This is a genomic window from Pseudomonas sp. M20, assembly GCF_045037865.1.
GTDB lineage: Bacteria > Pseudomonadota > Gammaproteobacteria > Pseudomonadales > Pseudomonadaceae > Aquipseudomonas.
Genome location: NZ_CP173611.1, coordinates 4,912,501 through 5,027,843, shown reverse-complemented (window position 1 = coordinate 5,027,843; position 115,343 = coordinate 4,912,501). Strand labels below are relative to the sequence as shown.

General features: G+C 60.0%; 94 protein-coding genes (1 of these 94 running past the window's edge). 36 read left to right on the top strand and 58 right to left on the bottom strand.

Annotated features, from left to right (window positions below; genetic code table 11):
- Positions 1 to 52: 52 nt before the first annotated feature.
- The 9 genes from ACI514_RS22315 to cbiE all read right to left on the bottom strand — a co-directional run bounded on the left by ACI514_RS22315 (position 53) and on the right by cbiE (position 7,538).
- Positions 53 to 2,173, bottom strand: a complete 2,121-nt coding sequence (locus tag ACI514_RS22315) for a TonB-dependent copper receptor (RefSeq protein WP_405122400.1) — start codon at positions 2,171 to 2,173, stop codon at positions 53 to 55.
- An 84-nt stretch (positions 2,174 to 2,257) separates the two neighbouring features.
- Complete coding sequence (locus ACI514_RS22310; protein WP_405122399.1) at positions 2,258 to 2,710, bottom strand: DUF2946 domain-containing protein; 453 nt, start codon at positions 2,708 to 2,710, stop codon at positions 2,258 to 2,260.
- Positions 2,711 to 2,731: 21 nt separating this feature from the next.
- Positions 2,732 to 3,211, bottom strand: coding sequence for a copper chaperone PCu(A)C (locus ACI514_RS22305; protein WP_160055438.1), 480 nt, complete (start codon positions 3,209 to 3,211; stop codon positions 2,732 to 2,734).
- A gap of 48 nt (positions 3,212 to 3,259) precedes the next feature.
- Positions 3,260 to 3,658, bottom strand: coding sequence for a DUF2946 domain-containing protein (locus ACI514_RS22300; RefSeq protein WP_160055440.1), 399 nt, complete (start codon positions 3,656 to 3,658; stop codon positions 3,260 to 3,262).
- Between the two features lie 97 nt (positions 3,659 to 3,755).
- Positions 3,756 to 4,046: an addiction module antidote protein gene (locus ACI514_RS22295; RefSeq protein ID WP_095126119.1), complete on the bottom strand. Its 291-nt coding sequence runs from the start codon at positions 4,044 to 4,046 to the stop codon at positions 3,756 to 3,758.
- Between the two features lie 3 nt (positions 4,047 to 4,049).
- The gene (locus ACI514_RS22290; RefSeq protein WP_095126118.1) at positions 4,050 to 4,352 is read right to left on the bottom strand and encodes a type II toxin-antitoxin system RelE/ParE family toxin; all 303 of its coding nucleotides are present in this window, start codon (positions 4,350 to 4,352) and stop codon (positions 4,050 to 4,052) included.
- Between the two features lie 171 nt (positions 4,353 to 4,523).
- A complete protein-coding gene (locus tag ACI514_RS22285; protein WP_405122398.1) occupies positions 4,524 to 5,240 on the bottom strand; it encodes a cobalt-precorrin-6A reductase in 717 nt (238 codons plus the stop codon).
- A complete protein-coding gene (locus tag ACI514_RS22280; protein WP_405122397.1) occupies positions 5,237 to 6,334 on the bottom strand; it encodes a cobalt-precorrin-5B (C(1))-methyltransferase in 1,098 nt (365 codons plus the stop codon). The genes ACI514_RS22285 and ACI514_RS22280 overlap by 4 nt, the downstream gene beginning before the upstream one ends.
- On the bottom strand, positions 6,327 to 7,538 hold the full coding sequence (cbiE, locus tag ACI514_RS22275; RefSeq protein WP_405122396.1) for a precorrin-6y C5,15-methyltransferase (decarboxylating) subunit CbiE: 1,212 nt from the start codon (positions 7,536 to 7,538) through the stop codon (positions 6,327 to 6,329). Before cbiE ends, ACI514_RS22280 begins: the two co-directional genes overlap by 8 nt.
- Positions 7,539 to 7,670: 132 nt before the next feature.
- Here cbiE and cobG point away from each other — a divergent pair, with 132 nt between their 5' ends.
- From cobG to ACI514_RS22245, 6 genes are all read left to right on the top strand, one after another.
- Positions 7,671 to 8,966, top strand: coding sequence for a precorrin-3B synthase (cobG, locus tag ACI514_RS22270; RefSeq protein ID WP_405122395.1), 1,296 nt, complete (start codon positions 7,671 to 7,673; stop codon positions 8,964 to 8,966).
- Positions 8,959 to 9,585, top strand: a complete 627-nt coding sequence (locus ACI514_RS22265) for a precorrin-8X methylmutase (RefSeq protein ID WP_405122394.1) — start codon at positions 8,959 to 8,961, stop codon at positions 9,583 to 9,585. Before cobG ends, ACI514_RS22265 begins: the two co-directional genes overlap by 8 nt.
- A complete protein-coding gene (locus ACI514_RS22260) occupies positions 9,582 to 10,316 on the top strand; it encodes a precorrin-2 C(20)-methyltransferase (protein ID WP_405122393.1) in 735 nt (244 codons plus the stop codon). The genes ACI514_RS22265 and ACI514_RS22260 overlap by 4 nt, the downstream gene beginning before the upstream one ends.
- Entirely contained in the window at positions 10,316 to 12,016 is a 1,701-nt protein-coding gene (cobJ, locus tag ACI514_RS22255) for a precorrin-3B C(17)-methyltransferase (protein ID WP_160055452.1), read from the top strand. Before ACI514_RS22260 ends, cobJ begins: the two co-directional genes overlap by 1 nt.
- 300 nt (positions 12,017 to 12,316) lie before the next feature.
- Positions 12,317 to 19,387 (top strand): TcdA/TcdB catalytic glycosyltransferase domain-containing protein, encoded by a 7,071-nt coding sequence (locus ACI514_RS22250; RefSeq protein WP_405122392.1) that lies wholly within the window; start codon positions 12,317 to 12,319, stop codon positions 19,385 to 19,387.
- Between the two features lie 199 nt (positions 19,388 to 19,586).
- Positions 19,587 to 26,723, top strand: coding sequence for a TcdA/TcdB pore-forming domain-containing protein (locus ACI514_RS22245; RefSeq protein ID WP_405122391.1), 7,137 nt, complete (start codon positions 19,587 to 19,589; stop codon positions 26,721 to 26,723).
- A 77-nt stretch (positions 26,724 to 26,800) separates the two neighbouring features.
- Here ACI514_RS22245 and ACI514_RS22240 read toward each other — a convergent pair whose 3' ends face one another.
- The 14 genes from ACI514_RS22240 to gcbA form a co-directional block, all read right to left on the bottom strand.
- Positions 26,801 to 27,397: a MarC family protein gene (locus tag ACI514_RS22240; protein ID WP_160055458.1), complete on the bottom strand. Its 597-nt coding sequence runs from the start codon at positions 27,395 to 27,397 to the stop codon at positions 26,801 to 26,803.
- A gap of 64 nt (positions 27,398 to 27,461) precedes the next feature.
- Positions 27,462 to 30,239: a response regulator gene (locus ACI514_RS22235; RefSeq protein WP_405122390.1), complete on the bottom strand. Its 2,778-nt coding sequence runs from the start codon at positions 30,237 to 30,239 to the stop codon at positions 27,462 to 27,464.
- Positions 30,240 to 30,338: 99 nt separating this feature from the next.
- Positions 30,339 to 31,634 (bottom strand): phosphoribosylamine--glycine ligase, encoded by a 1,296-nt coding sequence (gene purD, locus ACI514_RS22230; protein WP_405122389.1) that lies wholly within the window; start codon positions 31,632 to 31,634, stop codon positions 30,339 to 30,341.
- Between the two features lie 155 nt (positions 31,635 to 31,789).
- Positions 31,790 to 33,397: a bifunctional phosphoribosylaminoimidazolecarboxamide formyltransferase/IMP cyclohydrolase gene (purH, locus tag ACI514_RS22225; RefSeq protein WP_007914589.1), complete on the bottom strand. Its 1,608-nt coding sequence runs from the start codon at positions 33,395 to 33,397 to the stop codon at positions 31,790 to 31,792.
- An 83-nt stretch (positions 33,398 to 33,480) separates the two neighbouring features.
- Entirely contained in the window at positions 33,481 to 33,801 is a 321-nt protein-coding gene (gene fis, locus ACI514_RS22220) for a DNA-binding transcriptional regulator Fis (RefSeq protein ID WP_002555375.1), read from the bottom strand.
- Entirely contained in the window at positions 33,798 to 34,808 is a 1,011-nt protein-coding gene (gene dusB, locus ACI514_RS22215) for a tRNA dihydrouridine synthase DusB (RefSeq protein WP_116031736.1), read from the bottom strand. Before dusB ends, fis begins: the two co-directional genes overlap by 4 nt.
- 185 nt (positions 34,809 to 34,993) lie before the next feature.
- The gene (locus tag ACI514_RS22210) at positions 34,994 to 36,277 is read right to left on the bottom strand and encodes a DUF3426 domain-containing protein (protein ID WP_405122388.1); all 1,284 of its coding nucleotides are present in this window, start codon (positions 36,275 to 36,277) and stop codon (positions 34,994 to 34,996) included.
- A gap of 30 nt (positions 36,278 to 36,307) precedes the next feature.
- Positions 36,308 to 37,186, bottom strand: coding sequence for a 50S ribosomal protein L11 methyltransferase (gene prmA / locus ACI514_RS22205; protein ID WP_038360553.1), 879 nt, complete (start codon positions 37,184 to 37,186; stop codon positions 36,308 to 36,310).
- A gap of 125 nt (positions 37,187 to 37,311) precedes the next feature.
- Positions 37,312 to 38,877, bottom strand: a complete 1,566-nt coding sequence (locus ACI514_RS22200) for a Fic family protein (protein ID WP_405122387.1) — start codon at positions 38,875 to 38,877, stop codon at positions 37,312 to 37,314.
- 159 nt (positions 38,878 to 39,036) lie between these two features.
- The gene (accC, locus tag ACI514_RS22195) at positions 39,037 to 40,395 is read right to left on the bottom strand and encodes an acetyl-CoA carboxylase biotin carboxylase subunit (RefSeq protein ID WP_007914602.1); all 1,359 of its coding nucleotides are present in this window, start codon (positions 40,393 to 40,395) and stop codon (positions 39,037 to 39,039) included.
- 17 nt (positions 40,396 to 40,412) lie between these two features.
- Positions 40,413 to 40,874: an acetyl-CoA carboxylase biotin carboxyl carrier protein gene (gene accB, locus ACI514_RS22190; RefSeq protein WP_160055470.1), complete on the bottom strand. Its 462-nt coding sequence runs from the start codon at positions 40,872 to 40,874 to the stop codon at positions 40,413 to 40,415.
- Between the two features lie 48 nt (positions 40,875 to 40,922).
- Entirely contained in the window at positions 40,923 to 41,375 is a 453-nt protein-coding gene (aroQ, locus tag ACI514_RS22185; protein ID WP_007914604.1) for a type II 3-dehydroquinate dehydratase, read from the bottom strand.
- Between the two features lie 241 nt (positions 41,376 to 41,616).
- Positions 41,617 to 42,660: a methyl-accepting chemotaxis protein gene (locus tag ACI514_RS22180; RefSeq protein ID WP_405124241.1), complete on the bottom strand. Its 1,044-nt coding sequence runs from the start codon at positions 42,658 to 42,660 to the stop codon at positions 41,617 to 41,619.
- 954 nt (positions 42,661 to 43,614) lie between these two features.
- Positions 43,615 to 45,285 carry a diguanylate cyclase GcbA gene (gene gcbA, locus ACI514_RS22175; protein WP_160055474.1) on the bottom strand — a complete coding sequence of 557 codons (1,671 nt, stop codon included), beginning with the start codon at positions 45,283 to 45,285 and terminating at the stop codon, positions 43,615 to 43,617.
- A 435-nt stretch (positions 45,286 to 45,720) separates the two neighbouring features.
- On the opposite strand from gcbA, the gene ACI514_RS22170 reads away from it, so the two are divergent.
- From ACI514_RS22170 to ACI514_RS22140, 7 genes are all read left to right on the top strand, one after another.
- A complete protein-coding gene (locus tag ACI514_RS22170) occupies positions 45,721 to 46,788 on the top strand; it encodes a DUF2333 family protein (protein WP_160055476.1) in 1,068 nt (355 codons plus the stop codon).
- Positions 46,789 to 46,791: 3 nt separating this feature from the next.
- Positions 46,792 to 47,349 (top strand): NUDIX hydrolase, encoded by a 558-nt coding sequence (locus tag ACI514_RS22165; RefSeq protein ID WP_160055478.1) that lies wholly within the window; start codon positions 46,792 to 46,794, stop codon positions 47,347 to 47,349.
- A gap of 188 nt (positions 47,350 to 47,537) precedes the next feature.
- A complete protein-coding gene (locus ACI514_RS22160; RefSeq protein ID WP_402810798.1) occupies positions 47,538 to 47,909 on the top strand; it encodes a translation initiation factor Sui1 in 372 nt (123 codons plus the stop codon).
- Positions 47,910 to 48,128: 219 nt separating this feature from the next.
- A complete protein-coding gene (gene speA, locus ACI514_RS22155; RefSeq protein WP_034151560.1) occupies positions 48,129 to 50,042 on the top strand; it encodes an arginine decarboxylase in 1,914 nt (637 codons plus the stop codon).
- Between the two features lie 233 nt (positions 50,043 to 50,275).
- Positions 50,276 to 51,607: a type VI secretion system Vgr family protein gene (locus tag ACI514_RS22150; RefSeq protein WP_405122386.1), complete on the top strand. Its 1,332-nt coding sequence runs from the start codon at positions 50,276 to 50,278 to the stop codon at positions 51,605 to 51,607.
- Positions 51,604 to 52,398 (top strand): DUF4123 domain-containing protein, encoded by a 795-nt coding sequence (locus ACI514_RS22145; protein ID WP_160055484.1) that lies wholly within the window; start codon positions 51,604 to 51,606, stop codon positions 52,396 to 52,398. The genes ACI514_RS22150 and ACI514_RS22145 overlap by 4 nt, the downstream gene beginning before the upstream one ends.
- Positions 52,399 to 52,415: 17 nt before the next feature.
- On the top strand, positions 52,416 to 53,291 hold the full coding sequence (locus ACI514_RS22140; protein ID WP_160055486.1) for an alpha/beta hydrolase: 876 nt from the start codon (positions 52,416 to 52,418) through the stop codon (positions 53,289 to 53,291).
- Here ACI514_RS22140 and ACI514_RS22135 read toward each other — a convergent pair.
- Complete coding sequence (locus tag ACI514_RS22135; RefSeq protein ID WP_160055488.1) at positions 53,285 to 54,634, bottom strand: MATE family efflux transporter; 1,350 nt, start codon at positions 54,632 to 54,634, stop codon at positions 53,285 to 53,287. The genes ACI514_RS22140 and ACI514_RS22135 overlap by 7 nt on opposite strands.
- Positions 54,635 to 54,864: 230 nt before the next feature.
- A complete protein-coding gene (locus tag ACI514_RS22130) occupies positions 54,865 to 55,158 on the bottom strand; it encodes a hypothetical protein (RefSeq protein WP_007914623.1) in 294 nt (97 codons plus the stop codon).
- 245 nt (positions 55,159 to 55,403) lie between these two features.
- On the opposite strand from ACI514_RS22130, the gene ACI514_RS22125 reads away from it, so the two are divergent.
- The 6 genes from ACI514_RS22125 (at position 55,404) to ACI514_RS22100 (ending at position 61,104) form a co-directional block, all read left to right on the top strand.
- Complete coding sequence (locus tag ACI514_RS22125; protein ID WP_160055490.1) at positions 55,404 to 55,706, top strand: MazG-like family protein; 303 nt, start codon at positions 55,404 to 55,406, stop codon at positions 55,704 to 55,706.
- Positions 55,706 to 56,455 (top strand): methyltransferase, encoded by a 750-nt coding sequence (locus ACI514_RS22120; protein ID WP_160055492.1) that lies wholly within the window; start codon positions 55,706 to 55,708, stop codon positions 56,453 to 56,455. Before ACI514_RS22125 ends, ACI514_RS22120 begins: the two co-directional genes overlap by 1 nt.
- 12 nt (positions 56,456 to 56,467) lie before the next feature.
- Complete coding sequence (locus ACI514_RS22115; protein ID WP_160055494.1) at positions 56,468 to 57,082, top strand: DUF4136 domain-containing protein; 615 nt, start codon at positions 56,468 to 56,470, stop codon at positions 57,080 to 57,082.
- A gap of 54 nt (positions 57,083 to 57,136) precedes the next feature.
- The gene (locus ACI514_RS22110) at positions 57,137 to 57,694 is read left to right on the top strand and encodes a DUF4136 domain-containing protein (RefSeq protein ID WP_160055496.1); all 558 of its coding nucleotides are present in this window, start codon (positions 57,137 to 57,139) and stop codon (positions 57,692 to 57,694) included.
- Between the two features lie 344 nt (positions 57,695 to 58,038).
- The gene (locus ACI514_RS22105) at positions 58,039 to 58,986 is read left to right on the top strand and encodes an IS110 family transposase (protein WP_405122385.1); all 948 of its coding nucleotides are present in this window, start codon (positions 58,039 to 58,041) and stop codon (positions 58,984 to 58,986) included.
- A 120-nt stretch (positions 58,987 to 59,106) separates the two neighbouring features.
- On the top strand, positions 59,107 to 61,104 hold the full coding sequence (locus ACI514_RS22100) for a pilus assembly protein TadG-related protein (RefSeq protein WP_160055498.1): 1,998 nt from the start codon (positions 59,107 to 59,109) through the stop codon (positions 61,102 to 61,104).
- On the opposite strand, the gene ACI514_RS22095 is transcribed toward ACI514_RS22100, so the two are convergent.
- Positions 61,101 to 63,854, bottom strand: coding sequence for a PAS domain-containing protein (locus ACI514_RS22095; RefSeq protein WP_405122384.1), 2,754 nt, complete (start codon positions 63,852 to 63,854; stop codon positions 61,101 to 61,103). The genes ACI514_RS22100 and ACI514_RS22095 overlap by 4 nt on opposite strands.
- Positions 63,851 to 64,294 (bottom strand): TadE/TadG family type IV pilus assembly protein, encoded by a 444-nt coding sequence (locus ACI514_RS22090; RefSeq protein WP_160055502.1) that lies wholly within the window; start codon positions 64,292 to 64,294, stop codon positions 63,851 to 63,853. The genes ACI514_RS22095 and ACI514_RS22090 overlap by 4 nt, the downstream gene beginning before the upstream one ends.
- 75 nt (positions 64,295 to 64,369) lie before the next feature.
- Between ACI514_RS22090 and ACI514_RS22085 the strand changes: the two genes are divergently transcribed.
- The 3 genes from ACI514_RS22085 (at position 64,370) to ACI514_RS22075 (ending at position 67,157) form a co-directional block, all read left to right on the top strand.
- A complete protein-coding gene (locus ACI514_RS22085; RefSeq protein WP_405122383.1) occupies positions 64,370 to 64,840 on the top strand; it encodes a prepilin peptidase in 471 nt (156 codons plus the stop codon).
- A 126-nt stretch (positions 64,841 to 64,966) separates the two neighbouring features.
- Positions 64,967 to 65,755 carry a response regulator transcription factor gene (locus ACI514_RS22080; RefSeq protein ID WP_160055504.1) on the top strand — a complete coding sequence of 263 codons (789 nt, stop codon included), beginning with the start codon at positions 64,967 to 64,969 and terminating at the stop codon, positions 65,753 to 65,755.
- Between the two features lie 1,039 nt (positions 65,756 to 66,794).
- On the top strand, positions 66,795 to 67,157 hold the full coding sequence (locus tag ACI514_RS22075) for a DUF6124 family protein (protein ID WP_405122382.1): 363 nt from the start codon (positions 66,795 to 66,797) through the stop codon (positions 67,155 to 67,157).
- Between the two features lie 119 nt (positions 67,158 to 67,276).
- Here ACI514_RS22075 and ACI514_RS22070 read toward each other — a convergent pair whose 3' ends face one another.
- Genes ACI514_RS22070 through cpaB form a run of 8 tightly spaced genes read right to left on the bottom strand, consistent with a single transcriptional unit; the run spans position 67,277 to position 74,725 of the window.
- Positions 67,277 to 67,549, bottom strand: coding sequence for a DUF3613 domain-containing protein (locus ACI514_RS22070; protein WP_034154790.1), 273 nt, complete (start codon positions 67,547 to 67,549; stop codon positions 67,277 to 67,279).
- 10 nt (positions 67,550 to 67,559) lie between these two features.
- Positions 67,560 to 68,282 (bottom strand): hypothetical protein, encoded by a 723-nt coding sequence (locus ACI514_RS22065; RefSeq protein WP_405122381.1) that lies wholly within the window; start codon positions 68,280 to 68,282, stop codon positions 67,560 to 67,562.
- Positions 68,283 to 68,304: 22 nt separating this feature from the next.
- A complete protein-coding gene (locus ACI514_RS22060; protein ID WP_160055510.1) occupies positions 68,305 to 69,189 on the bottom strand; it encodes a type II secretion system F family protein in 885 nt (294 codons plus the stop codon).
- A gap of 1 nt (position 69,190) precedes the next feature.
- Entirely contained in the window at positions 69,191 to 70,075 is an 885-nt protein-coding gene (locus ACI514_RS22055; protein ID WP_160055512.1) for a type II secretion system F family protein, read from the bottom strand.
- A gap of 18 nt (positions 70,076 to 70,093) precedes the next feature.
- The gene (locus ACI514_RS22050; protein ID WP_160055514.1) at positions 70,094 to 71,362 is read right to left on the bottom strand and encodes a CpaF family protein; all 1,269 of its coding nucleotides are present in this window, start codon (positions 71,360 to 71,362) and stop codon (positions 70,094 to 70,096) included.
- Complete coding sequence (locus ACI514_RS22045; RefSeq protein WP_160055516.1) at positions 71,359 to 72,549, bottom strand: pilus assembly protein; 1,191 nt, start codon at positions 72,547 to 72,549, stop codon at positions 71,359 to 71,361. The genes ACI514_RS22050 and ACI514_RS22045 overlap by 4 nt, the downstream gene beginning before the upstream one ends.
- The gene (locus ACI514_RS22040; protein ID WP_095121996.1) at positions 72,546 to 73,763 is read right to left on the bottom strand and encodes a type II and III secretion system protein family protein; all 1,218 of its coding nucleotides are present in this window, start codon (positions 73,761 to 73,763) and stop codon (positions 72,546 to 72,548) included. Before ACI514_RS22040 ends, ACI514_RS22045 begins: the two co-directional genes overlap by 4 nt.
- 20 nt (positions 73,764 to 73,783) lie before the next feature.
- Positions 73,784 to 74,725, bottom strand: coding sequence for a Flp pilus assembly protein CpaB (cpaB, locus tag ACI514_RS22035; protein WP_110721137.1), 942 nt, complete (start codon positions 74,723 to 74,725; stop codon positions 73,784 to 73,786).
- 338 nt (positions 74,726 to 75,063) lie between these two features.
- On the opposite strand from cpaB, the gene ACI514_RS22030 reads away from it, so the two are divergent.
- Positions 75,064 to 75,270, top strand: a complete 207-nt coding sequence (locus ACI514_RS22030; RefSeq protein WP_405124240.1) for a Flp family type IVb pilin — start codon at positions 75,064 to 75,066, stop codon at positions 75,268 to 75,270.
- A gap of 71 nt (positions 75,271 to 75,341) precedes the next feature.
- The gene (locus ACI514_RS22025; RefSeq protein ID WP_405122379.1) at positions 75,342 to 75,752 is read left to right on the top strand and encodes a response regulator; all 411 of its coding nucleotides are present in this window, start codon (positions 75,342 to 75,344) and stop codon (positions 75,750 to 75,752) included.
- 495 nt (positions 75,753 to 76,247) lie between these two features.
- Here ACI514_RS22025 and ACI514_RS22020 read toward each other — a convergent pair whose 3' ends face one another.
- The 4 genes from ACI514_RS22020 to ACI514_RS22005 all read right to left on the bottom strand — a co-directional run bounded on the left by ACI514_RS22020 (position 76,248) and on the right by ACI514_RS22005 (position 82,145).
- The gene (locus ACI514_RS22020) at positions 76,248 to 77,918 is read right to left on the bottom strand and encodes a ShlB/FhaC/HecB family hemolysin secretion/activation protein (protein ID WP_405122378.1); all 1,671 of its coding nucleotides are present in this window, start codon (positions 77,916 to 77,918) and stop codon (positions 76,248 to 76,250) included.
- Between the two features lie 134 nt (positions 77,919 to 78,052).
- A complete protein-coding gene (locus ACI514_RS22015; protein WP_405122376.1) occupies positions 78,053 to 79,636 on the bottom strand; it encodes a collagen-like triple helix repeat-containing protein in 1,584 nt (527 codons plus the stop codon).
- Positions 79,637 to 79,935: 299 nt separating this feature from the next.
- Positions 79,936 to 80,790, bottom strand: coding sequence for a MaoC/PaaZ C-terminal domain-containing protein (locus ACI514_RS22010; protein WP_160055530.1), 855 nt, complete (start codon positions 80,788 to 80,790; stop codon positions 79,936 to 79,938).
- A 2-nt stretch (positions 80,791 to 80,792) separates the two neighbouring features.
- Complete coding sequence (locus ACI514_RS22005) at positions 80,793 to 82,145, bottom strand: 3-oxoacyl-ACP reductase (RefSeq protein WP_405122374.1); 1,353 nt, start codon at positions 82,143 to 82,145, stop codon at positions 80,793 to 80,795.
- Positions 82,146 to 82,429: 284 nt separating this feature from the next.
- Here ACI514_RS22005 and ACI514_RS22000 point away from each other — a divergent pair, with 284 nt between their 5' ends.
- From ACI514_RS22000 to ACI514_RS21990, 3 genes are all read left to right on the top strand, one after another.
- Complete coding sequence (locus ACI514_RS22000; protein ID WP_405122373.1) at positions 82,430 to 83,707, top strand: acetyl-CoA C-acetyltransferase; 1,278 nt, start codon at positions 82,430 to 82,432, stop codon at positions 83,705 to 83,707.
- 439 nt (positions 83,708 to 84,146) lie between these two features.
- A complete protein-coding gene (locus tag ACI514_RS21995) occupies positions 84,147 to 85,043 on the top strand; it encodes a PA4780 family RIO1-like protein kinase (RefSeq protein WP_160055536.1) in 897 nt (298 codons plus the stop codon).
- Positions 85,044 to 85,355: 312 nt separating this feature from the next.
- A complete protein-coding gene (locus ACI514_RS21990) occupies positions 85,356 to 86,564 on the top strand; it encodes an MFS transporter (RefSeq protein ID WP_160055538.1) in 1,209 nt (402 codons plus the stop codon).
- On the opposite strand, the gene cueR is transcribed toward ACI514_RS21990, so the two are convergent.
- From cueR to ACI514_RS21975, 3 genes are all read right to left on the bottom strand, one after another.
- Entirely contained in the window at positions 86,518 to 86,931 is a 414-nt protein-coding gene (gene cueR / locus ACI514_RS21985; protein ID WP_160055540.1) for a Cu(I)-responsive transcriptional regulator, read from the bottom strand. The two genes, ACI514_RS21990 and cueR, sit on opposite strands and share 47 nt — an antisense overlap.
- Entirely contained in the window at positions 86,928 to 89,321 is a 2,394-nt protein-coding gene (gene cueA, locus ACI514_RS21980; protein WP_405122372.1) for a copper resistance metal-translocating P1-type ATPase CueA, read from the bottom strand. The genes cueR and cueA overlap by 4 nt, the downstream gene beginning before the upstream one ends.
- A gap of 195 nt (positions 89,322 to 89,516) precedes the next feature.
- Positions 89,517 to 89,900 carry a hypothetical protein gene (locus ACI514_RS21975; RefSeq protein ID WP_160055544.1) on the bottom strand — a complete coding sequence of 128 codons (384 nt, stop codon included), beginning with the start codon at positions 89,898 to 89,900 and terminating at the stop codon, positions 89,517 to 89,519.
- Positions 89,901 to 90,047: 147 nt separating this feature from the next.
- Between ACI514_RS21975 and ACI514_RS21970 the strand changes: the two genes are divergently transcribed.
- The gene (locus ACI514_RS21970; protein WP_160055546.1) at positions 90,048 to 90,245 is read left to right on the top strand and encodes a cation transporter; all 198 of its coding nucleotides are present in this window, start codon (positions 90,048 to 90,050) and stop codon (positions 90,243 to 90,245) included.
- 89 nt (positions 90,246 to 90,334) lie between these two features.
- Complete coding sequence (locus tag ACI514_RS21965; RefSeq protein WP_405122371.1) at positions 90,335 to 91,537, top strand: multidrug effflux MFS transporter; 1,203 nt, start codon at positions 90,335 to 90,337, stop codon at positions 91,535 to 91,537.
- A 6-nt stretch (positions 91,538 to 91,543) separates the two neighbouring features.
- Here the strand turns inward: ACI514_RS21965 and ACI514_RS21960 are convergent, their stop codons facing one another.
- From ACI514_RS21960 to ACI514_RS21950, 3 genes are all read right to left on the bottom strand, one after another.
- The gene (locus ACI514_RS21960) at positions 91,544 to 91,717 is read right to left on the bottom strand and encodes a hypothetical protein (protein ID WP_007914687.1); all 174 of its coding nucleotides are present in this window, start codon (positions 91,715 to 91,717) and stop codon (positions 91,544 to 91,546) included.
- Between the two features lie 153 nt (positions 91,718 to 91,870).
- The gene (locus ACI514_RS21955) at positions 91,871 to 92,884 is read right to left on the bottom strand and encodes a zinc-binding alcohol dehydrogenase family protein (protein WP_160055548.1); all 1,014 of its coding nucleotides are present in this window, start codon (positions 92,882 to 92,884) and stop codon (positions 91,871 to 91,873) included.
- Between the two features lie 32 nt (positions 92,885 to 92,916).
- Complete coding sequence (locus tag ACI514_RS21950; RefSeq protein WP_160055550.1) at positions 92,917 to 93,210, bottom strand: putative quinol monooxygenase; 294 nt, start codon at positions 93,208 to 93,210, stop codon at positions 92,917 to 92,919.
- A 119-nt stretch (positions 93,211 to 93,329) separates the two neighbouring features.
- Between ACI514_RS21950 and ACI514_RS21945 the strand changes: the two genes are divergently transcribed.
- From ACI514_RS21945 to ACI514_RS21935, 3 genes are all read left to right on the top strand, one after another.
- Positions 93,330 to 94,259 (top strand): LysR family transcriptional regulator, encoded by a 930-nt coding sequence (locus tag ACI514_RS21945; RefSeq protein WP_160055552.1) that lies wholly within the window; start codon positions 93,330 to 93,332, stop codon positions 94,257 to 94,259.
- Positions 94,260 to 94,576: 317 nt separating this feature from the next.
- Positions 94,577 to 95,311, top strand: coding sequence for a helix-turn-helix transcriptional regulator (locus ACI514_RS21940; protein WP_160055554.1), 735 nt, complete (start codon positions 94,577 to 94,579; stop codon positions 95,309 to 95,311).
- Between the two features lie 125 nt (positions 95,312 to 95,436).
- Complete coding sequence (locus ACI514_RS21935; protein ID WP_405122370.1) at positions 95,437 to 96,819, top strand: MFS transporter; 1,383 nt, start codon at positions 95,437 to 95,439, stop codon at positions 96,817 to 96,819.
- A gap of 121 nt (positions 96,820 to 96,940) precedes the next feature.
- On the opposite strand, the gene ACI514_RS21930 is transcribed toward ACI514_RS21935, so the two are convergent.
- The 3 genes from ACI514_RS21930 to ACI514_RS21920 all read right to left on the bottom strand — a co-directional run bounded on the left by ACI514_RS21930 (position 96,941) and on the right by ACI514_RS21920 (position 100,156).
- Positions 96,941 to 97,894 carry an adenosine deaminase gene (locus tag ACI514_RS21930; protein ID WP_008082147.1) on the bottom strand — a complete coding sequence of 318 codons (954 nt, stop codon included), beginning with the start codon at positions 97,892 to 97,894 and terminating at the stop codon, positions 96,941 to 96,943.
- Positions 97,895 to 97,974: 80 nt separating this feature from the next.
- The gene (locus tag ACI514_RS21925; protein ID WP_160055558.1) at positions 97,975 to 98,940 is read right to left on the bottom strand and encodes a 2-oxoglutarate and iron-dependent oxygenase domain-containing protein; all 966 of its coding nucleotides are present in this window, start codon (positions 98,938 to 98,940) and stop codon (positions 97,975 to 97,977) included.
- A 142-nt stretch (positions 98,941 to 99,082) separates the two neighbouring features.
- Positions 99,083 to 100,156, bottom strand: coding sequence for a BMP family ABC transporter substrate-binding protein (locus tag ACI514_RS21920; protein ID WP_160055560.1), 1,074 nt, complete (start codon positions 100,154 to 100,156; stop codon positions 99,083 to 99,085).
- Between the two features lie 274 nt (positions 100,157 to 100,430).
- Here ACI514_RS21920 and ACI514_RS21915 point away from each other — a divergent pair, with 274 nt between their 5' ends.
- Positions 100,431 to 101,522 (top strand): calcium:proton antiporter, encoded by a 1,092-nt coding sequence (locus ACI514_RS21915; protein WP_160055562.1) that lies wholly within the window; start codon positions 100,431 to 100,433, stop codon positions 101,520 to 101,522.
- Between the two features lie 124 nt (positions 101,523 to 101,646).
- Here the strand turns inward: ACI514_RS21915 and ACI514_RS21910 are convergent, their stop codons facing one another.
- The 3 genes from ACI514_RS21910 to ACI514_RS21900 form a co-directional block, all read right to left on the bottom strand.
- On the bottom strand, positions 101,647 to 103,005 hold the full coding sequence (locus ACI514_RS21910; RefSeq protein WP_077570872.1) for an 8-oxoguanine deaminase: 1,359 nt from the start codon (positions 103,003 to 103,005) through the stop codon (positions 101,647 to 101,649).
- A 253-nt stretch (positions 103,006 to 103,258) separates the two neighbouring features.
- Positions 103,259 to 103,945 carry an SDR family oxidoreductase gene (locus tag ACI514_RS21905; protein ID WP_405124239.1) on the bottom strand — a complete coding sequence of 229 codons (687 nt, stop codon included), beginning with the start codon at positions 103,943 to 103,945 and terminating at the stop codon, positions 103,259 to 103,261.
- Positions 103,946 to 103,967: 22 nt separating this feature from the next.
- Positions 103,968 to 104,318 carry a MerR family transcriptional regulator gene (locus tag ACI514_RS21900; protein WP_405122369.1) on the bottom strand — a complete coding sequence of 117 codons (351 nt, stop codon included), beginning with the start codon at positions 104,316 to 104,318 and terminating at the stop codon, positions 103,968 to 103,970.
- A gap of 83 nt (positions 104,319 to 104,401) precedes the next feature.
- Between ACI514_RS21900 and ACI514_RS21895 the strand changes: the two genes are divergently transcribed.
- The gene (locus ACI514_RS21895; protein ID WP_160060047.1) at positions 104,402 to 104,836 is read left to right on the top strand and encodes a hypothetical protein; all 435 of its coding nucleotides are present in this window, start codon (positions 104,402 to 104,404) and stop codon (positions 104,834 to 104,836) included.
- A gap of 40 nt (positions 104,837 to 104,876) precedes the next feature.
- Here the strand turns inward: ACI514_RS21895 and ACI514_RS21890 are convergent, their stop codons facing one another.
- The 7 genes from ACI514_RS21890 to ACI514_RS21860 all read right to left on the bottom strand — a co-directional run bounded on the left by ACI514_RS21890 (position 104,877) and on the right by ACI514_RS21860 (position 112,883).
- Complete coding sequence (locus ACI514_RS21890; protein ID WP_077570879.1) at positions 104,877 to 105,803, bottom strand: ABC transporter permease; 927 nt, start codon at positions 105,801 to 105,803, stop codon at positions 104,877 to 104,879.
- Positions 105,803 to 106,909: an ABC transporter permease gene (locus ACI514_RS21885; protein WP_127925727.1), complete on the bottom strand. Its 1,107-nt coding sequence runs from the start codon at positions 106,907 to 106,909 to the stop codon at positions 105,803 to 105,805. The genes ACI514_RS21890 and ACI514_RS21885 overlap by 1 nt, the downstream gene beginning before the upstream one ends.
- A 13-nt stretch (positions 106,910 to 106,922) precedes the next feature.
- Positions 106,923 to 108,470 carry an ABC transporter ATP-binding protein gene (locus ACI514_RS21880; protein ID WP_405122368.1) on the bottom strand — a complete coding sequence of 516 codons (1,548 nt, stop codon included), beginning with the start codon at positions 108,468 to 108,470 and terminating at the stop codon, positions 106,923 to 106,925.
- Between the two features lie 644 nt (positions 108,471 to 109,114).
- Positions 109,115 to 109,696 (bottom strand): YigZ family protein, encoded by a 582-nt coding sequence (locus ACI514_RS21875; RefSeq protein ID WP_160055568.1) that lies wholly within the window; start codon positions 109,694 to 109,696, stop codon positions 109,115 to 109,117.
- Between the two features lie 7 nt (positions 109,697 to 109,703).
- Entirely contained in the window at positions 109,704 to 110,354 is a 651-nt protein-coding gene (locus ACI514_RS21870) for a TetR/AcrR family transcriptional regulator (RefSeq protein WP_405122367.1), read from the bottom strand.
- 88 nt (positions 110,355 to 110,442) lie between these two features.
- Positions 110,443 to 111,831 carry a uracil-xanthine permease family protein gene (locus ACI514_RS21865; RefSeq protein ID WP_405122366.1) on the bottom strand — a complete coding sequence of 463 codons (1,389 nt, stop codon included), beginning with the start codon at positions 111,829 to 111,831 and terminating at the stop codon, positions 110,443 to 110,445.
- 131 nt (positions 111,832 to 111,962) lie between these two features.
- Positions 111,963 to 112,883 (bottom strand): LysR family transcriptional regulator, encoded by a 921-nt coding sequence (locus ACI514_RS21860; protein WP_102901587.1) that lies wholly within the window; start codon positions 112,881 to 112,883, stop codon positions 111,963 to 111,965.
- 138 nt (positions 112,884 to 113,021) lie between these two features.
- On the opposite strand from ACI514_RS21860, the gene ACI514_RS21855 reads away from it, so the two are divergent.
- Together ACI514_RS21855 and ACI514_RS21850 are read left to right on the top strand one after the other, a co-directional pair.
- The gene (locus ACI514_RS21855; RefSeq protein WP_405122365.1) at positions 113,022 to 114,371 is read left to right on the top strand and encodes an aspartate aminotransferase family protein; all 1,350 of its coding nucleotides are present in this window, start codon (positions 113,022 to 113,024) and stop codon (positions 114,369 to 114,371) included.
- 75 nt (positions 114,372 to 114,446) lie between these two features.
- Positions 114,447 to 115,343 carry the 5' portion of a CoA-acylating methylmalonate-semialdehyde dehydrogenase gene (locus ACI514_RS21850; RefSeq protein WP_038360740.1) on the top strand. The gene runs 597 nt beyond the window's last position, so only the first 897 of its 1,494 coding nucleotides appear in the window; it begins with the start codon at positions 114,447 to 114,449; the stop codon falls past the right edge of the window.

Genomic DNA, 115,343 nt, shown 5'->3' with positions numbered 1-115,343 from the left:
TACGCGCTCCCATGTAGGAGCTGGCGCAGCCTGCGATCTTTTGACTTTTTTGTTAGAAACTCATGTCGACCTTGGTCCAGAGCGTGCGCCCCGGTTCATTGATCGCTTGCGGGTCATTGGCCGGGTAGCCGAACCCGGCGTTGCCCGCCAGGTTCAGGTGTTCGGCGTAAGCCTTGCCGAACAGGTTGTCGACGCCGCTGCTGACCTTCCAGTTCTTGTTGATCCGATAGGCACCGTTCAGCGAGAACACGCCGAAGCCGGAACTCTTGTCGTAATCCTTGCCGACCACGTTGCCCTTGTTCTGGTCGATACGGTTTTGCGCGGCAACCACCCTCCACAGTGCGCCAGCGCTCCAGCTGTCTTCGGTATAGGTCAGACCGAAGCGTGCATCCAGTGGCGGCATTTGCGGCAAGGCCGAACCGTCGCTGCTGTTCTTGCCCCAGGCGTAGGCCAGGGTCGCATCGGCTTTCCAGTGGTCGGTGAGTCTGTAGGCGGCACCGAGTTCACCACCCATGATTCGCGCGTCGATGTTTTCGGCGCGCGAGGTGCTCATGCCCATCATCCCGGGCGTGTAATCAAAGAGGATGTAATCGCGCACCGCGCCGATATAACCCGAGGCCCAGGCTTCGAGGTCGGCGCTCTTGTAGTTCACGCCAAAATCGAACTGAGTGGTCTTTTCCGGTTTGATCGAATCGAACGCGTTGACCGATCCTGCTGGGCCGGACTTGGGCGAAAACAGCTCCCAGTAATCCGGGAAGCGTTGCGCGTGGCCCAAACCTGCATAGAGCGTGGTCGGGCTGTCGGCAAGATCATGCTCGTAGCGGATGAAACCACTCGGCAGGGTGTCTGCGCGGGTGGCGTCGGCGGTCGGGTTCGGGCGAGTCATCATTCCCGAGCCAGTGGTCTGTCGGTAATCCTTGGCCGAGGCACGGTCGACGCGGGCGCCGCTGATCAGCCGGTCGCGGTCGGCGGCGTACCAGGTCATCTCGCTGAACACGCCGTAGTTATGGAAATCGGCGTCCTTGCTGTACGGCTGATCCTTGTAGGTGTCGATGCCCATGCCGCTGCGCTGACGGTGTTCGTTGGTCTGCGCATCGAGGCCGGTGATCAGTTGAATATCAGCCCAGCGCCAGGTCGCCTTGATCCGTGCGCCGAGGGTGCGGCGGTCGACGTTGGACGCCATCGGCCCCGACATCATGCCGGTGCCGGACGGCGTGCGCAGGGTGTAGTTGTCCATGACGTGGTCGGCGTAGTTGTAGTAGACCTGCGCTTCGAGTTTCTCCAGCACGTCGGTGATGTTGGATTTTTCGAAACGCAGGCCGAGGCTTTCACGCAAGAACTGCGAACCATCCATGCCGCGTCCCGCGTAGCGTGCTTCGCCATCACCCTTGCCGGCGGTCAGTTCGATCAGGGTGTCGGCGTCCGGTGTCCAGCCGACGGCGATATCGCCGTTCCACTTGTCGTAGCGCGAGGCGACGATGTCGTTGTTGCCGTCACGGTAATCGTCGGAATGCGCGGTGTTGCCGATCACTCGCACGTAACCCAACGGCCCGCCGGCAGCGGCGTCGACGACCTTGTCGAAGCGTCCGTGGGAGCCGACAAGGATGCTTGCGTTTACCCGTGTGCCGAGTTCGCCGAAGCTCTCCGGTTCACGGTCAAACAGCACCGTACCCGCCGACGCGCCCGGGCCCCAAAGCACGGTTTGCGGGCCTTTGATCACCGTAAGTTTGTCGTAGGTTTCCGGCGAGATGTACGAGGTCGGCGCATCCATCCGACCCGGGCAGGCACCGAGCATCATGCTGCCGTTGGTGAGGATGTTCAGGCGTGAGCCGAACATGCCGCGCAGCACCGGATCGCCGTTGGTGCCGCCATTGCGCACCAGTGCGAAGCCGGGAATAGTCTTCAGATAATCGCCGCCATCGCTGGCCGGCACCGGTTGGCGCGGGTCTTTTGGATTGGTGACGATGGTCAGCGGCGAGCTCGGGGCGATTGCGGTAATTACCGTCGGGCTGAGTTCTTCGTTGTGCGCGGCGTGATCATCGGCCAGCGCCAGCGGGGACAGCAGTACGCCGCAAAGGACGGCGGTAGCGTGCCTGAAACGAATCCGCGACTCGTTCAAAGCGAAGGACGCCGGGGCAGTGCCCGAGCGTGAAACAGCAGCAAACCTGGACATGACAATTTCCATCAAACAGTCGTAAACGACACGGCCGGCAGCCTGAGGCTGTCTTCTCAACCGTGTGCAATCAAAGGTGCGTGTTTACGCTGCGATGGGCGGGGCGCGACTGCGGGCGCCGGGGAAGAAGGGTTGCCGGGCGTGGCCCAGGCGCGGGGAGGGCGGGGTGAAGGTGTTCAGCGGCGGGATGTTGAAGGCGACAAAATCGCCGGCTCCGGTCAGTGCCGGGCAATTGAACAGCAGGCTGCAATAGCCGCACTTTTCCCACAGCACGTGGTGCGAGGATTGCGGCGGGCAGTGTTCGGCATTCGATTTCGCCTCATGCCCAGAGTGATCCATGCCCAGCATGTCCATCGACATGTCCATGTCCATGCTCATCGGCATCGAAGTCGAGGCGTGTTGATCCATCGGCATCGACTGAGAAATCAGTGGGCCGATGAAGATCATCAACATGGCGAACAGGGCGATCCAGCTGCCGCGAGTCAGGTGTCGAGTCTGACGGCGTTGCAGTGGCGGCCTGGCGCTCAGCGGGCGCATGGGCGGAGTCTGCCGGAGGGCTTACTGAGCGTGCGCGTGGGCCTGCGTGGTTTCCGGCGGTTTCTTCTGCACCGAGACTTCGACGGTGACGTCACCGGCCTTCTCGAAATGCATCGTCAGCGGGAAGCGTTTGCCGTCGCTGAGCAGGCTGCGATCAGGCGGGTTGAGCAGCATCACGTGATAGGCCATCGGCGCAAACGTCACGTTGCCGCCAGCCGGGATGGCCACGCTCGGCACTTGCTGCATTTTCATCAAGTCGCCCTGCATGACGTGTTCGTGCAGTTGCGCTTCTGGAGCAATCGGCGAGTCGACGCTGACCAGGCGGTCGTCCGTCTTGCCTCCGTTGTGAATGACGAAGTAGGCGGCAACGGTGGGCGCATTCGGCGGCAACTCTTGCGACCACGGATGGGCGATTTCCAGCTCGCCCACCTTGTATTCGTGAGCATGGGCAAAGCACGCCGGCAACAACAGCGCAGCGACGACGATGAATTTGTTCAACATGGCAGTTCTCCAGAACGGTTTGAAACGCAGGTCAATTGCGCGAACAAATCAAACCAGAGGGGAAGCGCGGGGATTGAGACTCGGCCATTGCTGGCGCGGCGTGGGCGTTTGCAGCAAGGCGGGCGCCACGCTGCGATTGCTTTCATAGCGGGCGAAATACAGCTGCGGCGAATGCCCCGGCAGCGCCACCAACGGCGCAGAACCCGAGCAGCACCAGCAATGCTGCATGTTCGAATGAGTGTCGTTGTTCGGGGCCTTCTGATCGGTGGCGCCGATGTTGATCGCCACCATCTTCGTCCCGCTACCGGTGCAGAAACTGCTCCAGAGCAATTGCTCGGCCGGTGAACTGGCCGCCTGCGCCATCGCCCCGGTCATCGGCATGGCGAGCATGTTGAACAGCACTGCAAAGCAGGCGATCCAGGCAATTGCCAGCCGGTGTCGGTTCATGGGACAGATCCATTGGGTGGGCGATCAGGCGCGGCTATTTAGCCTGATCAGGGCCGATAAGTAAAAAAGCGTCGTGCGGTTTGGTGTCGCAGCGCCTTCACAGTGTTACGGCATGCAATCGCAAACCCAGAGCCTTCATGACTTTCATGATAGTTGCGAATTCGGGATTGCCAGTGCTACTGAGCGCTTTATAAAGACTTTCGCGGCCCAAACCTGCATCCCGCGCCACTTGTGTCATGCCTTGAGCTCGGGCGATGTCATTGAGTGCTGCACGAATCAGAACGCCATCGCCTTCATCGTCGTCAAAACAGGCATCCAGATATGCCGCCATATCCTCGGGAGTCTTAAGGTACTCGACGGCGTCAAAACGGGTGAATTCTTCGGTCATGATTTACTCCTCATTTCCGATGTTATGAGCCATTTGCACGGCGCGTTTGATATCTCTCTTTTGTGTCGATTTGTCGCCCCCGATCAACAGCAGATAAATCACTTCGCCTTTACGTGTGAAGTACATTCTGTAACCAGGGCCGTAATGAACACGCATTTCATAAACGGTGTCACCGACGAAGCCGCAATCGCCGAAGTTGCCATGTTCGGCTGTTTTAATCCTGGAGATGATTCGGCCTTTCCCTTTGATGTCTTTTAAGGAGTCGAGCCATTCGGAAAATATGCGGGATCGTTCAAAAGAGATCATGTCGGGATCGTATTCCTTGGGATACAAGCTGGCAAGCCGCTTTTCTCGGCTGGCTGCTTGTAGGGATTAAAGGAACCGAAGTATTGGAGTGAGGGTGTAGTGAAGAACAGTCGGCTGCGTCCTCAAAATTTGCAGGTAAATTCACAGATAAATACGAAATGATGAAAAGTCTTACGACGTCAGGGCTTCAAGGACTTCAGACGCTGATCGAAACTCCCGATCACCCCCCGGCAACCCCGGACGCTTCAACACAATCACCGGCAGCCCACGCTCGCGCGCCACTTCCAGCTTCGGCTCGGTGGCGGTGCTGCCGCTGTTCTTGCTGATCAACACATCAATCTGCCGCCGCTCGAACAGCGCTCGCTCATCCTCCAGCAGAAACGGCCCGCGTGCGCCGATCACTTCGCAGCGTTCGTTGCCGGGGTAGACGTCGAGCGCGCGCAGGGTCCAGAACTGTTCCGCAGGGATCTCATCGAGGTGTTGCAGCGGTTCACGGCCGAGGGTGAACAGTGGACGGCGGAAAGGCTTGAGGGCAGCGATCAGCTCGGCCCAGTCGCTGACTTCGCGCCAGTCATCTCCGGGCTGCGGCTGCCACGCCGGACGGCGCAATGCCCAGCAAGGGATGCCAGTCAGTTGTGCGGCGCTCGCAGCGTTCTGGCTGATCTGTGCGGCATAGGGATGCGTGGCGTCGAGCAGCAGGTCGATGCCTTCGTCGCGAATGAACTGCGCCAGACCTTCGGCGCCACCGTAACCACCAACCCGCACCTGACAGGTCAGATCCGTCGGCACTCGGCCAACACCCGCCAGGCTATAGATATGTTCCGGCCCCAGCGTGCGGGCAATCGCCAGTGCTTCGGTGACGCCGCCGAGCAGTAAAATCCGCTTCATGCTAAACCTCCGGCATGCCCGACAATCCCGCCCTGACGATCAATCGCAAACACCTCGACCTGTACCTGCGCCGGCACCACGCTGCGGGCGAAATTCAATGCATGTCGACAGACTTCATCTCCGAGGGCAATTCCCTCCGCACTGGCCATCGCCAAGGCTTGCTGACTGGTATTGGCCTCGCGAATGCCTTGCTGCAACGCCTCATCGGCGCCAATCGCTGCCGCCCATTCCGCCAGTTGCGGCAAGTCGATGCTCGAATGCCGCGAATGCAGATCCATATGTCCTGCCGCCAACTTGCTGATCTTGCCGAAGCCGCCGCACAGGCTGAGTTTATCCACAGGCACTTTGCGCAAATGCTTGAGCACGGCGCCGACGAAGTCGCCCATTTCGATCAGGGCGATTTCCGGCAGATCGTAGACCCGGCGCATGGTGTCTTCGCTGGCATTACCGGTGCAGGCAGCGATGTGCAGATAACCGTTGGTTTTCGCCACATCGATGCCTTGATGGATCGAGGCGATGTAAGCCGCGCATGAGAACGGCCGGACGATGCCGCTGGTGCCGAGGATCGACAGCCCGCCAAGAATGCCCAGCCGTGGGTTCATGGTTTTCAGTGCCAGCGCTTCGCCGCCCTCGACGTTGACCGTGACGTCGAAACCGCCGGCATAACCGGTCTCGGCGGCGAGCAGCGTCAGGTGATCGCTGATCATTTTGCGTGGCACCGGGTTGATCGCCGGCTCACCAACGCCTAGCACCAGTCCCGGCCGGGTCACGGTACCGACGCCGGCACCGGCATTGAAACGAATCCCCGGTTCACTCAAAAGCCGAACCCGCGAATAAAGCAGCGCACCGTGGGTCACGTCCGGATCGTCGCCGGCATCCTTGATCGTCCCGGCCTCGGCGCCGTCATCGGTCAAGCGACAGAATTCCAGGCGCATCTGCACCTGCTTGCCTTTGGGCAACACGATCTGCACCGCATCGGCTGAAACCCCGCCGAGCAACAGGCGCGCGGCGGCAAGGCTGGTGGCGGTGGCGCAGCTGCCAGTGGTCAGGCCGCTACGCAGCGGCGCGGGTTGTTCGGCGGTTTCGTCACGCATCGAGGGGTTTGACCAGATCGAGAAGGGTGATCGGCAACGCCTGACGCCAAGTGTCAAACTCGCCGAGCGGCTGCGCCTGGGCAACATGGATGCGCGTCAGCTCGCCACCGTAACGTTCACGCCAGCTCATCAGGGTGACTTCACTTTGCAGGGTCACCGCGTTGGCGACCAGACGGCCACCGGGTTTGAGTTGTTCCCAACAGGTTTCGAACACGCCCTTACGGGTCACGCCGCCGCCGATGAAAATCGCGTCCGGGCGCTCCAGCCCAGCCAATGCCTGCGGAGCCTTGCCGCGAATCAGCTGCAGGCCGGGTACGCCCAGTGCATCGCGGTTGTGCTCGATCAATTGCTGACGGCCATCATCGGCCTCGATGGCCAAGGCGCGGCAACTCGGGTGCGCGCGCATCCACTCGATGCCGATCGAACCGCTGCCGGCGCCGACATCCCAGAGCAGTTCGCCGGGTGTCGGGGCGAGACGCGCGAGGGTGATGGCGCGCACGTCGCGCTTGGTCAGTTGGCCGTCATGCTGGAACGCTGAGTCTGGCAATCCAGCAAGGCGTGACAGGCGCGGGGTATTGGCATTGGCCAGACATTCGACGGCGATGACATTGAGGTCGGCTATCGGCGTGTCACTCCAGGCGTTGGCGCTGCTGTCGATGCGCCGCTCGGTGTCACCGCCCAGATGCTCGAGAACGGTAAAACGACTCGAGCCAAAGCCGCGCTCGCGGAGCAATTGCGCAACAGCCGTCGGGCTCTGACCGTCGTTGCTCAGCAACAACAGCCGCACACCGCTGAACAGTTGTGCATTGAGTGCCGCCAGTGGCCGGGCCACTAGCGACAGCGTCACCACATCCTGCAACGGCCAGCCGAGGCGGGCAGCGGCCAGTGAACAGGACGACGGCGCGGGCACAATCAGCATCTCCTCGCTCGGCACCTGGCGGGCGAGGCTGGCACCGACGCCGTAGAACATCGGGTCACCGCTGGCCAGCACGCAGACCGCATCGCCACGCTGCTCAAGCACCGGTGCGAGGGAAAACGGGCTGGGCCACAATTGCCGTTCGCCACGAATACACACCGGCAGCAGGTCCAGTTGACGCTGGCCACCGACGATCCGCGAGGCGCTCAGCAGGGCACGCCGGGCATTTTTGCCCAGGCCCTTGAAGCCGTCTTCACCGATTCCCACTACCGTCAGCCAGGGTGACATCTATATTCCTCTAAACACGCCGTTCCGACGGGCAGACTTTTCATGCCAGCGGACAAAGCAGGCATAATACCGCGCCTTCGCCCGTGAAGCGCCTTTCCCACGCAGCCGGTCAGCCCCTTGAACGAACGCCCGATGTCCACCGCTTTACGCCCCTCGGCCTGCCCGGGGTTGCTGCGTATCGTCCAGGCACTGGACGGCGGCATCTGCCGGATCAAGCTCAATGGCGGTTCGATCAGCGCCGATCAGGCCGACGCGGTGGCCGATGCTGCCGAACAGTTCGGCGGGGCTATCGAGGCGACCAACCGCGCCAATCTGCAAATCCGTGGGATCGGCCAGCAATCTGCAGCGCTGATCGAGCGTTTGCTCGCCGCCGGCCTCGGCCCGCGCACGGCGGCCGGTGACGATGTGCGCAATCTGATGCTCAGCCCCGCTGCCGGGATCGACCGGCAGATGCACTTCGATACTCGGCCTCTCGCCGAACAGATACTCGACACGCTGCAAAGCCATCCACGTTTCCACGAGTTGAGCGCCAAGTTCGCTGTGCTACTGGATGGCGGGGAAACCTTGGCGATGCTCGAACATCCCCACGACCTGTGGTTGTCGGCGTTCGAGCGTGACGGTGAAACCTTGCTGGCGTTCGGTCTGGCCGGATGCCCAACGGATCGTGCACTGGGCGCGGTGTTGCCGGGGCACGGCCATGCACTTGTGGTGGCGGTACTGGAATTGTTTCTTGAGTTGGCGCGCCCCGAGCAAACGCGCATGCGCCATTTGCTCGACGAGTTGCCGCTCTCGGCGTTTATCGGGCAACTGAGCACGCGCTTGCCGATCAAGCTGATCAGCCATTGGCAGCGCGCGGCTGTTGCGGACGATCTGCACATCGGCGCTCATCCGCAAAATACCTCGGGGCGGGTGTACATCGGTGCAGTGCCGGCGCTGGGCCGTCTCGATCCGGCGATGCTGCGCGGGGCTGCGCAACTAGCCCGCCAGTTCGGCAATGGCAGCTTGCGTTTCACACCTTGGCAAAGCCTGCTGTTGCCGGATGTCAAAGCAAGCGATGCGGCTCAAGTGATCGAGGGTCTTGAGCAACTGAACCTGCTGACCCGCGCTGCCGAACCCCTTGCACGCCTGATCGCCTGCACCGGTTCCAATGGCTGCGGCAAAGGCCTGGCCGACACCAAGCAGGACGCCCGCCATCTGGCGACGTTGCTGCCTTCTGCCCTCAACATCCACCTCAGTGGCTGCACGCGCTCGTGCGCCGCCGCCCACTGTGCCCCGGTGACGTTGCTGGCCGTCAATCCCGGTCATTACGACCTCTATTTTCGCGATGCGACGTTGCCGGGTTTCGGCGCGTTGCACGCACGCAACCTTACTATTGAAGCGGTCGCGACCCTGCTCGCCACCCGCTCTCGGAGCCCCCTTGATGCTTGATTACATCCGCGACGGTCAGGAGATTTATCGCAACTCCTTCGCGATCATTCGCCGCGAGGCCAATCTGGCGCGCATCCCGGCCGATCTGGAAAAACTCGCGGTGCGGGTGATCCACGCCTGCGGCATGGTCGAGGCCATTGACGGTCTGCAATTCTCCGAAGGCGCGGGCAAGGCCGGGCGCGATGCGCTGGCCGCCGGTGCGCCGATTCTGTGTGATGCGCGAATGGTCTCCGAAGGCGTGACCCGTGCACGCCTGCCGGCCAATAACGAAGTGATCTGCACCTTGCGCGACGACAGCGTGCCGGAGCTGGCACGAGAGCTGGGTAACACCCGTTCCGCTGCCGCGCTGGAGCTTTGGCGTCCGCATCTGGAAGGCAGCGTGGTGGTAATCGGCAACGCGCCGACAGCGCTGTTCTATCTGCTGGAAATGCTCGATGCCGGCGCACCGAAACCGGCGCTGATTCTTGGTTTCCCGGTCGGCTTCGTCGGCGCTGCCGAATCGAAAGCCGCGCTGGCCGCCGACAGCCGTGGCGTGCCGTTCGTGATCATGCAAGGCCGCCTCGGTGGTAGCGCCATGGCCGCCGCCGCCGTCAATGCCCTCGCCACGGAGATCGAATGATGCAGGCCAAAGGACGTTTGCTTGGCCTGGGCGTCGGCCCGGGTGATCCGGAACTGATTACGGTCAAAGCCCTGCGCCTGCTGCGCGAATCGCCGGTGGTGGCGTACTTCGTCGCTAAGGGCAAAAAGGGCAACGCCTTCGGCATCATCGAGGCGCACCTGCAAGAAGCGCAGAACCTGCTGCCGCTGGTCTACCCGGTGACCACCGAAGCGCTGCCGGCGCCGCTTTCCTATGAGCAAGTCATCAGCGATTTCTACGACGAAGCCGCCGAGACGGTCGCGGCGCATCTGGATGCCGGTCGCGATGTCGCGGTGATCTGTGAAGGTGATCCGTTCTTCTACGGTTCCTACATGTACCTGCACGATCGCCTCGCCACTCGTTATGAAGCCCAAGTGGTGCCGGGCGTGTGCTCGATGCTGGGTGGCGCTTCGGTGCTCGGCGCGCCGCTGGTGTATCGCAATCAGAGCCTGTCGGTGCTCTCGGGCGTGTTGCCCCATGAAGAGTTGAAGCGGCGTCTGGCCGATGCCGACGCGGCGGTGATCATGAAGCTGGGGCGCAATTTCCCCAAAGTGCGTCAGGTCCTCGAAGAACTGGGTCTGGCCGAACGCGCGCTGTATGTCGAGCGTGCGACCATGGCCAATCAGAAGATCGTGCCGATGGATCAGGTCGAGCCGATGTCGTCGCCGTACTTCTCGCTGATCATTGTGCCGGGCGAACGGTGGCAAGGCTGATGACTCAATCTACGCCAGCCATCGTCATTCTCGGTCAGGGTAGCCTGGCCACCGCACGGCGCATTCAGCAGGTCTATCCGGCGGCGCAGATCCACGGCCTCGCCGGGCGCGTCGAAGGCGCCGATTGCACCTATCAGGAATTCGGCGTGACCCTGCGCGCGCTGTATCAGCAGGACACACCGATCATTGCCCTGTGCGCGGCCGGCATCGTCATCCGCACGCTGGCGCCGCTGTTGCTGGAGAAGGGCGCCGAACCGGCAGTGCTCGCCGTGGCCGAAGACGGCAGCGCCGTGGTGCCGCTGTTGGGTGGCCTCGGCGGGGTGAATGTCATGGCGCGAGAGATTGCAGCCTCGTTGCAGGTTGCAGCAGCGATCACCACCAGCGGCGAGTTGCGTTTTGGCACGTGCCTGCTCAACCCTCCGAGCGGTTACGCCCTGGGCGATCTGGAACTTGGCAAGCGTTTTGTCTCCGACCTGTTGGCCGGTCACAGCGTGCGCATCGAAGGCGCGGCGCCGTGGCTGGATCAGGCGCAGTTGCCGGAAGATCCGCAGGCGCAGCGCTCGATTCATGTCGGCAGTGCCGCGCGTGAGGCGAGTGCCAATGAGTTACTGATCTATCCACGCAGTGTGGCGGTGGCGGTGAGTGCCGAAACAGCGGACCTGGCGGGTGCCGTTCGCAGCGCGTTGCAGCAGGCGAAGATCGCCGTGCAGTCGCTGGGCTGTCTGCTGGCCAGCGCGACGCAAATGGCTTCGCCATTTTTGCGTGAAGCGGCGCTCGAGTTGGGTGTGCCGCTGCGCTTTGTCGCGGCACAAAGCAACCTCGAAACCCTGGCGCGTGTCGCAGTGCCTGCGGCAACTGTCCTGACTGGCCACAGCATGGCAATCGCGGTCGCCGAGCAGCCTTTGGATGTTTCGAACATCGGCCGGCCACGCGGACGTCTCGCCGTAATCGGCCTTGGCCCCGGCGCTGCCGAACTGATGGTGCCAGCGGTGAAGGCCGAACTGTCCCGCGCCACCGATGTGCTCGGTTACGAAACCTACGTACGCATGGCCGGGCCGTTTCGCGACGATCAAGTGCAGCACTGCACCGACAACCGCGAAGAAATGCAACGCGCCCGTCACGCCTTCAGACTGGCCGCCGAGGGGCGCTCGGTGATCGTTGTGTCCTCGGGCGATCCGGGTGTATTCGCCATGGCGGCGGCAGTGCTTGAAGCCTTGCACGAGTCGGCCGATCCGGCGTGGCACAGCGTCGATCTGGAAATCCTTCCGGGCGTTTCCGCTTCGCTGGCCACCGCCGCGCAGGCCGGTGCGCCACTGGGCCATGACTTCTGCGTGATGTCGCTGTCGGACAACCTCAAACCCTGGTCGATCATCGAAAAGCGTCTGGATCTGGCCGCCGAAGCAGATCTGGCCTTGGCGTTCTACAACCCGATCTCCCGTGCGCGTCCGTGGCAGCTGGGCCGGGCGCTGGAAATCGTTGCGCAGCATCGCGCACCTGAAACGCCAGTGGTGTTAGGGCGCGACATCGGTCGTCCGGGTCAGACTCTGCGTACCACGACCCTGGGCGCGTTGACCCCGGAGCAAGTGGATATGCGCACCATGGTGTTGGTTGGTTCTTCGACAACTTGCACGTTTCCACGGGCAACCGGTGGCGATTGGGTCTACACACCGCGCTGGTATGGTGAAAAACCTGTGGTTTGAGAAAGTCGTGTTGAGCGTCCTGCGAAGTTGTAAGCAACTGCTTTAGGCGTGATATCAGGTTAAAGATCCGGATTGAGTCATCCCGCTCGAACACAAGGCCGCCAATCTTCTGGATTGGCGGCCTTGTGCGTTTGTACGCGGGTAAGAAAACAGGCAATTCATTGCCACATGGTTCAAGCGTAAACCTTGAGTGTTATTGGATGTTTCACCGGACACCGCTTGAGTTTTTTGCGGTTTGAGTGGGGCGCTTCGGCTCAATAGTTTCGTGGTCAACGAAGCCGCTATTGAAGAAGTGTCACGATGAAAACCAACCAGCCGTACGAAATCATGTCCGCCAAAGACTTCTCGCAGCTGCGGCGGGCGCTGAGCGCGTTTGCCGGCAGCGCTGAATACAAGGCGTTGCTGTCGCACTATGAACTTGCCAGACAAACCACTGATGACCCGCAGCGACTGCTGTTGATCAAGCTGTTTCAGGAGGCGCTGGAATCGTTGCTCCAACGCAGGGCTCTGCCCGTTTCCGAAGCCATCGGCCAGATCCGATCGGATCTCGTCAAGTCTGTCACCAGGCTGGAGGATACGCACGCCATGCTCCATGGCGAGGCCCGGCCCGTGGCGAAAATCATGCATTTTGTCTGGGTGGGCGGCAGTGAAATCGGGGGCAATCAGCGCGACTACATGAACATCTGGCGCCAGGTGCTGGAGCCGCAGGGTTACCGCTTCAACCTCTGGTACGACAGTGATGCATTGCTGGCCTTTGAAATGAACCGGGTGATTCTCGACAGCGCCAGAGCGGCGGCGATGGAAGCGGGCGGTGACAAAGTCGACAAGGCCTTTCAGCTGTCGCAGATGATCGAAGACCGTGCACGGGTGCTCAAGCAGCAGATGTTTGCGCATCTCCAGCAACCGCAGTGGCTCGGTCGAGCCGACGAGGCGCGTATCGACTTGCTGGTCCGCGCTTACGGCAAGGATCGAGCGACGCTCGAAGCCTTTCGCCAACGCTGCCTGCAGACGCATCAGGCGATGGTTGGTGCGGACTTGCAGCTGCGTGATGTCAGCCACGAATTTGCCGGACACTTTCTGCAGGATGTCTACCAACGCGAAGTGGCCATGCGTGGCAACTTCGCAGCGGCGAGCGATGTGGTGCGGTTGCAGGCCGAGTACCTGGAGGGCGGCCGTTACAGCGACATGGATTACTTGCCACCGCTGGCGGACACGTTGGCAGGCGTCGATATATCCAGCGTCGGCGAAGAAGGCCGAATCGGCGTTTTGCAATTGCTGTTGAACCACAATGAAGCGCTGATGCCGGGACGCGACCGGCAACGCTATCTCGATCGCACCGACAAGATCCCCGCAGAACATCTCGAGGCATTGACAGCGTTTGCCCGTGAGCAACACCCGCTAAGCGAGATCTTTGTCGCACCACAAGATCGCGCGGTGCCACGGGACGCGCTTCGTCTGGGAACGGCCTATGGCTTGCCGGACTGGGGCGAAATGAATGCGCACATGCTCGCCCATCCCGGCAGTGCCATGACCCTGGCGTACATGCAGATGATCCGCCTCAATTATGACTGCCTGCTGGAAGCGGAGCGCCGGGCGGCGGTCGCCGGCATGGACCCGGCGGACCAGAAGCGGATGTTTGATGTGGTCGAAAATGTGGTCAATGCGGCTCAGGCGCAGGGCAAGCTGCCTGAAGCACAGAGCGATGTGTTCCGCTCCAGGTTGATCGACGCGATTTTTACCTATTACCGCGATGGCATTCGCCTTGAAGCGCGCGGCACCATCACCTTGACCGGCCCAGGGGCCGCCGCGGCCGCGCTGCTCAAATACATAGAACAACACTTGCAACCCGATCGACAGGTGCAGATTCGTCAACGCTTGAAGTTGTTGGAGGGCTACAACACCCACACCGAGGAAGAGATGATCTCCGGCTGGACCGTCGACGGTAAGGCCGAGCAATGGTTACTCGAAGAGCGGGAGAAGTGGCGAACCGGCAAACTCAAGTCGCGCTACGCCGGCCAGTTGGCAGATCTGTTGAAACCGCACACGCTGACCTTCAAACAGGGCTGGCCGGTCATTGAAAGCAAGCCGGTGTTGCTGACCCCGGTATTGCAGCAATTGATGGACGATCTGGGCGAGCCGTTCATGCGCGCGATGAGGGAGAAGTTGAGCGGCGAGATTACGTTCAATTCAGCCATCTCCATCAGTATCGACAACCGTGAGCAGATACGCGCGCAAACCGTTAGTGAGATTCCGTTTTCCCATGGCGCCGAGGCCACTGGCAACCTCAACGAGTTGTTCACTCTCGTCGACCATGGCTCGTTGGTGGTTGAACAACTCAGCCCCCTGCAGCGCGTGATCCTCGGCGCAATGTTTGGCGCGAAGAGTCTCGATGCTGCCGGGTTTGCCCCTGCCTGGCAGAGCATCATGGACGTTGCTCGGGAAACCTCCGAAGGCGGATTGTTCGCCCGATACCACGCCATCGAAAAGGCACTGATTGAGCACGCGTCGCCGGCCTTCGAGGCCGGTCTCGCCGTTGTGAACATCCACGGCACGCACACGGTGCGCGAACTCAAGGCGCTGGCGATGAGCGCACCGCTGACGCTGAAACACTGGGGCGAGCGCATCGGACAGATCAATCGCACGGCGCAACGTGAATATCACACGCACATTTTCAAGCGTAGTGGACAGGTGCGAGATGCGTTCTTCCAGGCCGGAGCCGTCTCCGTCAGACAGTTGCCGCAGGATCTGTTGCTGCGCACCCCGGGCGATCCGGGACGTCGTTGCTATCCGCTCGCGCTGTTGATGGGCGCCGCCGTGGCGGCTGGCGGGTTGGCCGAGCGTGCACTGATCGGACGTGTGGCCAACGCCAGCCTGAGACCGGAAGACGTTGATTCGCGGGCATTGCTCAGTGCGCTGGATGAACTGCGCGAGGTGCCCGAGCGTGCGATCGGACAGGCTCGCGGCCGGCAAAGCCTCGACAGTGTGATGCAGACACTGGAAGCGAAAACCGCCCCCGGCGTCCTGCTGCTCGATACAGGCAATCACGCTTTGCTGGTGGCCAAAGTGCAAGTGGATGAGCAAACGCTCTATCGCTTTTATGACCCCAATTTTGCGATTTACGGGTTTACCGGATACGCGCAATTGAAGGAGGCCGTGGAGCGTTACTTGCGCGACGACACTTTGGCCAGGTTGTACGGCTTGGCTGACATCGGTTCTGCGCAGTTCGATGTAATCGAACTGGACACCGTTGCGCTCGCCGAGCGGACAATGTCGTCCGGGTTACGAGTCGAGAGTTTTTTGCAAACCGCAGCCATCGCCGACCCTCAGGCGGCTTCGGTCTGGGCGAAGCAAGCTGTGGCGCGCACTCGCTCACTCAGTGAAAACGCGCGGCTGGGGGCCAGCCTCGCGCAGTTGGACGCGCGTTACTGGGCGCAGGAATTTGATCATGCGACCCGGCAATTGCGCGCTGAACACACACTGGGTCGCAACTATTTGCCACTCCTGGATACGGTCAAGGCAAACTCAGACACGGGTTATTCGCTGACGCTGGTGGATGTGCAGAACCCGGGCAGATCACTGACGGTCGGCACCGCCGATGCACGCTTCGACAGGCTTAAAAAACACCTTCAGCGTTTGGTTGGCGCATTGGCGGGCAAGCCAAGTGCCGCCGTCGAAGCCGACGGCGGCAGTCGTCTGAGTTTCGCCTTCGCGATCCAGGCGTTGGTCACTGAAATGCGCCATCGTGACTATCAGGTTGATGGCGAGCGGGCGCCGGTTTTGTCGATAGCCCTGCAAGTGCAGGTCTATTTCAGCTATGCGCAGTTGAGTTTTGGTGTGTTGAGCGACACGGCGCAGACGATCAATCTGGTGCGTCAGGTAGCGGCCAGCGAACGGGCATTGGCGCTTGGTCAGTCGTCGTTGTCCGGGCGTCTGCTGGGGCGTGTCGCCACGGCAGGCGGATTTGTATTTTCGCTCGCCAACATCGGCTTCGATCTCCACAGCCTGTCGGTGGCCGAGAGCCACGAGCAACGCTCGCGGTTCTCCACCTCACTGGCATTCAACGTTGCGGCATTGGGGCTGGATGTTGTTGCTTTGGCGGCTGGCGGGGCGGTAAGTACGGCGGCGGCTGTCCTGTCGGTGCCGCTACTGGGTGTCGGCATCGGGGTGACGGCCATCGCCAGCAATCTGGGGCAGATCAGGGACAAGGCCACGGCCGTGGGTCACCATCTGCGCGCGATCCGCAATGCTTACAGGCGCGGTGCGTACACCCTCAAGGGCAAGGTTGTGCAATTTCCCGCAGAGGCCGTCATTGTCAGCGTGAACCTGCAAAACAATGAAGTGCGCTTCGACAGCCAGAAGTTTTACCCGTGGAAAGGCGGGCCGTTGGAACTGCCGCAATACAACGATGACCCGCAGCAGATTCATCGTTCTCTCGATATCCGCAAGGCCCTGCAATTGCCGGAAGTCGTCCATTTGTACCGAGATGAAACCGATGCGCTTGAGACACTGGTGCTGCCTTGCACGCCGACCTGTTACTACGGTTACGAGTATCAGGTGAAAGGGTTGGGTGGCTATACCTATGAGCCGTTGCCCTTTGAGGTGGGCGACGCTGGCGATAGCAACACTGAAACCCGCTACCCGCAATTGTCCGACCGCACGGCAGACGCTCTGGAATATGACGAACACGGGAACAGGCGTTTCTACCTCACCACGACCCCGTCGCTGCCACACATTCTTTACAAGCTGCATCCGGTCTATAAACCGACAGACATCAACGTGGTTCTGGACCAGCAAGTGCGGCAGTTGCTGGTGCCGACGCTGGACGCACCGGTGCAGAACAAGATCTCCTACGAGATCATCGCCCCCGCAGGACAGTACCAGGTCAGGCTCGTGCCCGGCCTGGTCGCTGTGAGATTTCGTGGTCAGGCCACCTGGATAGTGCATGCGACCTGGGCTCGTCTGGATCAGGTCAGTTTTGTCGGCACAGCCTGGGGACAGCCTGACGAAGGCCAACTGATGGTCGGCGGCATGGCGCTGTCGGTGTTCGATGGCTTCATCGAACTGGCGGAGGGCCTGTTCCGGGTCGACGGATGGGAAAACCTTTTGCGCTTGCAGTCTGTCACCTTCGACGATCAACGCCGCCTGGCGCAAACCCTGGCGTTGTTGCGCAAACTGGCGAGTGAAGGACGATTGGTTGCGCAGTCTGTGCCGCTGTACGGATTCCGGGTGCCATTCAATTCCGCCGGCCCCGCGACGCTGACCACTGCCTGGTATGAAGCGAGCCGGGATCGCCTGTTGTACGCGCGCAATCTGCCAAGCGCGGTCAATGAGGGTGTGGTGTTGGGCGGCGCCAACTCCCGCCATGCCTGGTTCTACCATCCACACTGTGCGACGGTCTGGCGGGTCGACGCGATAACCGGCACGGTCGTGCATCGCTACCGTTTGCTGAATCCTGCCACCGGCGCGCACATCATTGGCTGTGTCCAGGACGCCGATGGCAGTTTGCGAATGGTGCAGCGCTTGCTGATCGATGCCCGTATCAGTGAAACCGAAACCACGCTGGAGTACCGCATAACGGATTCGGCGGTGGTGATGACGGGGATCAAGTCGTCCTTCATCGAGGAACCCACCGCTCGGCCCGGACAAGGAGAGTTGCATCACTTCACAACCTTCGGCGCGTATGACGATGAAACACCGGGCATGGCCGCTGCCATCAGCACCTGGGCATATGCACCGTTCGTTTACGCCCGTACCTGCTTTTTCGAAGGTTTGCGCCAGCGTGCCTGGGTCAACAAGCGCACAGGCAAATATTTCTCGGCGGGGTTGGGCAGTGACGCGGACATGGTGATGCTGATGCCGTCCGACCCCGAGAGTGGTGCACTGCTGTTTTACAGCAAGCGGGCGCAGACGATCAGCCGGGGCGTCGAACCGAGGCCCGGGCGATTCATCAACTTTGTCATCGAGCGCGATATTGTCGAGGTAACGCAAACGGCCGGTCGCAACATTGCCACCAAGTCCGATGGCCGTCTCTTCGAGATCGACCTCCATGACATCACCGTCAAAGACGAGCAATGGATTGGCGAGGCTGCCAGACCGAGCATTCTGAAGTTTGTCGGCCTCGGTCAGCGATGGCTGCAGCAAACCCCAAATTGGCTGGATGCCTTGCCCGCGCTGGCCAACGCACATAAATCCGAGCCGTTCCCGATAATAGGGTTGGGTAACCGCGCCGGTACTGCGTTCCTGGCGGCGTGGTGCATCAATGAACAGTTCGTACTGACAGATGTCAGCGCTGAGGCGCAATTGACGCTGTTGGGACTCACCCCGGACAAACAGGCGGCGTGGTTGCTGGATGGCTCGGCCGGGCAGCTTTATCGCCAACCACTCGTTGCGATCGAGACACTGCGCGTCGCTTTCGCTGCGGGACCGCAACGCGTTATCCCGGAGCAATTGCCCCACGCAGAAAGAGTCTGGGCGCAATGGTCGTTTGTGCAAGTGCTGGCGCGTGGGCAAGGTCTGATCGGGCAGACTCGCGACGGGGTCAATGTCGAGTTGCACGATCAGCAGCCTGCGCGGATCGTCAGCGTGGAAAATCGCTGGTCGTACGTTCTGGGCCAGACGGCTGAGCAGTTGCTGGCGCGCCTGAAGGCATTACTGGTGGGGCAGACCCATGCGTCGGTTCTGCCGGTCGTAAATACCGGTAATCGCTATACGTATTACGTGCCCGCGGCGGATCGGCTTTTTGAAATCGCCGGTCGGCACGATGGCTCGTGGCCAATATTTCTTGGCCCGCGCCAAAGCTCTGCTCCGCTGCTGTTCGACCCGGTTGACGGACTCATATTCAGCCCGGGTCCTGCCGATCATGATTCGGTGTGGATTCCAGACTGCCACGCGCAGTGTGAAGGCGAGGTGTTATCCATTGCTTTGAGCGATGGAGTGACTGATATCACAGCATTGTTGCCCGATGGCGTCGACACACTGATTCTGGCCTTTGGATCCCGGACCGCCGGGTATCGCATTACGGACCAGGCCTGGCAGCGTCTGGACTGCATTGTGGTCGATACGCGGCTGGCAGATAACGCTGAAGATGCGGGCTCAAACCTGCTGCTTCTCGAAATGGCTGACTGCGCACGTTTGTTAATGTCGCTGGTCGACGGGCATCTGATGTTTACTGACCCGGACAGTGCTCACACGCTGATAGTCAGAGATGTCGATCCGCCATACTCCGAGGCGAGAAAACACATGGTGTTGGCAGTCAGCGTCGACACTCAAGTATTCAGGTTTACGCTCGAACAATGGATTGCGACTTTTTTACAGATGCGCGGTGATGAGGCAATAGTTGAACTGGTAACAGTGATTAAGATCTTGTCCTGAAATATATAAAATTTTCAATCAAGGATCGTCAAAAGTTGTCGGTGATTATTTTTTTTTTGTTTTGTTTGTGTAACCGTGGCGGCTGTTTTGTTGTGGCTTTCAGCGGGGGCAGTGGTTGTGATTATTATAATGTTTGCGTTTTTGTCAGGGTGATTGCAATTTGTTTTGCCTGACAATGTTTGATTTTATTTGAGTTTGAATGGGTCGTGTTTGCTCGTTAGTTTGGCCTCTCTTTTTTTTGCTGAGGCAAAACTCTGTGCAGAACATCAATAAGCTTGAAACTGTTGAAGTCAATTTCGAAAACGTTATAAATCTCGTAGACCTCCAGCAGGCTTTGTTGCCTTATGAGGGTTTCCCGGTTTACGAAGAGGTCATGCGTTATTACGATGCATGCCTGGAAAGAACGGGCTCATCAAGGTTGCTGGAGCCGGTAAGACTGTTGCGCCAGACACTGGAACCCCTGCGCCAAGGCAAGCGGAGCAAGCGTGGTGTGGGCTCGTCAACGGCCCGCGCGGATGAAACAGAACCGAATGTTTCAGATATTTATGACAAGGTCGAGAGTTTCGAATCTCTCGTTCAGTACAGTGCTGGGCTGGTCAATACCCCAGCGACGGAAGTCCCCAGGGTTGTGCACTTTGTATGGGTCGGTGGTGGTATCGGTGCCATTCAGCGAGATTATCTGAATGTGTGGAAACAGGTGCTTGCCGAGCACGGCTATACGTTCAATCTCTGGTACGACAGCGATGCACTGCTCGCATATCAAACCAACAAACTGATTGTTGAAGCTGCCAAGGCAGATGCTCTAAACCAGGTGGCTGGGAAAACCGTTTCCGAAAATGAACTGGCTTCTCTTTTTGAAGCTCGGGCAATTGTTTTGAAACAACAAATGGCGGCGCATATCAATGCAGCGGTCGCCAGAGGTGAGTTGGCTGATGATGCCCGGATTGATTTACTGACTCGCGCTTATGGTCAGGATGCCAACGTCCTGGAAGCGCTTAAGTCACGAAACCGCGAGAGCATAGAAGTGCAACTCGGTGATGGTTTTCAGTTACGTGATCTTGATGGCAGTGACAGGCTTATACAGTTGCAAGGTATTTACGAGCAGGAAACTCGCCTGCGCGGCAATCTCGCGGCAGCGTCTGATGTCGTTCGTGCCGAGGTCCTGTATGGCGAAGGCGGGAGCTATGCCGACGTCGATAATTTGCCGCCATTGCGTAAGAGTATCGGTGATACGGACATCAGCGCCTTTACCGATCCCCAGCGTTTGGGCGTATTGCAGCTCTTGCTCGACAAAAATCCGCACTGGATGCCAGGACGCGCGGCGATGCGTAGCAGTTATGGCAATCATGTCGACAACATCCCTCAGGCATCTCGCTCGGCGCTTGAGGCGTTTGCTCAAAGCCAGCCCGCCATGAGGCAAGTCTTCGAGCTTCCGGCAGATCGTCTGGTACGGCCGTTCGCTGTGCGGGCCGTGGCTCAGAACAGTTCGATCAATAACGCGTTTCTGATGGCTCATCCTCGCGCGGCAATGCTGCAAACCATTATTGGGCGCATTCGATTCAACTATGAGGTGGTCAATGACGCTATTCGCCGGGCAGCACAACAAAGAATAGCGTTGATCGATTCGACGAGTATGCAGCCATTGGCTGAAGAGTTTATTGCGAGCCGTTGGGGGCCTTTGATTGACCTGTCTTCAGAGCGTTCCATTTCTGCAGATTATCTGGCCTATTCGGCTGCGCGCTACTTCAGTGATGGTATTCGTCCGCAAAGCGAGAGCACCGTCTACCTCAGTGGCCCCCGTGCTGTCCGTGACGGCATGGACGATTTCGGGCGAATTCACCTGACCGAGCATGACGGGCAAATCCTTCGCGATGACGCATCCATTGCTCCGCGAGTCAGCGTTAATCGCGTCACGGAGGAGGAACTGGATCACTCCTGGAAAGAAAATGAGAATGATGCCGTGAAGTGGGTCAGCGGCGAGCAAGAGCGCTGGCAAAAGGGCCAGTACCGCACGCGCTACAGCGGTGATATGGCCGAGCTGCTCAAGGGCTCGGCCATCGAGTTCGAACAGGGCTGGCCATTGATCGAGGGAAGAGCGGTTCTGCTCTCCAGTGTATTGCAAGGTCTGATCGATGGACTCGGCGAGCCATTCATCAAGGCGATGCAGGAGCAGCACAGCGGTGTAATCAACTTTGAAGCCGCGCTGCCGCTGAGCTTTGGCGATCGTCAGTTGATCAAACAACAAGCCCACAATGCACTGCCTCCGGTGTTTCTTGGCGATGCACGGATTCAGGAACTGGGGCTGGACGAAGTATTGGTGGCAATGGGCAATGGCGAACTGGATGTTCTCCATCTCACGCCATTGCAGCGATTGTCACTCGGTGTTCTGTTGGGAATGGACTCACTGCACAGCATTAATTTCGAGAAATACAGCGTCGAACTCGACAACCTGGTCAACAGCTTTCACAAACTGGGGGTGTCGAGTCGTTATGCGGCGATTGAGCGACAGCTTTATCAACTCAAGGCTCCGGCATTTCTGAGTGGTCTGAATTTCGCTGCTGTCGAGTCTGAAGCCTCGCCAGCCAGTGCGCTGAGTCTGAAAAAGGCTGCACTGATGAAGGCGTATACCCAGCAGCAGTGGGGGCGATGTGCGGCGCAGATTCAGCAGGTCGCCACCAAGGAGCATCGTCTCCTGGTCGGCGAGAAACTGGACCAGGTACTCAGTGAATTCGATAGCGAATCCCGCAGCGTCAAACTGGTGCCTCAGGATTTGATGCTCAACGGTATCGGCGAGACGATTGGAGGACGTTGTTATCCATTGGCGTTGGTGATGAGCGCAGCCTTGACCGAAGGCGGGCTGGCCTCTCATCGATTGCGTGAGCGCTTTTATCTGGCGGCTCTTGAGCCGCAGCAAAGTGATTCGATCGCTTTTGGGCTCGCACTGGAAGAGCTTCGTGGTACTGCGTTGAGTGAAGTCGGCACACCGTTTGGCCACGCCGATCTGAAGCAGGTCGGCGCCGCTCTGGAGAGTCACACCGGTACTCGCACGATGATGCTCAACTCCGAAAACCATTCGATGCTGGTGGCGAAAACTGTAGTGGGTAACGTGGCGACTTACCATTTTTATGACCCCAATTTCGGTCTGTTCGAGTTCGAAAGCGCCGCCCAGTTACAACGTGCGCTCGAGCACTTTTTCGTACGTCAGAAAATGGCCGACTATTACGCAGCGTACGCTGGCGAAAACGGTCCTCGGTTCGATCTGGTGGAATTGCATGGCGATCAGATTTCGGCTTTGCACCTTTCAAGCGGTTTTGAGGTAGCAAAACTGCTCGGTCCGGATTCGCTGCCGAAGCAACCGCCTGGCAAGATTCGTCAGCGCCTTGACAGTGCGCATGGACGCTCGCTGATGGAAAACTCACACCTGGGGGCCAGTCTGTTGGGCCTGGACAGCCACTGGTGGGGACAGCAGATCGCCAGCGCCACGGCGGCGTTGCAAGAACTGCATACTGGGGTGACACCTTTGGTGCCATTGTTTGAAACCCTGCAGGTTACATCGCAGGGCCACTACCAACTGAGCCTGGTTGATCCCGCGAACCCCGAACACGTGGTCGAAGTGGTCAGCGATGACTACCGGCTGTTGCGCATCAAACACTGGTTGTCCGAGCAGTTTTCCACGCTGGCGCGCAAACCGCAGCAATCCGCCGGTGTGCCGGATCCGACCGAGGCTGGCAGCGTACACACGCTCAATGCCGGGTTTACGATTCAGGCTTTGATGAACGCGTTGCGCAATCGCGAAGGAGACGGACGCACATTGACCATGGCGGTACGTCTGCATGCTTACCTCAACTATGCGCAACTTTTGCATGGAAACGTGGTGGATGTGGTCGGCCTGATTCGACTGGTTCGCACCGCATTGAACGAGGTGAAGATCATTGCGCGCACCACTTCATCCGTCGTCGGTGAAGCCTTGGGGCATACGGCCAATGAAGGTGTCGGCGCCGTGTTGGGGCTGGCTAACGTCGGTTTTGATATTTATCAGCTTGGCAATGCACAGGATGGCGTTGAACAAGCGCAGTTCGGCACGCAACTGGCCTTCGACTCTGCCAGCCTCGCATTGACCGCAGGTGGCATCGGGGCCGCGTTGACTGGCGCGTCGACGGCCGCAGCGGTATTGGGTGGTGCCGGGGTGATCCTTGGCGGGCTGGCGGTAGGTGTCGCGGCGCTGGCCCAAGGCTTTGCTGTCATTGCTCGAGATGCGCAGGGCGTCGGCAACTTTTTCGCCGACATGGAGGAGGCTTATCGGGATGTCGGGTATCACTTCGATTCTGAGTTCGATGCCTGGATTGCCAACCCCGCATTGATCATCAAGCGAATTGATCTGGGGGCGGGCACGGTGTCGCTCGACAGTCCGAAGCTATACCCGTTGCGCAATCACTTCGGCGTAGCGGACTTCGATGCCGACTATTCCCGGGCGATTGATATCCGCAGTCAGTTGAAGCTGCCTGACCGGATCGGATTCACCCCGCCTGTCGCGCAACCGATCGTACTGCCTTGCACCCCGCAGACCTGCTACGGCTATGAGTATCAGGCGCTACCGTTCGCCAATTTACGCCACGACCGCGGCTTTGACACGGCAAGGCGTCTGGAGCAAAAGAAGCCTGACGGTGACTGGTTGTTTCTGTTCTCGTTTTACTCTTTTCCCTCCCATTACATCGTGCGGCGCCTGTTGCCCGATTATCGCGATACGCTCATCGAGGTTCAGTTGGATGGTATTGAGCGCACGCTGGTGATGCCGTCATTGCCGGATGTCTGGAAGGGCAAACTGACGTACAGGATCACCGGGTCCGGCAATGCCTGCGCACTGACGCTCAGTCGCGGTGGCAACGTCGAGCTGCATACACAGAGTTTGCAAGCGAGCCGTTGGCAGTTACACGCCACATGGGCCAATGAAGCCGACATTCGAATTGAGGCAACGAGCGAGCTTTACATCGGTGATGTGCAAGTGAAGCTTGGCGAGGGGGCCCACGAGGTGATGATCGGTACAGCCGACGGACAGATGTTCGGCATTGACTGGGCCAGACGCCAGTTGACCATCCTCGAGCAACGCGCGCCGTTTGGGCTCAATGAACAAGCATTGCTCGAACATTACAAATCTTTGGCTCAGGAGCATCGTCTGACACTGGCCTATACGCCAATCAGGGATTGGTTGATTCCATTCGAGTCGCCACATCAGCCGCGTTATGTCAGGGCCTGGTATGACGCGCAGGAAGACCGCTTTCTGTACATCCGCAACGAGCGTGCGGGTGAAACCGACAGTGCACAGCTGGCGTTGGTGAGCGGTGGCTTCGCCTGGTTTTGTGTGCCGGACAGCTACGATATCTGGCAGGTGGATGCGATCACAGGATTGCTCAAGAATCGCTATCGCTTATTGCTGGCGGAGGGCAAAAGCACCATCGGTGACTTGCAAGCGGATGAGCAGGGCACGATTCACTTCGTGCAGACCGTGGTGGGTGCGACGGGGACTCAGCTGTTCGGTTATCTGATTCACGATGGCCAACTGCTGTTGAGCTCCGTCACCTACGAGCAGAATCGCGAGTTGCAGGCGAAGGTTTTCGCCGACAAGACGCTGAAGGACTGGTCAGTGGTGCTGGGCACGTACCTGACGCCCCGCGCCGTGTCGGCGGTGGATGGCTTTTCGACGCTTGACTGGCAGCCGGCACCGTATGTTTCGGTCTGTTGGGCATTCGATCCTGACAAGCGCGACCTGGTGTGGGTGCGCAGCCGTGACCGGCTTTTGATCCACCCGCTGCCTTTGCCCCGTCATGCCCGTGGCTGGCACGACTCGATCAAGAACCTGAGCGACATGGTGCTGTTGCCGATGGCGGACGAAAGCGATCTGTATTTCATCTACAACCGTCTCGATCAGACGCTCTGTCGTCTGCAAATGACCGCGCAACAGGGGCTGGTGCAATGGTCGCACCGATGGGTTGAACCTGAGGGGCTGAAGCAGGTGATGGCTGTCGAAAATGGCTACCTGGTCCTGGACGATCAAGGCCGGTTCTTCAATCTGACAATGTCAGGAGAATTGCAGTTGGGTGGGGTCGGTGAGCAGTGGCTGAAGGATCACAGCCATTGGTGGCAGGCGCTGGAGCCGCTAGCCAGGCGCTATTCGATGGACAGTTTTGCCATCATCGGCTTAAAAAACGCCACGGGAGACGGTTACCTCAACGCTTGGTACATCAACGATCATTTGCTGCTGTGTGATCTTGGCCGCGACAAGTCTGTACGCCTGCTGGGCGTGACGCCGGACAACCGATCGGGCTGGTTGTTTGATCTGGCCAGCGGTGCAATCTGGAGCCAGGAACTGGTCGAGCCACAGTCGCTGGTCGATGCGTTTGATGAAGGCGCGCAGTTGCTGCATACGGACGGGTTGCCGACGCCCGGACAGGATTGGGCCGATTGGCGGTTTGCCGAAGTGTCCATCGAAGGCGCCGGGTTAACAGGAACGACGGTGGACGGTGTCTCGCTGAGGTTGAGTTACCTCGAGCCTGAAGTGATTACCGGTGTCAGTCAGGACTGGGTTAATGCGCAGCACGAGCCGTTGGTTGAGCGACTGCAAACGTTGCTGAGCGATGTGGATCATGAAACATTCGTACTCGTCGAGTCTGCGCCCGGCAGTTTGCAATGGTATGACTCGCAAAGCGCGAGACTGATAAAACTTGCCGACAAAATGCTGCCCACCGAACCCGTACTGCTGGGTACGCAGCAACGCTCGAATGTGCTGCTGCACGACCGGCGCGAGGGAGGCCTGAACGTCTATCCGGGACGAAGAAGCATTGGTACGTTTGACTACCTGGAGCGAAACGCTCAGGTACTGACCGTTGAGGGAAGCAACAGGCTGGATGATCTACTGCCGTTGATCCCCGATGACGTGACGACCCTGATTCTGCGAATGGGTCAGGGTCATGTGACTTGCCGGTTGTCGAAAGCCGCCTGGCTGAAGCTGGATTCGTTGATCATCGACTGTCGGCATGCGCTGGGCGAAGTACCGGCAGTACCGGGAAAGCTGATCTGGGATTTCGATTCGCCGCACAAGCTGTTGTTCGAGATCGTCGGGGAGCATTTGTTGATCGTCGATCCTGATACGGAACACAGCCTGATCTTTCGTGATGTGTGCTCCGCTGACTCCGCCTTGCGCGGAGAAGTGTATCTGGCCTTCAAGGACCAGCAATCACATGCGATATCGACGTGGGTGCGGCGATTGCAGGCGCGAACCGAGCGCAGCGCTCGGGTGACGATGCAGACGCTATTGGCAAAACCGTATTTCGCGGACTGACCAGGCAATTGGGTAAAGCGCCGCAAACGGTTTCGTTTGCGGCGTTTTTCCATACACCCTTGTTGCTAAACCAACGCTCAGGGCACCAGATAACCTTTGACCCCGGTAAAAATGATCTGCGCCGCCAGGGCGCAGACGAACAAACCCATCAAACGGCTGACGATCTGCAACCCCTGATCACCCAGAATCCGCTCGATGCGATTCGACAGATACAGCACCACACCTACGGTGAAACTGGCCAGCGCAATACTCATGATCGCGGTGAGTTTGTCATCCCAATGCGGCTGGCTGATACCCATCACCAGCAAGGCACCGATGGTGCCCGGGCCGACGGTCAGCGGGATGGTCAGCGGGACGATTGTGACGTCCTGCTGCACATTGTCGGCCTGTACCGCCGGTTTGCCCTGTGCCATGCCCAGCGCCGAAATGAACAGCACACTGCCCGCGCCGATGCGAAATGCATCCACGGTGATGCCGAACACATCGAAAATCACCCGCCCGAACAAATACAGCAAGACGCTGGAGACCAGCGTCGCCAGTGCAACTTTCCAGGCCAGGCGGCGTTGCTCCTTGCGCGAATAACCGCGGGTCAGGCTGATAAAGCAGGACAGCACGAAGAACGGGCTGTAGAGCACCAGCATCTTCAGGTAAACGCTGAACAACACATGGAGCATGGTGCAAGCTCACTGGCGAGGGAAGTCGTGGGGGAGTCTATCAGGCGCTACGAGGCCTGTGGGCTCAGGAGGTTGGCGTCGTGGCCCGGTTCTGCTGATCACGCTGGGCCACCCAGTGCTCGATCAGCTCGCGCAATTGCGACAACTCCACTGGCTTGGACATGTGCCCATCCATCCCGGCCTGACGCGCGCGCTCCTTGTGCTCGGCGAGGATATGCGCCGTCAATGCCACGATCGGTGTGCGAATGCGTTGGTTGCTGACTTCCCAGGCGCGCAGTTGCTGGGTCGCCGAGAAACCATCGAGGATCGGCATTTCGCAGTCCATCAGCACCAGGTCGTAACGCTGGGCTTTCATCGCCTGCAGCGCTTCTTCGCCGTTGGCGGCGGTGTCCGGTTGCAGGTTGAGCTTGCCGAGCATGCCGCGAATCACCTTGGTCGAAATCGTGTTGTCTTCGGCGACGAGGATGCGGAAATCGCTAGGCACTTTGGCGGCCGTGGCCGGGGTGACCACTTGCGGCTGAAACACCACTTGGCCTTTGTTGCGCTGATTGAGTTCGTCGGCCAGCGTAGTCTTGAGGGTGTAGCCGGCCACCGGTTTGGCGAGGATGCGTTTGATTCCCGAGTTGCGCGCGATGATCTTGCTCGGCGCATTGCTGATGCCGGTGAGCATGATCAGCAGGATGTCGTGGTTGAGGCTTGGGTCTTCCTTGATCTTGGCCGCAAGCTGCATGCCGGTCATGCCCGGCATGTTCTGATCGAGCAGCACCACATCAAAGTAATCACGCAGGTGCGCTTTGGTTCGCAGCAAGGCCAACGCTTCCTTGCCGGAAGGCACGGCGCTGACATTCAGCCCCCACGCACTGCATTGCTGGACCAGCACTTTGCGGCAGGTGTCGTTGTCGTCGACCACCAGCACCCGCGCGCCTTGCAGCGGACTGTCGAGATCGGAGGTCGGGTGTTCGAGGCGATCGGGATCCAGTGGCAGGGTCAGCCACAAGGTGCTGCCCTGACTGGCGCCACTCTTGATGCCGAATTCGCCCTGCATCAAACGGATCAGTTGTCGTGCGATCACCAGCCCCAGATTGCCGCCCAGGCGGTTGGCCGAGAGGAAGTGTTTGCTGTGCAGTTCGGCGTGCATCAGTGCGTCGCGCTCTTCCTGCTCCATTGGCGCGCCACTGTCCTGCACGGCGATGCGCAGGCGTGGCTTGCTGCTGCGTTCGTCGAGCGCGACGACGATCAGCACTTCGCCTTCATCGGTTTTTTTCAGGGCGTTTTCCAGCAGGCTCAGCAAGGTCTGACGCAGACGCGTCGGGTCACCGCTGATCACCCGTGGCACTTGCGGCTGGATGAAGCTGATCAGCTCGACGTTCTGTTGTTCGGCCTTGGCCCGGTAGATGCTCAGGCAGTCATCGATCAGGGCATTAAGGTCGAACTGAACGTCGTCCAGTTCGATCTGGCCCGATTCGAGCTTGGAGATGTCGAGGATCTCGTTGATCAGCGTCAGCAGTTCGTTGCCGGCGCTGTGGATGGTCTGCACGTAGTCGCGTTGCTTGACCGACAGCGGCGTACCCAGCAGCAGTTCGGTCATGCCCAGCACGCCGTTCATCGGCGTGCGGATTTCGTGGCTGATCTTGGCAAGGAACTCGGCTTTTGCGTTGATCTCGGCATTGCTTGCGGCGAGGTCGCGGCTGACGCTGAAACGGCTTTCGGTGATGCTGCGCTGACGCTCACCCAGGGCGATGCTCATCAACAGGCCGCTGATGCAGATGAACGCCATCAGGGTCATGATCAAGCCTTGCGGCGACACCAGCGTCAGCCCCAGCAAGGCCGGAAGAATGATCAGCGTGCCGATGTTGAACACCACCATCGCCGCGACGAACAACCGCGCCGGGCGGTAGCCCTTCTGCCAGTGAAAGAACGCGACGAACAACATGCTCAGGCCGGCGAGTGCTACCAGTGCATAGGTGATGATGTTCAGCGGCAGAGTGTTGACGAACAACAGCAACAGGCTGCAGGTCACGATAAACAGGATGTCGCCAATCAACAGTTTGTTCAGCGGGTGCGGGCCGAGCGGGGCGAAGAAGCGATAGGCGAACATCAATCCGGCCGGGGCGGTCAGCAACAGTGCCAGATAGGCGCCCGGCGTCTGCACCGCATGCCAGTTCGGCAACCAAGGCCCGGCGAGGTTGAGCAACAGCAACAGACTGAGGCCCAACAGGCCTTCGCAGACTGCCAGCCACAGGCTGCTGCGCGAGCGGGAGTAGGCGTAGCGCACCAGGTTGTGCAACAGCAGCATGCCGAGACAGCCGAACAGTAAACCGAAGACCAGCGTCTGATTGTGGTTGGCCGCGCTCATCACCGCCGATTGCAGAGTGACATGCGGGCGCAACTGATGGTCGGAGACCAGACGCAGATAGACGTCGAGAGGTTTGTCGCTCAGCGGCAGTGGCAGCATTAAGTCGCTGCTCGGCAACGGCCGTTCGGCCTGTGGCTGATCTGTGCCGGTGTTGCGTTGTTCGATCAGCTTGTCACCGTCGAGCACATAGAGGCTGAGCTTTGACAGATCAGGGGCGAAGATGCGCAGCACTTGTTCGTGCTTGCCCGGCGCCAGGCGGAAACGCAGCCACAAGGCGCCATCGGGCTCGGACGCGGTGAGGCGATCAAGGTCGATGGGGCTGAATTGATTGGTGTAGCGAGCGGAGCGGATATCGCTCAGTTGCAGATTGCCCTGATCGTCAAGCAATACCGACCAGCCACTGCCTTGTGCGGCCTGGGCCGGGAGCATGCAGAGCAAGGTCAGCAACGTGACGGTGAAGCTTATGGCAATCCTGAGCCAGCGCACGGCGAAATCCCTTCGTAGGTTGATGCCAGAATATAACGATGCGCGGCGGCGGAACAGCCCGGCGAGGAACGGTATCCCTCGCCGGACTTGATCGACAGCTTATTCCTGGGTTTCGCCACGTTCACGGGCAATGGCGCGGTAGCCAATGTCCTTGCGGTAGAAGCAGCCTTCCCAGTCGATGGCGGCCGCCAGCTTGTAGGCTTGCTGCTGCGCTTCACCGACGCTGGCGCCCATTGCGGTGGCGCACAGTACGCGACCACCAGCGGTGACGACGTTGCCATCGTTCAGCGCGGTGCCGGCGTGGAAGACTTTGCCTTCCAGGCTGGCGGCTGCATCCAGACCGTTGATCGTCGCGCCCTTGGCGTAATCGCCCGGGTAGCCGCCAGCGGCCAGCACGATGCCGACACTCGGACGTGGATCCCACTGTGCTTCAACCTTGTCCAGCGCTTGCGCCAGGGCGGCTTCGACCAGCAGCACCAGGCTCGATTGCAGGCGCAGCATCACCGGTTGGGTTTCCGGATCGCCGAAGCGGCAGTTGAACTCGATAACCTTCGGGTTACCGGCCTTGTCGATCATCAGACCGGCATACAGGAAACCGGTGTAGATGTTGCCTTCTTCGGCCATGCCGCGCACGGTCGGCCAGATCACCAGATCCATCACGCGCTTGTGCACATCGGCGGTGACCACCGGGGCAGGGGAGTAAGCACCCATGCCGCCCGTGTTCGGGCCGCTGTCGCCGTCGCCAACACGCTTGTGATCCTGGCTGGTGGCCATCGGCAGCACGTTTTTGCCGTCGACCATGACGATGAACGAAGCTTCTTCGCCGTCGAGGAATTCTTCGATCACCACGCGCGAACCGGCGTCACCGAAAGCGTTGCCGGCGAGCATGTCGCGCACGGCGTCTTCGGCTTCGGCGAGGGTCATGGCGACGATCACGCCTTTACCGGCGGCCAGGCCATCGGCCTTGATCACAATCGGCGCGCCTTTTTCACGCAGATAAGCCAGGGCTGGCTCGATCTCGGTGAAGTTCTGGTAGTCGGCGGTCGGGATCTTGTGGCGCGCGAGGAAATCCTTGGTGAAGGCTTTCGATCCTTCCAGTTGCGCGGCACCGGCGGTTGGGCCGAAGCAGTCCAGACCACGCGAGCGGAACAGATCAACGACGCCAGCCACCAGCGGCACTTCCGGACCAACGATGGTCAGCGAAACGTTTTTCTCGGCGAAGTCGGCCAGTTGCTCAAGGGCCAGCACGTCGATGGCGACGTTCTCGCACTTGGCTTCGATGGCGGTGCCAGCGTTGCCCGGTGCGACGAAAACTTTCTGCACGCGCGGATCCTGAGCCACTTTCCAGGCCAGTGCGTGTTCACGGCCACCGCTGCCAATGATCAAAACATTCATTTCAAAAACCTCGGATGACGCTAATTCTGTTGAGCGCCGCAGGGACGCTTTTCTGTAGGAGTGAGCCTGCTCGCGATTGCAGTGTGTCAGTCACTGCAGCTTTGACTGATCAATGGCTATCGCGAGCAGGCTCACTCCTACATTGGAACGTGTTCTTAGTGACGGAAGTGGCGCATGCCGGTGAACACCATCGCGATACCGGCTTCGTCAGCGGCGGCAATCACTTCAGCATCACGCATCGAACCACCCGGCTGGATCACCGCAGTGATACCGACTTTGGCCGCGTTATCCAGACCGTCGCGGAACGGGAAGAACGCGTCCGAGGCCATCACCGAACCGGCAACTTGCAGGCCAGCGTGCTCAGCCTTGATCGCGGCAATACGTGCCGAGTTTACGCGGCTCATCTGGCCAGCGCCGACACCGATGGTCTGACGGTTCTTGGCGTAGACGATGGCGTTGGACTTCACGTACTTGGCGACTTTCCAGGCGAAGATCAGGTCGTGGATTTCCTGTTCGGTCGGCGCGCGTTTGGTCACCACTTTCAGGTCATCGGCGCTGATCATGCCGATGTCACGGCTCTGTACCAGCAGGCCGCCGTTGACGCGCTTGTAGTCCCACGCTGCGGCGCGGTCAGCCGACCACTCGCCGCAGGCCAGCAGGCGCACGTTGGCTTTGGCCGCGACGATGGCGCGGGCTTCTTCGCTGACGCTCGGGGCAATGATCACTTCAACGAACTGACGCTCGACGATCGCTTTGGCGGTCTCGGCATCCAGTTCACGGTTGAAGGCGATGATGCCGCCGAATGCCGATTCAGTATCAGTCGCGTACGCCAGTTCGTAGGCCTGACGAATACCGCCTTCAGCGTCCGGGCTGACCGCCACGCCGCACGGGTTGGCGTGCTTTACGATCACGCAGGCTGGCTTGACGAAGCTCTTCACGCATTCCAGCGCAGCGTCGGTGTCGGCCACGTTGTTGTACGAAAGCTCTTTGCCTTGCAGTTGGGTCGCGGTGGCGATGCCGACTTCGGCAGGCTTGGCTTCAACGTAGAACGCCGCGCTCTGGTGCGGGTTCTCGCCGTAGCGCATTTCCTGAGCCTTGATGAACTGGCTGTTGAAGGTGCGCGGGAATTCGCTGCGGCCTTCGGTGCTCAGGGTTTCAGCCGCCTGATTCACGGTGCCCATGTAGTTGGCGATCATGCCGTCGTAGGCAGCGGTGTGTTCAAAAGCCTTGAGCATCAGGTCGAAACGCTGAGCGTAGGTCAGGCCGCCGGCCTTGAGGCCTTCCAGGACGCTGGCGTAATCGCTGGCATTTACCACGATCGCTACGTCTTTATGGTTTTTTGCTGCCGAACGGACCATGGTCGGGCCGCCGATGTCGATGTTCTCGATCGCGGTCGGCAGGTCGCAGCCTGGCTTGTTGATGGTGGCTTCGAACGGATAGAGGTTGACTGCAACCAGATCGATCGGCTTGATGCCGTGCTCGCTCATGATCGCGTCGTCGATACCACGACGACCGAGGATGCCGCCGTGGATTTTCGGGTGCAGGGTTTTCACCCGACCGTCCATCATCTCGGCGAAACCGGTGTAATCCGCGACTTCCACTGCGGCAACACCGTTGTCGCGCAGCAGCTTGAACGTCCCGCCGGTGGAGAGGATCTCGACGCCCAGAGCTTCGAGCTCCTTGGCGAATTCGAGGATCCCGGTCTTGTCGGAAACGCTGATCAAGGCGCGGCGGATCGGCAGGCGGGTAGTCTGGTCGGTCATCTCAATTTCCATCAAAAGCAAAGGAAGTCAGCAAAAAAGGCGACCGTTTTTTACGCGGGCGCCTTTCTGGTTTGATTGAATGCTTACAGCAGATCGTACTGCTTGAGTTTCTTGCGCAGCGTGCCGCGGTTAAGCCCCAGCAGCTCACTGGCCTTGGTCTGGTTGCCCTTGACGTAGTTCATCACGCTTTCGAGCAGGGGAGCCTCGACTTCGGAGAGCACCAGGTTGTACACATCCGTGACGGACGCGCCCTCAAGGTGGGCGAAATAATTGTGCAGCGCCTTCTCGACACTCCCGCGAAGGGTCTGACCTTCTTCGCTCGGGGTATTGAGGTGCTGTTTCAAATTCACGTTGTCGCTCACGGGTGTTGTTCCACTCACTAAAGTCTCGGTCATCATCGTCATGCGGCCACCCCTTCTTCGTCCCCTGTCAGGCTCTTGTAACGCTCGGCGAAGAACTCCCGAACGTTGGCGCATTGTGTTTCCGTACCATCCAAACGATTGAAGTGGGCGCGAAACTCCCTGGCGCCCGGCAAGGTTGCGAGATACCAGCCCACATGCTTGCGCGCAATGCGCACGCCCATCACATCCCCATAGAAAGCGTGAAGTGCGGCCAGATGCTCTAGCAGTATGTGTTCCACCTCGATCAGCTCCGGCGCCGGCAATTTCTCGCCGGTACGCAGGAAGTGTTCGATCTCGCGAAAAATCCATGGCCGCCCTTGGGCGGCGCGGCCTACCAACAGGCCATCGGCACCGGTCGCGTCAAGGACGTAACGGGCCTTTTCCGGCGAGTCGATATCGCCATTGGCAAACACCGGGATCGACACGGCCTGCTTGATCGCGGCAATCGTGTCGTACTCGGCTTCACCCTTGTAAAGATCGGCGCGAGTGCGGCCATGCACTGCCAGCGCGGTGATCCCGGCCTGCTCGGCGATCTTCGCCACGGTCAGACCGTTCTTGTTGTCGCGATCCCAACCGGTGCGGATCTTCAGGGTGACCGGCACATCAACCGCAGCCACAACGGCCTGCAGGATCTCGGTGACCAATGCTTCATCTTTCAACAGCGCGGAACCGGCGGCCTTGTTGCAGACCTTCTTCGCCGGGCAACCCATGTTGATATCAATAATCTGTGCGCCCAGTTCGACGTTGGCCCGGGCCGCGTCTGCCAGCATCTGTGCATCACCACCGGCAATCTGTACCGAGCGTGGCTCGGGATCGCCTTCGTGGATCATGCGCATGCGCGACTTGCGGGTGTTCCACAGGCTCATGTCACTGGTGACCATTTCCGAGACTACAAGCCCTGCGCCCAAACGCTTGCACAGCTGACGAAAGGGCTGATCGGTGACCCCCGCCATCGGGGCGAGAATCAAGCCGTTCTGCAATGTGTATGGGCCGATGCGTACCGCCGACATAGGACTTCCCTGAGGTGGGGCCGGATCATGAGAGTTCGAAAAAGGGTTGGCATGATACCCGCTCTCGATGACTGGATAAAGGCTGAATTGAACAAAATCTGAACAGTTATTCTGTTATCGCCACCGGTTTGGTTGTGGGTAGCAAAGTCAGAAAACCGCCGTCAATTCGAAAGCGACGCAGGCATTCACTCGGGCGAGTGGAAACTCAGGCTGTAATTCACCGCTTTGGGGCCTGGATCGAGAATATCCAGCGCGATGTGGATCGGCGTCTGCGGCGGCATTTCCGCCAGACCTTCGAGGTCTCCTCTCAGGTATTCGCCGGGTTTGAAGCGACGACTGGCAATCAGGTGGCCGTTGAGGTCGGCGAAGCGCAGTTCCAGTAATGGAAACGGCTGAGAGAACGTCGCACGGTTGTAAATGATCGCATCGACCACCAGCGCGCCGTTGAACTCCGGGTGGCTGCGCACCACCAGATTGCTGCTCTTGATTCGGGCGATATCGACTTTGGACGGCACCGTGCAGCCGATCTGCGGGCAGATTTGCTGAAACCACGGGCGGTATTGATCCTGGCGCGCCAGTTCATCGAAGTGATAAGAGATGTACTGCGCAGCCAGCCCACCTGCCGCCAGCAAGACCAACACCAGCCAAAGCAAGCGACGACCCCACGGCGAGCGGCGTTTCTGCCAGTCCAGTTGCAGCGGGTCGTCGGTCAGGTCCTGCAGGACTTCGGCGCGTACGCCGGGTTCTGCGCGCTCGCGTTTTTTGCGCAGCGGCTCAATCGATGGCAAATCATCGTCATCGGGTTTGTCATTGGCCGACAAGCGTTCGCGGCGGGCATTTGGGTCGATCGGGTCGTGCAGGCGCAGATGCGGGATCGCTGGCTCGTCATCCAGATCCACCGGTTCCAGCGACAGCGAAGGCTCGGTGCGCTCGGATTTGACCGGTTCAATGTCGTCGATCTGCGGCTCGTCTTCCGGCTCAGGCAGCCGCTCGTCGGCAGGCTCGCTGAACAGACTGCCCGGCCATGCCGCGTCATCCGGCTCCGGGCTGTCGCGACGGGCACTCAGGGAGTCTTCGCGCGCGCGTCCGAGTTCGGTGGCGGGCTGGATTTCCCGTTGTTCGAGACGGGCCAGTTCTTCATCCAGATCGAGGCTGTCGAGATCAAGCGCCGAGGCGCTCCACTGCTTTTGGCTGATGGCGCGCGGTGCCGCAGGCTCCATGGCTGGTGGCTCGACAACTGGCGGCGCTGCAATGCTCGACGCCGCCTCGACAGGCAGTTCGGCGAGCGGCGGCGCAACCGGCGTCACCGCGTCCTTGCCTGCATGTTGTTCCAGCAGCTGTTTGGCGGCGTTGAACACTTGCAGGCAGGAGCCGCAGCGAACCACCCCGCGGGCCACGCTCAATTGAGCATGGCTGACACGAAAACTGGTTTGGCAGTGCGGGCACTGGGTGACGAAACTGTCGGTCATGCGGCGATCCGGTTTATGCAGGCGGACATATTAGCGCCGACGGCCGGTGATGCGCACCCAGCCATCGCGATTGGCGATCGGGTCGAGATCAAAGTCCTGGGCATAAGCGGCAGCGACTTCATCACCTTGTTCGGCAAGGATGCCCGACAGCGCCAGACGCCCACCGGACCTGACTAGCCCGGACAGTTGCGGCGCCAGCGAAACCAGCGGGCCGGCAAGAATGTTGGCGACCAGCACGTCGGCTTGAACCTGCGGCAGATCTTCCGGCAGGTACAGCGGGAACAGTTCGTCGGCAATGTTGTTGCGCCCGGCGTTGTCGCGCGAGGCTTCCAGCGCCTGCACATCGATGTCGGTGCCGACCGCTTCCTTGGCGCCGAGCAGCAGGGCGGCAATCGCCAGGATCCCCGAGCCGCAACCGAAATCCAGCACGTTGCAATCTTTCAGGTCCTGACCGTCGAGCCATTCCAGGCACAGTGCGGTAGTCGGGTGGGTGCCGGTGCCGAACGCCAGACCCGGATCCAGCAGCAGATTGACTGCGTCGGGCTCCGGCGCGGCGTGCCAGCTCGGCACGATCCACAGGCGCTGGCCGAAACGCATCGGCTCGAAACCGTCCATCCAGCTGCGTTCCCAGTCCTGATCTTCGATGACTTCGCTGTGATGCTCGGGCAGCGGGCTGCCGGTCAGCAGTTCCAGATGGGCCAGAACCGGTGCTGGTTCCGTGCCGCCTTCGAACAGCGCCAACAGATGCGTGTGCGCCCACAGCGGGGTGGTGTTGAGTTCCGGCTCGAAGATCGGCTGGTCTTCGGCGTCCATGAAGGTCACCGATACGGCGCCCACTTCAAGGAAAGCGTCTTCGTAGGTTTCGGCTTGTTCCGGGCTGATGGCGAGACGTACTTGCAGCCAAGGCATGGCGGGCACCTTTGAAAAATATTGATTGCAGCCTAGCGGCCGGCGAGAAGCGCGCAAGTTTACGCGAGCGCGGCGCAGAACACGAACATGGTTGAAGATCAAAAGATCGCAGCCTTCGGCAGCTCCTACAGGGGATTTATGTCGTTTCTGAATTGTTCATTGACGTTGAGCCATTGCTGGCCTTTGGTCGTCAGGCGATAGCGTTGTAGTCGGCTGTTTGGCTGTTCGGGAACCGTCATCTCCAAGGCATCAGCAGCGAGGGCCGGCAGAATGTATGCCTTGCGGAAGTGGTCGGCATTTTTCAAATGCATGGCGTCTTGCAGTTCTCGTCTGCTCATTTCACCGGAAACCACTTTCAGTAATGCAGCGACTTCCATGGTGACTTCCATGGCGACTTCCATGGTGGAGTGTCCAGCCGCGCTTTTTGCTTTGATTGTCTGCGGGTGGGCAGGCAGTCGAACAACATAGGAAATGCGCTCGTCATCGGTTTCAAAGAGTGGAGGAGGTGAGCCGTTATTGGTCATGACCTTAAGTATTTTGGGTATTCCCGTCGACCGGCCCTCGGTCAAATCCAGCTCTTTGAGAAACTCGCCGATTCGCCGGTTACGATAACGACGACTTACCGCTCGCCCCAGCCGCAGGTCTTCCATTCGTATCGAACGGTCTGGCCCCGGAAAGCTCAGAATCACTAGCTCTGTCTGACTGATGCGCACCTCAATAGGCTCCCGTTCCTCATATGAACGGTGGTAAACCGCATTGACCAGTGCTTCCTCAATCGCCGTGAACGGGAAATTCCATACGCGAGTGGCCTCTGCTCGGTCTGCATGCTTGATGACCGTTTCATGCAGAAAGTTGCGCTGAATATAGGCCAAGGCTTCGCGAGTGATTGAGGCGAGTGGGCCTTTGAAGACCTTTTCATCAAAGCGATCACCGTCGCTTCCTTCCGGGAACCATAGGACATCGATTTGTGTGCCGGGAAAAAAGTGATGGGGCGAGTCATTGAAAAACATCAGTCCTACATTTTTTGGCCACGGTGATTCCGTTGGGCCGCCCACAATGTTCATTTGCCGGCCGAGTGCTTCAGTGGATACATCATCTGCGTCCTCGGCGAGGGCGCTGCCAATCTCCTGCAGAAAGCCTTGCATCAACGGTTTGGAAAGATCAGTGACGCGAGCGCCAAGGTTGAAGCGATCATCAAACGGGACTTTGGCGGCAAGGCTCAAGAGCTCGTGTTCGATTTCACCTTTTGCTTCGACGGTGCTGCTGTAGCGACGGATGTAATAGTGCAGGCTTCGATGTTTGGCGGTTACTGCGGCGGGGGCTTTGTAGGGGCGGTTTTGTCCGCCTGGGGCCCACAGTACGATGAGCTTGCGGGACTCGACTTCTTCCACACTCAATACCGGGAAGTAGGCAGGTCGAATAGATTGGCATGCAGCTAACAGTTCGAGTTGAATCTTGTCGATGTCTTGATCGGCAATGCCTTGCGGAGGAAAGAACGGTACGCCGTGCTCATCACACTCCTGACCAATGACGATATAACCACCACCTAGGTTTTCGAAATCATTGGCGAATGCGCAGAGCGTGCGAATGATCGGGTCAGGATTCCAGCCTCTTTTGTACTCGATGCGCTCACTTTCGACCGTGCGCTGACGCAATAAATCGTTGAGATTGATGGGGAGTTTTTGAGGCATGGGCTGACTCTCCTTTCGTCAGCACGGTGCTGGCAAGGCCGCGATTATAGGCAGCCTGCACAGGCTACTGCCTGCCAGTAATGTTAAAAAATGACAGTATGAAACCCGCAGAAACAACAAAGCCGCCCGAAGGCGGCTTTGTCTGGTGCGGGCTGAAGCTTAGTGCTTCTCGCCAGCCAGCTTGTGCTCGAGGTAGTGAATGTTCACGCCACCCTTGCAGAAGCCTTCGTCACGAACCAGATCACGATGCAGCGGGATGTTGGTCTTGATCCCGTCCACCACGATTTCGTCCAGGGCATTGCGCATGCGAGCCATGGCTTCGTCGCGGGTCGCGCCGTAAGTGATCAGCTTGCCGATCAGCGAGTCGTAGTTCGGTGGAACCGCATAACCGCTGTACAGGTGCGAATCGACGCGAACGCCGTTGCCGCCTGGCGCGTGGAAATGCTTGACCGTACCCGGGCTCGGCATGAAGGTTTTCGGGTCTTCAGCGTTGATCCGGCATTCCAGCGAATGACCGCGGATTACCACGTCATCCTGCGTGAACGACAGCTTGTTGCCAGCGGCGATGCTGAGCATCTCCTTGACGATGTCGATACCGGTGACCATTTCCGAAACCGGGTGCTCCACCTGAACACGGGTGTTCATTTCGATGAAGTAGAAACGACCGTTCTCGTACAGGAACTCGAAAGTACCGGCGCCACGGTAACCGATGTCGATGCACGCCTTGACGCAACGAGCCAGTACTTCTTCGCGCGCTTTCTCGTCGATGCCCGGTGCTGGCGCTTCTTCGAGAACCTTCTGGTGACGACGTTGCAGCGAGCAATCGCGGTCGCCCAGATGGATCGCGTGACCCTGACCGTCGGACAGAACCTGAACTTCCACGTGGCGCGGGTTGGTGAGGAATTTTTCCAGATACACCATCGGGTTGCCGAACGCCGCGCCTGCTTCGGTGCGGGTCAGTTTGGCGAAGGCGATCAGGTCTTCTTCCTTGTGCACCACACGCATGCCGCGACCACCACCGCCGCCAGCGGCTTTGATGATCACCGGGTAGCCGACTTCACGACCGATGCGCAGCGCCGTTTCTTCGTCTTCCGGCAACGGGCCGTCAGAACCTGGAACGGTAGGTACGCCCGCTTCGATCATCGCGTGCTTGGCCGATACCTTGTCGCCCATCAGGCGAATGGTTTCGGCTTTCGGGCCGATGAAGGCGAAGCCGGAGTTCTCGACCTGCTCGGCAAAATCGGCGTTTTCCGCGAGGAAACCGTAGCCTGGGTGAATGGCGGTAGCGCCAGTCACTTCAGCTGCCGCGATGATGGCCGGGATGTGCAGGTAAGAGTGCGCGGCAGAAGCCGGGCCGATGCAGACGGATTCGTCTGCCAGACCCAGGTGCATCAGCTCTTTGTCGGCCTTGGAGTAAACGGCGACGGTCTTGATGCCCATCTCTTTGCAGGCACGCAGAATCCGCAGGGCGATCTCACCGCGGTTAGCGATCAGAACTTTTTCCAACTTCGCAGTCATCAAAGGCTCTCCGCAGTTCAAACGATGGTGAACAGCGGTTGGTCGTACTCAACCGGCTGGCCGTCTTCGACGAGGATGGACTCGATCACACCGCTGGTTTCAGCTTCGATGTGGTTCATCATCTTCATGGCTTCGACGATGCACAGAGTGTCGCCTTTCTTCACGGTCTGGCCGACTTCAACGAAGGACGGCGAGGTTGGCGAAGATTTACGGTAGAAGGTGCCGACCATCGGTGAACGGGCAACAGTGCCGTTCAGCGCTGGGGCAGCAGCGGCAGCCGGGGCTGCGGCAGCAACCGGAGCAGCAGCGGCAGGTGCAGCGGCCGGTGCTTGCATCGGAGCTGGCGCGTAGTACTGCTGAGCCGGGGTCTTGCTGTGACGGCTGATGCGTACGGACTCTTCGCCTTCCTTGATCTCGAGCTCGTCGATGCCGGACTCTTCCAGCAATTCGATCAATTTCTTAACTTTACGGATATCCATGAATCATCAACTCCCAAGGGTCGGTCAGGGGCGCTTAACGCTTGTAGTTCAAGTCGTTGCCTGTGTTTCAAGCTGTTCTAGTGCAGCCTCCAGGGCCAGTCGGTAACCGCTGGCGCCAAGGCCGCAGATCACTCCCACCGCTACATCGGAGAAGTAAGAGTGATGGCGGAAAGGTTCGCGTTTGTGCACGTTGGACAAATGCACTTCGATGAATGGGATGCTCACTCCCAGCAACGCGTCACGTAATGCGACGCTTGTGTGCGTAAAAGCTGCTGGATTGATCAGAATGAAATCGACACCTTCGCCGCGCGCGGCGTGGATGCGGTCGATCAATTCGTACTCGGCATTGCTTTGCAGATACAGCAGATGATGGCCGGCTTCACGGGCGCGGCGCTCCAGATCCTGATTGATCTGCGCCAGGGTCGTTGAACCGTAGGTGCCGGGTTCGCGGGTGCCGAGCAGGTTCAGGTTGGGGCCGTGCAGCACCAGTAGGGTTGCCATCTGCGTAGTCCTTGTTATCAATGAGCATTCGTCAGAACCCGGCGACTATGCCGCAAAGACTTTGTGACTGTCCAGTTCTATGCAATAGCCAGCACGATGGCCGATGTTTGCGCGAAATATGTGACCAAGTGATTTGATCCGGTCACTTGTGGTGTCTGGACTGACGCCTTCGCGAGCAGGCTCGCTCCCACAGGGGTATGCATTCCAATGTGGGAGCGAGCCTGCTCGCGAAGGCGGTCTATCAGACGCGGAAGGCTTGAACGGCCGTATGCAATTGCCCGCCCAACACCAGCAGATTCTCACCCTGTTCGCGTCCGCGGCCGATACGCACCAGATTATCCCCGCCCAATTGATGAATCCGCTCACTGTGATCGCGAATCTCGCTGACCGCGCCACTCTGCTGCGCAGTGACATCGGCAATGCGAATCGCCGTGTCGGAAATGGTCTGGATCGCGCCGACGATTTTATCCAGCGCGCCATCCGCCGCTTGTGCCTGATTGGCCGTGGCTTCGGCGTGTTCGACTTGCGCGCGCATGCCTTCGACCGATTGCCGCGCCGCCGTTTGCAGGCCAGCGATCAGCGTCTGAATCTCGGCTGTCGCGCCTGCGGTGCGTTGTGCCAGTGAGCGCACTTCCTCGGCCACCACGGCAAACCCGCGACCCATTTCCCCGGCACGTGCCGCTTCAATCGCCGCGTTCAGCGCCAGCAGGTTGGTCTGGTCGGCAATCGAGCGAATCACCGTCAACACGCCGCCGATGGTTGCCGACTCTTCAGCCAGATGCTCGATCATTTGCGCGTTGCCCTGAACCTCACCAACCAGCGCGTGCAGCCCGGTCAGGCTCTGGCCAATCACGGTCTGGCCATGCTCGACGGCCAATCCAGCGTGACGGCTGGCATCTGCCGCCTGCTGCGCGTCGCCGGCAACTTGCTGAATGGTTGCCTCCAGTTCGCTGAGTGAGTCACGAATCAATGCGGTGTCACCGGCCTGATGCTCGGCGCCGCTGTGCAGGTCATTACTCAGTTCGGCGAGGGTGCGGCTGCTGCCCGCGACTTGTTCAGCATTGCCACGAATGGTGCCGACGAGGTCCACCAGATAGGCGCGCAAGCGGTTGAGCGAGGCTTCAATGTCGTGCAGTTCGCGGTTTGTCTTGCCCAAGTGGATATCGCGGCTGAAATCGCCTTCGGCCCAGCTCGACAGCGCCGGCGCGAGATTGGTCAGCGTACGGGCCAGTCGCCGCTGCAAGGTGTCGATCAACAGCGCGATCAGCAGAATCAAACCGATCATCACGCCTTGCATCAAGCGTACTTCGCCTTGGATTTGTCCGTGCTGCGCGCGAACCACCGGCTCCAGTCCTGCGATAGCTAGCTGCACCGCGGCGATTTTCTGGTGGGTGGCGGCACTGAGGTCAGTGCGTTTCTGAATCTGATCGCGGGTGCGCTCAAGCTCCGCCGGATAACGTCCGAGCAAGCCGTTAAGTTCGCGCTTGAGGCCGACGCCAGCATCTTCTTCGACAGTTTTTTCCGTGTTTTCGATGCCCATCATCGCCGCGAAATCGTCGCTGCCCGATTCACCCTTGGCCACAACGCCGAGCAAGGGCAGGGCATCAATCGCTTGGGCCTGCGAGCGGATGTTGCTGACCTCGCGTTCTACATCGGCGGCCAGTTCACTGCGCCCGCTACTGACCAGTTTGTCCCGCGCCAGCGACAGTTTGCCCAAATGCTGAGAGGCGACGAGCAACGGCGTCAGATAGGCCGCATTGCCGTTGGCGTAAGTGCTGAGCTGATCGAGGCTGGCACTCAATTCTCGCTCGGCCTGCAATAGCAACGCCTGCGGATCACCCGCCAGTTTTCCGGCCGCGAGCAAGTCGGTTTTGCTGAACTCATCCAGGCCCGAGAGGCTCGGACGCAGCGTTTCAGCCAGCGCCGGCGGCAACTCATCGAGTTCTTTGCGCAGGCTATCGATGGCCTGACTGGCGCTGCTCAGGCGCAAGGCGTCACCGCTGGCGAGGTAATCCTCGACGTTGCGCGCCACGTCATTCTGAAATTGCTGCGACAACCGCAAATACCGCTCCATCAACAGATACGGGCGTTCGAGGGCTTTTTGCGACCACCACAGGGTGGCGCCGAGTGCGAGGCACACGGCGACCAGCAGCAGCGTATTGAGATTGGTGAGCAACTTCAGGCGCATGACGGCTACCAACGGCAGAAATGGTAAGCGCCTGAATTTATTGCGGTTCTGTTACAGGGTTATGACCGAATCAGTGGAATCCGATGAAAAAGTGGCACTTTGCTTTGAGTCGCGTGCGGTCTGCACGCGATTGCGTCCGGCGCCCTTGGCGCGGTACAGCGCCTCATCGGCCTGGCTGGCCATCATCAGGCTGTCGCAGTCGTCGTGCATTTCCACTACACCGGCGCTGAAGGTGCACCACAAATCCTGCGGCTGCGCCGGGTAATGGATTTCGGCGAAGCGCTGGCGGATTTCGTCGAGCACTTTGTGCGCTGCTTCTATATCGGTGTCGGGCATGACGATGGCGAATTCTTCGCCGCCGTAACGGCCGATGAAGTCGGTCTTGCGTAAACGCTGCTTGAGAAACAGCGCGAGGCTCTTGATTACCCGGTCGCCCATCGGGTGGCCGTGACTGTCGTTGACCCGTTTGAAGTGGTCGATGTCGAGCATCGCAAAGCTCAATGGCTTGTTCTCGCGACGGGCGCGGAACGAGCAGTCTTCGAGCAGTTGCAGAATATGCGTGTGGTTATACAGGCCGGTGAGGCTGTCGCGGACCATCCGTGCTTTCAGATTGCGCGCGCGGGCGGCGCGGTTGCGCACCGTGGTGATCAGGTGACGCGGCTTGATCGGTTTGGTCAGGAAGTCATCGCCGCCCTCGCTCATGGCGTCGAGTTGCTTGTCCAGATCGTCTTCGGCCGACAGGTAAATGATTGGCACGCTGACATAGCGGTCGTTGTGGCGAATCACTTTGGCCAGTTCGGTACCGGTGCAGGCCGGCATGTACATGTCGAGGATGATCAGGTCCGGCTGGAAATCCGCCAGCTCGGCCATCGCCTGAATCGGTTCGATCAAGGTGCGCGTGACGATGCCGGCGCTATTGAGCAGGCGTTCGGTATGCAATGCCTGCGCACGCGAGTCGTCGATGATCAACACTTTATAAGGTTCGTACTGGGCAACGCAGGTGAGCACTTCGATCTTTTCCAGCAGACTCGACGCTTCGAGGGTGCCGGTGAGGAACTCCTGGCCACCGGCGCGCACGGCGGCGAGACGGGTCGGAGTGTCGGTTTCGTGCAGGCTGAAGAATAGCAGCGGCAGCGGCTCTTCCAGTCCGATCTGGGCTTCGGCGGCGAGCTTCAGGCCGATGCCGGCGCCGCTGAAGTCCACGTCCATGACGATCGCTGCTGGCAGACGCTCGACCATTGATGAGCGAAAGGCTGAAACACTGTCCAGCGCCTGCGCGCTCAGGCCGAAAAACTCCAGTTGCTTGGCCAGCCGCTCGGCGCGGTCGTAGTCCTGCAGCATCACGTAGATTGGTTTGCGCAACGGCGGCAGGAAGGTCTGGTCGAGTTGGTCACCATGGCGCAGGCCGGTACGCGACAAGCGCTGCATCAAGCGATTGAGGTCGGTGATCAAACCACTGCTCAGGCGTCCGCGATTGGCGTCCACCGCTTCCAGCGACTGACCGATGTGGCGCGCAAGCTGGGTGTGTTCCGGCTGTTCGAAACGCTCGGCAAAACGCAGCAGACGCAAATTGGCCTCGCTCAGTTCGGCGAGATCGACAGTGGACCACTCACTGCGTTGCAGGCGCTGCCATATCTCAAGAATCTGACGTGCCTGATGAATTACCCGCTGGGCAAAGTGGTGCTTGAGACGCTCACGGCTGGGGTCTTCTGGCTCGGTCATATCCTGACTACTAGTTAGGCTGCATGCTGAGATCGACTGGTGGCTCTATGCTAGCACCTCTTTTCCCTTAGACGAGTGTCGTACGTCAATAATCTGCAGTGCGTCACCATTCAGTTTCTGACCGGGCGGTTTTGTTTTTGACCTTGTCGTCGATCAAGCCCCCGTGGTATGGGCACTCCCTGATTGATCAAGGCGCTATGGATGAGTTGTCAATCGTACTTTCATCCGCGCGATGAATAAGCTTTGCAAGGGTTTTCAATACCCTGCAATTCAATTGGCTGAGGCACGAGCATCGGGGATTCCCTTAGTCGTCGTCGAAGCGTCATTCGCCCACATGATTTGCGGCTTATCGTTACGCGCGGGTGCCCGGCCTTGGCACGTTGTTGTATGGTTGTGGTCGAACCGTTGAACCCAAGTGATTGAAAGGATATCGCCATGCTGGACTGGAAAAACCGCGCGGGCAGCGCGCCTGAACGTGCCGCCGAGCCCAAGTCGGCCACCCGCAGCTATGTAGGCGGGGTGCTGTTCAGCCGCGCATTGGCGACGCTGATCGGCCTCTATCTGCTGGTGACCATTGGCCTGGGCTGGTACTGGAGCCAGGAGCCGGCGCTGTTTCCGGTCGCACAAAACGCGCAAGTGGCTGCCGAGAAAGAAGGCAAGCAGATGGTGATCGGCTACACCACGGTCGAAACCTTGAAGACTGTTGCCGGCACGCTGCTCAACAAACCGGGCGGTTACATTTCCAATGACCGCTTCCCGCCAGGCCTGTGGATGGACAACACGCCGAGCTGGGAATACGGCGTTCTGGTGCAGGTGCGTGACCTGACCCGGGCTCTGCGTAAAGACTTTGCCCGTTCGCAATCGCAGTCGGCCGAAGATGCCGATCTGGCCAAGGCCGAGCCGCGTTTCAACTTCGACAACAAGAGCTGGATTCTCCCTTCCAGCGAGTCCGAGTATCAGGAAGGCATAAACTCGCTGAGCCGTTATCAGGCGCGCCTGTCGGATCCGAGCCAGAAAAACGCACTGTTCTATGCGCGTGCTGACAACCTGAATAACTGGTTGGGCGATGTTGGTACCCGTCTGGGTTCGCTGTCGCAACGCCTATCGGCCAGTGTCGGTCGGGTCAAGCTGAACACCGCACTGAAAACTGAAACCCCGGCTGTGGGCGAAGTGCCGCAGGTCGATGAGGAAATCGTCGAGACTCCGTGGATGCAGATCGACAACGTATTCTACGAAGCACGTGGCCAGGCTTGGGCACTCTCGCACCTGTTGCGCGCCATCGAAGTCGACTTCGCCGATGTGCTGGCGAAGAAGAACGCCACGGTCAGCGTGCGTCAGATCATCCGTGAACTGGAAGCCTCGCAGGAACCGGTCTGGAGTCCTATGATTCTTAACGGCAGCGGCTTCGGCGTGCTGGCCAACCACTCGCTGGTCATGGCCAACTATATTTCCCGTGCCAACGCCGCTGTGATCGATTTGCGTCAACTGCTCAATCAGGGCTGATTCATGAGTCAGAACGCCAAAGAGGCGGCCCATCGCGCCGCCTCGGATGCCGAACAGATCGCCTGGGTCGACGAGCAGGACAACCTGCTCGGCGCTCTGGTGCGCGCCGATTTGCGCGAGCGCGGGCTGATCGGCCGTGGCACGTACATCATGCTGTTCAATTCCGCCGGTGATCTTTGCGTGCACCGGCGCACGTTGAGCAAGGCGATTTATCCCGGTTTCTGGGACGTCGCGGCAGGCGGCATGGTGCAGGCAGACGAGAGCTACGCCGAGTCGGCAGCCCGTGAGCTGGAAGAGGAATTGGGTGTCAGCGGCGTAGAGCTGACTGCCCATGACCATTTCTACTTCGAAGATACCGGCAACCGTCTTTGGTGTTCGGCGTTTTCCGCCGTGTGGGACGGCCCGCTTACATTGCAGCCTGAAGAAGTCCTCGAAGCACGCTTTATTCCGGTCGAGCAGGTCATGCGGGAAATCGAGCAGAAGCCTTATTGCCCGGACTCTCTGGCCGCGTTGAAGCGCTATCTGAAGGCGCAGCAAAGCGACGTCGCAAAGAACACATGAATTGGCGCCGATTGGCACTTAGCAAGTCGCTTTTTTGCCGTTACACTGCGCGACCTTTTCAAGCTGCACCGTCCTGCTTTTATTGAAGCATCCGGTGCAGTAGCGCTGCCCCTGCCTGAGTGGGGCTTCGCGGTCGCTGACCTTGCCCAAGGTTGCGATCAGTCTTTGTCCTCCCAAGAGGATTGCCGGTGGCCAAAAAAGCCGCATCCTTCGCCGCCTTAGGTGGCTTGGTATTTTCCACCGACGCAGGTCGTCATTGCCCGGAGTGCAGCAAGCCGGTGGACGCCTGTATCTGCAAACAAACCCTGATTCCGGCCGGAGATGGCATTGCCCGTGTGCGACGCGAGAGCAAAGGCCGTGGCGGCAAAACGGTGACCACCATCACCGGTGTGCCACTGGCCGAAGACGCGCTCAAGGAATTGGCGACAACGTTGAAGAAACGTTGCGGCACTGGCGGGGCGTTGAAAGACGGCATCATCGAAATCCAGGGCGATCATGTCGAGCTACTCTTGGCTGAGCTGATCAAGCACGGTTTCAAAGCGAAGAAGTCCGGCGGCTAGCAGCCTCTGTGAAATCCATCTGCGGCTTGATCCGGGTCTGAAACATCGCAGATCCGGTGTCGTCTCCATGGTTTTCACAGAGCCTGTTCATGACCGGTTTCTAAACTCCACGCAGTCAGCGCGGTCTACCGCCGCGCTGACGAATCGTCATTTTCATACTTTAGACTGCGCCGGCCTGCGATCAGGCGACGCACTATGACTTCTTTATAGGGGACTTCGATGTCCGTACGACGCACACGCAAAGACGATGGCAGCCAATGGACAGTTGCGGACAGCCGCAGTGTTTACGGGATTCGCCATTGGGGGGCCGGGTATTTCGCGATCAATGACGCCGGTCGCGTCGAAGTTCGTCCGAACGGCCCGAGCAGCTCGCCTATCGACCTGTTCGAGCAAGTCGACCAACTGCGCAAAAGCGGTTTGTCCTTGCCGTTGCTGGTTCGTTTTCCCGACATCCTGCAAGACCGTGTACGCCAGCTGACCGGTGCTTTCGATGCGAACATCGAGCGCCTGGAATACCAGAGCAAGTACACCGCGCTATACCCGATCAAGGTCAACCAGCAAGAAGCGGTGATCGAGAACATCATCGCCACTCAGGACGTTTCCATTGGTCTGGAAGCCGGCTCCAAGCCTGAGCTGCTGGCCGTGCTGGCACTGGCGCCGAAGGGCGGCACCATCGTCTGCAACGGTTACAAGGACCGTGAGTTCATCCGTCTGGCGCTGATGGGCCAAAAGCTCGGCCACAATGTGTTCATCGTGATCGAGAAAGAATCCGAAGTTGGCCTGGTGATCGAAGAAGCCGCCTCGCTGAAGGTCAAGCCACAGGTCGGCCTGCGCGTGCGTCTGTCGTCGCTGGCGTCGTCGAAGTGGGCCGATACCGGTGGTGAAAAATCCAAGTTTGGTCTGTCGGCGGCGCAACTGCTGTCGGTGGTCGAGCGTTTCCGCGCGGCTGGCCTGGATCAAGGCATTCGTCTGCTGCACTTCCACATGGGGTCGCAGATTGCCAACCTCGCTGACTACCAGCACGGCTTCAAGGAAGCGATCCGTTACTACGGCGAGCTGCGCAACCTCGGTCTGCCGGTTGATCACATCGACGTCGGTGGCGGTCTCGGTGTCGACTACGACGGCACCCACTCGCGCAACGCCAGCTCGATCAACTACGACATGGACGATTACGCCGGTGTCGTGGTCGGCATGCTCAAGGAATTCTGCGACGCGCAGGCCCTGCCGCATCCGCACATCTTCTCCGAGAGTGGCCGTTCGCTGACTGCGCACCACGCGATGCTGGTGGTGCAGGTGACCGACGTCGAGAAACACAACGACGAAATCCCGCAGATCGAAAACAAGGAATCGCTGCCGGAAACCGTGCAGTGGCTGGTTGACCTGCTCGGCCCGACCGACATCGAAATGGTCACCGAAACCTACTGGCGCGCCACGCACTACATGAGCGACGTGGCTGCGCAGTACGCCGACGGCAAACTGACCCTGGCGGAAAAAGCCTTGGCCGAGCAGTGCTACTTCGCTGTCTGCCGTCGCCTGCACAACTCGCTGAAAGCCCGTCAGCGTTCGCACCGCCAAGTGCTCGACGAACTCAACGACAAGCTGGCCGACAAGTACATCTGCAACTTCTCGGTGTTCCAGAGCCTGCCGGACACTTGGGCGATCGACCAGGTCCTGCCGATCATCCCGCTGCACCGTCTCGACGAAGAGCCGCTGCGTCGCGCGGTGCTGCAGGATCTGACCTGCGACTCCGACGGCAAGATCAACCAGTACGTCGACGAGCAGAGCATCGAAACCAGCCTGCCGGTGCACGGTTTGAATGAAGGCGAAGACTACCTGTTGGGCGTATTCCTGGTCGGCGCCTATCAGGAAATCCTCGGCGACATGCACAACCTGTTCGGTGACACCGACTCGGTGAACATCTACCAGAACGCCGATGGCAGCGTGTACCACGCGGGCATCGAGACCCACGACACTATCGAAGACATGCTGCGTTACGTGCACTTGTCGCCGGAAGAACTGATGACCCACTACCGCGACAAGTGCGCCAGTGCCCGTATCAGTGCCAGCGAGCGCACACAATTCCTCGACGCCTTGCGTCTGGGCCTGACCCGTTCCTCCTACCTGTCTTCCTGAGACCAGGTGGCGATTTCGCCGGGTTGTCCGAATTTTTTCTGAACGTGGTGGAAAATTCGTATAACCCGGTGGGATATCTCCCAAGATCTTCGCGAAATGCTTGGCATTCCCGGCTAGCAAAGTCATACGGTCTGCTTTTCGCGTAGGTCATTTCCTAAGTTGTACTTCAGCTCTCTACTCGGCCATGGCTCTCGGCGAGAATCCCCGACCGCCCCTCCTGTAGAGATCCGCCCATGTTCGAACCAGTCAACGAGTCGTCGTTTCGTCTCGATGTTGCGGGCCTGTCCGACCCCTTCGAAGTCCTGGCCTTTACCGGTAGCGAAGCCCTCAGCGAATCCTTTGCGTTCGAGATCGATGTGTTGATCGACGATCCGCACCTGGATCTCGCCGGTCTGCTTTACCGTTCGGCGTTCCTCTGTTTCGGGCCGTCGGGGGAGGGTGTGCACGGGCAATTGCAGAGCCTTGTCCAGCATGAGCATGGACAAGGTCTGCGGTTGAGCCGGATCCGTCTGGGGCCGAAACTGGGTTGCCTGGCGCTGCGCTTCAGCCAACGAATCTTCAGTGGCCGTTCGGTGCCGCAGATCATCGAACAGGTGCTCAGAGAGCATGGGATCGTCGGTGCCCAGCGCCGCTTCGAGTTACACGGGGAGTACGCGCCCCGAACGTTCTGCACCCAATACCGCGAATCCGATCTGCAACTGCTCCAGCGCCTGTGCGCGCAGGCGCGGATTCACTATTACTTTGAGCACGACCGTGACCGGCATTGTCTGATTTTCGCCGATGATCCGGCGCGGTTGCCCTTGGCCGGTGCCGCGCGGTATCAGCGCGAGGACGATGGGCATAACGCTGCGCGCACCTTGCACCACTGGCAGTTGCAAGAGACCGTGCAGGCCGGCTCATCGGGCCTGCAACAGGCCGAAGGTCAAAGTGAGCTGGCGGAGTTGCGCAGCGGTCATTGGCTGCGATTGGCCGGTCATCCTTTCGCCGAATGCAATCGCCCATGGTTGCTCACTCGTATTGAACATCGCGCCGATCCCTCCCTCGAACGTCCCTATGCCAACCACTTGTTTGGGGCGCTGCAGGTGCCGTGTACATCAGCCACAGCGCCATCGCGCATGCACAGCCTGCAACGAGCCTGGGTGGTGGAGGTCGATGAGCCACAACCCGATCGTTTGCGCCCGGTGGCGGTGCAATTCGATTGGCTCTATCAAGGCGAAGGCGCTGCGCCGAGTCACTGTTGGCTACCGCTCGCACCGTCCTTGGCGCAAACGCCAATGGCGGCGCTGAGAGATGGCGTCGAGGTGGTGGTGAGCTTTTTCGAGGGTGATCCGGATCAACCGATGATCAGCGGTGTATTGCAACCGCCACTTGCCCTCACCGACACCGACAATGCCCCGACACTGCCCGACAACCTGGTGAGTGAAGGCCTGCAGCAACTACTGGCGTGTGGTGAGCCGTTGGTGCTGTTATGCCTGATCCCCGGCGGCGGCAGTTTCAGTCACTGCGCAGAACCAGTGTGCAGTTGTCGACTGGTCACCGCCCTTGAACAGAGTGGCGCAACATGAGTGGTGTGGCGTTTGAGCCCATGGCGCAGTGGCTATTGCTCGATGGCACGGATGCACCGCAGGCCTTGCGGGTATTGCGCCAGGCCTTTGCCGACGTGCGGTGCTTCAAGCTGTTTGATGGCACCGAGTTTGAACCGGTCAGCGAGCATGGCCCGCGGCTGATCGAGTTACGCGATTGCCCGGCGCTGGCCGCGTTGTGTCACAGCGATCCGAACACCTGGCGCGGGCTGTTGCTGGGCAGTGAGGTCTCGGCGCAACAGTTGCTGAGACACTTGCAGCGCATGCTCACAGTGTCGTTCGGATTGAGTCATCGGGCCTTGCTCAGCTATTACAACCGACAGACCGCGAGCTATTTTTTCGACGCCTGTAACGCCACCGAACTGAGCCGCTGGCTCGGCCCGATCCGCCAGTTGCGCTGGTTCGGCGGAACCTGGGCCGATTGCGCAATTGGCAGCCAGGGCTGGCAGCAGTTGCGCAATCCGGGGCTTGCCGTCGAACCGTTGAGCATCGAAGAAAGTCTGACCCGGCGCCAGCGCGAACGCTTGCAGACTTGCCTGCTGGAACAACACATCTGGCGCTGGTGCCAATCGTTGGGAACCGATTACGCGACGATGTCCTCCCATGTTCAACAAGGTCTGGCGCTGGGATTCAGCGATCGCACCGTGCTCGATGGCTGGTTATGGCTACGCTTGCTGCATCCGCGTGCCGTGCTGGTGCCACCGCCGGTGGGGCTGACCCAGCAGCAGCGGCTTGACCATGTACGACGCCAGTGGCACGGCGATCAGTCCTGAGGCGAGGTTCGGCGCGTATGACACGGTTTTTCCGGCAATGGATTGGCACAGTGATCGGCATCGTGTTGCTGCTGGTGCTGAGCGGTTGTTCGCCGGTGCAGGTGCTCAATGCGCTGACCCCGGACAGCACTTACGAAAAAACCGTGGGCATCGCGTATGGCGACGACCCGCGGCAGAAGCTCGATGTATATGTGCCGCATCAGCCGATGTCCGGCGCGCCGGTGGTGGTGTTTTTCTATGGCGGCAGCTGGAACAGCGGTTCGCGCGTCGACTACCACTTTGTCGGAGAAGCGCTGGCGTCGCGGGGGATTGTCACGGTGGTGGCGGATTACCGCTTGTATCCGCAAGTGCGTTATCCACTGTTTCTGCAGGACGGGGCGCGGGCGGTGGCGTGGACCAAAGCGCATATTCGCGAGTTTTCCGGCAACCCGCAGCGCTTGTATTTGATGGGCCACAGCTCCGGCGGGTACAACGCGGCGATGCTTGCGCTGGATGGTGAATGGCTTGCGGCCGTGGGCATTTCGCCCAAGGATTTGCGGGGCTGGATCGGTCTGGCCGGGCCTTATGACTTCCTGCCGATCAAGAATCCCGAGGTGCGCCCGGTGTTCTTCTGGCCGGACTCACCGCCGCAATCGCAACCGATCAATCATGTCAGTCGCGGCGCACCACCCGCGCTGCTGATTGCCGCGAGCAAGGATGATCTGGTCAACCCGACGCGCAACACCGGCGGTCTCGCCAGCAAGCTGCGCGAGGCCGGCGTGCCGGTGCAGGATCTGTATTACTCGCGGCCCAGCCACATAACCTTGGTGGCCAGTCTGTCGCGACCGTTGCGGCGCCTGGCGCCAGTGCTCGATCAGGTCGTCGGGTTTATCGCGCGCACGCCGAGTCAGTGAGCAGCGCCGCTGAACCAGCCGTCGTTGCGCTTGAGCCACCAGGCTTGGGCACCCAGGGTCAGGCTGCGCAAGACCATGAACAGCAGAAAAGATATCCACAGGCCGTGATTGCCCAAGTCTTGCAGCGCCCAGGCGAACGGCAGGAGCAAAACCACGGTGATCAGCATGCCGTTGCGCATTTCCCGAGCGCGGGTGGCACCAATGAACAGTCCGTCAAGCAAGTAACTCCAGACCGCAATCAATGGCAGCACGGCGAGGTAGGGCAGGTAGACGAACGCTGTGTCGCGTACGCTCTGGATATCGGTCTGCATCTCGATGAACAGGTGCCCGGCGAGCAAAAACAGCGCGGCAAATCCGAGGCTGGCGATCAGCGACCAGCCGCCGGCCACCACCAGTGAACGACGCAAGGCCAGACGATCGCGGGCACCGATGGCGTGTCCGCACAAGGCCTCGACGGCATGGGCCAGGCCGTCCAGCGCATGCGCCGTGAGTAGCAAGCCATTAAGCAGCAACGCGTTGGCGGCCACCGTCGAATCGCCCAGCCGCGCGCCTTGTACGGTGATCAGGAAAAACACCGATTGCAGCGCCAGGCTGCGAATGAAGATATCGCGGTTGACCGCCAGCAACGGGCGCCAGCTCTGCCAGATTTTCAACGCCGCCCAGACGATGTGCCCCGGATACGCCCGCAGTGCCTTGCGGGTCAGCAGTAGTCCAAGCAGGGCGCCACTCCATTCGGCGATCACCGAGGCCCGCGCCGAACCGACCACGCCCCAGTCCAGGCCGATGACGAACCACAGATTGAGGACGATGTTGATCAGGTTGGTGCTCAGCAGAATCGCCAGCGGCGCCCGGGCGTTTTGCGTGCCGAGAAACCAGCCGACCAGCGCATAACTGGCCAGCGCCGCAGGCAGTCCGAACAAGCGCGTGTGGAAAAAATCACGAGTGAGCTGATCCAGCTCCGCCGACGGTTGCATGAAGTGCAACGCAACACCACTCAGCGGCACACCCAAAGTGCCAAGCACCAGTGCCAGCCCCATCGCCAGCAGCAAGCCTTGCAACAGAATCTGCCGCAATGCTGCACCGTCGCTGCGCCCCGCAGCCTGCGCGGCAAACCCGGTGGTGCCCATGCGCAGGAAACCCATGGCCCAGGCGAGAAAGGTGTACAGGCTGGCGCCGACCGCCACCGCGCCCAACTGATGGGCGTGGGGCAGGTGGCCGATGACAGTGCTGTCGACCAGCGCCACCAGCGGTACGGAAATATTGGAAAGAATCATCGGCGCAGCGAGCGCCCAGACCTTGCGGTGAGTTGGGCGGTCGCGCCAGTCGGCGATCAGAGTGGACATGCGGGCTCCTTGGGGGAGCGGCATTGTAGCGGTAGAAGCCACCCTCACCCCAGCCCTCTCCCAGAGGGAGAGGGAGCCGACCGAGGTGTCTGGCGTCATCCATCGACCTGAGAGAATGTGCCGATTATGGATTCGCTGACACTCGCTCAAGTCGGTGTAGCTCTTGAATATCCCCCGGTCAGTCCCCTCTCCCTCCGGGAGAGGGTTAGGGTGAGGGGCTCTTCAACGGCCTAATGAATAATCCAGCTCAATAACCACAACCCGAGCAACAACCAGATAATCCCGGCAATGATCGACGCATTCATGAACGCGCGAATCGCCGACCACAACAGCATCAGCCCGACGATCAGCGCGATGATGCTGATGATCGAGGTGTCCATGCCCAGCGTCTTCGCCAGCCCGTCGACAAAGTTGCCGCCGGCATTGCTCAGAATGTTGAACAAACCACTGAGGCCATCAACGATAAAGCGGATGACCGAACCGAGCGCCTGGCCGAGCCATTCGAAAAAGCTTTCTACCTGCATGTGTGCATCCTGATGAAAGAGCTGAGCCTTGGGCCACAACGCGGGTGGCCGAGTTCCCTGCATGATAGAAGGTTTGCACCCATTCTGTGTGGGAGCGAGCCTGCTCGCGAATACGGTGGATCAGATAACTGATGGGTTGAATGACACACCGCTTTCGCGAGCAGGCTCGCTCCCACAATAGATCATCTGTGCTGCTTGCCTTTGGTGGGTATCCCCCCGAAGCTATACGCCTTCAGGAGAGCCCGATGAACCTTGTTGAACTGACCGAACGCCTGCACGCCATTCGCGACCGCAATGACTGGCGGCAATTTCACAGCCCGAAAAACCTTTCCATGGCGGCGAGTGTCGAGATGTCCGAGCTGGTGGAAATCTTCCAGTGGCTGACGGAAGACCAGTCGCGCCAGTTACCTGCTGACAAACTCGCCCATGCCGGACAGGAAGTTGGCGACATCGTGCTGTATCTGTTGCTGCTGTGCAGCGAGCTGGGGTTGGACATGAATGAAGTGGTGCGCAGCAAGCTCGCCGACAGCGAACGGCGGTTCAACTGATGAGCGACCGGCATTTCGATCAGTTGGCGACGCGTTTCGCCGAAAAAATCTACGGTGGCGCCAAAGGTGCGATCCGTCTCGCGGTGTTGCAGGCTGACCTGGCCGAAGCGTTACCGGATCGCCCGTTGCGGGTGCTCGACATTGGCGGTGGTCTTGGCCACATGTCGCTGTGGCTGGCCGAACGCGGCCACGACGTGACTTTCACCGAGCCGGCCGCACCGATGCTCGACGGCGCGCGTCAGCGCTTCGCCGAAGCCGGGCAGACCGCGACATTCATTCAGGCACCATGGCAGGAACTGCTCGGCCAACTCACTGAACCGTACGATCTGGTGATCTGCCACGCCGTGCTGGAATGGCTCGCCGAACCCCACGCGATCCTGCCGGTGCTGCATCAACTGACCAAACCCGGTGGCTGGTTGTCGCTGGCGTTCTACAACCGCGACGCGCTGATCTACCGCAACCTGCTCAAAGGCCATTTCAAGAAAATGCGCAAGAACGCCATGGCCGGCGAAAAGCAGAGTCTGACTCCGCAGCAGCCGCTCGATCCACGAGAATTGGCAACGCAACTCGACGGCCTGTGGCAGGTCGAAACCCAGAGTGGGATCCGGGTTTTCCATGACTACATGCCAGTGGAATTCCAGGCCCGCGCCGAACTCGTCGATTTGCTCGAGATGGAGCTCGCTCACCGTCGTCACCCAAGCTTCGCCGGGCTTGGGCGCTATTTGCACTGGATCTGCCGGCCGATCTGATCGGAGCGCGACATGAAAGCTCAATCCGGGTTACTGCTGATGTGTCTGGGCTTGGCTGCTTGCCAGAGCAGCAACCCGTACGTGGCGCAATCGCGGCCCTTGCCTCCGGCGCCGCCGCAAGCGGTCACCACCTTCGACCGCAGCGCGTACCCGGCACCGCCGCGTGACTATGGGCGTTATCGCAGTTGGGCCTGGCTCAACGGGCAACTGCCGCCGGGCACGGCCTGGGCCGATTCGGCGCAAGTGGCCGAAGCGGTGAGCAATGCGCTGGATCAGCGCGGCTTGCGCCCGTTGCACGACAATCGCCCGGCCGACTTGCTGGTCAGCGCCGATCTGCGTCTGGAAACCCGCTTGCGTCAGGTCCAGGACGACTACGGTTATTACGGCGGTGGATACGGTGGCTATGATCGCTATGGTCGCGGTTACGGCATGTACAACACGGTGCCGATCGTGCGCACCTATTCCGAGCAAGTCGTGGTGGTGCAGGTCAATCTGTTCGACGCCGGCAGCGGTCAGCCGGTGTGGAGCGCGAGCGCCGAAACCGCGAACAAGGGCAGCGAAATCGATCGCACCGACTCGATCCGCGAGGCTGTGGAAAAGGCCATGTCGGCGTATCCTCCCAGTTAGCTTCCTGCCAATCAGAAGCTGCCGCAGGTTCATGTCTTCAACCGGAGAAAACCCATGTTCCGCCGTCTCGCTTTACTGGCCATGGCCGTGCTGCTCAGCGCCTGCGCCGCCAACCAGGTCAACCATGACTTCGATGCCAGCCGCGACTTTGCCGCCTATCGCAGCTGGAGCTGGAAAGACCCCGCCCTGCAATACCGCCCCGATGATCCGCGGATCAAAAGCGACCTGACCGAGCAACGCATTCGCCAGGCTGTGGCCGATCAGCTCGACCAGCGCGGTTTGCGTCCAGCGGCGGCGGGTGCCAAGGGTGACTTGTATGTGCAGACTTACCTGATCGTCGAGGATCGTCAGCAGCAAGTGACGACCAACTACGGCGGCGGCTGGGGCGGCCCGTGGAACGGCTACTGGGGCGCGCCGATGTACAACGAAACGCGCAACATCACCTACAAGGTGGCGACCATCCAGATCGACCTGCTCGACGGCAAGGATGGCAAACTGGTATGGCGCGGCAGTGATGAGCAGATGCTGTCCGGCAAGCCGAATCCCGATGATCGCAGCAATGCCATCCGCGAGACGGTCGGGCGGATTCTGGCCAACTATCCACCGCGCTGAATCCGTTAAAAAGTCGGAGCTGTTGAGCTCCGATTTTTTTGTTCCACCCTAAATTCTAATGTGGGAGCGAGCCTGCTCGCGAAAGCAGGGTGTCATTCAACTGTTATTTATCTGACACGACGCCTTCGCGAGCAGGCTCGCTTGTATGGTAGGACTTGAAGGGAGGAGGAGGGACAAGGCTCGATTCTGACTGTTAGCGCAGTACAGACCGTGGGAGATTTCACCCTCCTCCTTTCACCCAAGCGCCGATAAAGAATGCATCTGGCCTAGACCGACGATAGGAACAAGCCTGCGCCTCTGGGTGAACCCTTCAAGTGTTCAAACCTTAGCCCGGAGGATTTCTCATGGCAATGCCCGTCGCTACTACTCAGTCGATCATCGGGGTTGATGTCGCCAAGGATGAACTGGTGATTTATTGCGCCGAATCAGATCAGCTCGAGACAATCTCTAACACCAAAGCAGCAATCAAAAAATGGCTCAAAACTGTAGCCAAGCCAGTGGCAATCGCCATCGAAGCCACCAATATCTATCACCAGGAATTTGCTGATCTGGCGCATGCCGATGGGTGCGTGATCTATATGGTTGGCGGTTATGAGCTCAGCCATTACCGCAAAGGCGTGAACGTTCGCGCGAAGACTGATGCGCTGGATGCCCGATTACTGGCCCGTTATCTCACAAACGAAGGGGACCACTTACGCCCTTGGACACCGCCGTCGCCCTTGTATTGCCGGCTCATCAGTCTTTTCCGGCGCCGTGCGGCTCTGGTCCAGGCTCGTGTCAGCCTCAAGCAGAGCTGGGAGAATGAGCCGTTGCTCAAAACCGCTTTCAAAAATCAGATAAACGCCATGCAAAGACTGGAAATCCTGCTGGAGAAAACGATCCTGACGCAGATAGACGAAGCCGATTTAGGTGCTCAGCTCAAGCGTTGCATGAAGGTAGAAGGCATCGGTACGTTGACCGGTGCCCGCTTGCTCGCATCCTTTCAGCGTGGGGACTTCAAGAATGCCGACGCTTTCATCGCCTTTCTAGGCCTGGATCTGCGCATATCTGATTCAGGCAAAAAGAAAGGCCGTCGCTGCCTGACCAAACGAGGCGACTCAGAGGCGCGTCGGTTGCTGCACAACGCTGCAATGGCGGCGAGCCGAACCTCGGCGTGGAAAGGATTTTATGAGGCTTTGAGAGAGCGCGGACTGAGCACTACCCAAGCACTGGTTGCACTAGCCCGCAAGCTTGCGCGGGTGGTATTTGCTCTGTTGAAAAACCAGAGCGAATACTCACCTAAAGCCGTTTAGGGGCTAGGCATGAACCATAGAATCTCCCACAGGGATGTTTGTCTGTTCAAAATGGCGCGTTGCCATTAGGCGTGTCTACACTCAATTGCACCAATGGAGCTAGCGGCAAAGGAGTGCGCCATGTCGCCTCGTTCGCGATTCAACGGCCCGGCCCGCCAGCGCGGGGCGATTGGCTTGATGGCTGCGGCCACCCTCAGTCTGGCGGTGGTGATGCTGCTGTTGGTGGTCGACACCGGCCGCTTGTACATGGAACAACGCAAATTGCAGCGGGTGGTGGACAACGCCGCCCTCGAAGCCGTCAGCCGTGGCGGTAATTGCCTGCCGGGCCTGAGCGCCGCCAGTTATGCCGGGCAAAGCGCCGTGCGCAATGGCTACATCGTCGATGCCAGCAATACCCTAGCCACCACGTGCGGCACCTTGGTGACGGCCGCCACCGGCCTGCGCACGTTCGCGGTAGATGCCACGCAAGCAGCAGCGGTCAAAGTCGTCGCCAGTCGCACGCTGACCACCAGTTTTGCCGGTGGTATACAGGCCTTGTTCAGCGGTACACCGGTCAGTCTCAATACCACGCTCAATGCCTCGGCGGTGGCCGCCAAACCGCAGCCGACGGTGGCCCAACTGAATATTCGCAGCACCCTGGCCAGCATCGATACGGCCCAGTCGAACATCCTCAATCCGCTGTTTTCCGGGCTGCTCGGCGGCAACGTCAACCTCACGGCACTGGGCTGGGATGGCCTGCTGAACACCGACATCAACCTGCTCAAATACCTTGATCAACTGGCGATCAATCTCAACGTCGCGGCGGGCAATTACACGCAGTTGCTCAACACTCAGGCCACGGTGACGCAACTGATCCAGGCGGCGGCGACCGTGGTGCAACTCAATGGCGCGACCGCGCAGGTGACCACTGCGCTGGGCCAATTGCAGGTGGCGGCGATCAACGCGGCGCCGGTCAAACTGGGCGACATCCTGCAATTGCAGACCGGCACTACATCGGCAGGATTGGACGCCAATCTGCAACTGCTGCAGCTGATTCAGGGCGTGGTGCAACTGGCCAACAGCAAGAGTGCGGTGGCGGCGACGTTGCCGATCAGTGTGCTCGGGCTGGCGAATGTCACGGTGCGGGTGAAAGTGATCGAACCGCCGCAGTTTTCCGCGATTGGCGATCCGGCGCGGGCCAAGGTCAATCCGACCGGGGCGGACCGGATTTATGTGCGTACGGCGCAGGTTCGCACGCTGGTCTCCGTGAATCTGCCGGTACTGTCCGGGGTGACGGGGCTGACCAATGCCGTGCTGGGGCTGGTCGGTGGATTGACCCCGACCCTCAATGCACTACTGAGTCTGAATCTGGTCAGTACGCTCAATTCGGTCCTGTGCCTGTTGGGCGCGGGTTGCGAGCAACTTGATCCACAATTGCTGCCATCACCGCAAATCGACATCAGTCTGGATGCCGGCGGCGCCAAGAGTTATGTCACCGATTACAGCTGTCCGACGGGCACCACCGGCACCAAGAGCCTGACTGCGCATACCATTACGTCCATCGCTGACTTGAAACTCGGCAAGATCGATCCGGCCAATGCCTTTTCTTCAGCGGCCGAACCCACGGTGGCGCCTTTGGCGCTGATCGATCTGGGGATCGTCACCTGTCACAAAATCCTGCTGCTCGGCACCTGTGATCCTGCCACCCATGTTCCTTTCGGCGCGGGAGGCATCGGCATCATGCTCGACACCAGTGTCGGGCAAACTTCGCAAGACCTGGTGTTCACCAGCAGCACGCCGTTCGCCACCCCGGCCAACCTCAAACTGCCGCCGAGCATCTTGCCGGCCGCGCCAACCAGCAACATCGTCGGCAGCCTGTCGAGCACCCTCGCGGGCATCAACCTGATCGTCTACAAACCGCAGGGCAGCAACCCGTTGGGTGCCATCGTTACCGGCGTTGCCTCGTTGATCAGCGATGTCACCAACCGATTGTTGCCCGTGGTGACCGGTGCACTTAGTCCGTTGCTCGACCCGCTGCTGAACAACCTGCTCAAAGGTCTGGGCATCAATCTGATGGACGTCGACGTCGGTGCCAATATGACCTGCGGCCAGACCGGCAAGGCCTATCTGGTGATCTAGGCGTCCACGGCAACCGGCAACTCGATGCAGAACCGCGCGCCCTCCGCCGAATTGCGCACGCTCAACTGGCCGCCCATGTTGTCGATGATACCGTAGCTCACCGACAACCCTAGCCCGGTGCCGACGCCGATCGGTTTGGTGGTGAAGAACGGCTCGAAGATCCGCTCCAGCAGACGCGGATCAATGCCGCCGCCGTTGTCCTCGACCCACAACCGCACGTTCTGTTCATCGCGCTCGGCGTAGATCGCAATCCACGGTTTGAAGCTCGAGTCCTTCTCGCGTTTGCTCAACAACGCGTCGCGCGCATTGACCATCAGGTTGATCAGAACCTGCTCAAGCTGATCGACGTAGCCACGCACTTGCACCTCGAACCCTGTCTCGCTGATGTGCAAATCCACGCCTTTACCGCGCATGCCTTCGGCCAGCAGCGACAGCGTGCCTTCGATGGCCGAGGCGGGGTTGAACAGTTGCTGCTCAATTTCCGAACGCCGGCCGAATACCCGCATGTGATCGACCACTTTCGCCGCACGCTGCACCTGCGCATCAATGCGGTTGAGTTTGTCGGTCAGGTAGTCGACCTGCACATCGCCGTTGCCCAGACGCTTGAGCACGTTGACGATGGCCATGCGCATCACGTTCAGCGGCTGATTGATTTCATGGGCAAGGCCGGTGGCCATTTCGCCGAGGGTGGCCATTTTCGCGCTTTGCGTGAGTTGTTGCTGCGAGCGGCGCACTTCGGTGTTGTCGCGGCCCACTGCTTGCACTTCGATCAATTGGCCGTGTTCATCGAACACGCCGCGATCGGACCAGACCCACCAGGCGTGTTCGCGGCCGGGCAGTTGCAGGCTGATTTCTGCGGTGCTTACCGGTTCATCTGTGGTCAGTGAAGCGAGGCGCAGGACGAATGCGGCGCGTTGTTCTTCGGACATCCAACTGCCCAGATCGACCCCCGGCAGTTGCTCCGGTGTGCATTCCAGGTACGTCGCCAACGGCCGGTTGCCGAAAGTCAGAATCAGGTCCGGGCGGTAGCGACAGATCATTGCCGGCGAGTCCTCCACCAGAATCCGGTAGCGCTCTTCACTCTTTTTCACCTGCTCGGCCGCCAGGGTCGCTTCGGTGACGTCCAGCCACAAACCGACCGCTTCCACCGGCAGGCCGAGGTCATTGCGCAGCAACCTGGCTTCATCGAGCAGCCAGTGATATTCACCGTGACGGTCGCGCAGGCGATAACGCGCGCGTACCGAACCTTCGCGTAACAGCTGACGGCAGCGGGCGAAATAAAGGTCGCGATCTTCGGGATGGATCATCTCGACCAGTGCGCCGTCGCCGCAGTCCTCAAGGCTCCAGCCCAGCAAGGGTTGCAGACTGGCACTGAAGAACGCCGGGATCAGCGCGCCTTCTTGGTAGTGCTGGACGTAAATCACCGCCGGCGAACTGGCGATCAGGTTGTCCAGCCGTGCATGTGCGGCGGCGGCCCGTTGTTGCTGGTTCTGGATGTCGCTGATATCGAGCATGAAACCGACCAACCGGCGGTACTCGCCATTGCCAATCACTTGGCCCTGCACGCGATACCACGTGGGCGCCTGTTCGTTATTAACGCCGCGCAGGCGCACCGATAACGTCAGGGCTTCACCGTGTTGTTGCAAGGCTTGCAGACGGCTGCGCAACTCGTCGCGGTCGGCGGGATGGATTTGCGCCAGCCAGTCTTCCAGCGCTAATCCGCCAGAGTTCACGTTCAGGGCCGCCGCCAGCGCGGGGGCCAGTTGAATGTGGGCGTCGCCTGCCAAAATCTCCCACCAACCGGTGCCCAGCAGGGTTTGCAGCGACTCGATACGTTCCAGTTGCAGGTGATGTTGTTGTTCGCGCAGGCGTCCGAGCAACGGTCCGGCCAGTGCGCCGACCAGCGTTATCCAGTCGCGCTCGGTGAGGTATGGCGCGGCGCTGTCCACGGGATAAAAACCGCAGAGCAGCCAAGCCACCACACCGCGCTCATCGCTGTACGGCACTGCGAAACCTTCGGCACTGCCGAACAAAGCCTGCACCCGCGAATGTTCATCGAGGCCATGCTGTGCGCCGACGCGTTGCGGCGCGGCGCCGTTCAGGCTGTCCAGCGGCGTGCCCAGGCGCTGGCCGTCATGCCACAGGGTCGGTGCATCGTGGGCGCGATACTGGCGATGGATTTGCCACCCCTGTTGTTCATCATCAAGCAAGGCCAGCGCCAGACAGGGGATATGCCAGCGCTGGGCGATCATTTGCAATTGTTCGCTTACGATCACCGGCAAACGCACTTGGCTGCAAGCGCGTAACTGTTCGCTGACCTGCCCGGCAATCAATTGGCAGGCATCACGCTGACGCGATTGTTGGCATTCGAGCAGCAAGTCAGCGATGTCGATCAGATGCATCAGCCAGCCTTCGCCCAGCGGCTGTACCCAGCCCCGCAGGTGCACGGTTTGCTCACCCAGACCGAAGAAGTCGAGATCCAGCAAGAGCCCCTGCCACTCCCTCGGCCGACCTTCGATGGTCAACGTGCTGTGGGGCAGCAGATAAGTGCTGAGTGGCAGGGGTTGATCTTGAGGTTTGAACTGCGCCAGCAGATGCCGCAGCGGGCCGGCGATTTGCAGCACGTCACCGTCATCGTTCAAGTACAGGTGCAAGCCTGTCGCGGGTGAGCCGAGTGGGTCGGGCAACTCGTGGGTGGCGGGCGGTGTGCGTTTGAGCAAGCGCCCGAAGAGCTTGTCCCCCGACGTCAAAATTGCAGACTCGATTTGGCGGTCAGGTAGGTGGGCAGGTTGGGCACTGGGCCAACGACCGGAAGCACCAGAAACGGCATGACCTGATTCAACTTGCTGACCGGATAATCCACTCGCACCGTCAGCAGGCCTGAAGCGCTGTATTGGCTGCTGGTATCAACGCCGACCACCAGGTTGAAGACCGGCGGAATCCAGGACAATTGCTGGGTCAGCGTAGCGTTCGCGGTGTTGAGCACCACCGTTGAATAGTTGGGCGTGTTGGGATCGACCGCGACACTGCGGCGTACCGCTTCGGAGGTGGCCTGGTTGAACGATTGCATCATCACCAAGGGCAGGCTGTAACTGACCAGACCGTAAAACACGGCGAAAAAAATGATGAACACCAAGGCGAACTCAATCGCCACCGCACCTTTTTGCGACTTCCGAAAGCCGGTTTTCATGAGTGCGTCTACCCTGACTGTCACTGCGTAGTATCAGCATAGAATCATTCCGCAAAAATGGACGGTTTTTACCCGATGTACAGTTTTATCCTCCTGATCTGGTTGGGGCTGTGCGCTGCGCAAGATGCTCGCCAGCGGCGCATTGCCAATGGGCTGACCCTTGGCGCGGCGGCGCTGGCGCTGATCTGGCTGCTGTGGACGGGCAGCACTTGGCTGGGCGCTGACGCAGGGCAGGGCGGCTGGGCCTGCCTGATCGCACTGGGGCTGACCCTGCCGGGGTTTTTCATGGGCCGGATGGGCGCCGGCGATGTGAAATTAATGACAGCTCTTGGCCTTGCGACGGACGGTCTGTTCATTCTCGGCGTGTTTATTGGCGCGGGGCTCGGCAGCGTGATCTGGCTGCTGCTGGCGCCAAGAGTCTGGCTCCATATGAGTCAAGGGCTTAGAGAACGTCTGCGATATCTGGCTCCCGACATGTCAAAAAAGCTGCCATTTGCTCCGTTCGTGCTGGTCGGTGCTGTGCTCGTTGTACTTTGGATCCATTAGTCGCCAAGCGCCATTAGTTCTATGTACATAGTCGGAAAGTACGTCTACTTTCAAAGGAACTGGTTATACAGCCAAAGGCTGGCAGTACAGGAATGGTCAGCTTTGGCCTGGGACATGGAGTAGCACGTGAACAAGCTTACGTCTGCGGTAAAAGTCCTCGTGGTCGACGATCAGCCGTTGATTGTGGAGGAGTTGTGCGAGTTTCTTGAAAGTAGCGGTTATCGCTGTGTGCCGTGTGAGTCCAGTGCGCAGGCGATCGAGCGTTTCAGTGAGGACGCGGAGATCGGTCTGGTGCTGAGTGATCTGCACATGCCGGACATGGATGGCATTCAGTTGATTCAGGAATTGCAGCGGCTGGCGGGCAAGCATCGGGCGTTCGAGGCGATCATGCTGACTGGGCGTGCCGACAAGCAGGACGTGATCAAGGCGTTGCGTGCCGGGATTGCCGATTATTATCAGAAACCGATTGATCTGGATGAATTGCTCGAAGGTGTGCGGCGACAGGAGGTGGCTCTGCAGGAGCGGCAGAAGAATCTGCAACTGGGGCATTTGAATCAGAAGTTGCAGTATTTGTCTGAGTCGATTGATGACCTTTATCAGGATCTGGACAAGGTGCGGCGCAGTCCTTCGTCGGTGGTTCGCGATGGGTTGGGTGGTGAGCCCGCCGAGGTTGAGGCGCAGGAGATGCCGGCGATTTTCAATCAGTTGTCGCCGCGGCAGTTGGATGTGGCGCGGTTGGTCGGTAAGGGGCAGACCAATTATCAGATTGCCTGTGAGTTGGGGATTACCGAGAACACGGTGAAGCTTTATGTTTCGCAGGTGTTGCGGTTGACGCATATGCATAATCGGACGCAGTTGGCTTTGGCTCTTTCGCCGAGTGCTTCGGCTGCGCGGCAGCGGGTTACGGCGCATTGACTTGGCGGCCTTTGGGCCGACCAGGTTCTTGGGGTTTGGTGTGTATATCCGTTTTTTTGGGTGTTGCGGCTGGCGGTTCCGCCCTTACGGCGGGTCACTTTTTCAGACGCCAAAAAGTAACCAAAAGGCTGGGCCCCGGCGTTCGGCCCCTCGCTGGGGCTCGGGGTTCCTTCGTTCCGGGATCTATCCGGGGGCATCGCCTACGGCTTGCTTCGCTGCACCTCCTCTCGATGTGTTTGGCTTCGCCAAACGGTCGCTGCGCTCCCACCCCCGGATAAATCCCTCCACTCAGCCTGCCGAAGGGGCCAACAGATCAAAAGCTGCAGCCGAGCTAACGCTCATCCTGTTGAGTGGTTAGGAGCGGGTGAGGGGCTTTTGATCTGGTTCAAAATCTGAATTCGACTCGATATTTCACGTCGGCGTAGCTCTCCCAAACACCACGGTCAGTCCCCTCTCCCTCTGGGAGAGGGTTAGGGTGAGGGGCTTTTGATCTATTTCATAATCTGAGTTCGACGCGGTATTTCACGTCGGCGTACCTTTTCCAAACACCTCGTTCAGTCCCCTCTCCCTCTGGGAGAGGGTTAGGGTGAGGGGCTTTTGATCTATTTCATAATCTGAGTTCGACGCGGTATTTCACGTCGGCGTACCTCTACCAAACACCCCGGTCAGTCCCCTCTCCCTCCGGGAGAGGGCTAGGGTGAGGGTTGGCTTTTGGCTGTTTAAATGTGTGCCAGATAACCGGAACCTTCCCACACTGTTTTCAGGTTGTCCGTCGGACGTGAGCTCTCTAGTCTCTGGCTGTCGCTGAACACTCAGCGATCGGGTGTGAGAACCCGGCAATTTATGGTCATCCAGTCCTTGTGCACGCATAATCGCCGCCAGCTTGTCTGCTGTCTGCAATATGTCATGGCGGCTGTGTGCGGGCAGACTTCGGTCTGGCCGGGTGTCCATAACCGGTATTCTCACCCCGCATACAGCTGCCACCTTTTGCCCCGTGAGAATGGCAGTAGGTGGCGGCAAAGACTTTGGAGTTGTTTCAATGGACAAACTGATCCCCGACCCACCCACCGAACCCACCACCCCACTCGAAGAAGCCATCCGCGTCGACAACCTCGCCAAAAACCGCGAAGCCATCAAGCGCGCTCTGGACTTCTACCTCTGCCCAGAACCTGCAAAACCCCGCCAGCCCAGCACGATGTTCCTCATCCACCCGAAAATCGATACCGAAAGCCTGCTCGCCCACGCCTGCGAATCCCTGGCCTCGGCCAACACGCTGGCCGGTAACTTTGCCGATCAGCTTGGTCGGCCTGAGCGCAATACCGCGCTGGCGATTCAGCAGATCATCATGCTCGCCGAACTGGCGGTAAACCGGGCATTGGATCGGGTGGATGCGCAGACCTGAACTGGCTGAAACACCGCGTCATCGTTCATCGCCAGCAGGCTGGCTCCCACAGGTGAAATGCATTTCAAAATGTGGGAGCGAGCTTGCTCGCGAAAGCGGTGGAGCAGTCAGCCTCAAACTCAATTCTTGCTCTCGATCTTGCCACCCGCATCGGGATCATAAAAATCCGGAATCTCATATTTGTACTTCTTCAACCAGCGCTGCATCGCTAGATCCCGTTCGGTTGCGGTCGCCGTTTGTGGTTTGGGCGAGGCGGCTTTGTTGCGGCTTTGCAGGACCAGCCAGCCTTCGGTTTCCTGTTGTTGCGCCGAGGCGGGGCCGGCGTCGATGGCGGCGGCGCTGAGGGGCAGGCTGAGCAGGGTCAGGTAGCACAGGCCTTTAAAGGGATGCATGGCTGTCTCCTTATTTGATCGGTGACGGCAACGGGTCGACGACGGCGGCCACTTGGTTGCTGGTGGCCGGTTTGGTCTTGATCGGGGCTTTGAGTTTTTCTGCGCGTTGCTGGGCTTCGGTGAATTGTTGCGGGGTCAGTTTCGCGCGGCTGACGATTTCGGCGGCTTGTGGCCAGTCGTTCTGGTACAGCAGCAGGGTGACCATGTTCAGTGTTGCCAGTTGGTTGTTCTGCTTGAGTTCGATGGCGGTGAGAAACTCGAAACGTGCGTCGTTCAGGCGCAGCTGGTTGAGGTAGACCACGCCGAGGTCGTTGCGGATTTTTTCGTCGGTGGGGGCCAGTCGGGCGGCGCGTTGCAGGTGGGCCTGGGCCTGGCCGTTGTCGCCGCGAGCGGCGTAGAGCTGGCCGAGGCCGTGTTCGGCTTCGGCGGTCAGGCAGCCGCCGAGCAGGCTGCGGTACAGCGGCTCGGCTTCGCTGCGGCCGAGCAGGCGATAGACCTTGGCTTTGCGCAGGCGCACTTCGCTGATGTTGTCCGGCAGGCTTTGCAGGTTGGCGAGGCTGGCATGCAGTTTGCCGTCGTTGGCCAGGTCGTCTGCGAGGTTCAGGGCCAGCTCCTGCTCCTGGGTCATTTTGCTGCAACTGCTCGGTGACAGCAGTGCCGTCCAAGGTGCCTGGCCGTCGGTGGCGCAACCGCCGAGCAGCAACAGACTTGCCATGACTATCAGTACTTTCATCAAACGCTCTCCATGAGCAAGGTCAGTTTGCAAACGCCCGGGCAATGGCGGTGAAGCCCGGGCCGGCGAGGACGATCAGCAGTGCGGGAAACAGAAACAGCATCATCACCACCGACATCTTCGCCGACATTTTCGAGATGTATTCCTGCAAGCGCGTCAGGCGGCGGTCATCCAGCAATTGCTTGAGCGCCAGCAGCGATTTCATCGCGCCACCGCCCTGTTGAATCAGTTGCTGGAGGATCACGCAGGTGTCAGTGAATTCGTCGACGGCGAGCATTACTGCGGTTTTGTTTAACTCTTGGCCGAGTTCCAGGCCAGAGTCGACACGGGTCAGGATCAGGCGCAGTTCGCTGGTCAGTTCCGGCAGCAGTTTTTGCGCTTCGATGCTGAGCACGCGCAGCGCTTGTTCGACGGCCATGCCGGATTCGAAGAGGATGCGCAGCAGCGGAATGAACGTCGACACCTCCACGGCGATGGTTCTTTGCCGACGTGCCGCCGCGTAGGCCAGCAAGCGTTTGGGCAGCAGATAGCCGGCGCCGGTGGCGAGCATCGGCACGATCCAGCGGTTGTCAGCCTGCGGGAAAAACACCTCTTGCAGAAAAATCGCCAAACCCAACGTCAGCAACGGCGTGCCGATCTGGCAGGCGGCGTACAGCGCCCGTTCGCTAGAGCGGCGCCAGCCGATGCGGTTGAGCAGAGTCTGGGTTTCGCTGTCGATGCTCACCGAGCGTTGTCCGAACTTACTGCCGCCCAGTGCGCGCAGCCAACTGCCGAAGCGGTTTTCACGCACCAGATGCCCTTGCAAGCGCTGATTGACCTGACGCACCCGGCGCCGTTCGGTGAGCAAGTGATTGACCACGAGTAGCAGGGCGCCGAGCAGCAACATGAGAGCGGCGAGGTAGACCATGTCAGACGCTCCGTAACATGCGCCACAGCGCCAGGCTTCCGAACACTTGCAACACGGCAGCGCTGATCAGCATGTGCTGCCCGCTCGCGTCGTTCCACATCCCGAGCATGTAACCGGGGTTGGTCAGCATGAAGTAACTCACCAGCAGCAACGGTAACGAGCCGAGCACCCACGCGGTCATGCGCGTTTCGCCGGTGAGCGCACGCAGTTGCCGCGCGCCCTGGTCGCGTTCGCGGATCAGTTTGATCAGGTTTTCCAGTAGCTCGCTGGCGTTGCCGCCGTAGCGATGATTGACTTTGAGGCCGAGGGCGAACATGCGCAGTTCGTCCTGTTCATACAGTTCGGCGAAATCGCTGACGGCGTCCGGCAAGTTCACGCCTAGTTGCACGTTGCGCTGGACCCGGCCCATGGCTTTTTTCAGCGGATCTTCACTGGCTTCAATGCCGCCCATGACTGCGTCGCTCAAGGTGCGCCCGGACTTCAGGCTGCGCACGGTGTGGTCAAGCAACTGCGGCAGTTGCTCGATCATCCGTTTGACCCGGCGCTGGTAAAGAATGCCGATGTACAGCCGCAACAGCAGTGGCGGTATGACGATCATCAGCAGCAGCCCGACCCAGTCGGCGAGAAAAAAACCCAGCGCCATCGCCAGCGCCCACAGACTTAGCCACAGACCGAAACGCTCGGTCGGGCGGCCCAGTCCTGCACGCAGAAACATCCGCTCCAGCCCGACCCACACAGGTTTTTCCGGCGCCAGTTGCGGCTGCCCCGCGGCGAGTCGGTTGAGGACTTTTTCCGTGGCGGTCTTGCGCAGGCCTTGCAGGAACAGACGGATCGACAGCCCCAGCAGCGTCAGGCAGATAACAATGAGAATGATCGGTCCCAACATGCTCGGTGCTCCTTGCCGTCAGCCCAGATGAGCCTCGTGGCGCAGCTTGTCGCCGGCCGGATTGACGGCTTCGCGCAGGAAGCCGAAACCGCTGCGGCGGTCGAGGCGGAACAAGGTATTGGTGACGTAAACGTCCTCGCGAATGCCGACCACCTCCACGACTTCACTGACGCAGCGGCGCCCGTCAGGCATGCGCGTCAACTGGATGATCACGTCGAGGGCGGCGCAGATCATCTGGCGCAGGGTGCGTTCGGCGATGGAGCGTCCGGTCAGGCCGACCAGTGTTTCCAAGCGCAACAGCGCATCCTGGGCGTTGTTGGCGTGCACGGTGCTCATCGAACCGTCGTGACCGGTGTTCATCGCGGTGAGGACGTCGACCACTTCGACGCCACGAATCTCGCCGAGGATGATCCGGTCAGGGCGCATCCGCAGGGCGTTGCGAATCAGGTCGCTGGCCTTCACTTCACCGTGGCCTTCGGCATTCGGCGGCCGCGTTTCCAGGCGCACCACGTGCGGGTGACCGAGCTGCAATTCGGCGACGTCTTCGATGGTCACCAGACGCTCGTGCGGGTTGATCAACTGGCTGAGAATGTTCAACAGCGTGGTCTTGCCGGTGCCCGTGCCGCCGCTGATCAGGATGTTGCAGCGCTTGCCTACGGCGTCCTGGAAAAACTCGAAGATCGACAGGTCGATGGTTTGCATCGCCATCAGGTCGCTGCTCTTGAGCATGTCCTTGCGAAATTTACGGATCGACAGGCATGGACCGTCGAGGGCGATCGGCGGAATGATTGCGTTGACCCGGCTGCCATCCGGCAGGCGTGCATCGACCATCGGCGAAGACTCGTCGAGGCGCCGACCGAGCGGCGCGAGGATGCGCTGCATCACGCGTTCGACGTGATGCGCGTCGATAAACCGCAGGTCACTCTGGTGCAGTACACCGTCGCGTTCGATGAACACCCGGTGCGGGCCGTTGACCAGAATCTCGGTCACCGACTGATCGCGCAGCAACACTTCCAGCGGGCCGAAACCGGTGAGTTCGTCGACGATCTCTTCGGCCAGCCGTTCCATTTCGTAGCGGGAAATCGCCAGGTGCAAACGGGCGATGTATTCGGCGACTTTGTCGGTGACGAATTGCGCGAGCTGCTGGCGAGAACCTTCCAGCAGGTTTTTCCCGGACTCTTCGAGGGCGTCAATGATGTAGCGATGCAGGACCAGTTTCAGGCCTTCGTGATCGCTGTTGCCGACGCCACTGCGGGGCGCCGCACCGAAGAGTTTTTCTGCGCTCATGAGGTGCCTCGCAAGCGGTCGAACCAGGTCACTTTGGGCTTGGCCAGGCCTTCGGAACGTTTCGCCAGGCGTTCGCCGAGAGCGCGCAGGCTCTGGGTGAGTTTTTCGCGCGGGGCCAGTTCGAACAGGCTCACGCCCTGGTTTTTCGCGTTCAGGCGCACTTCCGGGGTGAGGGCCAGTGTGGCGATCACTTCCAGATTGAAGGTCTTGCCGAGGGTTTCCGAGTTGGGCGCGACATTGCTCAGGTAGCGGTCGATCAGCAGACGCCCGTGGTCGAGCTTCATGCCTTTTTCCCGCCACAGATTGAGCACGGCGAGGTTGCGTCGGCAGTTGAGCACGTTCTGATCGGTGTACCAGAGCAACTTATCGCAGTGGCTGACAAAGGTGCGCAAGGCTTCGCTGTCGGTCTGCCCGGTGAGGTTCACGACGATGTGCTGGAAGTGCTGGCGCAAGGCGCTGAGCAACATGTACAGCTCGGCGGCGCTGGTGTTTTCCAGCGGCTCGTCGTTGCTGGCGTAGGCGAGAATTCGCAGGCCGGCCTCGGCGCTGGTGAAGGCGCTGTCGATCAGCGTGGCGTCGAGCCTTCGCAAGTGGCGCAAGGCATCGCCGAAGTGAAACGAACTCTCAAGCCCGAGCAGGGCGAGGCTGTCACCGCGCGGCAAACCGAGATCAAGCAACAAGGTTTGCTGACCGCTTTTTTGCACCACCAACGCCATGTGATTGGCCAGCAGTGCGCCGTCGGAACTGCTCTGCACGCCATACATCACCGTGAGGCCACCCAGTTGCGTGTTCGGTGCCACGGGCGGCAGGCGTTTGCTCAAGCGCCGCACCAGCCCGGCGACTTCACTGGAGCGTGAACCGTAGGCGACAAAATCCCGGGCGCCGGCGCGCATCGCGTTGAGCACCAACTGATTGTCCATGCCGTCACCAAGGGCCACGATTGCCAGCATCGGTTTGGCCTCCAGCGCGCCTTCGATCAACGCGCTCTGGGCGACCACGTGCTCGCGATCAAGGCCGACGAACACCAGATTGGCAAAGGTCACGTCCACCAGCGCCAGCAGTTCATCAAGGCTGCCGCCACCGGCGCTGACCACTTGGCCCAACGGTGCGAGCGCGCCTTGCAGCCACTCCAGATCGGTGCTGTTGCGGGTGATGGCGAGAAAGGTCTGGCTCAGGCTCTGGCTCATTGCGATAACCCGCTGCGCTTGTCGAAGTTGCCGTTTTCAAGGAAGAACATGCGGTAGAAATTCGGATCGTAGTTACGCAGTTTTTCACCCGGTAGCGACGGCAGTTGCGCATCGGCGGCCAGTGGCTGGACCAGATGCGGGGTGACGATCATCAGCAGTTCGCGTTCTTCGCGCTTGATCTGCGAGCCTTTGAAAAACGCACCGAGCACCGGGATGTCGCCGAGGCCGGGAAACTTGTTCACTTGTGAGCTGTTGGTGGTGCTGATCAAGCCGCTGATGACGAAGCTTTCGCCATCGCCGAGTGACACGCTGGTGTCGGTGCGGCGGATGGTCAGGGCCGGCACAGTGGTGCCGGCAATCTGTACGGCGTTGCTGAAGTCCAGTTCGCTGACTTCCGGGGCGACCTTCAACGCGATGCGATCGCGGCCGATGATGGTTGGCGTCAGGGTCAGGCGGATACCGAACTCCTTGTATTCGATCGACACGCTGTCGCTACCGGAACTGGGCACCGGAATCGGAATTTCACCGCCGGCCAGAAAGCTTGCGCTCTGCCCGTTCAGCGCCACCAGACTTGGCCGCGCGAGGGTATAGGCGAAGCCGCTGGTTTCCAGCGCATTGATGATCGCCATGGTCTTGCCGCCGACCCACGAGAAGTTGAACAGCGAATTGTCCACCGGCAGGCGGGGCTGCGGCACACCATCAATCGGTGGCAGGGTGCCGGGCGAACCAAACAGAAAGTTGCCGCGCGTGCCGATCAGTGAGGCGGTGGCTTCTTTGAGTTTGGTCCGGCTGACTTCGACGAAGCGAATATCGGTCTGCACTTGCGACGGTAGGCTCGGGTCATCCGAGGGTAGGGTGGCGGTCATGGCGGCAGTGGCGGCGCCCTGAACAAAGACCATGCTTTGGCGCGGCTCGCTTGAGCACGACGTCCAGACCATCAGGCTGGTGGCCCCGGGCGCAACGCCGGTGAGCAGAAAGGACGAACTGCCGTTGGCGTGCACGTCGGCGATTTTCGGATCGCCAATCGCCAGACGGGTGATCGCTACCGGCGACTGTACGTCCTGTTGAAAGCCTTCGCCGATTTCGATCACCGGCGGCATGCGCCCCAGTGCCGAACAGTTGCCGACCGCCGCCAACGCGGCGTCCATCGACAGGCCCATCAGTAGCAGGGCGCGCAGCATGGGTTTGAATGTCGGCCTGGAACGACTCTGCATGCCCTTGGATCCTTGCGCAGTCATGGGTTTTGTTGGGTGATCTGATTGCCGCGAATGATTTCCACGGCAGGCCTCGGGGCCGCGCCGGAACCGCCGCCGGTAGGCGCTTTCGGTCCAGCGCCCAAGGCCAGTTGGGTGAACTGGAAGAGTTGGCTGTTGGCGCTGCTCAGATGCTCCGGCGCCTGAGTTTCGCCGGCCCAGTATTTGGCCAGGCGTTGTTCTTCACTGCTGCGTACGGCCAGACGCAAGGTGCCGACTTGCGTTGCCAGCATCAGTCGGCTGAGCAGTTGTTCCGGCACCGCCAGCACCACGGTGCGCGCGGCGATGCGGCGTTGATCCTGTTTGAGTTTTTCCTCGGCGCTCAGGGCCGGCGAGGCGGGTTGGCCGTCGTTGGTCAGGCCGTATTGATCGCCGACACCCAGCACGCGCATGGCCGGTAAAACGATCTGTGCCGACTGTTCGAGGTTGCTGGAATCCTGGCGCAGGTAGAGCAAGACATCGACGTAATCCCCGGGGATCAGTTGCCCGGCCGCGCCGATCACTTCGTCGACCGCTACGGTGAGCGCGCGTTCATCGCTGTGAATCATGCGTGCCAGTGAGCCGCCGGCGGTGAAGCTTTCATCGTTCAGCCAGGTGCCGGCGCTGAGGTGCCGCCAGGGTGTGCGGCCGATGGCCTGATCGACATTGCTCAAGCTGCCAGCCGGTGCACTGCGCAGTTTTTCCACCGCTACATCGGCAGCGGTCAGCGCGGTAAAGGGTGGCACGTCGTGCAGCAGTACCACCACCGGTTGGCGGGCCTGGTCTTCGGCGATCGCGACAGTTTTTTCAACGGTGACCGCTGGGGCAACGGGGGCTTCGGCGACGGGTGCCGGTTGACGACTGAGCACCAGTCCCCAGTAACCGACAAAGATCGCTCCAAGCATAAGGATGGCTGCAAGGCCCATGGTGACGCGACTGTTCATGACGGCTCTCCCTTTCCTGCTGCACTACCCACCGCACTTGCTTACGAGAGAAGTTCCCAATCCGGCAGCTATGAACATGCAACTATTTCGCTATTTCCACGCTAGCTGATCCAAGCCAAAACGCCATTAGTGACAGGAAAATAACCCACTAAAGTATGAGTCTTGGCCAATTAACAGCAGCAATCGGCAACTTCGCGATGTGATTAATCCTTTGTGATTAATCCGTTCTTACAGTTGTTGGGTGGGGGTTTGTTGACAATGCTCAAATGGCACGGTGGTTCTTTGCCGTTGTAGTGACATCAGCGCCAGAGGCGCAAAGGAGCAGTCCTATGTTTCGCATGACTTTCGACTATCTAATGTCCAGAACCCGGGTGTTCATCAAGAACGAAGAAGGGGCTTCGGCGATCGAGTACGCCATTGTGGTGGCGATGGTCGCCGTCGTGGTTGTGGCATTCGTAACCCCTCTTGGCGATAGGGTGCTGGCGATCTTCAATAATATTTTGACGTCTCTTGATGGTACGGCTGTGACACGGCCGACGCCTTGAGTCATGGGAACGCTGCACCTGGCTGATATCGCACTACAATGGATTTTCCATTCAGCTTTCAGGTATTGCCTATGAACGCGTCTTCGCCGCAGCGCCAACAGTTGCTTCTGGTTGACGACGAGGAGGACGCGTTGCTGGAGCTGGCGGAGTTGCTGGAGGGTGAGGGGTTTACTTGTCATACCGCAACGTCGGTGAAGCTGGCGTTGCATCATCTGACGCGCCATCCCGATATTGCGTTGGTGATTACTGATTTGCGTATGCCGGAGGAGTCCGGGATGTCGTTGATCAAGCGCTTGCGTGAGCATACTTCGCGCCAGCATTTGCCGGTGATTGTGATGTCGGGGCATGCGGATATGGAAGACGTCAGTGATCTGTTGCGGTTGCAGGTGGTAGATCTGTTTCGCAAGCCGATTTATTACGTCAGGTTGTTGGAGACTCTGGATAATTTGTTTCCCAAGCCTCGGAGTAATGTGGCTGGGTGATTGGGGGGCATATCCGTTGCTGCGGGTGTGGCTGATTAGGGTTCCGCCCTTACGGCGGGTCACTTTTTCCAGACGCCGAAAAAGTAACCAAAAAGGCTTGCTCCTACGTGCGGCCCGCTCGCTGGGGCTCGGGGTTCCTTCGCTGCGGGATCGATCCGGGGGCAGCGCCTACGGTTTGCTTCGCTGCACCTCCTCTCGCTGTGTTTGGCTTCGCCAAACGGTCGCTACGCTCCCACCCCCGGATCAATCCCTCCACTCAGCCTTCCGACGTCGCCCGTGGATCAAGATCAAGAGCTGCAGCCGAGCTAACGCTCATCCTGTTGAGTGGTGAGGAGCGACGCGGTGCGAGGTGGGCTCACCGACCAAATTTCTCTCTGTATGCACCCAGTTCAACTGTGGGAGCGAGCTTGCTCGCGAAGGCGGCCTGCAAGCCGACCCATTTCTGCCGGTTGTACATTCCACCCGCCGCTGCTGAAGCCTCCTTGGTGTTTCAGCTTAAAACTGGTAGCTGAAACTGATGCTGTACCGGGGCTTGCGATTGAACGTGTCCAGGGCTTCATCCGACATCGCCTTCGCCGCCTCCAGCGCAATGTTGTAGTACTTGGCATCGCCAAACCGTAGCCCGATCGCGGCCGATGACAGATTGTTGGCCTTTACCGGCAGTTCATTGAACCAGCTGCGCGAGCGATCAAGCACGACATACGGTTGCAGGACGCGCACCCAGTTGCCGTCGCGGTTGAAGCTGTAGTTGACCTCGTACGCTACGCCCCAGCCCTTGTCGCCGGACGCTTGATCGTCGGGATAACCGCGACCGAAGTTCTGCCCGCCGAACACCGCGCGTTCGCTGTCTGGCAGGGTGTCGTCGCTCCAGTACAGCGCGGCGGACAGCACGCCTTGCCAGTTGTCGAGGAACTTGTTGCTCTGCACCCCGGACAGGCGAACGCGGAAGAAATCGAGGTCGATGTCGTCGTAGTTGGTATGCGCGCCCAGGCTGTCGAAACCCTGGTACACGCCGCCACTGAGAATCCGCAGTTGCCGGGCATCGGCCTTGCGCCAGTCGCCTTCGAAGGCCAGAGCGCGTACGTCGGTGCGGAACTCGGTGCTGAACGGGAAGTTGATGCCGTTGTAGCGGGTCTTGTCATCGACTGCGTACAGACGCGAGCCGGCGGTCAGCAGTTCGTTGGAGGCGGCAATCAACGGCAGGGTGAAACCGATGGAGTAGCGGTCGTTTTCGCGATGGGTGCTGAGTCGACCACCGCCGTTGATGAGGACTTCGGTACTGGGATCGGCGCGGTAGCGTGAAGCGGATAAGGCAAGTTGCGCGCCCTCGTCATTGAGGAACTGGTTGTAGTCGAGGCGGTAGTAATGTTCGTGATCATCACCCGGTGGAAACAGACCGCTGAGGGTCAGTTGTTCGCCCATCGAGGTTTGCGAATTGCTACTGACGCCGAGCAAAGCCTGGGTGCCGTTGCGGTTGTCTTCGGTGGTGCTCAGCGTACTGGTGAAGGGTTTGCGACTGGCCTGGGCGACCAGCGTTGTCGCGCCGTCTGTGGTACCGGGCGGTGGTACCTGGGCCTGGATCGTTACGCCGGGGATGCGCGTCATCAGCGTGGTGTAGCGCTCGAACGTCTTGCGGGTCAGCGGCCGTTCGGCCTGGATCTTCGCCGCCAGTTTGTCGAGCAGGGCTTTGACCCGACCGACATCGCCCTCGATCTGGATATCGCGCACGTAGCCTTCCACCAGCACCACGCGCGCTACGCCGTCATTGAAATTTTGCTGCGGCAAGAACGCGTAGGACAGCAGGTAGCCGTCCTGCTGATAGCGTCGAGTGATGCTGCGCGTGGCCTCGATCAGTTCGGCGAGCGTGGCTTGGCGGCCGATCAGGGGTTTGTAGATTTCGGCGAGTTCGTTGAGCGGGTAAAGGGTTCCGCCTTCGATCTGCACGGTTTGCAAATTGATCTTGGTCTCCATCAACAGTGGTTGCGCAGCGGCGGCACCGGCGTCCGGCACTTGCACGGGCGTGGCGCTCGGGCGATAGGCGTCGGCGGGCAGGTTCGGCACCGGCAGGTTGCGGATGGTTTCGTTGCTGTTGAGAAAACTGGGCAGGGTGTCGGCGAGGGCGGCGGAACTGAGACTGAGGAACAGCAGGGATGCCATTACGCGCATAGGACACTCCATGGTCAGATCACAGCACTGGGCTGAATTCTCCTAAGAAAAAAGGCGGAAGACTCGTGGGAATCTTCCGCCCTCAACCAAGCGTAGGCGCTGTAGGTGAGGCCGTCGAATCGGCCAGGTGCAATTTAGCGTTTGTTGCCCCCCAGGGTATTAGTCAGACCACCGAGTACACCGCCCAGACCGCCACCGGTGGCAGCTCCGCTGGTACCCCCGTTGACCAGTCCACCGACGGCGGCAACGGTGCCGCCCACGTTGCTGACCAGACCACCGACCGCTGTGGTGACCGGATTGTTGGTCGCGGCAATGGTGTTGCCGATACTGCTGACCGCACCGCCAACCTGGCCGGTGAGACCGGCGACGGGTGATCCGATACCGGTCGCTGCGCCGACTTGTTGGGTCACGTTGGTCACAGCGCTGGTGACCGGATTCAGACCCGTGCCCAAGGTGGCGCCAACCGTGGCCAGAGGTGAGGTGGTTGCGGTGATCGGGGTGCCCGAACCGCCAAGTACGGTGTTGAGCGAAGCCACGGTATTACCCAGGCCGACAGCGGTAACGCCGCCTGCGCTGACCACGCCATTGGTATTGCCGGCATTCAGGCCTGCGCCGACGTTGACCACGGCACCGCCGACGGTTTGCAGCAGGCCAGTACCACCGAGGCCGCCGCCCAGACCACCACCCACACCGCCAGTACCCGAGCCGGTGCCGTTGGACACCAGACCACCAGCCTTGCCGACCGCGGTGCCGGTATCGCTCAACGCGCCGCCGAGGGTGTTAGTCAAGGCATTGCCGTTACCCGCATCGGTGACCTTGCCGCCCAGGGTGTTCACCGCGCCGCCGACTTGCGAGATCGCGCCTTTGAGTGGATCGCCGAGCCCGGTGGCAGTGCCGAGTTTGTCGGTGGTGCTTTCGACCATTGCGATCACGGGAACCAGACTACCGCCGACTTTGTTCGTCAGTTGGCTGGTCGGGCCGTTGGTCAGCGTGGTGTCGAGGGTATTGCCGAGCATGGTGACTTTCTCGCCGACACCGTCAAGCAGCGGCGCGACTTTGGTCACAACACCGCCCACCACCGGAACGCTGCCGGTCGCGGTTGCCAGTTTGCCGCTGAGATCAGAGACACCGTTGCCCACATCGGTCACCACACCGCCGACCGAAGCGACGGTGGTGGTCAGGCCTTTAGGGTCGGTCGCCAGCTTGCCTACGCCATTGGCGACACCGTCACCCAAGGTGCTGACGACATTGCCGGCGGTGTTGGCCGCACTTTGTACAACGCCACCGACAACAGGAACGCTGCTCAGCGAGTCACCGATCTGGCCAACGCCATCGCCGACGCCAGCGACGGTATTACCGACATCCTGCACCAGTGTGGTGGTCACCAACGGTGTGGTGGTTGGATTGGTCGGGTTGGTGGGATCGGTCGGATCTGTCGGGTTGGTTGGATTGGTCGGATCGGTGCCACCTGTACCACCGGTTCCGCCAGTACCACCTGTGTTACCGGTTCCGCCAGTGCCGCCAGTGCCCGCAGTATCACCGGTGCCCCCCGTACCGCCAGTACCCGAGGTGCCGCCAGTGCCGGCGGTGCCGTCCGCCGCGGAACTGCCGGAACTGCTTTTATGACCGCCACCACCGCTGCTGCACCCGGTGAGGCCAAGGGAGAGAATCAATGCCAGAGCGATTGCCGATTTGCACCATACGCCTTGAGTTTTCATGATCGTAATTCCTTGCACCTGTCACAACGTTCGTTGACTTCGATGGCTCGCCGATCTGTCGTCGGTGATGCCTTCGACCGTTGTGCTCAATCTCAGTCCAGGGGCGGGTTTCAGGCCATTCTCAAGTTGGTATTAACGCCTTTATATAGAGGGCGAAATTCAGCGCCTAAGGACTAATACCCACGATATAGCCGCACAAAAAAAGGCCTTGATAATCAAGGCCCGGGTTTTTTCAGTGGAAGGGGCAAGGACGGCGGAAACTTAAGTTATATACACACAATTAACGGTGTCCCGCGAGCTCAGGCAATGGGTTGCCACTGCCCGACCATGTGTTCGAGGTCTTGTGCACCGATCAGCCGCAACTCACCACTGGACCCCGCCGCACTCGCCAGCAAGGTCACTTCACTGGGCAGGCGCACCGGTTTACGAAAGTGCACGGCGATCTCGAGGTTGGCCTTGGGCAAATGATCGCCCAGCGCCGCGAGCGTTCGCGCCTTGTTCCACAAACCATGGGCGATGGCTGTTGGAAAACCGAACAGCTTGGCGCTGGCTGCACTCAGGTGAATCGGGTTGTAGTCTCCGGAGACTTTGGCGTATTGCCGACCGATATCGGCCGGGGCTTTCCAGCGCGCCACCTCCACCAATGATTGCGAGGGCTCCCAGGTCTGCTCGACAGCCTCGCCCTCAAGCTTCACCCCCCGACAGAGCATCTGGCTTTCGGCTTCCCACAACGGCCCGAGCTGGTCATCCAGCGTGGTCAGCAGATCGAACGTTGCACCTTTGGGATGCGCTTGCAGATTTGTCACGCGCACGCTCACTTGCGCCCGACCGATTCCGCCCATCGGTCGCAACACGCGAATGCGGTTGCTCAGATGAATCAACCCCAACAGAGGAAACGGAAACTCCCTGGCGGTGAGCAATTGCATCTGCAAGGCAAAGGCGAGGACATGCGGATACGTCGGCGGCAACAGACCGTCATCGGTGAATCCGCAGACCTTGCGATAGGCCGCCAAGCGTTTGCCATCGACATCGACCCAACAGCGCAAACCACTGTCGGGCAACCGGGTACCGGTGATTTTCCGTCGCGTCGCCGCCCGTGCATACAGCCCGGGCAGACTCGGCTCGCGATCCAGCGTATGCCATTCGATGCTCATGCCTAAGCCCCCAGAACACTTTGTCCACAGACCCGCAGCGCTTGCCCGGTAAACGCGCCGGTGCCCGGCTGCGCCAGCCACGCGACCGCTTCGGCGACGTCTTGCGGCAGGCCGCCCTGACCGAGCGAACTCATGCGCCGCCCGGCCTCACGCAGGCCGAACGGAATGTGTGCGGTCATCTGCGTTTCGATAAAACCAGGGGCGACGGCGTTGATGCTGATACCACGTTCCAGCAGCGTCGGCGCCCAGGCTTGCGCCAGACCGATCAGCCCGGCCTTGCTCGCGGCGTAGTTGGTTTGCCCACGGTTACCGGCAATGCCGCTGATCGAGGCCAGCAAAATCACCCGCGCGTTGTCGTGCAGCGTGCCGCTGTCGAGCAGCGCTTTGGTCAGCACTTGCGGCGCGTTGAGGTTGACGGCCAGCACCGCGTCCCAGAATTCCGGGGTCATGTTGGCCAGGGTTTTGTCACGGGTGATGCCGGCGTTGTGCACCAGAATATCGAGGCCATCAGGCAGTTGTTCAATCAACTGTGTGGCGGCGTCGGTAGCGCAGATATCCAGGGTGATCGCTCGGCCACCGAGGCGGGCGGCGAGGGCTTCCAGATCGGTCTTGGCCGGCGGGACATCGAGCAGGATCACGTCGGCGCCATCGCGCGCCAGGGTTTCAGCGATGGACGCACCGATGCCGCGCGCCGCGCCGGTGACCAATGCCTTGCGCCCGGCCAGCGGGCGCGTCCAGTCACTCACTGGCGTCGCACAAGCGGTCAGGCGAATCACTTGCCCAGAGACGAAGGCACTTTTCGGCGAAAGGAAAAACCGCAGCGGACCTTCCAGTTGATCTTCCGCGCCGTCGCCGACGTAGATCAATTGCAGCGTGCCGCCGCTGCGCAGTTCTTTGGCCAGCGAACGTGAAAACCCTTCCAGCGCGCGCTGTGCGCTGGCGGCAAACGGATCACTTAGGGTTTCCGGCGCGCGACCGAGAATCACCAGATGGGCGCTGTGGTCGAGGTTTTTCATCAGCGGCTGGAAGAATTCGCGCAGCTGTTTGAGCTGGTCGGTGTGCAGCAATTCGCTGGCGTCGAACACCACGGCTTTGAGTTTCGGGCCGTGGCCGGGAATCCATTCAGTCGCGGTCGTCGGTTGCTCGCCGTAGCGGTAAATACTCTCGGTCAAACGGTTGGCGAAAGCGCCGACGCGTTCGGCCAGCGGCCCGCCGCCGATCAGCAGCGCACCTTCCACCGGCCGCAGGCGCCCGGCCTGCCAGCGTTCCAGTCGCACCGGCGACGGCAGGCCCAGCGCCCCGACCAGACGATGGCCGATGGACGAGTTGGCGAAGTCGATATAGCGGTCAGACATGGAACGCTCTCCAGAAGTTGGGGTTCAAAGTGTGGACTGTCGATGGCAATCAATCGTTCGATTAACGCAATAAGGCCTACGCTTGAACAGCAGAGTAGTTTGCCCCCGGCGTTTGTGTTGCCGAACGCACATTCATAAACACAGCTGACCCCCTGTAGGAGTGAGCCTGCTCGCGATAGCGGTGTATCAGTCAAGAAATGTTTATCTGACCCACCGCTATCGCGAGCAGGCTCACTCCTACAAGGGATTGGCGTGAATTCAGACCTTTGGACAAGGAGTTATTCATGAGTCAGCTGCGCCGCGTCGCGATCATTGGTGGTAACCGTATCCCCTTCGCCCGCTCCAACGGGCCGTACGCCACGGCCAGCAATCAGGCAATGCTCACCGCCGCCCTCGAAGGCCTGATCGAACGCTACAACCTGCACGGCCAGCGCATCGGCGAAGTGGTGGCGGGCGCGGTGCTGAAATTGTCACGAGATATGAGCCTGACCCGTGAATGCGTGCTCGGCTCGCGTCTGTCACCGGCGACTCCCGCCTACGACATTCAGCAAGCCTGCGGCACCGGCCTGGAAGCGGCGATCCTGGTGGCGAACAAAATCGCCCTCGGTCAGATCGAGAGCGGCATTGCTGGCGGCGTCGACACCACCTCGGACGCGCCGATCAGTGTCAGCGAAGGCCTGCGCAAAATTCTCCTGCAAGCCAACCGCGCCAAGACCACCGGCGACAAGCTGAAAACCTTTCTGCAACTGCGGCCCAAACATCTGATTCCGGATTTTCCACGCATCGGCGAACCACGCACTGGGCTTTCGATGGGCCAGCACTGTGAATTGATGGCGCAGACTTGGCAGATCCCGCGTGAAGAGCAGGATCAACTGACCCTCGAAAGTCATCACAAACTCGCCGCGTCCTACAGTGAAGGCTGGCACAACGACTTGATGACGCCGTTCCTTGGTCTGACCCGCGACAACAATTTGCGTCCGGACCTGACTCTGGAAAAACTCGCGACGCTGAAACCGGCGTTTGAAAAAAGCGCCAAAGGTACGCTGACGGCGGGCAACTCCACGCCGCTGACCGACGGCGCGTCCGTGCTGCTGCTCGGCAGTGAAGAGTGGGCCAAGGAGCGCGGCTTGCCGATCCTCGCGTATTTGCGCGATGGCGAAGCGGCGGCGGTGGATTTCGTCAACGGTGCGGAAGGGCTGCTGATGGCGCCGGTGTACGCCGTGCCGCGATTGCTCGCACGCAACGGCCTGACCTTGCAGGACTTCGACTACTACGAAATTCACGAAGCGTTTGCGGCGCAGGTGCTGTGCACACTGAAGGCCTGGGAAGATCCCGAATACTGTAAAACCCGCCTGGGACTCGACGCGCCGCTGGGCTCGATCGATCGCAGCCGACTCAATGTGAAGGGCAGTTCGCTGGCGGCCGGGCATCCGTTTGCTGCGACTGGCGGGCGTATCGTGGCGAACCTGGCGAAGTTGCTGGACGCGGCGGGCAAGGGCCGGGGTCTGATCTCGATTTGCGCGGCGGGCGGGCAAGGCGTCACCGCTATCATCGAACGCTAACGCTAGAAGAGCCCCTCACCCTAACCCTCTCCCAGAGGGAGAGGGGACTGATTGGGGGATGTTTGAGGTGATCGAGCTTTACCGAATCCATAATCGACGGTGTTTAACTCAGATGGTTAGCCCAATCCATAATCGACGCGGTATTTCAGGTCGATGTATAACGTCAGACACCTCGGTCGGCTCCCTCTCCCTCCGGGAGAGGGCTGGGGTGAGGGTAAAAGGGCTAAAACCGCAGATGTCAGATTCTGTCGCAAATGCCCTCAACGGCCGATACCAACAAACAGGCAAGGCTCGGCTATGATTCGCAGCGGTCGATTTTTCGGCACAGTGTGTGCATTCACAGGTTCACAGGTCGGCAACCCCTCCCCGTGATGCGAGGATTGCCGTATAACGAGTGACATTCGCGTGTTTGGTAATAAAGGACCCACAATAAAAGCTGATGAAGACTCCAAAACGCATTGAACCCCTGATCGAGGACGGTCTGGTCGACGAAGTGCTGCGCCCACTGATGAGTGGTAAAGAAGCAGCTGTTTATGTGGTGCGCTGCGGCAATCAGTTACGTTGCGCAAAGGTCTACAAGGAGGCGAACAAACGCAGTTTCCGCCAGGCGGCCGAGTATCAGGAAGGCCGCAAGGTGCGCAACAGCCGACAGGCTCGCGCAATGGCAAAAGGCTCCAAGTTCGGTCGCAAAGAGACCGAAGATGCTTGGCAGAACGCCGAAGTGGCGGCGCTGTTCCGTCTGGCCGGCGCCGGCGTGCGGGTACCCAAGCCGTATGACTTCCTCGACGGCGTGCTGTTGATGGAGCTGGTGGCCGACGAATTCGGCGACGCCGCGCCGCGTCTGAACGACGTGGTGCTGGAGCCGGATCAGGCGCGCGAGTATCACGCGTTCCTGATTTCGCAGATCGTGCTGATGTTGTGTACCGGTCTGGTGCACGGTGACCTCTCGGAGTTCAACGTGCTGCTGACGCCGACCGGCCCGGTCATCATTGACCTGCCGCAGGCCGTCGACGCTGCCGGTAACAACCACGCGTTCAGCATGCTGGAGCGGGATGTCGGCAACATGGCTTCGTACTTCGGTCGCTTTGCGCCGGAATTGAAGCTGACCAAGTACGCCAAGGAAATGTGGGCGTTGTACGAAGCCGGCACTTTGCACCCGAACAGTGTGCTGACCGGTGAGTTCGATGATCCGGAAGACCTGGCCGACGTTGGCGGGGTGTTGCGCGAGATCGAAGCGGCGCGCCTCGACGAGGAACGCAAGCAGGCCATCCGTGCGGCGGACGACGAGCCGAAAGGCAAGTCCGAAGAACCACCGCCACCACCGTGGATGCAGTGATTGCTTGATGAGAAACCCGGCTTCGGCCGGGTTTTTTGTTTGGTTTCGAAATGCACCCTCACCCCAGCCCTCCCGAAACGTCGGACCGCCCAGAGGGAGAGGGGGCCGACCGAGGTCTCTTGCGTCATACATCGACCTGAAACACCGGGTCGATTATGGATTCGACGAAAAACGTTCAGATCGGTGTACCCCCAAATATCCCCCAATCAGTTCCCTCTCCCCCTGGGAGAGGGTTAGGGTGAGGGGCCTCTTTCGGATCCCCGCAAATTCACGTCTACTGTCCACCGCCCCAACCACACTCAAGGACTGAATGTGACCACCCCCCGCAACACCCGCCTGATCGTCACTGCCCGACTGATCTCCGATTTCGGCGCCTTCCTCAACATGGTCGCGCTGGCCACCTACGTCTACCTGCTGAGCAACAGCGCCATGAGCGTCGGGATTTTCCTCGCCAGCCGCGTGGGCGGGGGGATATTTGCCAGCCTGATCGGCACCGCGTTTTACCGCCGTTGCAGTGGACGTGCACCGCTGATCGCGTTCGATCTGCTGCGCGCCAGTGTGCTGGGTCTGTTATTGATTGTGCCCGTCAGCCAGCAAGCCATGCTGTTGCCGGTGATTGCCTTCGGCCTGGGCCTGGGCAACTCGATGTTCGCCATCGGCCTCAACAGCCAGTTGCCGCGTCTGATCCCTGCTGATCAATTGCTCAAGGCCAACGCCTGGATCACTTCGGCCTCATCCGGCGCGATGGTCGCTGGCAGTCTGGTGTCGGGTTTGCTGGTGGCGGGTTTTGGCTTTGAAACGGTGTTCGCACTGAATGCACTGACCTATTTGCTGGCAGCGTTATTGATCGTGCCGCTGCGTTTCGAACCCACGACCGTCAACGATGAACCCGAACGGGGCGAATGGACAGCACTCAAGCAAGGCCTGCGTTCGGCACCGGTGATTGCCGCGATGCTTGCGGTGACGATGGCCGACACGTTGGGCAGCGCTGCGCACAACGTCGGCTTTCCGATTATTTCCAAACTGCTCACACCGGATTCTGCGAGCACCACACTGGGGCTGATGCTCGCGGTGTGGGCCAGCGGCAAACTGCTGGGCGCGCGAATCGCCAGTCGTCTCAAGGGCTCGGACAACAGCCATCTGGAACGGCGGTTTTTCTTCGGCGTGGCGCTGATGTCCTGCGGCTTCATCCTGATGTTCCAGCAACACAGCCTCTACGGTCTGCTGCTGTTTTCATTGCCGGCGGGCCTCGGTGACGGCTTTTCCGAAGTCGGGTTGATGTCGCGGCTGCAGCGCGAACCCGAGCAGTTGCGCCTGCCAGTTTTCAGCGTGCTGACCTTGCTGCAAATGACCGGGTTCGGCATCGGTATGCTCATCGCCGCGCCGTTCTACGGGTGGTGGACGCCGGGCGCCGTGGTCATGCTGTTTCACGGCATTCCCCTCGGCACATTGCTCGCGGTGAAAGTCCTGGCACTCAGGCGCGGGCGGGTTGTGCGCAGCAGCCCGACGCCAGTTCCTTGAGGATCGGGCAGTCGGGGCGGTGGTCGCCGTTACAGTGCTCGACGAGGTCTTGCAGAGTGTCGCGCAACTCGCCGAGTTCGCGGATCTTCTGATTCAACTCGTCTATGTGCTGGCGCGCCAACGCCTTCACATCGGCGCTGGCGCGTTGGCGATCCTGCCAGAGGGTCAACAGTTTGCCGACCTCTTCCAGGGAAAAGCCGAGATCCCGCGAGCGCTTGATGAATGCCAGCGTGTGCAGGTCATCGTCACGGTAGACCCGATAACCGCTGTCGGTGCGATGGGCGGCTTTGAGCAGGCCGATCGACTCGTAGTAACGGATCATTTTCGCGCTGAGGCCACTGTGTTTGGCCGCTTGACCGATGTTCATCGGTGCTCCTCCAGATCCTTGGGTTTCCAGGTTTTCAACAGTAGCGCATTGCTCACCACGCTGACGCTCGACAGCGCCATCGCCGCACCGGCCAGCACCGGATTAAGGAAGCCGAACGCCGCCAGCGGAATGCCGATCAGGTTGTAGACGAAGGCCCAGAACAGGTTCTGGCGGATCTTCGCATAAGTCTTGCGGCTGATTTCCAGTGCCGCCGGCACCAGCCGTGGATCGCCGCGCATCAGGGTAATGCCCGCCGCGTGCATGGCGACGTCGGTGCCGCCGCCCATGGCGATACCGATGTCGGCAGCGGCGAGGGCCGGGGCGTCGTTGATGCCGTCACCGACCATGGCGACCACGCCGGTTTTCTTCAGCTCGCTGACGGTGGCGGCTTTGTCCGCCGGCAGCACTTCGGCGTGGACGTTGCTGATGCCCAGCGCTTCGGCGACCACACGTGCGCTGCCACGGTTGTCGCCAGTCAGCAGATGGCTGTGAATATTGCGGGCAGCAAGTTGTTGCACGGCTTCAAGTGCGCCGGGTTTCAAGGTGTCACCGAAGGCGAACAAGCCGAGTACTTTTTGCTCAGGACTTTGCTCGATCAACCACGACAACGTGCGGCCTTCGGTTTCCCAGGCGCTGGCGGATTCGGCAAGGTCTCCAGCGCTCAAGCCGCTTTCGTCCAGCAAGCGCCGATTGCCCAGCGCCAGACGCCGGCCGTCGAGATTGCCGGCAATGCCGCGACCGGTCAGCGACTGGCTGTCGCTGACATCTGGCACGTTCAGACCTCGTTCAGCAGCCGCATCCAACACTGCTTTGGCCAGTGGGTGTTCACTGCCGCGTTGCAGGGCGCCGGCCAGTTTCAGCAGCGCGTCTTCATCACCATCCACTGCACTGAAATGGGCGATACGCGGTGTGCCAGAGGTCAGCGTGCCGGTCTTGTCGAAGACCACGCTGCTAACTTCATGGGCGCGTTCCAGCGCTTCGGCGTCCTTGATCAGAATGCCGTGACGCGCCGCTACGCCGGTGCCGGCCATGATCGCCGTCGGCGTGGCAAGGCCCAATGCACACGGGCAGGCGATGACCAGCACCGCGACGGCGTTGATCAACGCGGTCTCCATCGGTGCGCCGTAGAGCCACCAGCCGATCAGTGTCGCCAACGCTAAAACCAGCACGGTGGGCACGAATACCTGACTGACTTTATCCACGAGTTTCTGGATCGGCGCTTTGGCGGCTTGGGCGTCTTCTACCAGACGAATAATCCGTGCCAGAACGGTTTCCGCACCGAGCGCCTGGGTGCGCACCAGCAAGCGACCCTCGCCATTGATCGCGCCGCCGGTGACCTTGTCCCCCGGTTGTTTCGGCACCGGCAGACTCTCGCCGCTGATCAGTGCTTCGTCGGCATGACTCTGGCCCTCGATGACTTCGCCATCGACCGGGAAACGTTCGCCGGGTTTGACCAGCACCAGATCGTTGAGGCGCAACGCGCTGATGGCGACATCTTGCTCGCGGCCGTCGATCACTTGAATCGCCCGCTCCGGACGCAACGCTTCCAGCGCGCGGATGGCGCTGGCGGTCTGGCGTTTGGCGCGGCTCTCCAGGTATTTGCCGAGCAGTACCAGGGCAATGACCACCGCCGACGCTTCGAAATACAGATGCGGCATGCGCCCGGCAGCGGTGGCCCATTCGTAAAGGCTCAGGCCGTAACCGGCGCTGGTGCCGAGGGCGACCAGCAAGTCCATATTGCCGGCGCCAGCGCGAACGGCTTTCCATGCGGCGACGTAGAAGCGTGCACCGAAAATGAACTGCACGGGCGTGGCGAGGGCGAATTGCGCCCATGCCGGGAGCATCCAGTGGATGCCGAACGGTTGCAGCAACATCGGCGCCACCAGCGGCAGAGCGAGGGCGATCGCGCAGATCAGTGCCCAGCGTTCATGTTTCAGGCGCTGTTGTTGTTTATCGGTTTGTGGGTGTTCGGCTTGCCAGACGCTGGCCGAGTAGCCGGCCTTGCTCACGGCGTCGAGCAGGGTTTGCGAATCGACCTGACCGAGCAATTCGAGGTGCGCACGTTCGTTGGCCAGGTTAACGCTGACACTTTTCACCCCGAGGACTTTGCTCAGGGCGCGTTCGACGCGACCGACGCAGGACGCGCAGGTCATGCCTTCGATATTCAATTCGATAGTCTGCTGCGGGACGCTGTAACCGGCACGTTCGACCGCGTCCATCAACGCCGGCAGACTGTCGCCCGGCGCTTGCACACGGGCCTGCTCGGTGGCGAGATTGACGCTGACGGCACTGGCGCCGCTGACTTTGCTCAAGGCCCGCTCGACACGCCCGGCACAACTGGCGCAGGTCATGCCGGCAATCGGCAGGTCGAAAGTGATGGAATCGGACATCGGTCGTACTCCCTGTAGTAGATACCTACAAGGATCAACCTTGCCATGCGGGCAAGGTCAAGCGCCATTCTTTGACGCGCCGCAAAACCAACTGTGGGAGCGAGCCTGCTCGCGAAAGCGGTGGGTCAGTCAACATCATCGCTGAATGACACACCGTATTCGCGAGCAGGCTCGCTCCCACAGGTTTGTATTTGCTTAATAGCCGAGATCGGCGCGCTTCAGGTACACGCCTTCCTGTGTCATCGCGATCCGGTACTTCTGCACATCGCCCGCCTGCAGTTTTATTTCCTGCGAACCCGGTGCGAGCAAGCCCGGATTGCAACCCGGTACCTGCCCCGGCAGTAGTTTCAGACGCAGCGATACAGTGCCCGGTGGCAGGTTGAAAGACGTGCTCTGTTCCTGAAACAGGCGCGCCGAAAGCTGATCCTGGATATACACACCGATTTCGCAGGAGGTTGCCACTTCCAGGCGCTCGCGGGAGATGATCAGAACGCCGTAATCCTCACCAGCGGCTTGCACTGTAGGAACGGCGGCAAAGAGACTGAGAAAGCCAAACAGGCTGAAAGCTGACCAGCGCATGGCTGAATCTCCTGAATCGAGTCATTGATGTACGCAGCTTGGCCGAGCGCGGCGCCGATTGCCAGCCCGGCAGTTTATTGAAGAACTTGACCTTGCCATCGTGGCAAGCTCGAAACTGCCGGCAACCTCACTCAAAGGAGTCATTCCATGCAAGTGTTCAACGTTCAAGGCATGTCCTGCGGTCACTGCGTCAAAGCCATCACCAGCGCAGTTCAGGCCAAAGATCCGGCGGCCAGTGTGCGGGTCGATCTGGCGGCGAAAGAGGTAGGCGTTGAGAGTGCGTTGACCAGCGATCAGGTCATCGAGGCGATCAGCGAAGAAGGCTACGCAGTGAAACTCGTCTGAAGTTTTATAGTTAGCGAGCTATCGGAATGTTCAAGGCGTCCGGGCGCGGCTAGACTGTCGGGCTGCCGACTTGCCAACCTGGATGCCTGATGAACTTCCGTACCATTCTGATTCTCGGTGCCTTGACCGCCTTCGGGCCCTTGGCGATCGACTTCTATTTACCTGCCTTTCCCTCGATGGCGCTGGCGTTCGGCACCGATGAGAAACACGTGCAGATGACGCTGGCGGCGTATTTCGCCGGGTTGTCGATTGGCCAACTGGCTTATGGCCCGGTGGCGGATCGCTTTGGCCGACGCATTCCATTACTGGTCGGGCTCACGCTGTTCACCCTGGCATCCCTGGCCTGTGCTTATGCGCCAAATCTGGAATGGTTGATCGGCGCGCGTTTCGTCCAGGCACTTGGAGGCTGTGCAGGGATGGTGATTTCCCGGGCGGTGGTCAGCGACAAATGCGACGCGGTGGGCTCGGCGAAAGTCTTCTCGCAATTGATGCTGGTGATGGGCCTGGCGCCGATTCTGGCGCCGATGCTCGGCGGTCTGCTGGTCAACACTACAGGCTGGCAGTCGATCTTCCTGGTGCTGACCGGGTTCAGCGCGCTGGCCGGTTTGGCCGTGGCGCTGGGTCTGCCGGAAAGTATGCCGGCGCACATGCCACGCCAGCCGTTGTCCGGCGCACTGCGTCAGTATGGGCGCTTGCTCAAGGACCGGGTTTACCTCGGCCATGCTCTGACTGGCGGCATCGCCATCGCCGGGATGTTTGCCTACATCGCCGGTTCGCCGTTTATCTTCATCAAACTGTATGGCGTGCCGGCCGAGCATTTCGGCTGGCTGTTCGGCACCAACGCGGCGGGGTTCATTCTGGTGGCGCAGGTCAACGCGCGGATGTTGGCCAAGCGCGGCCCGGCGTTCCTGTTGTCGCGGGCAGTGTGGGTGTATTTCGCTGCCGGGCTGGCGTTGCTCGCGGTCAGCGCAATGCACACCAAATCCTTGTGGCCGCTGCTGATTCCCCTGTTCATCTGCGTATCGAGCCTGGGTTGCATCAGCCCGAATGCCGCTGCCTGCGCGATGAACGGTCAGGGCGCACGGGCCGGCAGTGCTTCGGCACTGCTCGGCTGCATGCAATTCAGTGTCGCCGCTGGTGCTTCGGCGCTAGTGGGGGTGTTGCACGACGGCACCGCCGTGCCGATGGCAATAGTCATCAGCCTGTGCGGTTTGCTGGTGGTGTGCGTGGCGCTGCTCACCCGCCGTCTGCAGAATGCCCGGGCACTGGCGCAAGCTCAGGCCGAGGCATAAATAACCTCAGCCGGCGGCGCGCTGCTGGCTGCGGTCGGGAATCTGATGGGGCGCGCAAAGTCGCGCTTCGAGGGTGCGGGTGAAGGCCAGTGCTTCGGCTTCACTGCGGAATGTCACGGCGTGTTGGTCCAGACGAACCTGCCATTGAGACTTTGCCACTTCTTTTATCAGGATCTTCATTGCTGACCTCCCTTGCGTAAAAGATGTATCGCAGAGGCTTCGATTGTAGACCTGAATACGATCGCAATTGTGACAACGGTCAAGCATCGGACTGACGGCAAAAAACCTCCGGCAGCCCCTGTAGGAGCTGCCGAAGGCTGCGATCTTTTGATCTTAGAAACCTTCTAAAACAATTTTCCCCTTGGCTTTGCCACTTTCCAGCAACTCATGGGCGCGGCGCAGGTTCGCCGCATTGATCGTGCCGAAATGCTCGCCCACCGTAGTCTTCAAGGTTCCGGCATCAATCAGCTCCGCCACGCGATTGAGCAGTTTGTGCTGCTCGATCATGTCCGGCGTTTCGAACAGCGAGCGGGTGTACATGAACTCCCAGTGCAGCGACAGGCTTTTGCGCTTGAGTTTGCTTACGTCCAGCGACTTCGGATCATCGATCAATGCCAGTTTGCCCTGCGGCGCCAAGGCTTCGACCAATTGATCGAGGTGCTGATCGGTCTGGGTCAGGCTGGCGACGTGAGTCACGCTGTCGATCCCGGCGCGCTTGAGCTCTTCGCTCAGCGGCTGGCTGTGATCGATGACCAGATCGGCGCCCAGCTCTTTGACCCAATCGCGGGTCTGCTCGCGGGAAGCGGTGCCGATCACCTTCAGGCCTGTCAGTTGTTTGGCCAATTGCGTGAGGATCGAGCCAACCCCGCCGGCGGCACCGACGATCAGCAGGCTCTGATCTTCGTTGGTTTTGCTTTCGCGGATCTGCAGGCGTTCGAACAACAATTCCCACGCGGTGATCGCGGTCAGTGGCAGTGCGGCAGCGTCGGCAAAACCGAGGGATTTCGGCATATGGCCGACGATGCGTTCATCCACCACGTGCAGTTCGCTGTTACCGCCGGCACGGGCGATGGAGCCGGCGTAAAAGACCTTGTCGCCGGTCTTGAACAATGTCACTTCGCTACCAACAGCCTTGACCACACCGGCGACGTCCCAGCCCAGCACTTTCGCCGCGCCGTTTTCCGGCGCCACGTTCTGCCGAACTTTGGTGTCGACCGGGTTGACCGAGATGGCTTTGACTTCCACCAGCACGTCGCGCGGGCCGGCGACCGGTTCTGGCAGTTCGATGTCTTGCAGGGATTGGGCGTCGCTGATCGGCAAGGAAGCGTAATAGGCGATGGCTTTCATGAATGGCTCCGTACAGGTAATAGCAGAAGGAATCAGGCAATCGCGCCGAGGCGCTTGAGCTGGAAGTGTTCGATGGTGTGGCCGGCGCTGGCCTGGAAATGCTGAAAGTGCGCGCTGTTGTTGTGCGCCTCGAGAATCGCTTCGCTGGCCCAGTGTTCGATCACATAAAACACCTGCGGGTCGGCGAGGTCGCGGTGCAAGTCGTACTGGCTGCAACCGTCCTCGGCGCGGCTCGGTTCAACCAAGGCGCGTAGACCCTGTTCGAGGAGATCCTGTTGGCCCGGTTTGGCAACCAGGGTGGCGATAGCGGTGAATGGCTGGGACATGCTCGGCTCCAGGGAAGCGGGATGAATGTGATGGAGAGATGATTGGCTATTTCTCTGCGAGATAAAACCGGCTAAAAGAGCAGTCTCTTTCAATATTTTTTTGATAATCGAGGCTGAGCATGCTGCGTTTCGATGACTTGCAGTTGTTTGTCCGGGCGGCGGATCTGGGCAGTCTGTCGGCGGCTGCGCGAGTAATGGACATGTCTGCGGCCGTGGCCAGTGCGGCGTTAAAGCGAATCGAACAACAACTCGGCGCGCGGTTGCTCGCGCGTTCGACCCGCAGTTTGCGTCTGACGGCCGAGGGTGAGGGCTTTCTCGAATACGCCCGCGCGGCGTTGAGCAACCTCGATGAAGGCCGGCGCTTGCTGGCCAGCGGGCAGGATCAGGTCAGCGGGGTGTTGCAGTTGTCGGCGCCTTCGGACTTCGGCCGCAACCTGTTGCTGCCGTGGCTCGATGAGTTCCAGCGCGAGCACCCGAAGCTGACCGTGCGTTTGCTGCTTGGCGACCGCATCGCCGATCTGTTTCGGCAACCGGTGGACGTCGCCTTGCGTTATGGCGAGCCGGAAGACTCAAGCCTGGTCGCATTGCCCATCGCCCCGAACAATCGTCGTGTGCTGTGCGCCTCGCCGGCGTATCTGGCCCGGCACGGCGAACCGCGTCAGCTCGAGCAATTGGCTCAGCACAACTGCCTGTTGTACATGCTCGGCAGCCGGGTTCATGACCATTGGAGTTTTCACGACGGTAAACGTGAAGTCGGCCTGACCGTCAGTGGCGACCGTTTCAGCGATGACGCCGACGTTGTGCGCCTGTGGGCGGTGGCTGGCGCCGGAATTGCCTACAAGTCGTGGCTGGACGTGGGCGCCGATGTGCTGGCCGGGCGTCTCAAAGTGCTGCTGCCGGAGTTGCTGTGTGAGCGCGCACCGCTGAATTTGTTGTGCGCCCATCGCGCTCAATTGAGTAAGCCGGTGAACCTACTGAGGGAAATGCTCGCCAGCCGATGCGCTGATTTGAGTAGTCAATTTCCCGCTTTTCCGAAAGTTGATCATTAGTCGCAGGTAAATAGAGAAATTTCTGTCAGGAACAATCACCACCTGCGCAGGCCCCGGCGCGGGACGCGGGAGCTAACCCGCTTATACTAGCGCCCGCCTCATGCCAGCACCGACACCCCGGCCCGGAGACCCTCGCACCGCGTCGCCAGTATTCGAGTGATGGTCGCGCAACTGCTGCGGGTTCTGTGCCGGAGCAGGCTGCGTCAGTGGCCTGCCTTGCCCCGGTTCATGGCGATTTTCGCGTCTTGGCCGATGACTCATTACCGGCCAAGATGTCTCCGAGCAGTAGACGATACGATTCAACAGGGAGTGAACACATGGAACATGCACCTTGCATCAGCCAGATCGCCACGTTGCTGGCCGACCCCAAGCGCAGCGCGATGATGTGGGCGTTGATGGATGGCTCGGCCCGGCAAACCGAGGAGCTTGCGCTACTGGCAGGGCTGTCGACGTCGTCGGCCAGCGCGCACTTGGCGCGGCTTTCCACGGGTGGTCTGTTGAAGGTCGAAGTCCGTGGTCGCAAACGGTTTTTCCGTCTCTCGGCACCGGAGGTCGGCGCTGCGATAGAAGCGCTGGCCAGCGCTACCATCGCCAGTGCTCCAAGGGAGATTCCCGAGGTATTCAAGCGCACCACCCCCATGGCCAAACCGCAGACCGCGCCGTCCTCATTGTTGCGCGCGCGTTTTTGCGATGACCATCTGGGCGGTACGCTGGCGGCGGATCTGTATCAGCGGATGCTCGATGCCGGTTGGATCGAACAGCTTGAACAACGCGTCGTGGTGACCCACAAAGGGGCGAAATTGTTGGCTGGGCGCGGTGTGTTCATTCAAGCGCTGGCTCATCGCAACGTACAAGTGGCGTGCGCTTGTCCGGACTGGAGCGAGCGCCGTCCGCACATGGGTGGCTCACTCGGCGCAGCGTTGTTGCAGCTGTTCATGCAGTCCGGTTGGCTGACATTGCCCAACGACTCAAGAGCCTTGCAATTGACGGCCACCGGCCAGCGCGAATTGCACCGCTTCGCCAAGGAAACCGAGCTGGAAATGGCGTTCTAGAGCAATCGCATTCGACGTCAGCACTTCTGGCGTCGTTCACGGCTGCGAACAGGTCGCATCCAGCACCAACGCCTGGGCGCTATCGCGCACACTCGATCCGGGGATATTTCGGAGGGGGAGGCGCCATGGATACACACGGCTACAGCGCGGCAGAGCGCTTGGAGCGACTGCCAATCAGCGGTTATCACCGGATCATTTTCATCATCATTGCCCTGGCGTTTTTCTTCGACTCCATGGATCTGGCGATGATGACGTTCTTGCTCGGCTCGATCAAAGCCGAGTTCGGCCTGAGCAGTGCGCAAGCGGGATTGCTCGCCAGTTCGAGTTTTTTCGGCATGGTGCTGGGGGCGTCGCTGTCTGGCATGCTCGCCGATCGCTTCGGGCGTAAACCGGTGTTTCAGTGGAGCATCGTGCTGTGGGGCGTGGCCAGTTATCTGTGCTCGACGGCGCAAACGGTCGAGACGCTGACGCTGTTCCGCATCTTGCTGGGAATTGGCATGGGCATGGAGTTCCCCATCGCCCAATCGATGCTGTCCGAGCTGATTCCGGCGCAACGACGCGGGCGTTACATCGCGTTGATGGATGGTTTCTGGCCGCTCGGTTTCGTGGCGGCCGGCGTACTGTCTTACTTTCTGCTGCCTTTGATTGGCTGGCGCGACATCTTTCTGGTGTTGGCAGTGCCGGCGGTGTTTGTGCTGGTGATCCGCTTTTTCATTCCCGAGTCACCGCGCTGGCTGGAGCAGGCAGGGCGCGATGCCGCTGCGGACAAGGTTTTGAACGGCATCGAGGCGCGGGTGCGCAAATCGCTGGGCGGCGCGGCACTGCCGGAACCGATTCGTTTGCCGCGCACGGTGACGCCGCCGGGCAACTTCTTTGCGGCACTCAAGCAGATCTGGTCGCCGCAGTATCGCCAGCGCACGACGATGATCTGGAGTCTGTGGTTTTTTGCGCTGCTTGGCTTTTACGGGCTGACGTCGTGGCTGAGTGCCTTGCTGCAACAGTCGGGTTTTGCCGTGACGCAGTCGGTGTATTACACGGTGCTGATTTCCCTTGGCGGGATTCCCGGCTTTCTCATGGCGGCGTGGTTGGTCGAGCGTTGGGGGCGCAAACCGGTGTGCATCGTCACCTTGCTCGGTGGTGGGGTGATGGCGTTTCTGTACGGGCAGAGTGCGGTGTTTGGCGGCAACGTGGCGCTGCTGATCAGCACCGGGCTGTTGATGCAGTTTTTCCTGTTCGGCATGTGGGCGGTGCTTTACACCTACACGCCGGAGCTGTATCCGACGTCGGCACGGGCGACAGGCTCGGGCTTTGCCTCGGCAATTGGCCGGGTCGGCTCGCTGCTCGGGCCGTTGGTGACCGGGCTGGTGTTCCCGATTACCGGGCAGGGCGGGGTGTTCGCGCTGGGGGCGGCGTGTTTCGCGATAGCGGCGGGGGTGGTGTGGCTGTTCGGGATGGAGACGCGGGGGAAAACCCTGGAAGAGCTGACTGAAAGCCAAATCCCGGGCTAAACAAAGAACCAATTGTGGGAGCGAGCCTGCTCGCGAAAGTGGAGTGTCATTAAACGAAAATGTTAACTGACACTCCCTCTTCGCGAGCAGGCTCGCTCCCACATGGGTACTTCGGTGTTGCTTATGGTTTTACCAGACGCGCATCGAGGCTGTTCTGCGCCAAACGCTTGGCCTGATCCTGGGTCATGCCCAAATGCTCATGCAGCGCGTAGAAGTTCTCGGTCACATAACCACCGAAGTACGCCGGGTCATCGGAGTTCACCGTGACCTTTACGCCACGCTCGAGCATGTCGAGAATGTTGTGCTGCGACATGTGATCGAACACGCAAAGCTTGGTGTTCGACAGCGGGCACACGGTCAACGGGATCTGCTCGTCGATGATCCGCTGCATCAGGCGCTCGTCTTCGATGGCGCGTACGCCATGGTCGATACGCTGGATTTTCAGCAGGTCGATGGCTTCCCAGATGTACTCCGGCGGGCCTTCTTCGCCGGCGTGGGCAACGGTCAGGAAGCCTTCGTGGCGGGCTCGGTCAAATACCCGCTGGAACTTGCTCGGCGGGTGACCCATCTCGGAACTGTCCAGACCGACCGCGACAAACGCGTCACGGAACGGCAGCGCCTGATCAAGGGTTTTCTCCGCTTCTTCTTCGCTCAGGTGGCGCAGGAAGCTGAGGATCAAACCGCTGGTGATGCCCAGTTGTTGCTCGCCATCCTTCAATGCCGCCGCGATGCCGTTGAGCACCACTTCAAACGGGATACCCCGGTCGGTGTGGGTCTGCGGGTCGAAGAACGGTTCGGTGTGAATCACGTTCTGTGCCTTGCAGCGCAGCAGGTAGGCCCAGGTCAGGTCGTAGAAATCCTGCGAGGTGCGCAACACGTCGGCGCCCTGGTAATACAGGTCGAGGAATTCCTGCAGATTGTTGAAGGCGTAAGCCTTGCGCAGGGTTTCCACGTCGTTCCACGGCAGGGCGATCTTGTTGCGCTCGGCCAGGGCGAACAGCAACTCAGGCTCCAGCGAGCCTTCCAGATGCAGGTGCAGTTCAGCCTTGGGCAAGGCGTTGAGCCAGTCGTACATATTCTTTTCTCATCAGGTGCAATGACGGCATTCTACAGATGCGCGTCGAAACAATTGGCAAAACCTGACCAAGCGATCCATCACACGGTTTCTTGCTCGCGGCGATAGGCGTAGGTATCGGCGAAGCGCGACAACAGGAATTCGGCGCAGGTGGTGGTCGGATATTTCGCTGGATGCAGTGCGTCCTGACAACCCGGCAGGCATTCGATGCGCGTGTCCGGGTGCGGCTCGGCGAAGAACGGCATCGAATAGCGATCGACCCCGAGCGGGCTGATCACCCGGTGCGGCGTTGAGCGATAACGATCATTGCTCCAGCGCGCCATCATGTCGCCGAGGTTGACCACGAACGTGCCCTCGATCGGCGGCGCGTCGATCCATTGACCCCTCACATTTTTGACCTGCAAGCCACCGGCGCTGTCCTGATAGAGCAGGGTGATGCAGCCGTAATCGGTGTGCGCGCCGGCGCCTTGCTGCTCGGTGGAGCTGGCGGTGTGGCGCGGTGGGTAATGGATCATGCGCAGAACGCTGACGGGTTCGTTGAAGCGGCTGTCGAAGAAGTCGCGTTCGATGTTCAGCGCGACGGTCATCGCCCGCAACAAGGTTTGCGCGAGGGCCTGCATGTCGAGGTAGTGCTGCTCCATCAACTCCGCCCATCCGGTTTGCGCCGGATGACGGTTCGGCCCGCGCAACGGTTTTTCCGCGAGTACATCAGGATGGTTGGCCGGCAGGTGCAGACCCATGTCGAAGGTTTCTTTCAGATCGCTGGGTTTGCTTGGGTCGAGTTGCTCGGTGGCGATGGCGCCGTAGCCGCGATGGTGGCGCGTCTGGGTGATGTCGATCTTGAGTTTTTCCGCTGCGGGCAGGGCGAAAAAACGTTGGGTGTGATCGAGCATCGCGTCGATGCGCTGCGCGGAAATCGGATGACCCTTGATGTAGAAGAAACCCCATTCGCGGCAGGCGTGGTCGATTTGCTCGGCCACGGCGGGCCAGGCGTTTTCGTCGGCGGAATAGAGCGGGCTGATATCGATGATCGGAAGCTGATCCATACACAATCCTTGAATACGCTGAAGATCAAATGTAGGAGTGAGCCTGCTCGCGATAGCGGTGTATCAGGCGACACTTTTGCTGAATGACCCACCGCTATCGCGAGCAGGCTCACTCCTACAAGGGATGGTGGTATGACTGAAATTACTTCGGCATCTCAGCCTTCATGCCTTCAACGTAATAGTTCATCGACGCCAGTTCCGCATTCGTCGCGCTCACGCCCGCCGGGATTTTCTCCACGCCGACCTGATCCTTGATCGGCCCGGTAAACGGCTGAAATGCGCCGCTCTTGATGTCGGCAATGATCTGCTCGGCCTCGGCTTTCACCGGCGCTGGCACTAGATCGCTGATTGGCAGTTCAACCGTGCCCTCCTTCAACCCGCCCCAGTAATCCTGGGATTTCCAGGTGTGGTCGATCACGCTTTGCGTCGCCTGAATATAGTGCGGCGCCCAGTCGTTGACGATCGAGGTCAGTACTGCTTTCGGCCCGAAGTGCGCCATGTCCGAGGCGTAACCCACTGCGTACACGCCACGCCGTTCGGCGGCTTGAATCGGCGCCGGACTGTCGGTGTGCTGGAACACCACGTCGACGCCCTGATCGATCAGCGCGTTGGCGGCATCGGCTTCCTTGCCCGGATCGAACCACGAGTTGACCCACACCACTTTGATCTCGGTGCCCGGGTTGTACTTGTTCAAGGCCAGTTGAATCGAGTTGATATCGCGGATCACCTCGGGGATCGGGAACGAAGCGACGTAACCGATTTTCTTGGTCTTGGTCATCTTCGCCGCGAGGAAACCGCCGACATAACGCCCCTCGTAAGTGCGCGCCAGATAGGTGCCGAGGTTCTTGTCCTGTTTGTAGCCGGTGGCGTGTTCGAAGGTCACCTTGGGAAATTGCTTGGCGACTTTCAACGTCGGGTTCATGTAGCCAAACGAGGTGGTGAAGATCAGGTCGTACTTGTCCTTGGCCATGTTGCGAATCACCCGCTCGGCGTCGGCGCCCTCAGCGACGTTCTCGACGTAGTTGGTGGTGATCTGCGTACCGAGTTTTTCTGCGAGAGCCTTGCGTCCCTGCTCATGCTGATACGTCCAGCCGTGGTCACCGATCGGGCCGATGTAGACGAAACCGACCTTCAGCGGATCGGCAGCGCTGGCGCTCAGACTGATCCCCAGACCGAGGGCGGCGCACAGCAGTTTGTGCAGCGGACGTATTTGCATGAATTGGAGCTCCATTTTGTTGTGTGTGGTCAGGGCCAATGCAAATTGCTGACCAACAGGACAACAAACAAAAAAGATCGCAGCCTTCGGCAGCTCCTATATGGGAATGCGCAACCTGTAGGAGCTGCCGAAGGCTGCGATCTTTTCAGCGTCAGAACCAACGCAGTGCAAGTCCGCGAGTTCACGCCAACGCTTGGTGCGCTAAGGTGTAACGAAACGTTAGCGCCGCCCCGCAGTCAGTAGCTCATTCGCACTCTTCGGCAAAAGGCCCGTTATGTTCACAATCCTCAAGCAAGAAAGCTTTCTGCTACTGGCCGTCATCGCCGCGTGCGTCGCCTATCCGTTGGAACACTGGATGCTGCACAGCGGCCAGATCGTCGCGCTGACTGCCGGCCTGGCGCTGATCGCGTTCATCGTCGCCGCCTCGATGCGCGTCGCCCATCACGCAGAACTGCTCGCCGAAAAGGTCGGCGACCCTTACGGCACGATGATCCTCACCCTCGCGGCTGTTCTGGTCGAAGTGGTGATCCTCGCGATCATGATGAGCAACGAAGCATCGCCCACGCTGGTGCGTGACACGATCTATTCGGCCGTGATGCTCGACATCAACGGCATCCTCGGCCTCGCCGCGCTGATGGGCGGGATCAAACATGGCGAGCAGTCGTACAACGACGATTCGGCGCGCAGCTACAGTGTGATGATCCTCACCGCCATGGGCGTGTCGATGGTGGTGCCGGAGTTCATTCCCGAGGCCAACTGGAAGATTTATTCGGCGTTCACCATCGGTGCAATGGTGGTGCTTTACGCGCTGTTTCTGCGCATGCAGGTCGGCCCGCACAGTTATTTTTTCAGCTACAGCTACCCAGACAAACGCCGCAAGAAAGAACCGCTGGGCGCGCAGGCGAAAGCGCCGAGCATCGGCCTGTCGATCGGCATTCTGGTGTTTGGCATTGTGGTGATCGGTGCACTGGCCGAAGTGATGTCGAAGACCCTCGATCTGGGTCTGGAAGGCACCGGGGCACCACCGGTGATCACGGCGATTCTGGTGGCGGCGATTTCTGCGGCGCCGGAGATTTTGACGGCGTTGCGCGCAGCGTTGGCCAACCGCATGCAGTCGGTGGTCAACATTGCGATGGGCGCGTCACTGTCGACGGTGATTCTGACGGTGCCGGTGATGGAAGCGATGGCGCTGTACACCGGCCAGCCGTTTCAAATGGCGATGACGCCGGTGCAGACGGTGATGATCTTCATCACGCTGATCGTCAGCGCGATCAACCTCAATGACGGTGAGACCAATGCCATCGAAGGCATGACTCACTTCGTGCTGTTCGCGACGTTCATCATGTTGTCCCTGCTGGGCCTTTGAGGCTGACAGAAACCAATGTGGGAGCGAGCCTGCTCGCGAAAGCGGTGTGTCATTCAACAAACATGTTGTCTGACACTCTCTCTTCGCGAGCAGGCTCGCTCCCACAGTTTTGAACGGCGGTGTATCAGGTACCGGCGATCAGTTGGCGAGCCGCCTGGCTGTGGTCGGCGATCAGGCCCTTCAGATCCAGCCCTTCAACCTGGCCATCCACCACACGCCACTTACCACCAATCATCACCCGATCCGCACGATCGGCGCCGCACAACAACAGCGCCGAAATCGGATCATGGCTGCCGGAGAAACGCAGCTCATCGAGCTTGAACAACGCCAGATCCGCCTGCTTGCCCACAGCAATCTCACCAATGTCGGTACGGCCCAGCAAACTCGCCGAACCCTTGGTCGCCCAGCCCAGCACGCGTTCCGGAGTGATCTTCTCGGCGCCATAACGCAGACGCTGTATGTACAACGCCTGACGCGCTTCGAGAATCATGTTCGACGCATCGTTGGACGCCGAACCGTCGACGCCCAGACCAAACAACGCGCCCGCGTCAGTCAGATCGATACTTGGGCAGATGCCGGAAGCCAGACGCATGTTCGAGCTCGGGCAATGGCAGATACCGGTGCCCGCCTCGCCAAGACGAGCGATTTCGTCCGGGTTGAAATGGATGCCGTGGGCCAGCCATGTGCGCGGACCGAGCCAGCCGACGCTGTCCAGGTAATCAACGGTGCGCAGGCCGAAACGCTGCAGGCAGAAATCTTCTTCGTCGAGGGTTTCGGCCAAATGCGTGTGCAGGCGTACGTCGAGCTTGTTCGCCAGTTCGGCGCTGGCCGACATGATTTCCGGGGTCACCGAGAACGGCGAGCACGGCGCCAGTGCGATCTGGATCTGCGCGCCGTCGCCACGCTCGTGGTACTCGTGAATCAGGCGCTGACTGTCGTCGAGAATCACCTGACCTTCCTGCACGGTCTGCTGCGGCGGCAGGCCGCCGTCCTTCTCGCCGAGGCTCATCGAACCGCGAGTGAGCATGGCGCGCATGCCCAGTTCACGCACGGTTTCGACTTGCACGTCGATGGCGTTTTCCAGGCCGTCCGGGAACAGATAGTGGTGGTCGGCAGCGGTGGTGCAGCCCGACAGCAACAGCTCGGCCAAAGCGACTTTGGTGGCGAGTGCGAGTTTTTCCGGTGTCAGGCGCGCCCACACCGGGTACAGGGTTTTCAACCACGGGAACAACGGCTGATTGACCACCGGTGCCCAGGCGCGAGTCAGCGTTTGATAGAAGTGATGGTGGGTGTTGATCAGGCCCGGCAGGATCACATGCTCGCGGGCATCGAACACTGCATTGCACGGCGCCGACGGCTGCTGGCCAGCGGCGAGGACTTCGACGATGACACCGTCTTGCACGACAAGACCGCCACGGGCATCGAGCTCGTTGGAAGTGAAAATGGCGAGGGGATTTTTTAACCAGGTACGGGTCGCGGGCATGTTGCCGGCTCCTCTGAAAATGGGGTTCAGGGTTGCCAGCTCAGTGATGCCCTGTCTGCTGATCCAGGGTCGCCGCGAGGACGAGGTGCGCAGTTTCAAACAAAAGCGCTTGCCGGGCAAGCCCAACCCGACCATTCACCACGGTCCCTTGTAGGAGTGAGCCTGCTCGCGATAGCGGTGTATCAGGCAACACTTTTGCTGAATGACACACCGCTATCGCGAGCAGGCTCACTCCTACAGGGGATTTGTATGCTTACCAGGGGATGGTTTCACCCTTGTAGTTGATGAAGTGGTGCCCGCCCTTGCCGGTGTACGCATTCACCTGATCAACCAGCCCGCGAGTGCTGGTTTCCACGTCAAGGTCGGCACCTTCACCACCCATATCGGTCTTCACCCAGCCCGGATGCAGCGACAACACCGTCATCTTCCGCTCGCCCAATTGCGTGATAAAACTGTTGGTCATCGAATTCAGCGCAGCCTTGCTCGCCTTGTACAACGCCAGCTCAGGTGCGTCTGGCACCGTCACGCTGCCCAGCCCGGAACTCATGAACGCCAGCACACCGCTGCCATCACGAATCTGCCCGACAAAACGCTGAGCCAGATTGATCGGCGCCACCGCGTTGGTGAAAAACAATTGACCGACTTCAGCCAGTGTCGCGCCACCCGGGGTTTGATCTGCCGGGCCTTTGACCCCGGCGTTGACGAACAGCAAATCGAAGGTGTCGCCCTTGAATTGTTGGCTCAAAGCGATGACTGCTTGCTGATCGTCCATGTCGAGCTTCTCGATCCGCACCTTGCCCAGCGCTTGCAGCGCCTCGGCGTTTTGCGGATTGCGCACGGTGGCGGTAACTTGCCAGCCGTCGGCCAGCAGGGTTTTCACCAGACCGAGGCCAAGGCCCCGGGAGGCGCCGATGATCAGTGCGTTTTTTGCAGACATGATGGGCTTCCTTGATGAATGAGGATCATGGATTCAATGGACAGGCCTGGCCGAGCCGAAGTTGCAGCTCTTGCCGCAGCACGTCGAGTTCGCCCATACGGGTTTCGATCAGTTGCAGTTTGTCGCGCAGCAACTGCACCACAGCGTTGTCCGGATCGGGGGCTTTCCACAACGCCGCGACACTGTCGCCGATCTCGCCGAGGGTAAATCCCAGGCGCTGCGCGGTTTTGATGTAGAGCACCAGTTGCACCATCTCCGGCGGATAGTCGCGATAACCGTTGGCACTGCGTTGCGCCGCAATCAACCCGCGTTGCTCATAGAAACGCAGGGTGTCACGGCTGACGGCGCTGGCCTGGGCTAATTCACCGATGCGCATGCTGGCTCTCAAAAAGTCTATTGACCCTGGAGCATACTCCAGGCTTTACCGTGCTTGCTCCCTGATTTTCTGGAGCATGGATGATGTGGACTTCAACGCAGTATCGCAACGTGGTGCGCGGCAGTGCCTGGTATGACTTGATCGTCACGGCAGCGTTTGCCACGCCTTGGAGTTTTGCGCTTGTGCATGAGTTGTTGAGTGCGCTGGATTTACCCGGCGAATTGCCGGCGTTTCAGCCTGTGCACATGTTGATGGCGAATCTGTTGGGTTCGGTGGTATGTGTTTGGGCGGTGCTGCGGATTCGCGATCCGCAGGCGCGTTATGGAAGGTATGACGCGGTGGCCAGATTTTTGTTTGCGGCTTGGCAGGGGTATGCCTTGCTGCACGGCGCCAGTTCGATTTTGCTGGTTTTTCTGGTCTTCGAGTTAGCGTGGGGCATTGCTCAGGTGTTGCCTGTTGAACAGCCATCGCGAGCAGGCTCACTCCTACAAGGGAATTGTGAATCCGATCCAATGTAGGAGTGAGCCTGCTCGCGATAGGGCCAACAAGGTCACCGCATCAATGCCCCGCCTGCCACGGCTGCCCCAACGAAACCGGCGCATACAACCGCGTCCGCAGCGCATCCCGCGACAACAACACCAGCACCACAATCGTCGCCACATACGGCAGCATCGCCAGCAAACTCGACGGAATCGCCAGCCCCAACCCCTGCGCGACCAAATGCAGGATGCTGGCGAGGCCAAACAGATACGCCCCGAGCAACAACCGCCACACTCGCCAACTGGCAAACACCACCAGCGCCAAGGCGATCCAGCCACGCCCGGCAGTCATGTTTTCCGCCCACATCGGCGTGTACGCCAGCGACAAATACGCTCCGGCCAGCCCGGCCATCGCCCCGCCAAACAGCACCGCCAAGGTACGCACGGTCAACACCGGCAAGCCCATCGCACTCGCTGCATCCGGGTTCTCGCCCACGGCCTGAATGATCAGCCCGACACGACTTTTGATGATCACCCACGCCACCAGCGCAAACAGCGCGAACGACAGATACACCAGCAGATCCTGAGCAAACAGCATCCGCCCGATCAGCGGAATCTCACTCAGCCAAGGAATCGCCAACGGCTCAAAACCCGCCAGCGGTTTACCCACCCAGGCCGCGCCGACAAAGGTCGACAGTCCGACACCAAAAATCGTCAGAGCCAAACCGGTCGCCACTTGATTGGCATTGAACACCAGCGCCACCAGCGCAAACAGTGACGACAACAACATCCCTGCCAACATCGCCAACAACACCCCAAGCCACAGGTTGCCGCTGTTCAGCGCGACGATAAAACCGATCACCGCACCAAACAGCATCATCCCTTCCTGCCCAAGGTTGAGCACGCCGCTCTTCTCGCAGATCAGCTCACCCAACGCCACCAGCAACAGGGGCGTGCCGCAACGCACCATGGCGTAGAAAATATTGCTCAACAGATCGATATCCATCACAGCGCTCCGGCGGTTACGGCGGTGGTCGACGTGCGCTTTACCCAGCGCAGGTTCAGGCGTGGCCGATAGAGGATCAGCACGTCACAGGCGAGCAGGAAAAACAGCATCATTCCCTGAAACAATTGGGTGATCGCTTGCGGCAGATTCATCGTCATTTGTGCGCTTTCGCCACCGATATACAGCAGCGCCATCAACAGGCTGGAAAACAGAATCCCGATCGGATTGAGTCGCCCAAGAAACGCCACGGTAATCGCCGCATAGCCGTAACCCGGTGACACCTGCGGCACCAATTGGCCAATCGGCCCGGTGACTTCGCAGACTCCCGCAAGCCCGGCCAATCCGCCGCTGATCAACAGCGCCAGCCAGATCAGCCGCTTCTCGCGAAAGCCGACAAACCCCGCCGCACGCTTGTCCAGCCCGAGCACTTTGATCTGGAAACCGACAAAGCTTTTCTGCAACAACACCCACACCGCGACCAGTGCGAGCAGGGCGAAATACACCCCGGCGTGCACGCGGCCATCCTCCATCAACAACGGTAAACGGCTGGCATCGCCGAACATCGCCGATTCGGGAAAGTTGAAGCCGGCGGGATCTTTCAACGGCCCGTGCACGCAGAACAGCAGCAGGTTCAGGGCGATGTAATTGAGCATGATGCTGGTGAGGATTTCGTTGGCATTGAAGCGCGTGCGCAACCACGCGGTCAGCCCGGCCCACGCCGCGCCTGCGACGGTGCCGGTGAGCAGAATAAATACCAGCGCCCAACGGCTTTGCATGCCGATGATGTTCACCGCCAAGGCACTGCCGGCGAGCGCGCCGAGGAGTAATTGGCCTTCGGCGCCGATGTTCCAGATTCGCGCCTGATAGGCCACCGCCAGACCCAGCGCGCAGAGCAGGATCGGCAGCGCTTTGACCAGTAATTCGGAGACGCCATACAAGTCGCTGACCGGCGCGATCAGCAGCGTGTGCAAGGTTTGCAATGGGTCATGGCCAAGGGCGATAAACAACAGCGAGCCACAACCGAGCGTCAGCGCCGCCGCCAATAACGGCGAGCACCACAACATCAAGCGCGATTGCTGGCCACGGGGTTCGAGGGAAAGCAGCATGTGGAAAACTCCGTTAAACCGTGGCGGCTGAAGGTGGGTTGTCGAACTGGCCGGCCATCCAGCCGCCGACGTCGCTGAGTTGCGTATCGGTGGTGTTGTGCAGCGCCGACAAGCGTCCGCCACACAAGGCGCCGAGGCGGTCGCTGATCTGGAACAGTTCGTCGAGGTCTTCGGAGATCACCAGAATCGCCGCGCCGGCATCGCGCAAAGCGATCAACGCGCGGTGGATGGTCGCGGCAGCGCCGACGTCCACGCCCCAGGTCGGGTGCGCGGCGATCAGCAGTTTCGGTTGCTGAAGGATTTCCCGGCCGAGGATGAATTTCTGCAGGTTGCCGCCGGACAAACTGCGCGCGGCGGTTTGCGTGCCCGGGGTTTTCACGCCGAAGCGCTGAATGATCTGTTGGGCGAGGGCTTCGACTTTGCCGCGTTCGATCAAACCGTGGCTGACCAAACCTTGTTGGAAAGCTGTGAGGAGGGCGTTATCGGCCAGACTCAATTCCGGCACCGCGCCGTGGCCGAGACGCTCGGCAGGCACGAATGCCAAACCCAGTTTGCGCCGTGCATCCGGGCGTAAATCAGCGACATGTTGTTCGGCGAATCGAATGGTCGCGGCTTGCGCCCGAGGCAAGGTTTGTTCGCCGCTGAGCAGGGCCAGCAATTCATCCTGACCATTACCGGCGACCCCAGCGATACCGACGATTTCACCGCTGCGCACCTGCACATCAATGTCAGTCAGCGAACAACCAAACGGGTCCGGGTTGTGCCAGCTCAAGCCGTTCACCTGCAAAAACGCCGCGCCGCCGCTGACCTTTGGATAATCGCCAATCAACGCCGCCGCTTCGCCAACCATCAACTGCGCCAATTGCTGATCGGAACATTCGGCCGGTACGCAATGCCCGGCCACGCGCCCGCCGCGCAGAACCGTCGCGCTGTGACACAGCGCCCGAACTTCGCCGAGCTTGTGGCTGATAAACAGAATGCTGCAGCCCTCGGCGGCGAGACGGCGCAAGGTGATGAACAATTCATCCGCCTCCTGCGGTGTCAGCACTGACGTCGGTTCGTCGAGGATCAGCAGACGAATGTCCTGCATCAGGCAACGGATGATTTCCACGCGCTGGCGCTCGCCGATCGACAGGCTGAGGACAAGTCGCTCCGGCTCTAGCGCCATGCCATAACGGCGCGAGACTTCACGAATCTTCGGCTCCAGTTGTTTCGGCGTGCCAGCCTTCGCGCCCATCGCCAGCGCTATGTTCTGCGCGACGCTGAGGGTTTCGAACAGCGAGAAATGCTGGAACACCATGCCGATGCCCAACTGCCGTGCCTGCGCCGGATTGCGGATGTTGACGCGTTGGCCTTGCCAGAGCATTTCCCCGGCGTCGGCCTGGGTGACGCCGTAGATAATTTTCATCAAGGTACTTTTGCCCGCACCATTTTCCCCGAGCAGGGCGTGAATTTCTCCGGGCGCAATGCTCAGGTCGATGGCGTCGTTGGCCAGACAGCCGGGATAACGTTTGCTGATGCGGCGCAGTTGCAGGCGCGGGAGGGGAGGCGCGATTGGCATGACAGGCTCGACTTGCTTGAAGTTGTGCCTGTGGATAAAGCAATTTCCTGGCCATTGAGTCAGGAACCCGAGCGGGCTGCGGCTGCGTGCGCTCGGCGCAGAGCATTGCGGTGAAAATTGGCGGGATTCGCAGCACCATTTCAGCGCAAAGCCGTTGATCGGGCTCCAGTTTTGCCCGCCGGCAACTGATCAAAAAACGAGCAAACCCGTGGGAGCTAGGCAGAACCTGCGACTGCGGCGGTCATGAACGGGTTATCCACAGGTTGCTCCACAGTTATTGTGCGCAAGCTGCAAACCCGGGCATAAGCACTGCAGTGCTTTCTTCTAATGGTGATAAACCGCGCTAACCATCTGTTTCTATTTGAAATATTCGTTTCGTCGGGTGAATTGAACGAAAAGTGAACAAACCGCGCAAAGCCACGTGACAGAAGGGTTACAGCGGAATGTACTCAGGTTATCCACAGTCGGGTGCACAGCAGATGTGGGCAACTCTGTGGAATAAGAAATTTCGGGGTGCCCCAAAAGATCGCAGCCTTCGGCAGCTCCTACATGGAAACGCCGAAACCGGAATCACCCCCCAAAATTCGTGACAACCACGGATCCGTGTAGGAGCTGCGGAACGCTGCGATCTTTTGATCTTGGCTTCACCGCTGCAACAAAATCCGCCCACGACTCAAATCCGCCAACTGGCTTTGTAACAACTCGATCTGCGCCTCACCCACCGCCAACTTCAATTCAACCCCGTTTGCCGTGAAGTTTTCCTCCACCACCAATCCACCCAGATCGGCAACGCGCAACTTCACCAACGCCAATTCGGCAAACCCGCAAGCACAACTCAATGGCACCCGGCTTATCAACTCAACCTTGGCCGCCGTTTGCAGGCATTTGTTCGCACCACCGCCATAAGCCCGGGCCAAGCCGCCCGTGCCCAATTGAATACCGCCGTACCAACGAATCACCAGCACCGCGACCTGATCGCAATCCTGCGCTTCAATCGCCGCCAGAATCGGTCGCCCGGCCGTGCCGCCCGGTTCGCCGTCATCATTGCTACGGTATTGATCGCCGAGCTTCCACGCCCAGCAATTGTGCGAGGCGTTGAAATCGCTGTGTTGTTCGAAAAAAGCCTGCGCCTCGGCAGGGCTGCCGATCGGCGTGGCGAAAGTGATAAAGCGGCTTTTGCGAATCTCTTCGCGGTACTCGCAAAAACCGCTGAGGGTGAAAGGCATAAACGTCTTATAGAGGAGGAGTGAGGCCGCAGCCTTTGAGAATGATGCGGATCAGGTTGTTGCCGGCGTCTTCCATGTCCTGCTTGGTCAGCTTGCTGCGACCGCTGACGCGGCAGATCTGCGTGGCGAAGTCGGCGTAATGCTGAGTGCTGCCCCATAACAGGAAGATCAGGTGCACCGGATCGACCGCGTCCATTTTGCCCGCATCGATCCACGCCTGAAACACCGCCGCACGGCCAGTGAACCAGGCGCGGTAATCCTGATTGAAATATTCGGTGAGGCATTCACCGCCGCTGATCACTTCCATCGCAAAGATTCGCGAGGCTTGCGGCTGGCGACGGGAGAATTCCATCTTGGCGCGGATATAGCGGGTCAGCGCTTCGGCCGGATCGTCTTCGGCGGTGAGCGTATTAAAGGTGCTGTCCCACAGCTCGACGATGTTGCTCAGCACCGCCACGTACAAACCGAGTTTGTTGGTGAAGTAGTAATGCAGGTTCGCCTTGGGCAACCCGGCATTCTGCGCGATGGTGTTCATGCTGGTGCCTTTGTACCCGTGACGGGCGAACTCGTCTTCGGCGGCTTTGAGGATGGTCTCTTCGTTCTTCTGACGAATGCGGCTGGCGGGTTTGCCGCCATGGGCAGGGACTTCAAAGGTCATAGGCACTTCCGGGTTTGTCTGTGGGTGCAACCAGTTGCGTTGATAGCGCACCCACAGACATCCGACAAGTCCTTGCGCGATAAAACCGTTACGCCTGTTCGATCTTGTTCAGCGCCGCGTGCACTTCAGCGGCCTCGGTTTTCGACTCCGGCAGCAAAAGGCACAGGATGATTGCCGTCAATCCACCGCTGGTGATCGCCGAGTCGAACAGGTTCTGCACCAGTTTCGGCAGCAGGTGCAGCAGGTTCGGTTGTGCGGCGATGCCGAGGCCAACGCCGAACGACGTGGCGATGATCAACATGCTGCGTCGATCCAGCGGCGACTGCGCGAGGATGCGCACGCCGGCAGCGGCCACCGCGCCGAACATCACCAGGGTCGCACCGCCGAGTACCGGTTTCGGAATCTGTTGCAGCACCGCGCCTATCATCGGGAACAGGCCGAGACAAAACAGAATCGCGCCGATGTACAACCCGACGTAGCGACTGGCCACGCCGGTCAACTGGATCACGCCGTTGTTCTGCGCGAACGTGGTGTTGGGGAAAGCGCTGAAGGTCGCGGCGATCATGCAGCTCACGCCATCGCCGAGTACGCCACCGCGCAGGCGGCTTATATAAGAAGGGCCGCTGATTGGCTGGCGGGCAAGCATGCAGTTGGCCGTGAGGTCACCGACGGTTTCGATGGTGCTGATCAGATAAATCAGCGCGACCGGCAGGAAAGCCGTCCAGTCGAAGCTGAAGCCAAACTTGAACGGCGTAGGAAAACTCACCAGCGGCAAGTCAGGCAAAGGCTGCGGCACCAGTTTCCCACTGAACCACGCGGCCAGACTGCCGAGCAGCAAACCGATGATGATTGCCGACAAGCGCACCCATGGCGTGTTCGAGCGGTTGAGCAGAATAATCGTCAGCAGAACGAACACGCCCAGCGCCAGATTGCCCGGCGCACCGAATTCAGGCGCATTGAAGCCGCCGCCGAGATCAGTGATGCCGACCTTGATCAGGCTGATGCCGATCAGAGTGATAACGATCCCTGTCACCAGCGGCGTAACGACTCGACGCAATTGACCGATGAAACGGCTGAGAACGATCTGCACCAGCGCGCCGAAAAAGCACACACCGAAGATCATCGCGAGAATGTCTTCCGGGCTGCCGCCACGTTGCTTGACCAGAAACCCCGCCGACAGCACCGCGCCGAGAAAGGCAAAACTGGTGCCTTGCAGACAGATCATTCCCGCGCCAATCCCGAATGGCCGCCGCGCCTGAATAAACGTGCCGATGCCGGAAACCATCAAGGCCATGCTGATCAGGTACGGCAAATGCGCGGTCAGCCCGAGGGCCGAGCCGATCACCAACGGCGGGGTGATGATGCCGACGAAACTGGCGAGCACGTGTTGCAGCGCCGCGAGTGTCGCGGCGAGCGGTTTGGGGCGGTCGTCGAGGCCGTAGATCAGGTCGCTGGACGGTGCGGAATCTGGCTGCATGGCTTAGGGCTTCTTATCAGAGGAACGAAGTAATTCCCCCTCTGCAAAAACCTGTCCACTTGCTCAGCTTTATCGGCAAATAACCCGCAAATGCAGGAGCTGCCGCAGGCTGCGATCTTTTGATCTTGCCTTCAACGCGTCGCCGCCAAACTCTCCAAAAAGCTCTCCAGCACCAAATGAGGGCGCCGCCCCTTGCGCGTGACCGATGCCAGACTCAAATCGTAAAACCGCGTTCCTGCTTTCAAAGCACGCAAACGCCCCTGCTGCACCCAAAGACTGGCGTAATGATCCGGCAGATACCCAATGTAACGCCCGGTCAAAATCAAAAACGCCATGCCTTCCCGGTCAGAAGCACTGGCCGTGCAATTGAGTGCCTGGTAATGCGCCTGAATCTCCGCCGGCAAACGAAACGTCGGCGCGATCGCGTCCTGACTGTTCAGGCGTTCGTCATCGAGCTGTTTGTCATCGACATAAAACAACGGATGGCCGACCGCGCAATAAAGCAGTGAACGCTCGCTGTACAGCGGCTGATATTCCAGTCCCGACAACGCGCTGGCCTGCGGCACCACGCCGACATGCAGGCGCCCATCGAGCACGCCTTGCTCGACTTCATTCGGCGCAATCATGCGGATCTGGATCTGCACATCCGGTCCACGCTCCTTCAACTGGGCGAGGGCGTGGGTGATGCGCATGTGGGGGAGGGTGACGAGGTTGTCGGTCAGGCCGATGATCAGCTCACCGCGCAAATGCTGGTGCAGGCCGTTGACCTCGGTGCGGAAACTTTCCAGCGCACTTAATAGTTGCAGCGCCGATTGATACACCTCGCGACCTTCTTCGGTTAGCGAAAAACCCGCGCGCCCACGCTGACACAAACGCAAACCGAGACGCTGCTCCAGATCGCTCATCTGCTGACTGATTGCCGAGCGCCCAATGCCGAGCACGGTTTCCGCTGCCGAGAAGCCGCCGCATTCCACCACGCTGCGAAAAATCCGCAGCAGGCGAATATCAAAGTCACTGACCTGGGCCAGCGGATCGGGGCGACGGCTGCTCATCCTATTGTTCTCATTGTTTAGCAAAGTTCTAACTGAAGGTTAGAAGAGTTGGATTTCACCGACTTTATCCGCGTGGCAATTTAGCTGCAACAACGCTTCTTATCTCCCTGACGCTTATGCCCTGCGAGGTTTTGCCCGATGAACATGCCTGAAAACGCGCCGTCGCCACTGGCCAGCCAACTGAAGCTGGACGCGCACTGGATGCCGTACACCGCCAACCGTAACTTCCAGCGCGATCCGCGTCTGATCGTTGGCGCCGAAGGCAGCTGGCTGATCGACGACAAAGGCCGCCGGGTATACGACTCGCTGTCCGGTCTGTGGACCTGCGGCGCTGGCCACACTCGCAAGGAAATTCAGGAAGCTGTCTCGAAACAGTTGGGCACCCTCGATTACTCGCCGGGCTTCCAGTACGGCCACCCGTTGTCGTTCCAGCTGGCCGAAAAAATCACCGAGCTGACTCCGGGCAACCTCAATCACGTGTTCTTCACTGACTCGGGCTCCGAGTGCGCCGACACCGCGGTGAAAATGGTTCGTGCCTACTGGCGTCTGAAAGGCCAGTCGACCAAAACCAAAATGATCGGCCGTGCCCGTGGCTACCACGGCGTGAACATCGCCGGCACCAGCCTTGGTGGCGTCAACGGCAACCGCAAGCTGTTCGGTCAGGCGATGATGGACGTCGATCACCTGCCGCACACGCTGCTGGCCAGCAACGCATTTTCCCGTGGCATGCCGGAGCAGGGCGGTATCGCGCTGGCCGATGAGCTGCTGAAGCTGATCGAACTGCACGACGCTTCGAACATCGCTGCCGTATTCGTAGAACCTATGGCCGGTTCCGCTGGCGTACTGGTACCGCCGCAGGGTTATCTGAAGCGTCTGCGCGAGATCTGCGATCAGCACAGCATCCTGCTGGTGTTCGACGAAGTGATCACCGGTTTCGGTCGTACCGGCAACATGTTCGGCGCCGACACCTTTGGCGTGACCCCGGACCTGATGTGCATCGCCAAGCAAGTCACCAACGGCGCGATCCCGATGGGCGCGGTGATTGCCAGCTCCGAGATCTACCAGACCTTCATGAATCAGCCGACCCCGGAATACGCCGTGGAATTTCCACACGGCTACACCTACTCGGCGCACCCGGTGGCTTGTGCCGCTGGCCTGGCGGCTCTCGACCTGCTGCAAAAGGAAAACCTGGTGCAGAGCGTCGCGGAAGTCACGCCGCATTTCGAAAACGCGCTGCATGGTTTGAAAGGTTCGAAGAACGTTATCGACATTCGTAACTTCGGTCTGGCCGGCGCGATCCAGATTGCCCCGCGTGACGGCGACGCCATCGTGCGTCCATTCGAAGCGGGCATGGCCCTGTGGAAAGCCGGGTTCTACGTACGCTTCGGCGGCGACACTTTGCAGTTCGGCCCAACTTTTAACAGTAAGCCGCAAGACCTCGATCGTCTGTTCGACGCGGTCGGCGAAGTGCTGAACAAGCTCGACTGATTTTCCTTCTATATAGCTATGCAAATAGCAGGCGCCTGTTGCGGGCGTCTGCGCACAAGAATTCAGGAGTTTTCGATGAGCGTTATCCCGCATTTGATCAATGGCGAACTGGTGACCGAGAACGGTCGCGCGGTAGATGTGTTCAACCCGTCCACCGGTCAGGCTATCCACAAGTTGCCACTGGCGAGTCAGGCAACCATCCAGAAAGCCATTGATGCCGCCAAGGCTGCGTTCCCGGCCTGGCGCAACACGCCACCGGCCAAACGTGCGCAGGTGATGTTCCGTTTCAAGCAACTGCTGGAGCAGAACGAAGCGCGCATCTCGCAATTGATCAGCGAAGAACACGGCAAGACTCTGGAAGACGCCGCCGGTGAATTGAAGCGCGGCATCGAGAACGTCGAGTTCGCTTGCGCAGCGCCAGAAATCCTCAAGGGCGAGTACAGCCGCAACGTCGGCCCGAACATCGACGCATGGTCGGACTTTCAGCCGCTGGGCATCGTTGCCGGCATCACCCCGTTCAACTTTCCGGCCATGGTGCCGCTGTGGATGTACCCGTTGGCGATCGTCTGCGGTAACTGCTTCATCCTCAAGCCGTCCGAGCGTGATCCAAGCTCTACACTGCTGATTGCTCAGTTGCTGCTGGAAGCGGGTCTTCCGAAAGGCGTGATGAGCGTGGTGCATGGCGACAAGACTGCCGTGGATGCGCTGATCGAAGCGCCGGAAGTCAAAGCGCTGAGCTTCGTTGGCTCGACGCCGATTGCCGAGTACATCTACGCCGAAGGCACCAAACGCGGCAAACGCGTTCAGGCACTGGGTGGCGCGAAGAACCATGCGGTGCTGATGCCGGATGCCGATCTGGATAATGCGGTCAGCGCACTGATGGGCGCCGCGTACGGTTCGTGCGGCGAGCGTTGCATGGCGATCTCGGTTGCTGTGTGTGTGGGCGACCAGGTGGCGGATGCGCTGGTGGCG

What these genes read in the sequence shown, in the direction of transcription:
- ACI514_RS22295 (WP_095126119.1), bottom strand. Translation starts at nt 4,046, where the DNA reads ATGACCGAAGAATTCACCCGTTTTGACGCCGTCGAGTACCTTAAGACT.
- accC (WP_007914602.1), bottom strand. Translation starts at nt 40,395, where the DNA reads ATGACTGCGAAGTTGGAAAAAGTTCTGATCGCTAACCGCGGTGAGATC.
- ACI514_RS22240 (WP_160055458.1), bottom strand. Translation starts at nt 27,397, where the DNA reads ATGCTCCATGTGTTGTTCAGCGTTTACCTGAAGATGCTGGTGCTCTAC.
- ACI514_RS22015 (WP_405122376.1), bottom strand. Translation starts at nt 79,636, where the DNA reads ATGAAAACTCAAGGCGTATGGTGCAAATCGGCAATCGCTCTGGCATTG.
- ACI514_RS21960 (WP_007914687.1), bottom strand. Translation starts at nt 91,717, where the DNA reads ATGAAGATCCTGATAAAAGAAGTGGCAAAGTCTCAATGGCAGGTTCGT.
- ACI514_RS22110 (WP_160055496.1), top strand. Translation starts at nt 57,137, where the DNA reads ATGTTCCGCCGTCTCGCTTTACTGGCCATGGCCGTGCTGCTCAGCGCC.
- ACI514_RS22280 (WP_405122397.1), bottom strand. Translation starts at nt 6,334, where the DNA reads ATGCGTGACGAAACCGCCGAACAACCCGCGCCGCTGCGTAGCGGCCTG.
- ACI514_RS21910 (WP_077570872.1), bottom strand. Translation starts at nt 103,005, where the DNA reads ATGCCCGCGACCCGTACCTGGTTAAAAAATCCCCTCGCCATTTTCACT.
- ACI514_RS22045 (WP_160055516.1), bottom strand. Translation starts at nt 72,549, where the DNA reads ATGAGCCAGAGCCTGAGCCAGACCTTTCTCGCCATCACCCGCAACAGC.
- ACI514_RS21875 (WP_160055568.1), bottom strand. Translation starts at nt 109,696, where the DNA reads ATGCCTTTCACCCTCAGCGGTTTTTGCGAGTACCGCGAAGAGATTCGC.
- ACI514_RS21895 (WP_160060047.1), top strand. Translation starts at nt 104,402, where the DNA reads ATGTGGACTTCAACGCAGTATCGCAACGTGGTGCGCGGCAGTGCCTGG.
- speA (WP_034151560.1), top strand. Translation starts at nt 48,129, where the DNA reads ATGTCCGTACGACGCACACGCAAAGACGATGGCAGCCAATGGACAGTT.
- ACI514_RS21930 (WP_008082147.1), bottom strand. Translation starts at nt 97,894, where the DNA reads ATGTACGACTGGCTCAACGCCTTGCCCAAGGCTGAACTGCACCTGCAT.
- ACI514_RS22090 (WP_160055502.1), bottom strand. Translation starts at nt 64,294, where the DNA reads ATGAAAACCGGCTTTCGGAAGTCGCAAAAAGGTGCGGTGGCGATTGAG.
- ACI514_RS22105 (WP_405122385.1), top strand. Translation starts at nt 58,039, where the DNA reads ATGGCAATGCCCGTCGCTACTACTCAGTCGATCATCGGGGTTGATGTC.
- dusB (WP_116031736.1), bottom strand. Translation starts at nt 34,808, where the DNA reads ATGTCGGCGGTACGCATCGGCCCATACACATTGCAGAACGGCTTGATT.
- ACI514_RS21900 (WP_405122369.1), bottom strand. Translation starts at nt 104,318, where the DNA reads ATGCGCATCGGTGAATTAGCCCAGGCCAGCGCCGTCAGCCGTGACACC.
- ACI514_RS22075 (WP_405122382.1), top strand. Translation starts at nt 66,795, where the DNA reads ATGGACAAACTGATCCCCGACCCACCCACCGAACCCACCACCCCACTC.
- ACI514_RS22100 (WP_160055498.1), top strand. Translation starts at nt 59,107, where the DNA reads ATGTCGCCTCGTTCGCGATTCAACGGCCCGGCCCGCCAGCGCGGGGCG.
- ACI514_RS21935 (WP_405122370.1), top strand. Translation starts at nt 95,437, where the DNA reads ATGGATACACACGGCTACAGCGCGGCAGAGCGCTTGGAGCGACTGCCA.
- ACI514_RS22020 (WP_405122378.1), bottom strand. Translation starts at nt 77,918, where the DNA reads ATGCGCGTAATGGCATCCCTGCTGTTCCTCAGTCTCAGTTCCGCCGCC.
- ACI514_RS22150 (WP_405122386.1), top strand. Translation starts at nt 50,276, where the DNA reads ATGTTCGAACCAGTCAACGAGTCGTCGTTTCGTCTCGATGTTGCGGGC.
- cueA (WP_405122372.1), bottom strand. Translation starts at nt 89,321, where the DNA reads ATGTCCGATTCCATCACTTTCGACCTGCCGATTGCCGGCATGACCTGC.
- ACI514_RS21950 (WP_160055550.1), bottom strand. Translation starts at nt 93,210, where the DNA reads ATGTCCCAGCCATTCACCGCTATCGCCACCCTGGTTGCCAAACCGGGC.
- ACI514_RS21915 (WP_160055562.1), top strand. Translation starts at nt 100,431, where the DNA reads ATGTTCACAATCCTCAAGCAAGAAAGCTTTCTGCTACTGGCCGTCATC.
- ACI514_RS21870 (WP_405122367.1), bottom strand. Translation starts at nt 110,354, where the DNA reads ATGACCTTTGAAGTCCCTGCCCATGGCGGCAAACCCGCCAGCCGCATT.
- ACI514_RS22010 (WP_160055530.1), bottom strand. Translation starts at nt 80,790, where the DNA reads ATGAGCATCGAATGGCATACGCTGGATCGCGAGCCGAGTCTGCCCGGG.
- ACI514_RS22300 (WP_160055440.1), bottom strand. Translation starts at nt 3,658, where the DNA reads ATGAACCGACACCGGCTGGCAATTGCCTGGATCGCCTGCTTTGCAGTG.
- cobG (WP_405122395.1), top strand. Translation starts at nt 7,671, where the DNA reads ATGTCCACCGCTTTACGCCCCTCGGCCTGCCCGGGGTTGCTGCGTATC.
- gcbA (WP_160055474.1), bottom strand. Translation starts at nt 45,285, where the DNA reads ATGACCGAGCCAGAAGACCCCAGCCGTGAGCGTCTCAAGCACCACTTT.
- ACI514_RS21885 (WP_127925727.1), bottom strand. Translation starts at nt 106,909, where the DNA reads ATGCTGCTTTCCCTCGAACCCCGTGGCCAGCAATCGCGCTTGATGTTG.
- ACI514_RS21880 (WP_405122368.1), bottom strand. Translation starts at nt 108,470, where the DNA reads ATGCCAATCGCGCCTCCCCTCCCGCGCCTGCAACTGCGCCGCATCAGC.
- ACI514_RS21890 (WP_077570879.1), bottom strand. Translation starts at nt 105,803, where the DNA reads ATGGATATCGATCTGTTGAGCAATATTTTCTACGCCATGGTGCGTTGC.
- ACI514_RS22030 (WP_405124240.1), top strand. Translation starts at nt 75,064, where the DNA reads ATGACTTTCGACTATCTAATGTCCAGAACCCGGGTGTTCATCAAGAAC.
- ACI514_RS22250 (WP_405122392.1), top strand. Translation starts at nt 12,317, where the DNA reads ATGAAAACCAACCAGCCGTACGAAATCATGTCCGCCAAAGACTTCTCG.
- ACI514_RS22170 (WP_160055476.1), top strand. Translation starts at nt 45,721, where the DNA reads ATGCTGGACTGGAAAAACCGCGCGGGCAGCGCGCCTGAACGTGCCGCC.
- ACI514_RS22120 (WP_160055492.1), top strand. Translation starts at nt 55,706, where the DNA reads ATGAGCGACCGGCATTTCGATCAGTTGGCGACGCGTTTCGCCGAAAAA.
- ACI514_RS21965 (WP_405122371.1), top strand. Translation starts at nt 90,335, where the DNA reads ATGAACTTCCGTACCATTCTGATTCTCGGTGCCTTGACCGCCTTCGGG.
- ACI514_RS21975 (WP_160055544.1), bottom strand. Translation starts at nt 89,900, where the DNA reads ATGCGCTGGTCAGCTTTCAGCCTGTTTGGCTTTCTCAGTCTCTTTGCC.
- ACI514_RS22285 (WP_405122398.1), bottom strand. Translation starts at nt 5,240, where the DNA reads ATGAAGCGGATTTTACTGCTCGGCGGCGTCACCGAAGCACTGGCGATT.
- ACI514_RS22085 (WP_405122383.1), top strand. Translation starts at nt 64,370, where the DNA reads ATGTACAGTTTTATCCTCCTGATCTGGTTGGGGCTGTGCGCTGCGCAA.
- ACI514_RS22050 (WP_160055514.1), bottom strand. Translation starts at nt 71,362, where the DNA reads ATGAGCGCAGAAAAACTCTTCGGTGCGGCGCCCCGCAGTGGCGTCGGC.
- ACI514_RS22115 (WP_160055494.1), top strand. Translation starts at nt 56,468, where the DNA reads ATGAAAGCTCAATCCGGGTTACTGCTGATGTGTCTGGGCTTGGCTGCT.
- ACI514_RS22135 (WP_160055488.1), bottom strand. Translation starts at nt 54,634, where the DNA reads ATGTCCACTCTGATCGCCGACTGGCGCGACCGCCCAACTCACCGCAAG.
- ACI514_RS22290 (WP_095126118.1), bottom strand. Translation starts at nt 4,352, where the DNA reads ATGATCTCTTTTGAACGATCCCGCATATTTTCCGAATGGCTCGACTCC.
- ACI514_RS21970 (WP_160055546.1), top strand. Translation starts at nt 90,048, where the DNA reads ATGCAAGTGTTCAACGTTCAAGGCATGTCCTGCGGTCACTGCGTCAAA.
- ACI514_RS21865 (WP_405122366.1), bottom strand. Translation starts at nt 111,831, where the DNA reads ATGCAGCCAGATTCCGCACCGTCCAGCGACCTGATCTACGGCCTCGAC.
- ACI514_RS22070 (WP_034154790.1), bottom strand. Translation starts at nt 67,549, where the DNA reads ATGCATCCCTTTAAAGGCCTGTGCTACCTGACCCTGCTCAGCCTGCCC.
- ACI514_RS21955 (WP_160055548.1), bottom strand. Translation starts at nt 92,884, where the DNA reads ATGAAAGCCATCGCCTATTACGCTTCCTTGCCGATCAGCGACGCCCAA.
- purD (WP_405122389.1), bottom strand. Translation starts at nt 31,634, where the DNA reads ATGAATGTTTTGATCATTGGCAGCGGTGGCCGTGAACACGCACTGGCC.
- ACI514_RS22040 (WP_095121996.1), bottom strand. Translation starts at nt 73,763, where the DNA reads ATGCAGAGTCGTTCCAGGCCGACATTCAAACCCATGCTGCGCGCCCTG.
- ACI514_RS22265 (WP_405122394.1), top strand. Translation starts at nt 8,959, where the DNA reads ATGCTTGATTACATCCGCGACGGTCAGGAGATTTATCGCAACTCCTTC.
- purH (WP_007914589.1), bottom strand. Translation starts at nt 33,397, where the DNA reads ATGACCGACCAGACTACCCGCCTGCCGATCCGCCGCGCCTTGATCAGC.
- ACI514_RS22260 (WP_405122393.1), top strand. Translation starts at nt 9,582, where the DNA reads ATGATGCAGGCCAAAGGACGTTTGCTTGGCCTGGGCGTCGGCCCGGGT.
- ACI514_RS21860 (WP_102901587.1), bottom strand. Translation starts at nt 112,883, where the DNA reads ATGAGCAGCCGTCGCCCCGATCCGCTGGCCCAGGTCAGTGACTTTGAT.
- accB (WP_160055470.1), bottom strand. Translation starts at nt 40,874, where the DNA reads ATGGATATCCGTAAAGTTAAGAAATTGATCGAATTGCTGGAAGAGTCC.
- fis (WP_002555375.1), bottom strand. Translation starts at nt 33,801, where the DNA reads ATGACGATGATGACCGAGACTTTAGTGAGTGGAACAACACCCGTGAGC.
- ACI514_RS22130 (WP_007914623.1), bottom strand. Translation starts at nt 55,158, where the DNA reads ATGCAGGTAGAAAGCTTTTTCGAATGGCTCGGCCAGGCGCTCGGTTCG.
- ACI514_RS22125 (WP_160055490.1), top strand. Translation starts at nt 55,404, where the DNA reads ATGAACCTTGTTGAACTGACCGAACGCCTGCACGCCATTCGCGACCGC.
- ACI514_RS22055 (WP_160055512.1), bottom strand. Translation starts at nt 70,075, where the DNA reads ATGTTGGGACCGATCATTCTCATTGTTATCTGCCTGACGCTGCTGGGG.
- ACI514_RS22025 (WP_405122379.1), top strand. Translation starts at nt 75,342, where the DNA reads ATGAACGCGTCTTCGCCGCAGCGCCAACAGTTGCTTCTGGTTGACGAC.
- ACI514_RS22180 (WP_405124241.1), bottom strand. Translation starts at nt 42,660, where the DNA reads ATGATCGGTTTGATTCTGCTGATCGCGCTGTTGATCGACACCTTGCAG.
- ACI514_RS22065 (WP_405122381.1), bottom strand. Translation starts at nt 68,282, where the DNA reads ATGAAAGTACTGATAGTCATGGCAAGTCTGTTGCTGCTCGGCGGTTGC.
- ACI514_RS21940 (WP_160055554.1), top strand. Translation starts at nt 94,577, where the DNA reads ATGGAACATGCACCTTGCATCAGCCAGATCGCCACGTTGCTGGCCGAC.
- aroQ (WP_007914604.1), bottom strand. Translation starts at nt 41,375, where the DNA reads ATGGCAACCCTACTGGTGCTGCACGGCCCCAACCTGAACCTGCTCGGC.
- cobJ (WP_160055452.1), top strand. Translation starts at nt 10,316, where the DNA reads ATGACTCAATCTACGCCAGCCATCGTCATTCTCGGTCAGGGTAGCCTG.
- prmA (WP_038360553.1), bottom strand. Translation starts at nt 37,186, where the DNA reads ATGCCTTGGCTGCAAGTACGTCTCGCCATCAGCCCGGAACAAGCCGAA.
- ACI514_RS22305 (WP_160055438.1), bottom strand. Translation starts at nt 3,211, where the DNA reads ATGTTGAACAAATTCATCGTCGTCGCTGCGCTGTTGTTGCCGGCGTGC.
- ACI514_RS21995 (WP_160055536.1), top strand. Translation starts at nt 84,147, where the DNA reads ATGAAGACTCCAAAACGCATTGAACCCCTGATCGAGGACGGTCTGGTC.
- ACI514_RS22165 (WP_160055478.1), top strand. Translation starts at nt 46,792, where the DNA reads ATGAGTCAGAACGCCAAAGAGGCGGCCCATCGCGCCGCCTCGGATGCC.
- ACI514_RS22005 (WP_405122374.1), bottom strand. Translation starts at nt 82,145, where the DNA reads ATGTCTGACCGCTATATCGACTTCGCCAACTCGTCCATCGGCCATCGT.
- ACI514_RS21945 (WP_160055552.1), top strand. Translation starts at nt 93,330, where the DNA reads ATGCTGCGTTTCGATGACTTGCAGTTGTTTGTCCGGGCGGCGGATCTG.
- cueR (WP_160055540.1), bottom strand. Translation starts at nt 86,931, where the DNA reads ATGAACATCGGTCAAGCGGCCAAACACAGTGGCCTCAGCGCGAAAATG.
- ACI514_RS22060 (WP_160055510.1), bottom strand. Translation starts at nt 69,189, where the DNA reads ATGGTCTACCTCGCCGCTCTCATGTTGCTGCTCGGCGCCCTGCTACTC.
- ACI514_RS21920 (WP_160055560.1), bottom strand. Translation starts at nt 100,156, where the DNA reads ATGCAAATACGTCCGCTGCACAAACTGCTGTGCGCCGCCCTCGGTCTG.
- ACI514_RS22310 (WP_405122399.1), bottom strand. Translation starts at nt 2,710, where the DNA reads ATGCGCCCGCTGAGCGCCAGGCCGCCACTGCAACGCCGTCAGACTCGA.
- cbiE (WP_405122396.1), bottom strand. Translation starts at nt 7,538, where the DNA reads ATGTCACCCTGGCTGACGGTAGTGGGAATCGGTGAAGACGGCTTCAAG.
- ACI514_RS22315 (WP_405122400.1), bottom strand. Translation starts at nt 2,173, where the DNA reads ATGTCCAGGTTTGCTGCTGTTTCACGCTCGGGCACTGCCCCGGCGTCC.
- ACI514_RS22145 (WP_160055484.1), top strand. Translation starts at nt 51,604, where the DNA reads ATGAGTGGTGTGGCGTTTGAGCCCATGGCGCAGTGGCTATTGCTCGAT.
- cpaB (WP_110721137.1), bottom strand. Translation starts at nt 74,725, where the DNA reads ATGAACAGTCGCGTCACCATGGGCCTTGCAGCCATCCTTATGCTTGGA.
- ACI514_RS22200 (WP_405122387.1), bottom strand. Translation starts at nt 38,877, where the DNA reads ATGCCTCAAAAACTCCCCATCAATCTCAACGATTTATTGCGTCAGCGC.
- ACI514_RS21855 (WP_405122365.1), top strand. Translation starts at nt 113,022, where the DNA reads ATGAACATGCCTGAAAACGCGCCGTCGCCACTGGCCAGCCAACTGAAG.
- ACI514_RS22140 (WP_160055486.1), top strand. Translation starts at nt 52,416, where the DNA reads ATGACACGGTTTTTCCGGCAATGGATTGGCACAGTGATCGGCATCGTG.
- ACI514_RS22000 (WP_405122373.1), top strand. Translation starts at nt 82,430, where the DNA reads ATGAGTCAGCTGCGCCGCGTCGCGATCATTGGTGGTAACCGTATCCCC.
- ACI514_RS22245 (WP_405122391.1), top strand. Translation starts at nt 19,587, where the DNA reads ATGGGTCGTGTTTGCTCGTTAGTTTGGCCTCTCTTTTTTTTGCTGAGG.
- ACI514_RS21925 (WP_160055558.1), bottom strand. Translation starts at nt 98,940, where the DNA reads ATGGATCAGCTTCCGATCATCGATATCAGCCCGCTCTATTCCGCCGAC.
- ACI514_RS22210 (WP_405122388.1), bottom strand. Translation starts at nt 36,277, where the DNA reads ATGACCGACAGTTTCGTCACCCAGTGCCCGCACTGCCAAACCAGTTTT.